This window comes from Vibrio sp. 1CM2L (assembly GCF_023161695.1).
GTDB classification, from domain to species: domain Bacteria; phylum Pseudomonadota; class Gammaproteobacteria; order Enterobacterales; family Vibrionaceae; genus Vibrio; species Vibrio coralliirubri.
The window spans coordinates 1,037,051-1,123,129 of sequence record NZ_JALNTT010000002.1 but is presented as its reverse complement, the minus strand read 5'-3'; the positions used below and the strand labels follow the sequence as shown (position 1 = coordinate 1,123,129).

The window sequence follows — 86,079 nt, the reverse complement described above, 5'->3', positions numbered from 1 at the left end:
CGCTCTTAGCTCAGCTGGATAGAGTACCTGGCTACGAACCAGGCGGTCGGAGGTTCGAATCCTCCAGAGCGCGCCACATTATTAGAAAAAGCCTCGTTTATACGAGGCTTTTTTTATGTCCGCTGTAAATTTGTTGCGACAATGTTAAATTTGCTAATTGTTTAACTTGTTGTATTTAAAGTAGTTCTTGATTACTTCTTTGTTATTCCACCTTTCTCATATCAATTCCCAGAAAAGCCCCGTTTAAGTCACAGTTTAAATATCTAAAAATGACGTATTTGACAGATTTATGTGATCTGATAGCCGAATAATTAACCTTATGTGTGCGTTATCCGTAACAGAACCTTAAACAAAATTGACAAACTTTTACCAATCGAGATAATCCATGGGTCGGGATCACTATTCGCTGAAATCCTGTACGTATGTCAGGATGACGAAGAAAGGAAGCAACATGACTAATATTGGAAGCCTGCTAGGAGATGCGGCGACTCTAATGATAACGGGGATGTCCGTTGTCTTTATTTTCCTAACTATTCTAGTTTACCTCGTTCGGTTGATGTCAAAACTGGTACCAGAAGAAGTACCAGAGCCGATCGCAGCACCTAAAAAAATTCAAAAATCACAATCAAACCCTTCAGCTGTTAGTCCACAGGTAGTGGCAGCAATTTCGGCCGCGGTTCATCAATACCGTGCGTCTACTGCTAAGTAGCATTTAAAGGATTAAAAAGGAGTTTATGAGCATGTCTAAACCACTAGCTATCACAGATGTGGTACTTCGTGACGCGCACCAGTCACTATTTGCTACTCGTATGCGTATCGAAGATATGCTGCCAATTGCGGCAGAACTGGATAAAGTCGGTTACTGGTCACTTGAGACTTGGGGCGGCGCGACGTTTGATTCGTGTATCCGTTTTCTTGGCGAGGATCCATGGGAGCGTTTGCGTGAGCTGAAAAAAGCGATGCCAAACACACCAATGCAGATGCTACTGCGTGGTCAAAACCTATTGGGCTACCGTCACTACGCGGATGATGTAGTAGAAAAATTTGTTGAACGTGCCCATAAAAACGGCATGGACGTATTCCGTATCTTTGATGCGATGAATGACGTACGTAACTTTGAAAAAGCAGTGAAAGCAACGATCGACGTTGGTGGCCACGCTCAAGGTACGTTGTCTTACACAACCAGTCCGGTTCACAACTCAGATACTTGGGTTGATTTGGCTAAGCGCCTAGAGGACCTAGGTTGTCACTCACTATGTATTAAAGATATGTCAGGTTTATTAAAGCCGTATGAAGCAGAAGAGCTGATTACACGTATCAAAGCATCGTGTGACGTTCCTCTAGCACTGCATAGCCACGCGACAACTGGTCTATCGACTGCAACAGCGGTTAAAGCCGTTGAAGCGGGTATCGACATTTTAGATACCGCTATCTCTTCAATGAGCTGTACTTACGGTCATACGCCAACCGAAACAGTTGTTGCGATGTTAGAAGGTACAGAGCGCGACACGAATCTCAAACTAGACCAAATCGAACCCATCGCGGCTTACTTCCGTGATGTACGTAAAAAGTACGCGAAATGGGAAGGTCAGCTGAAAGGTGTCGATTCTCGTATTCTGATCGCTCAAGTTCCTGGCGGCATGTTAACTAACATGGAAGGCCAACTTAAAGAGCAAGGCGCAGCCGATCGCATGGATGAAGTACTAGAAGAGATCCCACGCGTACGTAAAGAGCTTGGTTACATTCCTTTAGTAACACCAACTTCTCAGATTGTCGGTACTCAAGCGGTTATTAACGTCTTAACGGGTGAACGCTATAAGAGCATCACGAAAGAGACTGCTGGCCTGCTGAAAGGTGAATACGGTCAAGCTCCTGCTGAGGTTGATGCTGAACTGCAAGCGAAAGTTCTAGACGGTGCAGAGCCGATTACTTGTCGTCCTGCTGATTTACTTAAGTCTGAAATGGATACGTTAACGACGGATCTGTTAGAGAAAGCGAAATCAGAGGGTATCTCTCTAGCTGAAGATACGGTTGATGATGTACTGACTTACGCGCTCTTCCCACAAGTCGGTCTTAAGTTCCTTAAGAACCGTCGTAACCCTGAAGCATTTGAACCTGCACCAACGCTAGAAGTTACGGCTCCAGTTGCAGCAGCTCCTGTACAAGCTTCTGGTGGTATTGAAAGCTACAGCGTGAAGGTTGATGGTCAAGTTTACGATGTTGAAGTTGGCCCACAAGGTGAACTGACATCCGTGGCGCCATCTGCAAAACCTGCTCAAGCGGCTCAGGCTGCACCAATAGCAGCGTCTGACGCTGAAGCGGTTCCAGCTCCATTGGCGGGTAACATCTTTAAAGTAAACGTTCAGGCGGGTGCTGAGGTTGCTGAAGGCGACGTTCTGCTAATCCTAGAAGCGATGAAGATGGAAACGGAAGTTCGTGCTGCTCGTGGTGGTATCGTTCAAGAATTGAATGTTAAAGAAGGCGATGCAGTTACTGTAGGCGCTCCACTACTAAGCTTAGCGTAAGGGAGTATCATGGAAGGATTGATGACCTTATGGTCTGAAACAGGGATTGCGAACTTTGAGTTCGGCCAGATCTGCATGATGCTGGTTGGTTGCTTACTGTTGTTTTTGGCAATTCGTAAAGGATTTGAACCGTTACTTCTACTGCCTATTGGTTTTGGTGCTGTATTAGCAAACATTCCAAATGCTGGGTTTACTGATCCTGGCGGTTTGCTTTACTACGTTTACTACATTGGTATTGAAACGGGTATTTTCCCACTGCTGATCTTTATGGGTGTTGGTGCGATGACGGACTTCGGTGCGTTGATTGCGAACCCTAAAACATTGTGGCTAGGGGCTGCGGCTCAGTTTGGTATCTTTGCAACGCTATTTGGCGCGATCTTGCTGAACTACGTTCCAGGAATGGAGTTCTCGATGGCCGATGCTTCGTCAATTGCGATCATTGGCGGTGCCGATGGCCCAACTGCGATCTTCTTGGCGAGTAAGCTATCTCCGGATCTTCTAGGTGCTATTGCAGTAGCGGCATATAGCTACATGGCTTTGGTTCCGATCATTCAGCCACCAATCATGAAAGCGTTAACGTCTCCTGAAGAGCGCAAAATTAAGATGGCTCAACTTCGTCACGTTAGCAAAGCAGAGAAGATTCTTTTCCCGCTTGCTGTACTACTGATGACGATTTTGTTCCTACCTTCAGCAACACCTCTAGTTGGTATGTTCTGTTTGGGTAACTTAATGCGTGAAGCGGGTGTGGTTGATCGCCTTTCAAAAACCGCTCAAAACGAACTGATTAACGTTGTAACTATTTTCCTAGGTCTAGGGGTTGGTTCTAAGCTTCAAGCGGATACGTTCTTGAACTTAGAAACACTGGGTATTCTAGGCTTAGGTGCGGTCGCGTTCAGTATCGGTACGGCAGGTGGTGTATTGATGGCGAAGGTGTTGAATCGATTCTCGAAAGAGGACATCAACCCGCTGATTGGCGCAGCTGGCGTATCGGCGGTTCCAATGGCGGCACGTGTTGTGAACAAGGTTGGTCTTGAGGCAAACCCTCAGAACTTCTTGTTGATGCATGCAATGGGCCCGAACGTAGCCGGTGTACTTGGTAGTGCGGTTGCGGCGGGTATTCTATTAGCTCTCGTAGGCTAGTGGTTTTGCTGGGTCATGTATCGTTACGTTAATTGGTCGTCAATTTACGAATGAGCGGTTAACTTCGCCTTATTAAATGGTTTATAGTCAAAGGGATGCTTTCGCATCCCTTTCTTTTTATTATTTAGGGTGCTTGCTCACTAGGGCTTTTATCAATCAAGGAAATGTGGAAATGGAAAATAAACAGATTGCGATTACTCAATTCGGCGGCGTCGAAAACCTAAGTATTCAAACCAGTGCGATCCCTGAGCCTAAGGCTGGAGAAGTGGTGGTTAAAGTTTCCTTTTCAGGCATTAATCCGATTGATGTCAAAACCCGAGCGGGCCTTGGTTGGGCGGCAGCACAAAACAAAGATAACCTGCCTTGGGTGCCTGGCTACGATATTTCAGGGCAAATTGTCTCGCTAGGTGAACAGGCTGAACGCTTTACTGTTGGTGATAACGTGGCTGGCTTTATTGGTTTTCCACTGCAAGGTGGCGGTTACAGCCAATATGTGTGTGTTCCAGAAGCTGCATTAAGTATGGTTCCTGATTCTGTCACTCTAGAAGCGGCAGCTGCATTACCACTCGCGAGTCAAACAGCGGCACAAGCGCTCAACAAAGCCGAAGTGAAAGAAGGCGACCGCGTGCTTATTTTAGCGGGCGCGGGCGGCGTTGGTCACCTTGCGGTTCAAATTGCAGTGGCAGCAAAAGCTGAGGTTTACACAACCTGCAGCGAAGCCAATCTTGATTACCTTGCGACGCTAGGTGCTCACGCGATTAACTATAAGTTTGCGCCAGCATCAGAAAGAGTATCTGATGTCGATGTGTTGATTGATTTGGTCGGTGGCGATACCGCGCTTGATGCATTGAAGTGCCTAAAAGATGGCGCGCGAGTAGTGACAGTACCGACTCTATCTGCAGAACTTATCTGTGAGAAAGCAACACTATTAGGTTTTACTGCATCAGGCATGCTGGTTGAACCAAACCCTGAGCAAATGGACACCATGCTTTACATGGTCAGTGTCGGATTGCTCAAAACAGAAATTCAAGGTATCTACCAGTTAGGTGAGGCGCAGTCGGCTCATCTGCAGGTTGAAACCGGACACACCAGAGGCAAGGTGCTACTTAAAATGCAAGAAAGTTGATAGGCAGTGTTAGAATTTTTTAACTCCCTTTTTGAAAATATCGCGCTGTGGTTCTCGGACTCGGCGCTGTGGGTACTGTTCATTAGTGGCTTCTTGAGTGCCACGTTACTACCCGGTGGTTCAGAAGCTAGCCTTGTGGCTGCATTGAGCTTAGATCAGTTTTCAACCTCATCGATCATTCTAGTGGCGACATTAGGCAATACCTTAGGCGGCCTCACTAACTATTGGATTGGTTTGTGGTTGCCTAATCGAACTCAATCTGAAAAGTATGGTCATAAGGCTATGGCTTGGCTGAGTCGTTATGGCTACTGGACACTGTTATTTAGTTGGTTACCGATCATTGGTGACCCTTTGTGTCTAGCGGCGGGTTGGCTCAGAATGAAATTCATCCCTAGCGTTATTTTGATAGCGATTGGCAAAGCCGCTCGCTATAGCTTACTTGCTGCTATCTACTTCGGTTTTTTCTAAGGAGAACCTATGAAAAAGGTTTTACTTGGTACATTTTCTCTTATCGCCATTGCTGGCTGTTCTTACAATGTACCTAGCTCAACGCCCTTCTTTTCCTCGTTACCTGAAGGTGTCTCTCTGTTAGAAGAGGTTAAGCCTTCTAAAGATAAAGTGGTGATTCCTTACACCAAGTATCAGCTTGAAAACGGCCTGACCGTTATTCTTTCCCCTGATGATTCCGATCCGTTGGTGCATGTTGATGTCACTTATCACGTCGGTTCAGCACGTGAAGAGATTGGTAAGTCGGGCTTTGCTCACTTCTTTGAGCACATGATGTTCCAGGGTTCTGAGAACGTTGGTGACCAACAGCACTTTAAGATCATTACCGAAGCGGGTGGTTCGTTAAACGGCACGACCAACCGTGACCGCACCAACTATTTTGAAACTGTTCCTTCTAACCAACTTGAGAAAATGTTGTGGTTAGAATCAGACCGAATGGGCTTCTTGTTGGATGCAGTTTCTCAGAAGAAATTTGAGGTGCAAAGAGGCACGGTCAAGAACGAGCGAGCGCAGAGCTACGAAAATCGTCCTTACGGCTTAATGTGGGAACGCATGGGCGAAGCGCTTTACCCAGAAGGTCACCCTTACTCTTGGCAACCAATCGGCTATGTTGAAGATCTTGATCGTGTTGACGTGAATGATCTTAAAGCGTTCTTCCTGCGTTGGTATGGCCCAAACAATGCCGTGTTAACGATTGGTGGTGATATCGACGTTGATGACACGCTAGAGTGGGTGAACAAGTACTTTGGCCCAATCCCTCAAGGTCCTGAAGTGAAGGCAGCAGAGAAGCAACCTGCTGTTCTGACTGAAGATAAGTACATCACCTTAGAAGACAATATTCGTCAGCCGATGGTGCTTGTGGGTTGGCCAACAACGTATCGCGGTGAAGAGACGCAAGCTTCCCTGAATGCATTGTCTAACGTGTTAGGTTCAGGTACCAACAGTTACCTATATCAAAACCTCGTAAAAACGCAGAAGGCCGTCAGCGCTGGTTCTTTCCATGATTGTGCTGAGCTTGCTTGTACCATGTACGTGTATGCAATGGGCAACTCAGGTGAAAAAGGCGATTTGACGGTTCTTAATAAAGAGCTGATGGATACCCTAGAGCAATTCTCGAAAGAGGGCGTTGAGCAAGAGCGTTTAGACCAGATCACTGGCATGGCAGAAGCGAATGCTGTTTTTGCATTGCAAAGTGTTAAAGGTAAGGTGTCGCAACTCGCGTCGAACCAAACCTTCTATGGTCAGCCTGATCGGATTGAATCACAACTCGATCAAATCCGAGCGGTGACGCCTGAGAGCGTAAGTAAGGCATACCAAGATTTCATCGAAGGTAAGCACAAGGTTACCTTGAGTGTGGTTCCTAAGAAAAAGCTCGATTTAGCGGTTCGTGAGGCGACCTTTACCACGCCACCACGTACGTTGCCGGAATACAGCAAGGTGACGGAAGACCAACTGGATTTCAGAAAGGCACCGAACACATTTGATCGCAGCGTAATGCCAGAAGTGAACTTTGGTGTTGAGGCGACCATGCCTGAGTTGTACCGCATGCACTTTGCAAATGGCACGGACTTGATTGGTACTGTGACCAGCGAAACACCGACAGTACAGCTACAAATTCAACTTCCAGCTGGCGAACGTTATGTTCGCAAAGGGCAAGAAGGCCTAGCGAACCTAACGGCTTCGATGATGGAAGAAGGCTCAACCAAACGAACCGTTGAAGAGTTACAAGCGACCTTAGATAAACTTGGTAGCAGCGTGAGCATTAGTGCAGGCAGCTACACCACAGATATTTCAGTCTCGACGCTAGAGAAAAACTTGCCTCAAACCTTAGCGATTGTGCAAGAGGTTCTATTCGAGCCTAAGTTCGATGAGCAAGATTTTGAGCGCGTTAAGAAACAGATGCTAGAAGGTGTTGTGTATCAGCACCAACAACCAAGCTGGATGGCGTCTCAAGCAACACGTGAGGTGCTGTTTGGCGACAGTATTTTTGCTCGAGCGAGCGATGGTACTAAAGCTTCTCTATCGAAACTCACTCTAGACGATGTGAAAAAATTCTACGATCAACACTACACACCTGAAGGTGCCAATATTGTTGTTGTGGGAGACATCTCGAAGAAAGAGATTGGAAAACAGCTACAATTCTTTGAAGAGTGGCAAGGCGATGCAGCTCCATTAACGCGTCCACAGATCGTCAAAGAGCTTTCAGGTCAACACCTGTATTTGGTAGACAAACCGGGTGCGCCGCAAAGCATTGTTCGCTTGGTTCGTAAAGGCCTGCCGTTTGATGCAACGGGTGAATTGTATTTGAGTCAGCTAGCTAACTTTAACTTAGCGGGTAACTTCAATAGCCGTATCAACCAGAACCTACGTGAAGACAAAGCTTACACTTACGGTGCAAGCGGCTACTTCGCAAGTACTCGAGAAACTGGTGCTGTGGTATTTAGCGCGCAGGTAAGAGCGAATGCGACGGTTCCATCGATTCAAGAGTTTATTAATGAGCTGAACGAGTTTAGTCAGAGTGGATTAACTGACGAAGAGGTGAAATTTATGCGCCTTGCCGTCGGTCAACAAGATGCGCTCAAATACGAAACGCCAAGTCAAAAGGCTGGGTTGTTGAGTAATATTGTCGCATTGAGCCTTGATGAAGATTACCTACAACAGCGTAATCAGATAGTTGAAACGGTTTCAAAAGAGACCTTAAACGAGCTATCTAAGAAATGGTTTGACCCGAATGATTATCAAATAATCGTTGTTGGTGACGCGACTTCGCTTCGCCCGCAATTAGAAAAGTTAGATATTCCAATAGAAGAGCTTGAAATCATTCGTTAGAGTACACATTAAAGGGGGAGGGAAGAGACTCTACTTTTCTCCTCCAACCTAATTTATGATAGTTCTAATCAGAACAATATAAGATAAGTGAACTGAATTTTGACTGATTTTGCTGCGCGACTAAAGCAAGTTGCAACCAACCCTAAGACCTTCTCTCAATTTGGTCGTGGTGTTGAAAGGGAAACATTACGCTACACGGAAGATGGGCACCTTGCTACTGGGCCGCACCCTGAGGCTTTGGGATCTGCGTTGATGAACGAATGGGTAACGACCGATTTCTCTGAGTCGCTACTGGAATTTATCACGCCTGTTTCTAACGACGTTCCGACGCTTTTGAATCAGTTGTCTGATATCCATCACTTCACGCAAACCAAGTTAGACGGCGAAAAACTATGGCCGCTTTCTATGCCTTGTTACGTTGGCAGTGAAGATTACATTCAGCTAGCGCAATACGGCACCTCGAATAACGGTAAGATGAAGACCCTATATCGTGAAGGCCTAAAACGTCGTTACGGTAGCCTGATGCAGATTATCTCTGGTGTTCACTTCAACTTCTCTTTCCCAGAAAGCTTTTGGGATAGCCTGTTTGGAGAGCAAACAGAAGAAGCGCGTTGTGAATCTAAGTCAGATGCTTACTTCGGTTTGATTCGTAACTACTACCGCTTTGGTTGGTTAATCCCATACTTCTTCGGTGCTTCACCTGCACTATGTTCTTCTTTCATCAAAGGAAGAGAGACAAGCCTACCTTTTGAAAAGATTGGCGAGACACTGTACTTACCAAAAGCAACGGCATTGCGCCTGAGCGATCTTGGCTACACCAACAGTGCGCAAAGTGTATTGAAGATTGGTTTCAACGGCCTAGACCAATACCTTGAAGGTTTGAATCAAGCGATTCGTACACCATCGGAAGAATTCGCCGAGATTGGCACTAAGGTTGATGGTGAATACCGTCAATTGAATAGCAACGTACTGCAAATTGAGAATGAGCTTTACGCTCCAATCCGTCCTAAGCGTGTAGCGAAGAGTGGTGAGAAGCCATCTGAAGCATTGGCACGTGGTGGTGTTGAGTACATTGAGGTTCGCTCTTTAGATGTAAACCCATTCAGCTCAATTGGTATCAATGAGCAGCAAGTTCGCTTCTTAGACTTATTCCTAACGTGGAGTGTGCTAACGGATTCTGCAGAGATGGATAACTGCGAGCTTGAATGCTGGCGTGATAACTGGAACAAGGTGATCCTAGAAGGTCGTCAGGTTGGTCTAGAGCTGCAAATCGGTTGTCATGGCGAGCGATTGTCTCTGCAAGATTGGGCGAAGCGTGTCTTCAAAGATCTGCGCTCTATTGCCGAGATGATGGACGCTGAACAAGGTGGTCGTGCATACCAAGAAACGTGCGATACGCTTGAAGCTTGGATTGATAACCCAGAGCTGACCATTTCTGGCCAGTTGCTAGAAGAGACTAAGAAGTTAGGTGGCTTAGGTAAAGTGGGTTGCGCGTTAGGTAAAACGTACGCTCAGCAACACAAAGCGCACCAATACAAGGTATATTCAGCTGAGCTGATGGAAGCAGAAGTTCAACGCTCTGTGATTGCTCAGCAACAAAGTGAAGAAGCAAGCACTCAAGATTTTGATAGCTTCTTAGCGGATTATTTTTCGTATTTAAAAGCATAGCGAGACTTTGGTGGAAAGGAAGCAAGCCTTATTAGGTCAGCCTACTCGTGTGAGTAGTAAATGGTTACCTGTAGCAACTGTTGGTGTTGTCTCTAGCCTATTGGTTGGATGTGCAACGCCACCGCCAAAGCAGCAAGATAATTTGTGTAGCATCTTTCGAGAGCACCCTTCATGGTATGAAGATGCCTTGGATATGCAAGAAGAGTGGGGCACGCCGATTAACGTCGCGATGGCTTTTGTGAAACAAGAGAGTAGCTATCGTCATGATGCGCGCCCACCTAAAGATTATATTCTTGGCTTTATACCGTGGGGGCGTGTAAGCAGTGCCTACGGTTATGCACAAGCTCAAGACCCTGCTTGGGAAGATTTCCAAAAGGCGACCAATAACGGTGGCTCAAGAACCAACTTTGATGATGCATTGATGTTCATCGGTTGGTATACCAGCGAGACGCGTCGTCAATTGGGCATCTCACTATGGGACCCATATAACCAATATCTGGCTTATCATGAAGGCCGTGGTGGTTATAAGCGCAAGTCGTACAACAGCAAGCCATCGTTGATTAAGGTGGCGCGCAAAGTCGAACAGCAAGCAAAAGATTATGGATGGCAGCTGAAACAGTGCCGCAAAGAACTAGAAGACAATCGAAGCTGGTTTTTCTAAAGCCAGCCGTCATGGAGAAGAGCAATGCCTTTATTAGATAGTTTCACTGTTGATCACACACGCATGAACGCACCAGCAGTTCGTGTTGCTAAAACAATGCAAACCCCAAAAGGGGATACCATCACTGTGTTTGACCTGCGTTTTACTGCGCCAAACAAAGACATCCTATCTGAGAAAGGTATCCATACTCTAGAGCACCTATACGCTGGTTTCATGCGAAATCAATTGAACGGTTCAGATGTAGAGATCATCGATATCTCACCGATGGGTTGCCGTACGGGTTTCTACATGAGCCTGATTGGTACGCCTACAGAGCAACAAGTGGCTGACGGTTGGTTGGCAGCGATGCAAGACGTACTGAAAGTTGAGAACCAGAATAAGATCCCTGAGCTGAACGAATACCAATGTGGTACCGCGGCAATGCACTCTTTGGATGAAGCGAAAGAGATTGCGAATGCGATCATCGCTGCAGGTATTTCTGTAAACAAGAATGATGAACTGGCACTGCCTGAGTCTATGCTGCAAGAGCTTAAAATCGACTAGTCATTGATCGCCACCCTAGATAGGGCGAGTTAGATACTAAAAGACCCGGTTCAATGAACCGGGTCTTTTGTTTATGTGAGCTTCAATGATAACTCAGTTAGCCGTTCACGATCTGTGGGAACACGCGCACTAGTTTGATACGGTTCTCTTCGAGTTCAACAATTTCCATTGGGTGCCTGGCTACCTGAACACTGAGGTGACTCTCTGGAATATCTTCAAGGTGTTCCAGTATCAAACCATTCAGAGTTCTTGGGCCATCGGTAGGCAGTGCCCACTGTAAGCCTTTGTTGATGTCTCGGATATTGGCGCTGCCTTCAATCAAGAAGCTGCCATCGCTTTGCGGAGTAATTTCTTCAGATAAGCTTGGGGCGATTGAGGTGGTAAACTCACCTACGATCTCTTCAAGAATATCTTCTAATGTAACCAAGCCGTTGATATCGCCATACTCATCAACAATCAAGCCGATGCGCTGCTTATTGCGTTGAAACTTAAGCAGTTGAATATTGAGTGGTGTCGCTTCAGGAATAAAGTAGATCTCATCCGCTGCACGCAACAGGGTCTCTTTATTGAATTCGTTCTTTTCAAGCATCAGGCGGTAAGCTTCACGCAGCCTAAGCATACCAACCACTTCATCTATCTGGTCACGGTACAGCACCACACGGCCATGAGGCGAGTGAGTCAGTTGACGAACGATAGATTTCCAGTCGTCATTGATGTCGATGCCAGTAATCTCATTACGTGGCACCATGATGTCGTTCACGGTGACGTGCTCTAAATCCAGAATAGACACCAACATATCTTGGTGACGCTGAGGGATCAGGCTACCTGCTTCATTTACCACGGTTCTAAGCTCTTCTGAGCTCAAGTGGTCGGTTGCATCATGGCTGGCTTTAACGCCTAAGATACGAATGAAGCCGTTGGTAATGAAGTTCACTAAGATCACCAATGGTGACAGCACCTTCATCAGTATCATCAAAAGGATACTACTCGCGTAAGAGACACGTTCAGGAAATAGAGAAGCGATGGTTTTTGGTGTTACCTCAGCGAATACGAGGATCACGAGAGTCAGGGTACCAGTAGCGATAGCCACACCGATATCCCCGTAGATGCGCATACCAAGAATAGTCGCGATCGCAGATGCAAGAATGTTGACGAGATTGTTGCCGATGAGAATGAGGCCAATCAATCTGTCTGGGCGGTTCAGAAGTTTTTCTACGCGTTTGGCACCTTTATGACCCGTATTGGCCAAGTGCTTTAAACGGTAGCGGTTCAGGGACATCATGCCCGTTTCGGAACCAGAGAAATAACCAGAAATTACAATGAGACACGCGAGTAGCGCAAATAAGATACCCGTTGATATGTCGTCCAAAACTATTCTTTTCCTATTTGTGTATCTTGATTAATTTATGACCGAACATGGTCGAGATGTCAATTGAATGTATTGCACTCAATATTTTAAAGGCAAGGTATGTGAGACCTTGCCTTTATTTTACAGACTAGTTCAGGATGATTTCCTGGACGAAGCGGCTACCGAAGTAGGCTAATGTGAGCATGCTGGCGCCGGCCAGTGCGAACCAAGTGACTTTCTGTCCACGCCAACCTTTCTGATAGTGACCCCACAGAAGGATGGAGTAGATAACCCAAGCGATAAAAGACAACACAGCCTTGTGTGCTTTTCCTTGAGCAAACATATCTTGTACGAAGATGAGACCCGTCAACAAAGTACCCGTTAATAAGCCATTACCAATCAGAATGATCTTGAAAAGCTGTCTTTCCACCATCATTAAAGGAGGTAGGTTAGGGTTTATCACTAAGGCTTTTTTCTTTTTAAGTTTGTGATCTAGCCACGCAAGTTGCAGGGCGTATAGTGCGCCGATAGTTAACGTTGCGTATGAGAATAGAGCCAAAGAGATGTGCACGAGCAGTTTTGGGTCATTCTCTAGATGTTTGATGAAGGTGCTTGGAAGAAAAGTGGCAGCCATTAAGTTCAGTGCCGCGAAGCTATAAACGACGGGTAAGATGAACCACAGACGGGTTTTGAGCATCGCACCACTCATTACCACAGATATGATTAAACTGATTAATGAAGCAACGTTCAAGATACTGAGGTTTTGGCCACTGGCATTAAAAATCAAATCGCCAAGCAACCAAGCATGGAAAGCGAGAGCAAGTAATGCGCTGATAAACACCGTTTTTACACGGATTCCTGTTTGGTGCACGAGACCTGGAATGATCGTGGAAATCGCCATTGTATAAAGAAAGGCTGCTGCGATCGCAATAAGACTGTCCATGGTATCCATTTTAATGATTACTAATTGGCGAATTATACCTCGCATCGCTCTTTGGGGCTATGGCGAACCTCATTCAATTCCAAGTGAATAATGTCTCACATCACAAGCACGGATGATTAACGCTCTACAACGGGTATGACTCTAATCCGCGCTAATGTATACTCACAGTAATAGTCGCAGTTTTGAGCGAAGAGAAAACTATGTTTGATAATTTAACGGATCGTCTATCCAAAACGCTGAAGAACATCAGCGGTAAAGGTCGTCTGACCGAAGACAATATTAAAGAGACGCTGCGTGAAGTACGTATGGCGCTACTTGAAGCCGACGTTGCACTGCCCGTTGTCCGCGATTTTGTTAAGCGCGTAAAAGAAGGCGCTGTGGGTGTTGAGGTTTCTAAATCTCTAACGCCTGGTCAAGAATTCATTAAGATCGTTCAAGCTGAACTTGAAGCGGTGATGGGTGAGTCTAACGAGGCTCTTAACCTAGCAGCGCAGCCGCCAGCCGTTATCTTAATGGCGGGTCTACAAGGTGCGGGTAAAACCACATCGGTAGGTAAGCTATCTAAGCTTCTAACTGAGCGTGATAAGAAGAAAGTCTTGGTTGTATCTGCCGACGTTTACCGTCCAGCGGCGATCAAACAGCTTGAAACGTTAGCAAGCGATGTTGGCGTAGACTTCTTCCCATCTTCAGCTGATCAAAAACCTCTTGATATTGCAAACGCTGCAATCGACCACGCGAAGAAGAAATTCTACGACGTGCTACTTGTCGATACTGCGGGTCGTTTGGCTATCGATGAAGAGATGATGGGCGAGATCAAAGAGCTTCATACTGCAATTAAACCAGTAGAGACACTGTTCGTTGTTGATGCAATGACAGGTCAAGATGCTGCGAATACTGCAAAAGCCTTTGGTGATGCGCTACCACTAACCGGTGTTATCTTGACGAAAGTTGATGGTGATGCGCGTGGTGGTGCTGCTCTGTCTGTTCGTCATATCACAGGCAAGCCGATTAAATTCTTGGGTGTTGGTGAAAAGACTGACGCACTAGAACCGTTCCACCCAGATCGTGTTGCTTCTCGTATCTTAGGTATGGGCGACGTACTGTCTCTTATTGAAGACCTACAGAAAAACGTTGATACCGAGAAAGCAGAGAAACTGGCTAAGAAGTTCAAAGAGAAGAAAGGCTTTGACCTTGAAGACTTCCGTGAACAGCTAGGTCAGATGCAAAATATGGGCGGCATGATGGGCATGATGGATAAGCTTCCAGGCATGTCTCAGCTACCAGATAACGTTAAAGATAAAGTTGATGACAAGATGTTCAAGCAAATGGAAGCGATCATCAACTCTATGACCATGAAAGAGCGTCAACGCCCTGACCTAATCAAAGGTTCTCGCAAAAAGCGTATTGCCGCTGGTTCTGGTACACAGGTACAAGATGTAAACCGTATGCTTAAGCAGTTCACCCAAATGCAGAAGATGATGAAGAAGATGCAGAAAGGTGGCATGAAAGGCATGATGCGCAACATGCAAGGCATGATGGGCGGCGGTGGAGGTATGGGCGGAATGGGTGGTGGCTTTAACCCGTTTGGCCGATAATCTACAAATGTAAGCTTTAGCTACGTTACTTTTCATAGTGTTAGCCGTGTCACAGAAAGTGTACGGCAGCTATGTTGGTGAAAAAATAGCTAAAGCCCTTGCATTGCACCGGAATAAGAGTAAAATTCCGGGGCTTTAATTTGGCACGAGACCCCAAGCTATTTACTTATACTTGGGGTTAATTATTTTATTAAGAAAGCAAAGAGGACGACATGGTAACCATTCGTTTGGCACGTCACGGTGCAAAGAAGCGCCCATTTTATCAAATCGTAGTTGCGGATAGCCGTAACGCTGCAACTGGCCGTTTCATCGAGAAAGTAGGTTTCTTTAACCCTACTGCTCAAGGTCAAGAAGAAGGTCTACGTCTAGACCTAGATCGTGTTAACCACTGGGTTGGTCAAGGCGCATCTCTATCTGATCGTGTAGCTAAGCTAGTTAAAGACGCTCAAAAAGCGGCTTAATTCTTTTTTAAAGAGAAATAGCTTATGTCGATGAAGGGTAAAGAAACTATGAGCGAGCAAAACAATAGAATTGTCATGGGTAAACTTGGGTCTACCTATGGTATTCGTGGCTGGCTTAAAGTGTTCTCCTACACAGACAATGCTGAAAGCATATTTGATTACAGCCCTTGGTATTTAAACCTAAAGGGTAAGTGGGTTGAGTACAAAGTTGAGAGCTGGAAACGTCATGGCCAAGGTTATGTATGTAAGCTAGCGGGATTAGATGTTCGTGAAGACGCGCAACTGATGACTAACTTTGAAATTGCTATTGACCCTGCTTCGTTACCTGAATTGTCAGAAGATGAATTCTACTGGCGCGAATTGTTCGGTATGCAAGTTTTTACCACTAAAGGTTACGACCTTGGTGAGGTCACTGACCTATTAGAAACTGGCTCGAACGATGTTCTAGTAATCAAAGCAAATCTTAAAGATGCTTTTGGCCAAAAGGAACGGTTAGTACCGTACCTTGAAGAGCAAGTGATCAAGAAAGTTGATCGCGAAGCTCGCCGGATCGAAGTTGACTGGGATCCTGGATTCTAACTCCAAATTACAGAGCGAGAGAACACATGTGGGTTGGCATTATTAGCCTTTTTCCTGAAATGTTCCGTTCTGTTACTGATTTTGGAGTAACAGGTCAAGCGGTTAAAAAAGGTCTTTTATCTATTGAGACATGGAATCCTCGTGATTTCACTCATGATAAACATCGCACTGTTGATGACAGACCTTACGGTGGTGGTCCTGGCATGTTAATGATGGTTCAGCCTTTGCGCGACGCTATCAAAACGGCCAAGCAAGCAGCACCGGGAAAGACGAAAGTTATCTATCTTTCACCTCAAGGTCGTAAACTCGACCAGAAAGGTGTTGAAGAGCTGGCAACAAACGAGAATTTACTTCTTATTTGTGGTCGCTACGAAGGGGTAGATGAGCGCATCATTCAATCTGAAGTTGACGAAGAATGGTCGATTGGAGATTTTGTGATGACGGGTGGCGAACTGCCAGCCATGACGCTGATTGATTCAGTATCTCGGTTTGTTCCGGGTGTACTTGGAGATTTCGCTTCAGCAGAAGAAGATTCTTTTGCAAATGGTTTGCTAGATTGTCCCCATTATACGCGCCCTGAGGTGCTAGACGATAAAGATGTGCCATCGGTACTCAAGTCTGGAAACCATAAGGACATTCGTCGCTGGCGATTAAAACAATCGTTGGGCCGAACTTGGCTAAGAAGACCAGAACTCCTGGAAAACCTAGCTCTGACTGACGAACAGGAACAATTACTGGCTGAATTCATTAAAGAGCAACGCTCTTAACGAAAAGCAAGCAGTAACCTATTAAATTTAGTATCAGTTTATTCTAGGAATTTATACAAATGAGCAACATCATCAAGGCTCTTGAAGAAGAGCAACTAAAATCAGACCTTCCTAAATTCGCACCAGGTGACACTGTTGTAGTTCAGGTTAAGGTAAAAGAAGGTGACCGTGAGCGTCTACAGGCTTTCGAAGGCGTTGTAATCGCTATTCGTAACCGTGGTCTACACTCTGCATTCACAGTTCGTAAGATCTCGAACGGTGAAGGCGTAGAGCGTGCGTTCCAAACTCACTCTCCAATGGTTGATAGCATCGAAGTTAAACGCCGTGGTGCAGTACGTCGTGCCAAGTTGTACTACCTACGTGAGCGTTCTGGTAAGTCAGCTCGTATTAAAGAGAAGCTTACTAAGAAGTAATTCTTTTTGCATTCTATCGATAAAAGCGGAGCCATTTGGCTCCGCTTTTTTGTGCCTGCTATTTAGAGTTGCGCAGGTAAGAGATCCCCAATTCGGCTCGTACCTCACTCTTGGGGATGACGACAGTAGTACAGGCTTAAATGCAACCGTCATTCCCTAGACTGACGAAGGAAGGAGTAGGGAATCTCTTTCAGTAAATACCAAACTATCGGCAATAAAAAAGGATTGACGTTAAACGCCAACCCTCCAAAATTTACTCGCTACTCGCTACTCGCTACTCGCTACTCGCTACTCGCTACTCGCTACTCGCTACTCGCTACTCGCTACTCGCTACTCGTTTAGTACGGATCTTCCGACCAACCATCGCTATCAGACATGTCTGGTGCGCCAGCGATGCTGTTCTCTTCGTCTGCCCATTCACCGAAATCAATCATCTGACATTGCTTGCTGCAAAACGGGCGGTGCGGGCTTTGTTCACCCCATTCAACATCGGCATTACATTGAGGGCATTTAACGATGGTGATTTTCTTCGACATAGTGATTCTTAATTTGAGGATGTAATAATAGTGAGTTTAGGCTCGAGTTGAGACTCAAGCCAAACTATAAAAGGAAATTAATTAGGTGCAGATAGCCAATTCAAATTCGATGTCTTGAGTACAGGCTTGCCCAGTTTCAAAGCTCATGAACTTAACAGCAAAGCGGTTCTTGTGACCTGAAATCATCGGGTAGGCACCGTATTGCATTGGAATAGAAAGACGAAGGATATTCGCTTCATCGGCATCGCTCTGGAAGAAGCCAGCACGAGCGATTTGCTCTTTAAAGTGACCCGTTTCTCTGGTGAGCTTTAACCATAGTGTTAGCGCTTCATACAGAGGCTGTAAGCTATCCATCCAAGCTTTAGCATCTCTCATTCTCTTATCAAGAGGGAGGTGCAGCCAATAATGCAGTGCGGGCAAATCAAAGCAGCATGAGCCACCTGGAAGATTAAAGCGTTGGCGAATCGCACTCAGAAAGCGGTCTTCCTTTAGTGACTGGCCAAAACGCTCTGCCTGCATCAGATCACGATAGATGTTACCAATGTCATTAAGCAGTGATGTCAGCATCTCTTGATCGACACCTTCAACATCCAACCAACTTTTGTAGGTTACACGTTGCTTCTCAATATCTTTTGCCAGTTCGCTCTTGAGTTGGATCTGTTCGAAGATTTCAATCAGATCAAAGATGGAACGGAAAAAGAGTTGATACTGTTGAGCATCGGAAAATGTAGAAGACAAGTGTAGCTGCCTCAAGAGTGATTCGACTCTTAAGTAGATGCGTGTTTTCTCATTTAGAGGATGTTCAAATTTATGGGTGATCATCGAGCAAACCTTCATTCAACATTGTTCTATTCTGACCCATCTACAGCACTGATTGCCAGATACTTTTGATGTAAATCTGTGATTTGAGGCAAAAGTTCTTGGTTTTTAGTATGGTTTTTAATCACGTCATCTGCAACTGCTAAGCGTTGTTCTCTTGAAGCCTGTGATTTTAAAATTGATGCAACTTGTTCCCTAGAAACATTATCACGACTCATCGTTCGTTCTATTTGCACTTCTGCTGGCACATCAACAATTAATACGCGATCGGCCATGCCTTGCATTTGGTTTTCCACCAATAGAGGTGCAACTAATAAACCATACGGGGATGTGATTTTAGACAGGTCACTGTCAATTTTGTCACGGATCATGGGATGAAGAAGATCATTGAGCCACTGCTTCTCTTTAGGATCAGAGAAGATTAGCTCACGCAGCCTACTTCGGTTGAGTGTTCCATCGTCAAGCAAGATAGATTTACCAAAGTGTTCTGTAATTTGTTTTAAGCCGTCACTGCCCAGCGCAACCACTTCACGTGCCACGATATCAGCATCAACAATATCAATATTAAAATGTTCATTGAATAGGTTAGCGATGGTGGTTTTACCACTGGCGATACCGCCGCTTAATCCGATAATGATTGCCATGGTTAAATTCCTAGTACAGAAGTGAAATACCAACCCATGATGTCGTTACCCCACATCAAGCTGACCCATCCTGCAATTGCAAGGTAAGGGCCAAATGGAAAGGCTTTATCTATACCTTGCTGTTTCAAGCGAAGTTGAATTACACCAAACACAAGGCCAACCAGCGAAGATAAAAGGATGATCATCGGTAGGTGTTGCCAACCAAGCCATGCACCAAGTGCAGCCAGGAGTTTGAAGTCACCGTAACCCATGCCTTCTTTACCTGTGAGTAGTTTGAATAACCAATACACCGACCACAGAGCTAGGTAGCCAGCCATTGCGCCAACCACAGAATCTTGCAGCGATACTGGGCTGATATTAAACAGTGCTAAAGCGATACCGGACCATACCAAAGGCAAGGTGATTTGATCAGGCAACAACATAGTATCGAGATCGATAAAGGTCGCGGTAATCAGTGCGAAGGTGAAAAAAATCAAAGCAATGGCGTAGTAACTGAAACCAAAGTGGCTAGCAACCATTGTGCAAAGTATTGCGGTAAGCAGTTCGACCAAAGGGTAGCGAGCACTGATTGGATTAGCACAGCTGTGACACTTACCCTTTAAGAACAACCAGCTTAACACTGGAATATTATCGACGATTCTTAATTGGGTTTTGCATTTCGGGCAGGTAGAGCGAGGAATGCTGAGATTAAACTTTCCCTCTGGCGCTGGAATTTTATATTGAGAGAAATATTCCGAGCACTCTTGTTGCCATTCGCGTTCCATCATAATCGGCAAACGGTGTATGACTACGTTGAGGAAGCTGCCGATAAGAAGGCTAAAAATGAAAGCTAATACGGGGAATAGCCAAGGATAGTAGTGAAATACTTCCATAGTGTCCTTTACCACTTAATCAAGGTGAGCAGAGATTGCTGCTCATGGGTGTTTAGTTGCTTTTTACTATCCTAACACACTCATAAGATTAAAGATCGGTAAGTACATCGCAACCACAAGCCCACCAACGACAGTACCTAAAAACACTATGATCAGCGGCTCTAGAATTTTGCCCAAATTGTCGACTGTATTGTCGACTTCAAACTCGTAAATGGAAGCGACTTTATTAAGCATATCATCAAGGTTGCCTGACTCTTCGCCGATCATCACCATCTGTAACACCATTTCAGGGAAGGCATTGGTATTGCGCATTGCGATATACATTGGCATGCCAGCAGCCGTTTCTCGGTGAACCTCAATGATGGCCGATTCATAATGCAGGTTGCCTGCGGTTTTGGCGGTGGTTTTTAGGCTCATCAAAATCGGAATGCCAGAACTAAAGCTTGTTGATAAGGTTCGGCTGAATTTGGCAATAGAGGCTTTGGCTAATACGCCACCAAGAACAGGAAAGCGTAATCCTAGCCGACTAACAGACAGTTTGATCGAGTGGGAACGCTGACACAGTTGGTAAATAATCAGGACAACAAGCCCGATGCTTAGCGCCGTATAGAAGCTATAAGCCTGCATCCAATGGGAAAGGTAGAGTACTTGTTGGGTGAACCAAGGCAGGTCGGCGCCAAAGCCTGAAAACATCGACTCAAATTCCGGAATCACCATGGTCAGCATTAAATAAGAAACGGTCAGTGCAACGGTGACCACCATGGCGGGGTAGATCAGTGCTTTGACGACTTTGGATTTTAGCTGCTCGCTCTTTTCTCTATAGGTCGCTAAGCGTTCGAACACTTGTGCGAGGTTACCGGAGAGCTCGCCTGTGGCAACCAAATCGGTATAGAGGTCATCAAAGTGGCGGCTTGCAGTTCGCATCGCTTTTGATATAGGCGTACCGGCTTCTACACCTTTGCATATATGCGATAAGATTGATTTCATTTCAGCTTTGCGGTGATTGTCTGACACCAACTTGATGGCTTGCACGATGGGCACACCAGTGGCAAGCATAGTAGCAAGCTGCCTAGTCAAAATAGTGATGTCTTTGGCTTTGACTCTATGAGTTAAACGAGTGACGGCTGAAATACTTTTCTTTTTGATTTTCTTAATCTGAATATGCTGTTCTTTGAGCTTTTCTCGTACTTCCAATTCGGTGAGCGCTAACGTTTGCCCAGACACTTTCTTACCTGAGCTGTTAATACCTTTCCAGTGATAGCTTTTTAATTGTGATTGCTTGGACTTGCTACTCATTGGTGCTCCATTGGTTTATATGTACAGAACACGTTGCAGCTCTTGATAGCTGGTGGTGCCTTCAAGCAATTTATCTAATCCTGACTCTTGCAGAGTTCTCATGCCTTCTCGACGTGCCAAGTTTTCAATGGCTAACGCGTTCGGTTTGTCGATCAGGCTGCTTTTCAGTTGATCGCTAAACGGCATCACTTCATAGATACCCACTCGCCCCGAATAACCCTGGTTACACTCATTGCAACCTTGAGGACTCGCTTTGTAGATGGTTTGGCTGTTAGGAATCGAGTGACGCAGAAATATGTCTGGCGAGTCGTCACTTTCTTTACAATGGTTACACAACCGCCTTGCCAGTCGTTGGGCGATAATCAAACTCAATGATGAAGCGAGGTTAAAGGGTTCTATCCCCATATGAGCGAGTCGAGTGACGGTTTCTGCAGCGGAATTAGTGTGCAGTGTCGAAAGCACTAGGTGACCGGTTTGCGATGCTTTGATCGCGATCTCTGCGGTTTCTAAGTCGCGGATCTCTCCAACCATTACAACATCAGGATCTTGTCGCAAAAATGATCGAAGTGCTTCAGCAAACCCAAAGCCGATCTTAGGTGTCACTTGTACCTGATTGATACCACACAGGTTAATCTCCACTGGGTCTTCAGCAGTTGAGATGTTGCGTTCCGTAGTGTTAAGCACTCTCAGACCAGTATATAGGGAGACGGTTTTTCCGCTGCCAGTAGGCCCTGTCATTAAGATCATCCCTTGCGGGCGTTTTAGCGCATTGAGGTAGAGTGCTTTTTGATCTTCGGTGTAACCTAATTTATCGATATCTAGATTGGCCGAGCTGCTATCAAGCAGCCGAAGAACGATCTTTTCACCCCATAAGGTCGGCAGCGTTGATACACGCATATCAATCGCCAAGTCGTCATTTAGACGCAGTTTAATACGACCGTCTTGAGGCAAACGGCGTTCAGCGATATCAAGCTTCGCGAGGATCTTTAAGCGAGCTGATAGACGACGACTTAAGTGAGAGGCGGGTTGCTGTATTTCAACAAGGATGCCATCACAACGCAGGCGTACTCGGTAGTGTTCTTCATAAGGTTCGAAGTGGATATCTGATGCGCCCTTACGTACCGCATCAACCAGTATCTGATTGATAAATCGGCTGACTGGGGAATCGTCTTGGCTAAGATCTTCAATCGACGCTATCTCGTCGTCAGACACTTCAACAAGATTGGCGAGTTCGTCTTGAGTGATCTCTTTGCGTTTAGAGTCTTGCCCTGAAATAGAGCGGCCATACAGCTTGCGTATAGCGCCTTCTAATTCGGAGTAGTTGGCGACAACCAATTCGATCTGCAACCCTGTCGCGAATCTAAAGTCGTCTTCCGCTTGTAAATCGGTCGGGTCGGCGGAGGCTAGTGTGAGAGTAGAGCTAGAGACTGCAATCGGTATAGCACGATACTTGGTAATCAGCTCGCGAAGCCCTAATTGGTCACATAAGGTTTCATAGTCCGTATTGGCAAGTTGTACTAACGGTAAGCCGAAGATGGTTTTAATGTTGTTTGCTAAGGAATCGCCGCTGAAGAACTCCAGAACGAGCAAAGCTTCAGGTGTCGAAATACCTGAAGCTTGTACGTGTTCCGTAACGGCTTGTTCTTGAGTCAGGCTAAGTAAGTCAGCCTGACGAAGAACGGTTGGGAGGTTGGTTAGCACTAAATTAGTCACAACCTTCTAAATCTATAGAAATTAGTGATGCGCCAGTGCGTGTGCATTCCCAGCCTGTTGACTCTCTAGCTATTGAGATAGAAGCGCCAGATAATGCACCGTCATCAAAGGTAAATTTTAAGCCAGTAGAAACGGCAGTATCAAGCTCTAACACACCTAAAGAGTTGATATCTCCCTTAGTTCCTATATCGGCTAAGGATGTCGGGACTCCCTCTTCTTGTATGTAAAGTTCAGCTTGAGTTATTGCTGTTTTTAGTGTTGCTAATGCAGAAGATGCTTGGCTTTTGGACACATAGTCTTTATATGCAGGAACAGCTATAGCTGATAAAGCACCAATAATCGCTACTACAATCATCAATTCAATCAGCGTAAAGCCTTTCTGGTTCGTTCTTTTGTTCTTGTTATTCATTGTTTAATTCCATTCTTTAGTTTGTTTCAGTGCAGACACTGGTTGATGGAAAGAATAGAAGTCGAGATGAGGAAGTGGAATGGTGTTCAGGTGTGGTCGCGAGTGGTTTGGTATTTATTGGTGTAGTGTTTCATATAGCGCGCAAATTTATGCGATCAACTTAAATAAGTGATTGAAACACTGATAATTCAGGTAATAAAAAAGGCACTGTTATCAACAGTGCCTTTACATAAATTATTTATTATTCAGTCAATTACGCTTTGAATCTCATTGATAGGTCCATTGCTTTAAGGTGCTTAGTCAGTGCACCTACAGAGATGTAATCAACGCCTGTTTCAGCGAACTCAGCAATCGTATCTAGAGTTACGTTGCCAGAGTTTTCTAGCGCAGCACGTCCAGCGTTGATTTTCACAGCTTCACGCATCATGTCTGTGGTGAAGTTGTCTAGCATGATGATGTCTGCGCCAGCACTGATCGCTTGCTCTAGCTCTTCTAGGCTTTCGGTTTCCACTTCAACTGGCTTACCTGGGTTCAGCTCTTTTGCTGTAGAGATAGCCTTCTCAATGCCACCACAAGCGATGATGTGGTTTTCTTTGATTAAGTAAGCATCGAACACACCAATACGGTGATTGAAACCGCCACCACAAGCCACCGCGTATTTCAGTGCGCTGCGTAGGCCTGGGATGGTTTTACGCGTATCCAACAGGCGGCATTCAGTATGCTTGATTTTGTCTGCGTAGATAGCCGTAGTAGTCGCACAACCAGATAGCGTTTGAATGAAGTTCATTGCGTTACGCTCACCGGTCAATAGCGCGCGAGCTGGGCCAGTTAGCGTGCAAAGCGTTTGGTTTGGTTCAACCTTGTCGCCATCTTCTACATTCCACTCGATAGTCACTTCACCGCCCAGTTGCTTGAACACTTCGTCAGCCCAAGCTTTACCGCAGAACACGCCGTGCTCACGGGTAATAATGCTTGCACTGTTGATTGCGTCAGCAGGGATTAGACTTGCCGTAATATCAGCCGCTGGATCTAACGTACCACCTAGATCTTCTTTGATAGTCTCGGCTACTGCACGAGTGATCTCTAGAGGCAGTTGCTCTTTTAAGTAGTCAAGGCGTTGGTGGCTGTTATGTGTGTTTTTCATCGCAAATCTAATCTTGAAAGGGAGTGGGAATGGAATGATACTCTTGCTTAACTTCAAATTAAAGAGGCTAGCGCGACTGCTCTATGGGCAAGGTCACATCTTATTGTGCTAGCAGAAAAGAAAGTGAGACCAAGATGACGATCAGCTCCAACGGATGGTACGACAACGCTCGGCATGTTCCTTCTCCGTATTTTGATGCTCGACCGAGTGCCGACGATATCTCTTTGCTGGTGTTTCACAACATTAGCTTGCCTCCGGGTCAATTTGGTGGGCCTTACATAGAACAGTTTTTTACGGGCAAACTCGACCCGAAGGAACACCCGTTTTTTAAGGTGATTCACCAAATGGGCGTATCGGCGCACTGTTTGATTCGTCGCGATGGGGAAGTGGTGCAGTTCGTTTCTTTCTTAGACCGAGCTTGGCATGCTGGCCAGTCGAGCTTTGCAGGGCGTGAAAGGTGTAATGATTATTCGATTGGTATTGAACTGGAAGGCAGTGACTTTGTGGCTTATAGCGAGCAGCAGTATCAAGCGCTTGCCAAATTAACAGAAACGATAGTATCGACGTTCCCTCAAATCACCAGCGAACGTATCACTGGCCATCAATACATAGCACCCCTGCGCAAAACTGACCCTGGCTTGGTGTTCGATTGGCAAAAATTTAAAGGAAAGCTCCAAGCTTAGGCCTCTGTTTTTGACGATGGCCTTACCGCTGGTGGGCGTTGAATAGTCAACGCCTATCATAATGACTTGTGAATTTTTGTTGTTGCGATGTAAAGAAAGTGGTGAAGAGAAGCGCATCAATAAATTGAGAGTGTGACGAGCTTATCAAACACTCATTTATTAAAACTTATGAACAGAATTTCCACCCTAAATGTGCGCTTGGTTCGATTTTTAGACAAGTGACGCTAATCTTTCTGAAACAATTCATTTTTATCCTGAAACTTTCTAGCACGAACACTCCCCAAAAGTATTACCCCTGTAAATGGTAAGACCAATTTGGTTGCTGTTTTAAATTTCATTTGTTAAATCATGGTTAATTCACGCTGTATTCTATGATGCAGGTCAATTTTAGGCTGGACAGTGGCGTTTTAATTATGTTAATTTCTGCCCAACTTAAAATTGGTATTACCAATTGTCAGCGAAGAAAAAGAAGAACAACAAACTATGGCTTATCAAAGGATTCGTCAGCCAAAACTCTCCGATGTTATCGAACAAGAGTTAGAAAGGTTGATAGTGGAAGGAACACTGGCTCCAGGGCAGCAGCTGCCGCCTGAGCGCGAACTGGCGAAACAGTTCGATGTGTCTCGTCCTTCAATCCGAGAAGCGATACAACGTTTAGAAGCAAAACGCTTGCTTACTCGCCGTCAAGGTGGAGGTACGTTTGTTAGCGAAAATATCTGGAAAAGCTTTTCAGATCCTTTGCTTAATTTGTTGTCGTCCCATTCTGAAACCCAACTAGACTTGTTGGAATCGCGTCATGCGATGGAAGGGATTTCGGCTTACTTCGCGGCATTGCGTGGAACTGATGAAGACTTTGCTCGAATTCAAGCATGCCAAGAAAAAATTCGCGGTGCGCAAGATAAGGGTGATATTGAAGCCGAATCTGCAGCAGTGATGGCTTTTCTTATTGCTTTAACAGAGGCAGCGCACAATGTGGTGTTATTGCACATTGTTCGTAGCTTGGCTCCGTTACTCGAACAAAACGTCTTAGAAAATTTAAAGCTGTTGCATCGTCGTAAAGACGTTGTGGAGAAAGTGAGTATACATCGAGCTAACATTGTGGATGCGATCGTTTCAGGACAGCCAGAACAGGCACGTGAAATGTCACACTCTCATTTAGCTTACATCGAAGAAACATTGATGGATTTGACCAAAGAAGAGTCGCGCCGCGAACGTTCTTTACGTCGAATTCAACAGGGTAAATAGCCGTAATACTTCGGCTATTTACGTGTTTAGTAGAATCCAACTAACAAAAAGGATAGATCGCCATGTCTGACATGAAGCATGACGTTGATGCTCTGGAAACTCAAGATTGGTTAGAAGCTCTTGAGTCAGTAGTACGTGAAGAAGGTGTAGAACGTGCACAGTTTTTACTAGAACAAGTTCTAGATAAAGCGCGTTTAGATGGTGTTGATATGGCTACAGGCATCAACACAAACTACATCAACACAATTCCAGCAGCACAAGAGCCAGCTTACCCTGGTGACGTAACTCTTGAGCGTCGTATTCGTTCGATTATTCGCTGGAACGCAATCATGATCGTATTGCGTGCTTCTAAGAAAGACCTAGACCTTGGTGGTCACATGGCTTCTTACCAGTCAGCAGCAGCGTTCTACGAAGTATGTTTCAACCACTTCTTCCGTGCTCCAAACGAGACAGACGGTGGCGATCTAGTTTACTACCAAGGTCACATCTCTCCTGGTATCTACTCTCGTGCATTCGTTGAAGGTCGTCTAACTGAAGAACAGCTAGATAACTTCCGTCAAGAAGTTGATGGTAAAGGTATCCCTTCTTACCCGCACCCGAAACTGATGCCTGAGTTCTGGCAGTTCCCGACAGTATCTATGGGTCTTGGCCCTATCTCTGCTATCTACCAAGCGCGCTTCCTTAAGTACCTTGACGGCCGTGGTCTGAAAGAAACTTCAGCGCAACGCGTATACGCGTTCCTAGGTGACGGTGAGATGGATGAGCCAGAATCACGTGGTGCTATTTCTTTCGCTGCGCGTGAGAAGCTAGACAACCTATGTTTCCTAATCAACTGTAACCTACAGCGTCTAGACGGCCCTGTAATGGGTAACGGTAGCATCATTCAAGAACTTGAAGGCCTATTCAAAGGCGCAGGTTGGAACGTTGTTAAAGTTATCTGGGGTAGCAACTGGGACTCTCTACTAGCTAAAGACACTACTGGTAAGCTTCTTCAACTAATGAACGAAACTATCGATGGTGACTACCAAACATTCAAATCTAAAGATGGCGCATACGTACGTGAGCACTTCTTTGGTAAGTACCCAGAAACAGCTGCACTAGTTGCAGACATGACTGATGACGAAATCTTCGCTCTTAAGCGTGGTGGTCACGATTCTTCTAAACTGTTTGCTGCATTCAACAATGCTAAAGAGACAAACGGTAAGCCAACTGTAATCCTAGCTAAGACTGTTAAAGGTTACGGCATGGGTGATGCAGCTGAAGGTAAGAACATTGCACACGGTGTTAAGAAAATGGACATGACTCATGTTCAACACCTACGTGATCGCCTAGGCCTAGAAGACATCCTTTCAGATGAGAAGATCGCTGAACTTCCTTACCTGAAATTGGAAGAAGGTACGCCTGAGTACGAATACATGCACGCTCGTCGTAACGCTCTACACGGTTACACACCTGCACGTCTTCCTAAGTTTACTCAAGAGTTCAAGGTTCCTGAGCTAGACGCATTCGCACCTCTACTAGGTGAACAGAAGCGTGATATCTCTACAACTATGGCTTATGTACGTACGCTAAACATCCTTCTTAAAGATAAGAACATTGGTAAGAACATCGTTCCTATCATCTGTGATGAAGCTCGTACATTCGGTATGGAAGGTCTATTCCGTCAGGTTGGTATCTACAACCCACACGGTCAAGAATACACACCTGAAGATAAAGGCATCGTTTCTTACTACAAAGAAGCAACGTCTGGTCAAGTTCTTCAAGAAGGTATCAACGAACTAGGTTCTATGGCTTCATGGGTTGCTGCTGCAACTTCATACAGCACAAACGATCTACCGATGATCCCGTTCTACATCTACTACTCAATGTTCGGTTTCCAACGTATTGGTGACATGGCATGGCTAGCAGGCGACCAACAAGCTCGTGGCTTCCTACTAGGTGCTACTGCAGGTCGTACAACACTGAACGGTGAAGGTCTACAGCACGAAGATGGTCACTCGCACATCCAAGCGAACACTATCCCGAACTGTATCTCTTACGACCCAACGTTTGCTTACGAGCTAGCGGTAATCATGCAAGACGGTATCCGTCGCATGTACGGTCCTGAGCAAGAGAACGTTTACTACTACCTAACAGTAATGAACGAGAACTACGCAATGCCAGCAATGCCAGAAGGCGCTGAAGAAGGCATCCGTAAAGGTATCTACAAGCTTGAATCTCACGCTGGTGCTAAGGGCAAAGTTCAACTAATGAGCTCTGGTACTATCATGAACGAAGCGCGTAAAGCAGCTGAAATTCTAAGCGAAGAGTACGGCGTAGCATCTGACGTATTCTCTGTAACGTCGTTCAACGAACTAACTCGTGACGGCCAAGCGGTAGAGCGTGACAACATGCTTCACCCAGAAGCTGAAGAGAAAGTACCGTACATCACGACTGTTCTTGGTAAAGAACCTGCAATCGCAGTGACTGACTACATGAAGAACTACGCTGAGCAAGTACGTGCGTACATGCCAACTGAGTCTTACAAAGTACTTGGTACAGATGGTTTCGGCCGTTCTGACAGCCGTGCAAACCTACGTCGTCACTTCGAAGTTAACGCTGGCTACATCGTAGTTGCAGCTCTAACTGAACTGGCTAAACGTGGTGACATCGAGAAATCTGTAGTTGTTGAAGCAATTGCTAAATTCGATATCGACACTGAAAAAACTAACCCGCAATACGCATAAGACTGGCATTAAGGTAGGTAAATACAATGACAATCGAAATTAATGTACCAGACATCGGTGCTGACGAGGTTGAAGTAACTGAGATTCTTGTAAACGTTGGCGACAAGGTTGAAGAAGAGCAGTCACTGATCACTGTTGAAGGCGACAAAGCTTCAATGGAAGTTCCTGCGTCTCAAGCGGGTATCGTTAAAGAAATCAAAGTAGCGGAAGGCGATTCTGTTTCTACTGGTTCTCTTATCATGATCTTCGAAGCGGAAGGTGCTGCAGCAGCACCGGCTGCTCCAGCAGTTGAAGCGGCGGCACCAGTTGCAGCTGCTCCTGCAGCGGCAGCTGAGCTTAAAGAAGTTCACGTTCCTGACATCGGCGGTGATGAAGTTGAAGTAACTGAAATTATGGTTGCTATCGGTGACGCAGTAGAAGAAGAGCAATCTCTTCTTACTGTTGAAGGTGACAAGGCTTCAATGGAAGTTCCTGCACCATTCGCTGGTATCGTTAAAGAAATCAAGATCGCTTCTGGTGATTCAGTATCGACTGGTTCTCTAGTAATGGTATTTGAAGTAGCGGGCTCTGGCGCTCCAGTTGCAGCAGCTCCTGCTCCAGCGGCGGCACCAGTTGCAGCGGCTCCAGCAGCATCAGCTGAAAAAGAAGTAAACGTTCCTGATATCGGTGGTGACGAAGTAGAAGTTACTGAAATCATGGTAGCGGTTGGCGATACAGTAGAAGAAGAGCAATCTCTAATTACTGTTGAAGGCGACAAAGCTTCAATGGAAGTGCCTGCACCATTCGCTGGTACAGTAAAAGAGATCAAGATTGCAGCTGGCGACAAAGTGTCAACTGGCTCTCTAATCATGACGTTCGTAGTTGAAGGCGCAGCGCCTGCTCCTGTTGCAGCACCTGCACAAGCAGCAGCTCCAGCGGCGGCACCTGCTCCTAAAGCAGAAGCACCTGCAGCGGCTCCAGCAGCAGCTGGCGACTTCCAAGAGAACGGTGACTACGCGCACGCTTCTCCAGTTGTTCGTCGTCTAGCTCGTGAATTTGGCGTTAACCTTTCTAAGGTTAAAGGTACTGGTCGTAAGAGCCGTATCCTTAAAGAAGACGTTCAGTCTTACGTTAAAGATGCACTTAAGCGTCTAGAGTCTGGTGCAGCGGCATCTGGCAAAGGCGGCGACGGTTCTGCTCTTGGTCTACTACCATGGCCAAAAGTTGACTTCAGCAAGTTCGGCGAAACTGAAGTTCAGAAGCTTTCTAAGATTAAGAAGATCTCTGGCGCTAACCTGCACCGTAACTGGGTAATGATCCCTCACGTTACACAGTGGGACAACGCAGACATCACTGAGCTAGAAGCATTCCGTAAAGAACAGAACGCAATCGAAGCGAAGAAAGATACTGGCATGAAGATCACTCCACTTGTGTTCATCATGAAAGCTGTTGCTAAAGCGCTAGAAGCATTCCCAGCGTTTAACTCTTCTCTTTCTGAAGATGGCGAAAGCATCATTCTTAAGAAGTACGTAAACGTGGGTATCGCTGTTGATACACCAAACGGTCTAGTTGTTCCTGTCTTCAAAGACGTGAACAAGAAAGGCATTTACGAGCTATCTGAAGAGCTAATGGCTGTTTCTAAGAAAGCACGTTCTGGTAAGCTAACAGCGGCAGACATGCAAGGTGGTTGTTTCACAATCTCTAGCCTTGGTGGTATTGGCGGTACTGCATTTACTCCAATCGTAAATGCTCCAGAAGTAGGTATCCTAGGTGTATCTAAGTCTGAAATTAAGCCAGTTTGGAATGGTAAAGAGTTCCAACCACGTCTACAGCTTCCACTGTCTCTATCATACGACCACCGTGTGATCGATGGTGCTGAAGGTGCACGCTTCATTACTTTCCTAAACAGCGCACTATCTGACATTCGTCGTCTAGTACTGTAATTGAGAAAGTAATTATTAAGGTGACTTTCGGGTCACCTTAATTCTTTATATAAAGACTATTTTTAGAGAACAGTTTCCTGCATTTCTCATAATCTGATGGGGAATTGTTGTCTAGCTCACAGGCTAACTTAAAGCTACTTTCACACTGTTAACATCTCTGTAAAATGTTTCCTGTTTGAAAGCCCAATAATTTTAAGAACATCTACTCAGCCTGTTAGGGATAATGACTACAAGAGGTCACAATGAGCAAAGAAATTAAAGCCCAAGTTGTTGTACTTGGTTCAGGTCCTGCTGGTTACTCAGCGGCATTCCGTTGTGCGGATTTAGGTCTAGAAACAGTACTAGTTGAACGTTACAGCACTCTTGGTGGTGTATGTCTAAACGTTGGTTGTATTCCATCAAAAGCACTTCTTCACGTTTCTAAAGTAATTGAAGAAGCTAAAGCGATGGCAGAGCACGGCGTTGTATTCGGCGAGCCACAAACGGACATCAACAAGATCCGTATTTGGAAAGAAAAAGTAGTTGATCAACTAACTGGCGGTCTTGGCGGTATGGCTAAGATGCGTAACGTTACTGTTGTTAACGGTTTCGGTAAGTTCACAGGTCCTAACAGCATTCTTGTTGAAGGCGAAGGCGAAGCAACAACTGTTAACTTCGACAACGCAATCATTGCTGCGGGTTCTCGCCCAATCAAACTTCCTTTCATCCCACATGAAGACCCACGTATTTGGGATTCTACGGATGCACTAGAACTAAACGAAGTACCTGAAAAACTGCTTATCATGGGCGGCGGTATCATCGGTCTTGAGATGGGTACGGTTTACCACTCTCTAGGTTCTAAAGTTGAAGTTGTAGAGATGTTCGATCAAGTTATCCCTGCTGCGGATAAAGACATCGTTAAAGTTTTCACTAAGCGCATTAAGAATAAGTTCAAGCTAATGCTTGAAACTAAAGTGACTGCTGTTGAAGCGAAAGAAGACGGTATCTACGTTTCAATGGAAGGCAAAAAAGCACCAGCTGAAGCTGAGCGCTACGATGCTGTTCTTGTTGCTATCGGTCGTGTTCCAAACGGTGCACTTATCGACGCTGAAAAAGCGGGTATCGAAGTTGATGAGCGTGGTTTCATCAATGTTGATAAGCAAATGCGTACTAACGTTCCTCACATCCACGCGATCGGTGACGTTGTTGGTCAACCAATGCTTGCTCACAAAGGTGTGCATGAAGGTCACGTAGCTGCTGAAGTTATCTCTGGTAAGAAGCACTACTTCGACCCTAAAGTAATCCCATCAATTGCGTACACTGAGCCAGAAGTTGCTTGGGTAGGTAAGACTGAGAAAGAAGCGAAAGCGGAAGGCATCAACTACGAAGTTGCTACTTTCCCTTGGGCTGCTTCTGGTCGTGCAATCGCTTCTGACTGTGCAGACGGCGTTACTAAGATGATCTTCGATAAAGATACTCATCGCGTAATCGGTGGTGCTGTTGTTGGTACTAACGGTGGTGAACTTCTTGGTGAAATCGGCCTAGCAATCGAAATGGGTTGTGATGCAGAAGATATCGCTCTTACTATCCACGCTCACCCAACTCTACACGAGTCTGTTGGTCTAGCTGCGGAAGTATTCGAAGGTTCAATCACTGACCTTCCAAACAAGAAAGCAGTGAAAAAGAAGAAGTAATTCTCCTTTAGCCACTCGCTAATGTTTGAAAAACCGCTGATTCGTCAGCGGTTTTTTTATGTCTGAAGAAAAGTTGGTCGTCATACTTGTAGAGATCCCCAACTCGCTCGTCCCTCGCTCTTGAGGATGACGAAGTGAGGTGTTGAAGTTTATGCTGTGGTGATTTTTTAGTGTGAAGGTGAGAACTTTAACTCTATATTCCCGTCATTCCCTAGACTGACGAAGGAGGGAATAGGGAATCTGATTAGGTGAGAGGAAATAAAAAAGGGCTAGCGTAAAAGCCAACCCTTTAGTTTTGTTCGAAGCCCCAATCTACTTATAAATACACAGCATGTTCAAGTAGCTATCCGTTAAGCTTGAAAGCTCTTCTGGCGTTTCTACACGTTTCGCTTGGATGAATAGCGAGTAGCAAATGCCGTGGAATAGGTTCGCTAGATGTTTAGGGTCGTGATCGTCGCAAACTTCGCCACGTTCAATCGCTTTGCTAAACATGTTTTGTACTAACATTTGGTTAGTGCGGTTGGTTGTTACGAATAGCGGCCATACTTCATCACGAGTCGAAGCGCTCCATTCGAACCATACATTTAACCAATGGCTATCGTGAGCCACTAACGTCACCATTTCAGTCGCAATATTATGTAGGTTTTGTTTTGCGTGAATATCCAGATCGATATTGTCTGAAAGGAAGTTAGAGAATTGGCGTACAACATGATTAAGCACTTCATCAACCAGATCTTCACGGGTTGGGAAGTAGTTAAATACAGTTGCGACAGACACCTGAGCGATGTCTGCAATATCAGCGTGTCCACCACGACCGATACCGCGGCGAGAGAATACCTCAAGAGCGATTTCCATCAATTGAAGTTTTCTTTTTAAAGGTGAAAGCCTAGTTCTAGGTCTCTTAGATATTGAGTCCATTTTATTTTCCTTGCCAACGAAATTTTTATATTAATGATTTTATTATTATTTAAGCCAAGATGAGTGTAATGGTGCATATGCGAATGGTCAATCCTTTCAGCTTGTTTTATAGACAGTTACATCAAACTTGATACATAAAGCGTGATCAGCATTGATGTGAAAGGAGACGAGTATTGGATAAGGCACCAGCGCACATTTCGTTGAGAATCTGACAGTAAATTCGAACCATAAGGTGGTGTGGGTATTTGAGCAGTGCTAGACTTACGCACAAAATTGAGCGACACAACTGACGAAACTGTCAACATTCGTCGCAATCACCAAATAGAATGAGAGCAGTATGAAGCATACAGTTGAAGTCATGATCTCTGAGCAAGAAGTTCAGGATCGAGTGAACGAACTAGGCAAACAGATCACGGAACACTACAACGGTAGTGAAGATCTAGTTTTAGTTGGCTTATTGCGTGGATCTTTTGTCTTTATGGCAGATCTTGCTCGTGCTATCGATTTAACTCACCAAGTTGATTTCATGACCGCGTCTAGCTACGGCAACGGCATGGAAAGCTCACGTGATGTTCGTATTTTGAAAGACCTTGATGATGATATCCAAGGTAAAGACGTTCTACTTGTAGAAGATATTATCGATACAGGTAACACGCTGACTAAAGTAAAAGAGATTCTGAGCCTACGTGGTCCTAAGTCTATCGAAATTTGTACGCTACTAGACAAGCCTTCTCGTCGTGAAGTGACAGTCGATACAAAATGGATTGGTTTTGAAATCCCAGACGAGTTTGTTGTTGGTGTTGGTATCGACTACGCACAAAAATATCGTCACCTACCGTACATCGGTAAGGTAGTACCTCAAGAGTAATCATTACGCTTGTGGTTTAGAAGTCATTAAAAAGCCCGCTTGATGCGGGCTTTTTGTATTTATTCCGGAAGGAGTTAGCTTTGTTGGCTAAGAAGAGGCGTCGTTAAGATCTTGTTTAATGCATCTAAGTGACTGTTCTCTAAAGTATCGTTACTTGAGCAACGTACGCCAAGGTCCTGCAGCTTGCCATCGCCAATACCATAAACCACACCATGGATTTCAACGTCTTGGCCGCGCTCCCACGCATTTTGCATAATGGTTGAGTTGCCTAGGTTATAAACCTGTTCTGCGACGTTAATTTCGCACAACTTGTCACCCCATTGCTCACGAGGAAGCCCCTCGATTTGCTTACGGTATTTTAGGTAATTGTCACGGATGTGAAGTAACCAGTTGTTGATAAGACCAAGTTTAGGGTTATCAATCGCCGCATTAACACCGCCACAGCCGTAGTGGCCACAGACAATGATGTGTTTAACTTTGAGTACATCGACGGCGTACTGTACCACTGAGAGGCAGTTTAGGTCGGTATGAACCACTTGGTTCGCCACATTTCGGTGAACAAACAGTTCGCCAGAATACAAACCAGTGAGACGCTCGGCCGGAACACGGCTATCTGAGCAGCCAATCCATAGAAAACCAGGGCTTTGGCCCTCTTCAAGCGTTGTAAAATACTCAGGTCGTTGAGATCGAATTTCTTCTGACCATTTAGAGTTGTTTTCAAAAAGCTGTTTAATCTCTGGCATTTTGCGTCTTACATCCCTTAATTAAGAATCTCAACTATACACAATGTTACAAATTCAATCTCGTAAAAACTGTGTCAAATAGTACTCATCTGACGTGTACTCGTCGTTAAAATCATTAACTTAGCGTAGAAGCTATGATCTGGTTATAAGACATTAATAATGTGATTGAATTAACACTTTCTGAACACTTGATACATTTGTTAAAGTGATAAGGTTTGTCATTTCATCATCAGGAAGGTGTGTTTTGTTTGGAAGTCGTTTTACGGATATCAATCTCAAAGGGGACATGTTTGGTGGTGTTACTACAGCCATCATTTCATTACCTTTAGCATTGGCATTTGGTGTTGCTTCTGGTGCGGGCGCGGAAGCTGGCCTTTGGGGCGCCATCATGGTTGGCCTATTTGCTGCATTGTTTGGTGGCTCGAGCAGCCTGATCTCTGAACCGACCGGCCCGATGACGGTGATCATGACAGCCGTAATGACCAGTATGGTCGCGAAATACCCTGAAACTGGCATGGCAATGACCTTCACAGTCGTGATGATGGCAGGTGCATTTCAGATATTGCTTGGCACGTTAAAGCTCGGAAAATACGTTACTTTGATGCCATATAGCGTGATCTCCGGATTTATGTCGGGTATCGGCGTTATTCTAATTATTCTTCAGTTGTCTCCTTTATTAGGACATGCCGCACCTTCTGGTGGGGTGATGGGCACGCTCTCTGCACTTCCTGGTACGCTAGCAAACTTAAAAGTGAGTGAACTGTTTTTGGGTGCTTTGACGCTCGGTATTCTTTTTGGCTTCCCCGCTAAGTATCGTAAGTATGTACCTGCTCAACTGGTCGCTTTGGTTGCTGTGACACTCTTGTCCGTCATTATTTTTGATACCGACTCTATTCGCCGTATTGGTGAAATCCCAGCGGGTTTACCCTCTCTCGTTATTCCTACGATCAGCGCTGAACAGTTCACGACCATGGTTATTGATGCCTTGGTACTGGGTACGCTTGGCTGCATTGATACGCTTCTGACCGCGGTTATCGGAGACTCACTGACTCGTAAAGAGCATGACTCAGACAAAGAACTTCGCGGCCAAGGCATTGCCAATATGATCTCTGGCCTGTTTGGTGCGCTACCTGGCGCGGGCGCCACTATGGGTACCGTAACGAATATTCAGGTGGGAGCGCGTTCTCCGCTTTCCGGTGTTATTCGAGCTTTAGTACTTGCGCTCGTGGTATTGGTTGCAGGTGGCTTAACAGAACCGATTCCTATGGCAGTGCTGGCTGGTATCGCGATGTATGTTGGTTTCAATATCCTAGATTGGAGTTTTATCCAGCGCGCGCACAAGGTCAGCTATGCGGGCATGGGCGTGATGTACGGCGTGATGTTACTGACTGTGTTTGTCGACTTGATTATTGCCGTTGGACTGGGCGTGTTTATCTCGAACATTCTGATTATTGAAAGATTGAGCCGAGAGCAAGCCAGACAAGTTAAGGCGATCAGTGATGGTGATGATGAAGACGATATCCCATTGACCGATAGCGAACGTCAGTTACTCGATAGTGCCAATGGTAAGGTGCTCTTCTTCTATCTTTCAGGGCCGATGATATTCAGCGTTTCAAAGGCGATTTCACGTCAGCACTCAAGTATCTCTGACTATGAAGCGATGATTCTAGACCTGACAGATGTCCCTATGATTGATGTCACTGTTGGTCTTGCGCTAGAGAATGCGATTAAAGATGCATTGGATGCGCAGTGTGAGGTGTATCTACTGTGTCCTAATGAGAATACTCGTCAGCAACTGGAGAAGTTCCACGTGATTGACCTAGTACCTGAATCCAACACTTATCGATTCAGATATGAAGCCCTGACGGCAGCAACAAGCTATGTCGACAGAGATGAGCATCAATTTGAGTCAGTTTAATTATTCAGTAATAAGCGAACATGAATGAGCTGATATGAATAATCTAATATGAATAAGCTATAGACGCTCACTTCAAGACTGATCATTAATGCCGTTAAGTGAATAACTTAGCGGCATTTTTATATTTATTGAACGTTGATTTAGTCTTCACGTAGCCAAGAGGCTTATTTGTTTTCGAAAGAAACTCTCACACGATATTTGTATTAATCGTCAATCAACGATAAACTTGTTTGCAAAATGGCCGAGTAAACAAGTTTGGGTTAGTTTTCTGCTAGCTCGTTTTAAGCATTACTCTCTTCCTCAAGCTCGGTCGTCTACATCTTATCTATAGCAAATGGCAGTCTATCTCTATGTATGCATTAGAAATTGAGCAATTAAGAAAAACTTATGCTGGGGGCTTCGAGGCTCTTAAGGGCGTTAGTTTACAAGTAGAAAAAGGCGACTTTTACGCACTACTTGGTCCCAATGGTGCGGGTAAATCAACCACCATTGGTGTTATCTCTTCACTGGTAAATAAAACGTCAGGCAAGGTTAAAGTGTTCGGCTGCGACATTGATACCGATCTGGAACTTGCGAAGCAGAACTTAGGCCTTGTGCCTCAAGAGTTTAACTTTAACCCGTTTGAAACCGTTGAACAGATCGTGCTGCAACAAGCGGGTTATTACGGCGTGCCAAAAGCATTAGCGAAAGAGCGAGCGAAAAAGTACCTATCTCAACTCGATCTGTGGGAAAAGCGTGGCGAACGTGCGCGTAACTTGTCTGGTGGTATGAAGCGTCGTTTGATGATCGCGCGTGCATTGATGCATGAACCTCATTTGTTGATCCTTGATGAACCAACGGCAGGCGTTGATATTGAACTGCGTCGTTCAATGTGGGAATTCCTAAAAGAGATCAATGAGAAACAGGGCATTACCATTATCTTGACCACGCACTACCTAGAAGAAGCAGAAATGCTGTGTCGCAACATTGGTATCATCAATCGCGGTGAGCTGATTGAGAACACAACAATGAAAGCGCTGTTGGGTAAATTGAGTGCTGAGACCTTTATTCTGGATCTGGAAGAGGGCACCACTGAACCTAAGCTTGAAGGCGTGAATAGCCAAGTGATGGTCAATGGCTCGCTAGAAATTGAAATCGACAAGAACCTAGGTTTGAATACCATCTTTGCTCAATTGAGCGAGCAACAGGTTAAAGTCCTCTCTATGCGTAACAAAGCAAACCGTCTAGAAGAGCTATTTGTGAGTATCGTCCGTGAGGGGAGTAAATAATATGTACAGCCTATATTGGACCGCTTTCTGCAGTTTGTTGACCAAAGAGATCAATCGCTTTACTCGTATCTGGGTGCAGACTCTGGTGCCGCCAGCGATTACCATGACGCTTTACTTCATCATCTTCGGTAACCTGATTGGTGCGCGTATTGGTGAAATGAACGGCTTTAGCTACATGGAATACATTGTTCCCGGTCTGATCATGATGTCGGTGATCACCAACTCATACTCCAACGTTGCTTCGTCGTTCTTTAGTGCCAAATTCCAAAAAAACATTGAAGAGCTGCTTGTAGCACCTGTTCCTAACTACGTGATTATCGCCGGCTTCGTAATGGGTGGTGTGGTTCGTGGCTTGTTAGTGGGCACCATAGTAACGTTCGTGTCGTTGTTCTTTGTCGACCTGCAAGTTGACCATTGGGGCGTGATCATTGCGACGGTATTTTTAACGTCGGTAGTGTTCGCTCTGGGTGGCTTGATTAATGCGGTATTCGCACGCACGTTTGATGATATCTCTATTATCCCAACCTTTATCTTAACACCGCTGACGTACCTTGGTGGTGTGTTCTACTCGATCAGTTTATTGCCTGAATTCTGGCAAGGTGTATCGAAGTTGAACCCTATCGTGTACATGGTTAACGCGTTCAGATATGGCTTCTTGGGTGTGTCTGATGTGGGTATCGTGACGTCGTTTGGCGTACTAGGCGTGTTTATCGTGCTGTTGTATGGCATTGCACACTATCTAGTGACAAAGGGTATCGGCTTACGCAGCTAACCTTTGGTTAATCTAAGTAACAGGTAAAGAAAAAGGTCGATATAACATCGACCTTTTTTATGTTTTGCGTTAAGAGCAGAAGCCGACTATTCAGTCGCTTCTTCTTTCACTTCTTCTTTGGTTTCCGTTACCAAATCGAGAACTTGGTTATCGATAAGACGCGTCTTACCTAGGAATGCTGACATTAGAATCACTGCTTGAGTTGATTCTGAAGTGATTGCTTGCAGTGTTTTCGCATCGCAGATGAAGATCTCATCAGGTTGAAGATCTGCAGCGCGTAGCTGGTCAGTTGCATCTTCAATCACTGATGCGTAATCATCGCGACCACCACGAATAGCGCTGCTGATCCAGCGCATAGTGCGCGCTAGAACGGGAGCTCGTTGGCGCTCGTCAATCGTTAGGTTGCTATTGCGAGAGCTCATTGCTAAACCATCCATTTCACGAACGGTTGCAACGCCGACAACTTCAATGTCTAACGCTAGGTCAGTGGTCATCTGGCGAATAACAGCAAGTTGCTGGAAATCTTTCTCGCCGAAGCATGCAAAGTCTGGCTGAACGATATTAAACAGTTTAGTGACAATGGTTGATACACCACGGAAGTGACCTGGACGAGAGGCACCTTCAAGCATGTGAGATATGCCAGGGACTTCAACAAACGTCTGCTTGTCTAATCCATCTGGGTACATCACCTCTGGCGTTGGTGTAAATACTAGCTCAACACCTTCACCTGTTAGTTTGCTTAAATCTGCTTCTAACGTGCGAGGGTAGTTGTTTAGGTCGTCGGCACGGTCAAACTGCATTGGGTTTACAAAGATGCTTACCACAACGATGTCGGCCAGTTCACGAGCTTTCTTTACTAGAGTCAGGTGGCCTTCATGCAGGTTTCCCATTGTCGGTACAAAAGCAACCGTACGTCCATCACGCTTAAACTGTTTAATCTGCTCACGAAGAGCCGCTATTTCAGCAAAAGTTTGCATACTTACTCCTAAGCGATTGTATGAGCTTCATCAGGGAAGCGCGCGCTCTCTACTTCTTCTTTGTATAGAGCTACAGCCTTACGCATATCACCTGTTTCTGCTAGGAAATTCTTAGAGAATTTCGGCATGTAGTTCGCAGAAATACCGAACATGTCATGCATAACCAAGATCTGACCATCGGTAACATTACCTGCACCGATACCGATAACCGGTACGTCACAAGCTTCTGTAATTCGTTTTGCCAATGAAGCTGGCACACATTCAAGTAGAACGATTTGAGCGCCTGCGTTTTGCAGTGCTAACGCGTCAGCAACCATTTTGTCGGCTTGCTCGTCGTCACGACCTTGAATCTTGTAACCACCAAAAATGTTCACAGATTGAGGCGTTAAGCCTAAGTGTGCACATACTGGTACTGCACGTTCTGTTAGCATCTTCACAGTATCAACCAACCAGCTTCCGCCTTCGATTTTTACCATGTTCGCACCAGCACGCATCAAAGTCGCTGAGCTCTCACAAGCTTGTTCTGGCGTTGCGTAGCTCATGAAAGGCAAGTCAGCCATAAGAAGACAATTTGGGCTACCAGCACGCACTGAGCGAGTATGGTAAGCAATGTCTTCAACGGTTACTGGTAATGTATCGTTATGGCCTTGTAGAACCATACCCAGTGAATCACCGACAAGCAGAACTGGCATTTCTTGGCTTTCGAATAATTGAGCAAAGCTCGCATCATAAGCTGTCGAAGTCGCGAATTTACGGCCTTCACGTTTGCATTTGATCAGGTCGTTAATGGTTACTTTTTTCATTGGTTTTCCTTAATGCGCTTGGCTATTGTTGCCAAACATTGAGCCCGTTCTTATCTACTATTTTCAGCAGTTCTGTCAGCTCAGTCCCATCAGGGAGTTGTAAACTTGGTGCGATTTCAGCAAGCGGGTAGAGTACAAACTCTCGTTCTTTCATTCCATAATGAGGAACGATTAAGCGCTCTGAATCGATCACCTCATTGCCGTATAGCACAATGTCGAGATCCAAGGTTCTTGGCCCCCAACGTTCGTCTTTACGGACGCGCCCTTGCTCTAGTTCGATCTTTTGAGTGCAATCAAGTAGTTCAATTGGCGTTAATTCGGTTTGGATAGCGACTACCGCGTTGATGTAGTCGGGTTGATTTTGCGGCCCCATTGGAGTGCTACTATATAGCTGAGAGGTCGCAATAAACGTTGATCGCGGTAGGCTTTTTAGCGTTTCGATAGCCAAATTTGCTTGGCTAACTGGGTCGGCGAGGTTACTGCCGACCGCAATGTAAGCAGTTATCATTCGGATTGCTTACTCTTTTTGTTTCGGTAAGTCTTACGGCGACGATGGCCTGACTTTGATGGTGCAGCAACGTCGTTAGCCATTGCTTGACGCATGTTGCGACCTGCAGTCTGATAACGCTCCCACCATTTTGCTAACTCTTTGGTTTCACCACCTTCAATCTCCCCACGCATTTCTAGGAAATCGTAGCCTGCACGGAACTTATTGAGCTCCATTAGACGAACAGCGCGTTTACCGTTACGGCGAGGTAGTCGAAGTTGCAGTTGCCAAACTTCGCGAATGGTTGCGGTGTGACGACGAGGAATCGCAATAGACTTTACTTGCTGATCAAGAATGATGTTACTCGCTTCCATGATCGCATCGTAGTGTGCCATACCCTGTTCAGCGACAAGTTTGTCTGCCAGCTTGTTCATCGGGTACCAAAGCATTGCTGCGAACATGAATGCTGGGTTTACTCGCTTACCATCTTCGATGCGAAGGTCGGTTGAATCGAGAACCAAATCAAGCATCTGCTCTGTGTGAGAGTCGTAATCTTCTGTGAAGTGCTCAGCTACCGCTGGGAACATCTGTTGGAACAGGTTGTACTCGCGCATCAGGTGGTAGGTTTCTAAACCGTGGCCTGATTGCAGTAATTTTAGAGACTCTTCGTAAAGGCGCGCTGCTGGGATGTCTCTTAGAAGGTGAGCTAACTCTTCAATCGGGTCAGCCGTGTCTTCTTCGATGTCGAAATCCAGTTTAGCGGCGAAGCGCATTGCACGTAGCATACGCACTGGGTCTTCGCGGTAACGCGTTTCTGGATCGCCAATCAGGCGGATCAGTTTATCTTCTAAATCTTCTACACCACCCGCGTAATCGTGGATGCTGTAGTCTGCAATGTTGTAGTACATCGCGTTGATTGTGAAATCACGACGCTCTGCATCTTCATCAACACTGCCGTACACGTTATCGCGCAGCAGCATGCCTTCTTTCGATTGTGCAGAAACGTTTTTCGATGGTTCTTGGTGGTGACCACGGAAAGTTGCCACTTCAATGATGTCACGACCAAACATGATATGTGCTAAGCGGAAACGGCGACCGATAAGACGACAGTTTCTGAAGAGGTGTTTGATTTGCTCTGGCGTTGCGTTGGTCGCAATATCAAAATCTTTTGGCTGAGAGCCTAATAAGATATCGCGCACACCACCACCGACTAGAAATGCGTCAAAACCCGCACCATTCAGGCGATATAGCACTTTTAGTGCGTTGTCGCTGATCTGCTTGCGTGAAATATTGTGCTCTTGACGAGTATAAATATTCAGAGCTAATTCGTGGAATCCGCGTTGTTCGCTTGGGGTATTGTCGTTTGTATTCATTAGTTTAGAACAAAGTAGGTATCGCCAACTTTGTTTTTCTCTTAGTCCAAAGTGGTAGTGCAGAGTTTGATTGCGGCTAATAATAGCTTAGCGCGAGCCATTTGAGAACATCGTCTGCTTAACCACAGTGGTTGGTTATGGCATTTTTATGTGTCGTTTTTGCTATTTGCCGTGAGTTTCGAGTTAATTACAGTGCTCTTTTTGTAAACTATCAGGTAACTGACTGACGTTCCATTGTTGGCAGCCCCACAATAAAATCTCATCCATTGAAGCCTCATAAAGGGCCGTCGGGATATCAAAACCTAAGAATCGCATCGCGTTGAGTAACGTTGGTTTTGGGTTATCGAGATCTATCGCGGTGGCATGGTTCTGTTTTGACAGTTTATTCCCCAAGCCATCGGTTGCCAATGGTAAGTGCAAGTAGCTCACTGTTTTTTGTTTGAGCGTCTTATACAAACTGATTTGTCGACCTGTTGGTTCTATCAGGTCTGCGCCTCTTACGACCTCTGTTACTCCTTGTTCGATGTCATCAAGGACAACGGCCAAGTTATAGGCAAACAATCCATCTCTGCGTTTAATAATAAAATCTTCTGCAGCTAATGCTTTAGGGATTTTAATGGTGCCGTGGCGAACATCATCAAAGGACTCCACTGGAAAGTCCATGCACAAGCGCACCGCCTGTTGGCCTGAATCGACTAAGCCTGCATCTCGACAGTGACCATTGTAAAAGCCACCCAAAGCCTTTATCTGCTTGCGGGTGCATTGGCAGTAGTAGGCTTGATTGTCAGCGACCCATTGGTCGATTTGAGCTTGATACAAGCCATGACGCTGGCTTTGATAAACGACTTCACCATCCCAAAATAGATGGTAAGCCTCAAGCGTCTTAAGAATGAGGTCTGCAGCGCCGGCCATTTCTCTTGGCGGGTCGAGGTCTTCCATACGAACTAACCATTTTCCTTGGTTAGATTTCGCTTGAAAGTAGCTACCAAGAGCAGCAACAAGTGAGCCAAAATGAAGAGGACCTGACGGTGATGGTGCAAAGCGCCCGATATAATTCATGAGTGAACAACCTAATCTAAATGGTACCGCAGTAGCCGATTCTTAAGACGTTTAACAAGAGCTTTAATGCCTAGAACCAAGGTTTGATGTATGGAACTAAGGCTTAAAGCTGCTATTTACTATCAAGCGTGTGAAATACTTCGCTTGGATAACAAACAAAAAAGGGAGCCAAGGCTCCCTTTCTTTACATCTGCAAGAATTAACCTTGCATCTGTTTCTCTTTGATCTCTGCAAGTGTTTTACAGTCAATACAAAGATCAGCAGTTGGACGAGCTTCAAGGCGACGAATGCCAATCTCGATACCGCAAGAATCACAGAAGCCGAAATCGTCTTCTTCGATCTTGTCTAATGTCTTCTCAATTTTTTTGATAAGACGACGCTCACGGTCACGGTTACGTAACTCTAGGCTGAATTCTTCTTCTTGAGAAGCACGGTCAACTGGGTCTGGAAAATTCGCTGCTTCGTCCTGCATGTGGTGCACAGTACGATCAACTTCTTCCCTGAGCTGGTTGCGCCAAGCTGCTAAAATTTTTGTAAAATGTTCCGTTTGCTCAGGTGACATGTACTCTTCACCTGGCTTCTCTTGGTACGGTTCAACACCTGCGATGGCTAGGATGCCTAGCGCTTTTTTCTTAGATTCTGGCATACAGCATCTCCTATTTACACCTAGTCAACTGCAAAGCAGCTAATTTTAAGGCGGGTATCTATAGCAGAAAGAACGAATGGTGGCAAATACTCTTATTCAAACTTGCAATCAATGTGATTAGTTCAGCATCTTTGCTTAGCTATTGATAAATTCAACAGCTTGTTTTAGTTGTATTTGAGTACTGCTGAGCTCTGCTTTATAGCAAAGCACTTCAACTCCAGCGTCTTGTGCTTGTTTTAGTAATAACGAATATTTGGCGTCTATATGGTGTGCCGCAGACACTTTTTCAATACCTGAATGTAAAACAGTGAATAAAAGTACGGCTCTATTTCCAGATTCGACCATTTCTGTGAGTTCACGCAGATGTTTTTGGCCTCTGGTTGTGACCGCATCAGGGAAAAAACCTTGCCCTTTAGTTGACGTTTCTAGCTCGTCGAGCAATGTGACGCTTTTCACTTCGATATAGCAAGGCGGCTTTTCGTTATCTTCAAGCAGAATATCAATGCGACTATTCTCACTGCCATATTTCACTTCGGTTCGTAACGCGTTATAACCTAAGAGTTCAACTATAGTCCCATTTTCAATTGCTTCCACTGCTAGCTGGTTTGCCCGCGCAGTATTTACACAAATACGATGACCTTTGTCTGTTTCTGAGATCTCCCAGCTGTTTGGGTACTTTCTTTTTGCATTATCGGAGGTTGAGTACCACACCGTATTGCCAGGAGTCGCACATCCTGTCATCGCTCCAGTGTTAGCGCAGTGAATAGTACGCTCGCTACCGTCTGGAAGTTGGATGTCAGTGAGGAAACGTTTATAGCGTTTAATAAGAGTCGCTGGCTCTAATGGCGGATTGAAGTGCATATTACTTATTTAGACAGGTAGGTTTTTATGTACAATGTTGCCAACATTACACCACAAGGTTCTCCCATTGCCACAACTGCCCATAGAAGCTGTGATGCCAGATCTGCTCGCTGGCGTAGAAACACATACTCAACTTATTCTAAAGGCCGCTCCCGGTGCGGGTAAGTCAACATTCTTCCCTTTACAGTTAGTTAAGACTAACGCCGTTCAAGGCAAAATCATCATGCTTGAACCGAGGCGTTTGGCTGCAAGGAATATTGCCACTTACTTAGCGAGCCAATTGGGAGAAAAGGTGGGAGAGAGCATTGGCTTTAGAGTTCGTGGTGAATCTAAAACCAGCAGTGCAACTCGCTTGGAAATCGTCACCGAAGGGATCATGACGAGAATGATCCAAACCGACCCTGAATTAACTGGGGTTGATATGGTGATCTTTGATGAATTTCACGAGCGCAGCATTCACGCAGATACCGCATTGGCGTTTAGCTTGGAGATCCAAGATGCGTTGCGTGATGATCTAAAAGTGGTTGTGATGTCGGCAACCTTAGATCAACAAGCGCTGCAAACTTTGCTGCCGAATGCCAAATACGTTGAATCACAAGGTCGCACCTTTCCGGTCGATTTCCGTTATCAGCCTCTTAGCGCAAATGAATATCTAGCCCCTAAAATGGCTAATGTGATTCGCTCTCTGATGGATAAAGAGTCAGGCTCACTTCTGGCCTTTTTGCCGGGCGTTTCTGCGATTAAGCAGGTGGAATCTCAACTAGAGCAACTTGCCAGTGATATCGATGTGTGTCCTTTGTATGGGCAACTCAGCTTTCCTCAACAGCAGAAAGCGATCGCGCCATCAGAGAAAGGGCGTCGAAAGGTGGTGTTAGCGACCAATATTGCTGAGACTTCTTTGACGATTGAAGGCATTCGATTGGTGGTTGATTCCGGGCTTGAACGTGTGGCGAAGTTCGATCTGAAAACCGGCATTACTAAGCTTGAGCAAGTGAAAATCTCGCAATCTTCAGCTGAACAACGGGCGGGGCGTGCGGGACGAATGGAAGAGGGCTTGTGCGTCCGTTTGTACAGCGAAACGCAACTTATTCAGCAACCGGCTGTACCAGAACCTGAAATTCTTCATTCTGATTTGTCTTCGTTGGTGTCTGAATTGACGCAATGGGGCGCTGCGAGTGCCGATGAACTGAAATGGTTAGACGTTCCGCCCAAAGCTTCTATTGGGCAAGCCAAGCAACTCTTACAGACTCTTGAATTGTTAGACGATAATGGTCAATTTACGGCGTTAGGAAAACAGGCTCAACGTTTAGGTTTAGAGCCTCGTATTGCCAGCATGTTGGTTAAAGCGCAGCAAGATAGTCCTGCTCTGTTGAATGTCGCGATTGTTGCCGCTGCTTTGCTGGAAGAGCCGGAACGCAATGTGACGGATATTCAACACTCTTTACATCGACTTAAGCAAAGAAAACATTCCAAAAATAGCGTTGTGATACAGCGAGCAAAAAGTCTCGCGAGCAAACTCAATCATCACTTAGATTTGTCACAAGCTAATGAATCATTGCTACCATTAGTGCTTTGTTTTGCCTTCCCTGACCGGATTGCACAAGTGAGAAGCGCGACCAGCAGTGCTTTCCTTCTAGCGAATGGCCACGGTGCTGAGGTTCGTGATGATGATCCATTGGCAAACAATGACTATATCGTAGTGATTGATTTGATGCGTAGCACAGGGCGAGCCAGTCAAATTTTCTTAGCCACCGCGGTTGATATCGCGCAGCTAGAAGCTGAATTTCCAAAACTGTTTGTTCGTTCCGATTACGCCGATTGGGATGAGAAACGTGGCCGTTTAGTTGCTGAGCAGCGAGTGTCCCTGGGCAAGTTGATTATCAGCACCAAAGTTTTACCCGATCCCGATGCGAATCAGGCGAGCCAAGCGCTGCTCAATTATGTCGCTCGATGTGGGTTGGATCGTTTAAATTGGACAGCTTCGGCTAAGCAGTTGGTTGAGCGTGTACGCTGTGCAGCACTTTGGATGCCTGAGCATGATTGGCCAGCGATGGACGATACGAGTTTGGTTGAACACCTTGATGAGTGGCTACCACCCTATCTGAATGGTATTAAGTCGGCAAAAGGGCTGGCTAGTGTTTCGATTGAACAGGCATTGTCGGCTTATCTTGGCTGGCCTTTGAATCAAGAAATAGACCAATGGCTGCCAACGCACTATCTGATGCCAACAGGCAGCAAGAAGGCCATTCGTTATCAATATCAGTCTGAACCAGTGATCTCAGTGCGGATGCAGGAAGTCTTTGGTGAACAAGACTCGCCATTGATCGCGCAAGGGCGTAAAAAAGTAGTGCTTGAGCTCCTTTCTCCAGCACAGCGACCACTACAAATTACTCAAGATTTAGCCGGCTTTTGGGCTGGCGCGTACAAAGAAGTACAAAAAGAGATGAAAGGCCGTTACCCAAAACATCCTTGGCCGGATGATCCTGCTAACCATGTAGCAACCACTAAAACTAAACGACAGTTGAATCGATGATGACCAAAATGTTAACGCCAAAAAAGGCACCACCTAAAAAAGCGCCAGCAAAGAAGTCACCAGCGACCAAAGCCAAGCCAAGAAAACCAAGAGCGGCTGCGAAAAAGACCAAACCTAAGGCTAAGAAATCTGGCAAAAGAGGTTGGTTGAAGATCCTATGGGGTATTTCTTGGAAAGCAGGCTTAGCGCTCGCGGCATTGCTGTTGTTCGTCGGTATCTATCTCGATTCTGTGGTCAAACAGCGCTTTGAAGGTCAGCTGTTTGATTTGCCAACCGTGGTTTATGCGCGAGTGCTAAATCTGTCTCCGGGAACTCCTGTGAGTTTGGTGCAGGTTAAGAATGAGCTCGATGTACTTAATTATCGTAAGGTGAATGCGCCTCGTCACCCAGGCGAATACTCTTCTTCTTCAACCAAGATTGAAATGATTCGTCGTCCGTTCGAGTTTGTCGATGGACCGGAAGCGGATCGTCATGTGATGCTGCATTTCAATAGTAACGAGTTGACTCGTATTCAGTCGCTAGAGAAGAAAGGCGACATGGGTTATCTGCGTGTTGAACCGAAAATGCTTGGCATGCTTGAGAAAAGTAACGATGAGCAGCGCCTGTTCTTAAAACGTAATCAGTTCCCAGAAGTGATGGTTGATGCCTTATTGGCAACCGAAGACCGAAATTTCTATCAACACGATGGTGTGTCGCCACTGGCCATCGCTCGTGCAATGGTCGTTAACGTCAAAGCTGGGCGAACGGTACAAGGTGGTAGTACGCTGACACAACAGCTGGCAAAAAACCTGTTCCTGTCCAGTGAACGTACATTGTGGCGTAAGGTTCGTGAAGCCTACATTGCACTTATCTTGGACCATCGTTACAGCAAAGACCGAATCCTAGAGGCTTACTTAAATGAGGTTTACCTTGGTCAAAATGGTGGGCAAGCGATCCATGGCTTCGGCTTAGCGTCTCGCTTGTACTTCGGTCAGCCAATTCAAGAGCTCCGTATCGATCAACTAGCACTGCTGGTGGGTATGGTGAAAGGCCCTTCGTATTACAATCCGGTTCGTTATCCTGAGCGTGCTAAGGCTCGACGCGATCTGGTTCTTCGCTTATTGATGCAGCAAGACATATTAACTCCGAGACAATACGAAGAAGCGGCGAGTCGTGATTTGGATATTCAAGACAACCCACGCATTGCTAGCCGTCAGCCCGCTTACTTCCAACAAGTAAACATTGAGCTTAAGAAGTATGTCGGCGACCGATTTGAGGCGAAAAAAGGCATTCGAGTCTTCACCTCTCTGGATCCAGTCTCCCAAGACAAGTTAGAGAAGTCGATTGCACGCAAGGTGCCTGATTTATCGAAAACCGCAGGCAACAAACTGGAAGCTGCGGCTATTGCCGTGGATAGAAATACCGGTGAAATCCGAGCGATGGTCGGTGGTAAGCGTACTGGCTACGATGGCTTTAACCGTGCCTTGAACGCGAGTCGTCCTATTGGTTCTTTGGTCAAGCCTGCAATTTACTTAACTGCATTAGAGCAGCCTCAGAAGTACACGTTAGCGACAACATTGAAGGATACGCCACTGAGCTTGAAAGGCAGTAAAGGCAGTGTATGGAGCCCGAGAAACTTCGATCGTAAGTTCCGTGGCGATGTGCCTTTGTATGTGGCGCTTTCTAAGTCGTACAACGTACCTACTGTTCGTTTAGGTATGCAGTTAGGCATTGATAGTGTCTCGGATACGATTGGAAAACTGGGGGTCGATAAAAATGAAATTCGCCCAGTACCGTCGATGTTTTTGGGTTCGTTCTCACTGACTCCATTCCAAGTCGCGCAGATGTACCAGACCATTACTAACTCTGGCCGTATCGCACCTTTGTCTGCGCTTCGCTCTGTGGTTGATAACGATGGTGAGGTTTTGTATCAGTCGATTCCTCGTGTATCACAAAGCGTCGACCAGCAAGCCGCTTGGTTAACAACCTATGCCATGAAGCGTGGTGTATCGGAAGGTACAGGCCGTTTCCTACAAGGTCAGTTTGCATGGGCAGGGTTAGCTGGCAAAACGGGCACTAGTAATGACAGCCGAGACAGTTGGTTCGTGGGCGTTGATGGTCGTGAAGTGACGACCATCTGGCTAGGGCGTGATGATAATAAGCCGACTAAACTTACTGGTTCGAGTGGGGCGTTACGTGTTTATGCCGATTATCTCAAACAGAGAACGCCCGAGCAGTTATTGCTGCCTTGGCCGACAGGCATTGTCACCGCTAACTTTACTCGAACTTCTGAAGGGGCTTTAGAGTTTGATTGTGATGGTGCAGTTAAACTGCCAGTTTGGGATGAGGATGGAAACATTAAAAAGGGCTGTGAAAGTCAACCAAAACAGTGGCTAAAGAAGCTTTTTCAGTGGTAAAGTCGTAACAGGAAAGAATGACAAGGACAGTTAAAATAATGATTTCTCGTTGGTTAGTGAGTGGCTTAGGCATTGTCGGTACCGTGATCAGTTTTCAGCTGTTTGCATCCACCGCGACACAGGTTGATCAATCTCAGCAGGCTGAACAAGCTCATAAAAGGCCAACTGTTGCTGTCGTTCTTGCTGGTGGTGGGGCAAAAGGTGCAGCTCACATTGGTGTGCTTAAAGCCCTAGAAGAGATGCAAATCCCGGTTGATTACATTACCGGTACCAGTATGGGCTCATACGTTGGCGGTCTTTATGCGACAGGGATGAGCGCAGACGAGATCGAGAGCTTTATTTATACGGTCGATTGGAATCGCGGTTATCGTGATCGCGTTAACCGTAGTGATCGCCGTGTACGTGACAAAGAATATGAAGACCGCTACCAACTGAACACCGATCTCGGCTTAGGTTGGGGCGAAATCAAAGCAAGGAAAGGGGTGGTGCAAGGCCAGAATATGTTGCGTATTCTGCGTGAGACCACGGGTAATCTATCCTCATTTGATTCTTTCGACCATCTTGCTATCCCATACCGTTCTGTTGCAACCGACATTATCGAACTTGAAGAGGTGGTCATCGACCATGGTCACCTTGTTGATGCCATGATGGCCAGTATGTCAGTTCCCGGCGCGCTTCCCCCTTATGAACTCGATGGTCGAATGCTGGTTGATGGTGGTGTCACCAATAACATGCCCGTCGACGTTGCCAGAGCGATGGGTGCAGACATCGTCATTGCGGTGGATATCAGTACCAACTACAAAGGCAAAGATGATTTCACGAATTTTCTAGCGGCAGCTGATCAACTCTCTAATTATCTTGTTCAACGCAGCACCCAAGAGCAAGCTGAAACACTCACAGACGATGATGTCTTCCTGCGCCCAGATGTTGGGGAAATGGAGACGACAGAGTTTGATAAAATGCCATCGGCTTTCCTCGCGGGCTATGAAGCCGCTAAGCAGCATACTGATGAACTTTCTAAGCTATCGCTCTCAAATGCCGATTATCAGCATTATATCGAGGACAAACAAAAAGCACGTAGACAGCTTAAACACGGCGATCAGACCGTCGTTGACCGAGTTGTGATCAATAACAACACCCACTATTCCGATAAGCTGATCGAAAACCGTTTAAACCTTGATTCAGGTAAGGTTCTGAAGACCAGTGAGATTGAATCTAAAGTACAAGACCTCTATGCGCTAGATAGATTCGAGTTGGTGACGTATGAATTTGACACCGTGGATGGTGAGGAGCAATTGCAGGTCGATGTGAACGAAAAATCTTGGGGACCAAACTACCTCAACTTTCGATTCTTTCTTGAAGATGACTTCTCGACGACCAGTCAGTACTCGATCGGTGTTTCAGCCAACTTTACCGATATCAACTCGCACGGTGCAGAGCTAAGAACCAATATCGAGATGGGAACGGATAAACGAATTGAGGCGGAACTCTATTCGCCATTCTTTTCGAGTCAAAAATTGTTCACTTCTGCATCGATTGTATATAGCAAGGAAAACAGAAACCTACCGGTAGATATTGACGATATTGAAGAGCCGACACTGGACGTAACGAAAGACTACTTTCCAATGACTTATAGCGAGTATGTCGGTGAATTAGCATTAGGCTATCAACCTACTTTGTGGCAAGAACTGAAATTTGGTGCTCGTTATACTGATGGGGATGTTGAGGTGGCTTCTTTACCTTCGTTAGGTAATGGTGGTTACACGCGTATTGGTGGGTTTATCAATTATCGATTGGATACTTTGGATAACTTCAGCTTGCCAACGGAAGGTTATTTTGTTGATTTAGAATACCTTGTTTCTCATGATGACTTTCAGAATGATACCTCTATTAACGAAACAGAGTTGACGTCTGAGAGCGATACGGTTTATGAGTTTTCGGCTAATTTAATGGCTGCAAAGAGTATCGAAAAGCATACTTTAGTCGCAAAGCTCGATTACGGTATTGTAGAGAGCAAAAATTCGATTTTCCCTATTGATCCTAAAGAGCTTGGTGGCTTCTTAAACCTGTCAGGTATTCCAAGGAACAGTATGATTGGGCAGAACTTGGCTTACACCAGCCTTATCTATCGTTACAAGTGGTTTGAAAATGACTTCGGCCTCTTTGAATCACCATTCTACGTGGGGGCATCCATTGAGCATGGTGGTGTTTGGTCGAACAATGATTTGAGTATTGATGAAGCGCCAATGTACACCGCGGGTTCTGTTTTCGCGGGTGTCGATTCACCAATCGGGCCGATCATTTTAGCTTATGGCCGAACCGAAGATAATTTCGATTCGGTGTATCTGATTGTAGGTACGTCCTACAAATAATCATGCGCAGAGTCGCCATTTAAGTGCGTAATTAGGCAAAAATAGTGGGACTTTCGTCTTAACTTGCTATGTTGGTCAAAATGATAAGATTTTAATTTAACGTTAAATTTGCTATTCTACCGCCCACAGTTTGGCCTCTATGACGCCGCTCATCAATACAAATTGAATGACAAAAATGGCAATGGAGAGCCAAGTTTCCAAGGATGTTCACTTCTTTATTTTACTAACAATTATGAAGGGAAGAAGTGAACCGCAATGAGAGGAAAAAAGTCGTGCTTGAAGCCTACCGTAAACACGTCGAAGAACGTGCTGCCGAAGGAGTTGTTCCAAAACCACTAGATGCTGAGCAGGTAGCTGGCCTAGTTGAACTTCTGAAGAATCCACCTCAAGGTGAAGAAGAAATCATTCTTGACCTACTAGAAAATCGCATTCCACCGGGTGTAGATGAAGCTGCTTACGTAAAAGCTGGCTTTCTTACGGCTATCACTAAAGGTGAAGTAGCTTCTCCACTAGTAAGCAAAGCAAAAGCTGCAGAACTGCTTGGTACTATGCAAGGCGGTTACAACATCGAATCTCTAGTATCTCTACTAGACGATGCTGAGCTTGCTCCAATCGCTGTTAAAGCGCTATCTCATACTCTACTGATGTTCGATGCGTTCTATGACGTAGAAGAGAAAGCGAAAGCTGGTAATGCATCTGCACAACAAGTACTTCAATCTTGGGCTGATGCTGAATGGTTTACAGCGAAAAACAAAGTAGCGGAAAAGATCACCGTTAAAGTATTTAAAGTTACCGGTGAAACGAACACTGATGACTTATCTCCAGCGCCTGATGCATGGTCACGTCCTGATATCCCAGTACACGCGAAAGCGATGCTGAAGATGGAACGTGATGGCATTACTCCTGATGAACAGGGTAGCGTTGGTCCAATCAATCAAATTGAAGAAATGCAAAAAGATGGCATTCCACTGGCTTACGTTGGTGATGTTGTTGGTACAGGTTCTTCACGTAAATCGGCAACAAACTCAGTACTTTGGTTCATGGGTGAAGATATCCCATTCGTACCAAACAAGCGTACTGGCGGTGTTTGTCTTGGTGGTAAAATTGCACCAATCTTCTACAACACAATGGAAGATTCAGGCGCACTACCCATTGAACTGAACGTACAAGATATGAACATGGGCGATATCATTGATATCTACCCGTACGAAGGTGTTGTTCACAAGAACGGTTCTGTGATTTCAAACTTTGAGCTAAGCAAAGTACTTCTTGATGAAGTGCGTGCTGGTGGCCGTATTCCACTGATCATCGGTCGTGGTCTAACGGGTCGTGCTCGTGACGCTCTAGGTCTAGAAGAAACGGATCTGTTTGCTAAACCAATCGACCCATCTGCATCTGATAAAGGCTACACGCTAGCTCAGAAGATGGTTGGTAAAGCATGCGGCGTTGAAGGTGTACGTGCTGGTCAGTACTGTGAACCTAAAATGACGACAGTCGGTTCTCAAGATACGACCGGTCCTATGACTCGTGATGAGCTTAAAGATCTGGCGTGTCTTGGTTTCTCTGCAGACCTTGTAATGCAGTCTTTCTGTCACACATCGGCATACCCTAAACCGGTCGATGTAAACACTCACCATACGCTACCTGATTTCATCATGAACCGTGCGGGTGTTTCACTTCGTCCAGGTGATGGCGTTATCCACTCATGGCTAAACCGTATGCTTCTTCCTGATACTGTAGGTACAGGTGGTGACTCGCATACTCGTTTCCCTCTAGGTATTTCATTCCCTGCGGGTTCTGGCTTAGTAGCATTTGCTGCGGCAACAGGCGTAATGCCTCTTGATATGCCTGAATCTATCTTGGTTCGCTTTAAAGGTGAAATGCAACCGGGTATCACGTTACGTGACCTAGTACATGCCATTCCTCTTTACGGCATCAAGCAAGGTCTACTGACGGTAGAAAAAGCCGGTAAGATCAACGAATTCTCTGGTCGTGTACTAGAAATTGAAGGTGTTGAGCACTTATCTGTTGAGCAAGCGTTTGAGCTTTCTGATGCATCTGCTGAGCGTTCTGCTGCAGGTTGTACGGTTAAGCTATCTCAAGAGTCTATCGATGAGTACCTGAACTCGAATATCGTTATGCTTAAGTGGATGATTGCTGAAGGTTACGGTGATGTTCGTACGATTGAGCGTCGTATCACAGCAATGGAAGAGTGGTTAGCGAACCCTGAGTTGCTATCTGCTGATTCAGATGCGGAATACGCTCACGTTATCGAGATTGATCTTGCTGACATCGATCAACCAATCCTATGTGCACCAAACGATCCAGATGATGCTCGTCTTCTTTCTGATGTTCAAGGCACTGAGATTCAAGAAGTGTTCATCGGTTCTTGTATGACCAACATCGGTCACTTCCGTGCTGCAGGTAAGATGCTAGAAGAGTTTAACGGCTCGCTAAATACTCGCCTATGGGTGGCTCCGCCAACGAAGATGGATAAAGACCAACTGACAGAAGAAGGCTATTACGGCATCTTCGGTCGCGCTGGGGTACGTATCGAAACTCCTGGTTGTTCACTATGTATGGGTAACCAAGCTCGTGTTGCTGATGCTTCGACGGTTATGTCTACGTCAACGCGTAACTTCCCGAACCGCTTAGGTAATGGTGCGAACGTTTATCTGGCTTCTGCTGAGCTTTCTGCTGTTGGTGCGATTCTAGGTCGCATCCCAACGAAAGAAGAGTACTTAGAGTACGCTGAGAAGATTAATGCAACGGCTGCTGATACATACCGTTACCTGAACTTCCATAAAATGGGTCAGTACACGGAAAAAGCAGACACGGTTATCTTCCAAGAACCAGCTTAGTTCCTCGTTATATTTGTAGCTGCAGCGTTGTTGACTGCGTACGTTCACCCTAATCACATAGAGCTTCTATGCTCATAGGGATGAACGTACTTGTCGCCTAACTGCAACTCCAACTATTTAGAGGAACCCAAATGATAGAACGTCTACTTCGGTAGGCGTTTTTTTATGTCTGAATACTGGACGACGAGCGACTCGATCTCTTGATGACTTCGCTATATACTCTCGCCTCATTTTTGCCACAACCCTTTTATTGGACCTCTTTTTATTAGAGCTTTGGAGCCTTATGGAATTCGAATTTACTAGAAACACTCTAATGGGTGAATACTATGTGAAATGTAGCATGGGCCATGAGATTGTTGGCCGTTGGCTTCAAGAAGAGATCGGTAAAGATAAGCAGAAATTAGATCATGTGATGGCGTTGATTGAGCAATCTCGACAGGACCTGAGCAATGAAGTGACGCTGCTTGGCAAAGAGATTAGCCTTGCGATCAATGAAGATGAAGTAACGATTCAAGAAAACGTGTTAGCGCATGAGCAAGAGATGGAAGAGGGCAGTGAATTCGACTTCTATAACTGTGAAAGCCAAGCAAGCTGCGGAATCGACGATTTCGAACTGCTCATCGAACGCTGGATGGATTTTTTAGGTTACTATTCCTAACACCTATTTGTTAGTCATTCAGAGCTTTGAAGGCGCCGTTGCCCAAAACTGGAGCAATAAGAGCATCACGCATTAAGATAGTGAAAAGGCCGCACCATATTGGTGCGGCCTTTTTCGTTATTACGACCTTATTATCTTCATCTTATTTAAAATCAAGTACTTAACTTTTTGGCACGCTACTTGGATTGTAATAAGAGAATTAACGGATTAAGTAAGAATTTAAGGAACGAATATGAAATTAATAAATGCCATTGTTAAGCCATTCAAATTAGACGATGTACGCGAAGCGCTCTCTGATGTGGGTATTGAAGGTATGACTGTTTCTGAAGTGAAAGGCTTTGGTCGTCAGAAGGGACACACTGAATTGTATCGTGGTGCAGAGTACCAAGTGGATTTCCTACCAAAGGTGAAGCTAGAGATTGCTACCCAAGCTGAGAATGTTGACCGAGTTGTTGAAGCGATTAGCCAAGCGGCACACACCGGAAAAATCGGCGACGGTAAAATTTTTGTGTATGACCTAAGCCAAGCCGTACGAATTCGTACTGGTGAAATGGATGCTGAAGCACTTTAAAGAATTACAAGGACTGGAGACTTTAATATGGAACTTACAACAACAGTAACGGAACTACGTTACGCACTAGACACTTTTTTCTTCCTCATTTCAGGTGCGTTGGTAATGTGGATGGCAGCAGGCTTCGCGATGTTAGAAGCTGGCCTAGTTCGTTCAAAGAACACCACAGAAATTTTAACTAAGAACATCTGTTTGTACGCAATTGCTTGTACAGCTTTCTTAGTGGTTGGTTACAACATCATGTATGTCGACAACGGTGAAGGCGGTTGGTTGCCATCATTTGGTACTCTAATTGGTACACAAGGTGAAGGCGCAGACCACTCTCTAGAATCAGACTTCTTCTTCCAGGTAGTATTCGTTGCAACAGCAATGTCTGTAGTATCTGGTGCGGTTGCTGAGCGTATGAAGCTTTGGTCATTCCTAATCTTCTCTGTAGTACTAACAGCGTTCATTTACCCAGTTGAAGGTTACTGGACTTGGGGCGGCGGTTTCCTATCAGAAGCAGGTTTCAGCGACTTCGCAGGTTCAGGTATCGTACACATGGCTGGTGCAGCAGCAGCGTTAGCTGGTGTTCTACTACTCGGTGCTCGTAAAGGTAAATACGGTAAGAACGGTGAAATCTACCCGATTCCTGGTTCAAACATGCCACTTGCAACGCTAGGTACATTTATCCTTTGGTTCGGTTGGTTCGGTTTCAACGGCGGTTCTCAACTGATGGTTTCGGATTTTGAGAACGCAACAGCAGTAGGTCAAATCTTCCTAAACACCAACGCAGCAGCAGCAGCGGGCGCAATTGCAGCACTACTAGTATGTAAAACAACTTGGGGTAAAGCAGACCTAACAATGATTCTTAACGGCGCGTTAGCGGGCCTAGTAGCAATCACTGCAGACCCTCTATCACCATCACCTCTATTTGCTGTAGCGATTGGTTCGGTATCTGGTGCATTGGTTGTATTCAGCATCATCGCTCTAGACAAAGCTAAGATTGATGATCCAGTAGGTGCTATCTCTGTACACGGTGTATGTGGTTTCTTCGGTCTAATGGCTGTGCCACTAAGCAACGCTGATGCAACGTTTGGTGCTCAACTATTAGGTGCAGCAGTAATCTTTGCATGGGTATTCGGTGCTAGCTTAGCGGTATGGGCAGTGCTTAAAGCAACAATCGGTATCCGAGTAACGGAAGATGAAGAACTTGAAGGTATGGACATGCACGATTGTGGTGTCGGCGCTTACCCTGAGTTTGTATCAGTAAAATAATTAACAGTCGTCGCCTAATCTGAATGGGTTAGGTTGGATAAAGAAAGCCCCGTAACTCTTGTTGCGGGGCTTTTTGTATTTACGGTTGAACAATATATAAACACGAGCGTTGAAGTTAGACTCATTGTTTAAGGGGGATGACAAGACACAAAGTTGAAATGGTTTGTTACAAAAGTGAGAGTTTAAATGGTCTGAGTAGACGGATTTTTTGTTGGTCGTCATTGTAATTATGTTAATGATGAATATAATAACGCAACTGATAGACATTATCATTTCGATATAAAGGATTTTACAATGAAGAAACTGCTAACACTTTCAGCTCTAGCGTGTGGTGTAATTGCCCCGACAGCAATGGCTGCGGAAGAAGTAAACGTATACTCTTACCGTCAACCTTTCCTTGTTGAGCCAATGTTCAAAGAGTTCACAAAAGAGACTGGCATTAAAGTAAACGTTAAGTTTGCTAAAAAAGGTTTAGCAGAGAAGTTAGCTCAAGAGGGTGAATACAGCCCAGCTGACGTTGTCTTAACTGTAGATATCAGCCGTCTATCTGAACTAACTAAACAAGGTCTAGTTCAATCTGTAGAGAGCGATGTACTTGAAAAGAACATTCCTGCTCAATACCAAGATACAGACAACGAGTGGTTCGCTCTAACAACTCGTACACGTAGCGTTTATTCTTCACGTGACCGTGTTGGTCGTCTAGGTGAAGAGTTCACTTACGAAGATCTAACTAAGCCTGAATTTAAAGGTAAAATCTGTACTCGTAGCGGTAAGCACCCATACAATGTTTCTCTAGTATCTTCGATGATTGCTCACAAAGGTGAAGCTGAAACGAAAGAATGGCTAGAAGGCGTAAAAGCAAACCTAGCACGTAAGCCTCAAGGTAACGACCGCGCGCAAGTTAAAGCGATTAAAGAAGGTCTATGTGATGTTGCTCTTGGTAACAGCTACTACCTAGGTAAGATGGTTAATGATAAAGAGCAAAAAGCTTGGGCTGACTCTGTTTACATTAACTTCCCTAACCAAGAGACTACAGGTACTCACGTAAACATCTCTGGTATGGCAATGGCTAAATACTCTCCAAATGAAGAGAATGCCGTTAAGTTGATGGAATTCCTATCTGGTAACACAGCACAAAGCATGTACGCAGAAGTGAACTACGAATACCCAGTGAAAGCAGACGTTAAACCTTCTGAGCTTGTTGCTTCATGGGGCGAGTTCAAAGCGGATACTATTTCTCTAGATGAAATTGCAAACCACCACGCGGCTGCAATCAAGCTATTAGACGAAGTTAAGTTCGATCTATAATTTATTACGGTAGGCTTCGGCCTAAGTAAAATGACAACCTCAAGTCGCCATTTTGGCTACTTGGGGTTGTTTGTCATTGGAAAATCACTTTTTGATACAAAGCACCCCGTTGATCCCTTGAGTTATTAGCATCTCACCTTGAAGTCATTAGAGTATATGGGTATAAATAACCCCACCATTAAAAGGATATGAGATGTATTTGCAAATGCATTTGTGTTTCATTAAGCCTCGTTGTAGTTAGGCGATGAAAGAAAAGAATTATTTATGGAACACCAGTAGCAGTATTATTGCTGTATTACTGGTTTTACCGATCTTAGCGATTTTTACGACGGCTGTTGGAGAAACGGATGAGCTATTCTCTCATCTGATGTCCACAGTGATGCCTACCTATGCCTACAATACGGTGGTTTTAGTCATAGGAACCATGTTCCTGTCTTTAGTTTTTGGTATTCCGTCGGCTTGGGTTATGGCAATGTGCCGTGTTCCGGGAGAGCGTGTTTTGCAGTGGGCACTCGTCCTGCCATTAGCAATGCCAGGCTATATTGTTGGCTATATCTTTACTGATTGGTTCGACTTTGCTGGTCCTGTTCAGGTTTTACTGCGAGATCTTACTGGGTGGGGACCCGGTGAGTATTGGTTCCCGGATATTAGAACCTTATCTGGCGCTATTATTGTTCTATCTCTCGTTCTCTATCCTTATGTTTATTTGCTGTGCCGCGCGGCATTTATGGAACAAAACGTCTCCTTATTGCAATCCGCTCGGTTACTAAAATGCTCACCTTGGGAAAGCTTCCGTCGTATCTCCTTACCACTTGTTCGTCCATCAATGGCGGTCGGTTTATCGCTTGTTGCAATGGAAACCATCGGTGACTTTGGTACCGTGAGTTACTTTGCGGTAAATACTTTAACGACTGCGGTTTATGATACTTGGCTAGGCTACTCAAGCTTAACGGCAGCTGCGAAAATATCGGCAATCATGCTGGTTATCGTGATCCTACTGTTGAGCTCAGAGCGATACAGTCGCCGTAAGCAGAAGCTATTCCAGAACCAGTTCAGTAGCCGCGAAGATTTTCGTTACGACCTTTCTGGTTGGAAAAAATGGCTGGCACTATTCTGGTGCTGGGGATTAGTTTGCGTTGCATTCCTGTTCCCTCTTGGCCAGCTCATTATTTACGCCTACAAATATTTTGCTCAAAGCTGGACCCCTGAATTCAGAGAATATGCCATCAACAGCCTTTACGTTTCGGTAGCTGCTGCGATTATTGGCGTGATTATCGCGATGATTGTTAACTTTAACCAACGCGTTAGTCCGAGTAAGAAAAATCAGGCTTATATGCGCCTCGCTTCGATGGGCTATGCCGTCCCAGGCACCGTGTTAGCGATTGGTGTAATGGTACCTGTTTTGTTCATGGATCACTTGGTCAATGACATTGCGAAAGTGATGGAGTGGGGGCGACCTGGTTTGATCTTCTCTGGTTCGATGTTCGCGCTAATCTTTGCCATGGTGGTGCGCTTTTCGGCAGTGGCAATTGGCAGTATTGAAAGTAGCTTGAGTAAAGTATCTCCTTCATTGGATATGGCTTCGAAAACTATGGGTTGCAATACCAATCAGATGTTACGCCGTGTTCATTTACCTTTGATTAAACGTGGCGCATTGATCGCTGGTTTACTGGTGTTTATCGAATCAATGAAAGAGTTGAATGCGGCATTGCTGCTGCGTCCTTTCAACTTCGAGACATTGGCGACTTATGTTTATAACTATGCCTCAGATGAGCACCTAGAATTGGCGGCGATGCCTGCTGTATTATTGGTGTTGGTGGGTTTAATTCCTCTGATCATCGTAAACCGTTCCTTGGAGCAGAAAAACTAATGAGTTGTGCATTATCAATTAAAGATCTGACTTGTAAGTATGAGTCGCAAACCATTTTGGAAGCGCTCTCGTTAGAAGTTGAGCATGGTGAAATTGTTTGTCTTCTTGGTGCGAGTGGCTGCGGTAAAACGACCTTACTGAAGGCGATTGCGGGCTTACTTCCATTAAGTAGCGGTGTGATGAGTTTGAACTGTCAAACCATTGATGATGGCGAGAATTGGTTGCCACCAGAGCAGCGTAACATTGGTATGATTTTCCAAGATTACGCCCTGTTTCCGCACCTGACGGTAAACCAGAATGTCGGCTTTGGCTTGAAAGACCTTTCTGAGCAGCAAAAGAAAGACAAGGTTCAAGAGATGCTGGAGCTGGTTCACTTAGATGAGTACGGTGACCGCTACCCGCACCAACTTTCAGGTGGTCAACAACAGCGTGTCGCGATTGCTCGTTCTTTGGCGTACAAGCCAGACTTACTACTGTTAGATGAACCATTCTCAAACATCGATACTCAGGTTCGTCATGAGCTGATTTCTCAGATTCGTAAGATCTTTAAGAAGCAGGGTGTTACAGCTATCTTCGTAACTCACAGCCGTGAAGAAGCGTTCGCATTTGCAGATAAAATGGCAGTAATGAACCATGGTGTGATTGAGCAGTATGGTTCGGCATCTGAGTTGTATTTCCATCCTTCGAGTAAGTTCGTTGCAGACTTTTTGGGCGGCGGTAGCTACCTTAATGCACAGCGTATTTCAGAGCATGAATTTGAAACCAGTTTGGGTATGGTTGAAGCCAAACCGCAAACGGAGATTGAGTTCGGTAATACGTGTGAACTTCTGTTAAGACCCCAACATATCCAAGCAAGTTACGAGCAAGATAGTGCTATTTCGGTGCTAGAACAGCAATTTATGGGTGATCATTGTCGTTATGTAATCGAAGCGCATGGTCAGAAGTTATTAGCAACCTCGTCAGAAGCACTTGAAGTGGGTATGCCGGTCAACGTAAAAGTCGATACCAAAGGCGTATTGGCTTTTTAAAGAGATATAACGCGATACTAATCGTTACAAGAATCGTGATAAAAAAGCCCAGCACTTTAATCAAAGTACTGGGCAAGAGTCCTTCACTTATAGGCTTTAACAAGGCAGTGATTTGTTAAGTCCCATACAAAACTGCTGCACTCTATAAGCCTATAGAGAGAGGAAGTCTTTCACTTTTTGAAGAACACGTTCTGCAGTGTCTTTATCTTCCATTTCTGCGAAGATTCGTAGTAACGGCTCTGTTCCTGAGAAGCGAGCAATGACCCAGCCGCCATTCTTGAAGTACACCTTGGCACCATCTTCATAGCTGACTTTTTCAATTTCGTATTCAAATTCAGGCAGTTGCTTCTCGACGTAGATCTTAGTGTAGAGAGCTTCCTTCTCTGAAGGTTTAAACTTGCAATCGCCTTCCGCCGTATACGCATAGCCATACTTAGAGTAAATCTCATCAAGCAGCTCAGACAGCTTCTTGCCTGTCACACTGATCATCTCAACCAGTAAGCTTGAAGCAAATACGCCATCCTTACCTTTGATGTGACCACGAATGGTTAACCCCCCCGAACTTTCGCCGCCAATCAGAGAATCATCAGCTTCCATTTGCGAGCTGATGTGCTTAAAGCCTACAGGAACCTCAAAGCTCTTCTCACCATGATCTGCCGCCACTTTATCCAGTAGATGTGTGGTTGCGATGTTACGAACGACAGAGCCCTTCCAGCCTTTGTATTCCAGCAAGTAGTAGTAAAGCAGGAGTAGTACTTCGTTAGGGTGAATGAAGTGACCTTTCTCATCGATGATTCCCAAACGGTCGGCATCGCCATCAGTACCAATACCAATATCATAGCCTTCTGCTGCAACTAAGTGCTTCAAGCGATAGAGCGTTGCGGCATTTGGCGATGGCATCAAGCCACCAAAATCTGGGTTTTTGCCATCGTTGATGACGTCGACATCACAGCGACCGTTAATCAGCACTGTTTGCAGAGCATTTTTTGCCACGCCAAACATTGGATCAATCAGTACACGTAGGTTAGCTTTCTTGATCGACTCGATATCGATGAAGTTGATGATCGAATCAACAAAGTCGTTCATCGGGTTGATGATCTCGATTTCTTTGTCGTTTAACGCCTGTTCGAAATCGACTCGGATAACGTCTTCGTTGGTCAGTGTTGCGATTTGCTGTTCGATCTTCTCTGTGATGATCTCATCGGCATCGCGACCGCCTTCAATGAACACCTTAATACCATTGTAATCAGCAGGGTTGTGAGAAGCGGTAATACACGCCGAGTAGGTGCATCCCATCTCTTTCGCTTGGAACATCACGATAGGAGTTGGAACGAACTTATCGATGAAGCTCACTTTGATGTTGTTCGCCGCAAGTACTTCTGCAAACCAACATGCGGCTTTATCGGAAAGGAAGCGACGGTCATAGCCGATCACAAATCCATTCTTGGCTGCATCTTCGTTGTTGATGATGTTAGCGAGCGCTTGCGCTACCAAACGTACGTTTTCTCTAGTGAACTCCTCACCAATGAAAGCGCGCCAGCCACCTGTACCAAATTTAATCATTAGAAAATCCTTTTAGTCTCATTGTCTCAAGCCTGTAAAAACTTGAGACAAGAGCTGTTCGTTAAATTGCGTGACTAGCCTAGAACAACGACAACATCGTTCACGCTGCCTTCTGCTTGTACTGGGATTGCGCCTTCAACTGACTCACCATTGATAGTGATAGAGGCAACGCCTTTGCTTACGGCATTCGGGTTTTGCACTGTGATGTTGTAAGTTGCGCCACGCCATTGACGAGTAACCTCGAACTCTGGCCAATCAGTCGGGATACAAGGATCAACCGTCAAGCCTTCAAAGCCTGTACGAACACCAAGAATGAAGTTGGTTACCGCGAAGTAAGCCCAACCCGACGTACCCGTTAACCAAGGGTGGTTTGCACGGCCGTGGTCTTGGTGATCTTTACCCATGATGAACTGCACGTACGAGTATGGTTCTGCGTAACGTGTTTCAATCATGTCGTTTTGGTTGTACGGGTTCAGTGCGTCGTAGAACTTCATAGCACGGTCACCACGACCTAGTTTCGCTTCTGCTACCCAAGCCCATGGGTTAGGGTGAGAGAAGATTGCGCCGTTCTCTTTTACGCCTTGGTAAACGCGAGTTACGAAACCGATATCATCGTTTGGTGTTGCAAATGAAGGAGAGTTTAGGTGTAGGCCGTATTCTGAGAAAAGGTTCTCATCAACAGCGTCCATCGCTTTCTCACCACGTTCTTGAGATACCGCGCCAGATAGAACCGCGAGCGTGTTTGACTCAAGGTGTACACGACCTTCAGCTTGTTGAGCGGTACCGATCTTGTCGCCATTTTTAGTCAGACCACGGATGTACCAACCACCCTCGTCATCCCAAAGATGCGTTTCACACGCTTCGCGAACGTTAGCTGCCATTTCAGTGTATTTCGCAACGTCAGCATCGTTATTACGGAACTTAGCAAGATCTAGGAATTCTTGTAGCGCCCAGAAGTGTAGGAATGAAACCATTGAAGATTCACCGCCACCTAGGTTCAAACAGTCATTCCAGTCAGCTCGAAGACCTTTACAGATACCCGTTTGACCCACGTATTCAGCAGAGAAGTTCAGTGCCGCTTTCATGTGTTCGTAAACTGTCGCGTCGCCACCGTCTGCGTATGGAATCACTTCATCAAAGAAGTCGTGCTCACCGGTTTCCATTACGTATTTGATGATGGTCGGAACGATCCATAGGTGATCATCAGAACATGTGTCTTCAATACCGTGGATCTTGTCATCATCTGACGGTGTTGGAACAACCGTTGGTGATTTTGATGGCTCAACGTCGGCTTTCTCTGGATCGAACCAGTCAGGATCGAACAAGTGTAGACCGTAGCCCGCTTTCACTTGGCCGCGAAGCAGGTCGATAATACGCTTCTTGGTCATTTGTGGGTTGGCATGAGGTACTGAAATAGCATCTTGCGCAGTATCACGGTAACCAAGGCCAGTACGACCGCCAACTTCGATGAATGATGCAAAGCGTGACCAAACCACACAGGTTTCCGCTTGGTATAGCGTCCACGTGTTGATCATTGTGTCTAAGCCTTCGTTTGGTGACTTAACTTGGAATTTGTTGCAACGCTCGTCCCAGTGATCTTTGATGCCTTGGAAAGCGGCGTCTACGTTTGCTGTGTCTTGGTACTTCTCGCGTAGGCGTTCACCGTTGCCTTTACCGATACCGAGTACATAAGCAAAGCGAACTTCTTCACCCGGCTGAATCGTAAATTGCTTGTGCAGAGAACCACAGTGGTTGTAACAAGTTTGAGCGCTGTTAGAACACTTACCGTTTTCAACCGCAATTGGATTTGCTTCATCACGGTACATACCAAGGAAGTTGTCACGTTGGCCATCGTAGCTGTCTGGTGAGAAAGTTGAAGCTAGGTAGTAGAAGCCTTCAAAGTCGTTAGTGTTGTAGTACAGGTCGTATTCCAGAACACCTTCTTGGTAAGACGTGCCCGCAGAGTACAAAGACATCTGATGGTTTTGATTATCCGATTGAATATGGCTGAAAGAGAACTCAACAAACGAGAAAGTGCTGATAGTACGTGGCTTGTCAGTGTTGTTCTTTAATACAACGTCCCAAACTTCTGCATCTTCACCCTTAGGTACGAATAGCGTCTTTGTTGCGGTAATGCCGCTGTATTCACATTTGAATTTTGAGTATGACAGGCCGTGACGAACTTCGTAGTTCGCTTCATCTAGGCTCTTTGCCACTGGTTGCCAAGAGATAGACCAGTAATCACCCGTCTCATCATCACGCAGGTAAACATAGTGTCCTGGGCGGTCGAATGTGCCGTTTGGACGGAACTTAGTAACACGGTTGTATTCCGGAGAATTGTAGAACGAGTAACCGCCCGCATTGTGCGAAATCACGGTACAAAACTTTTCAGTACCTAGGTAGTTTGTCCAAGGTGCTGGTACATCAGGGCGAGTGATGACGTATTCGCGATTGTCGTTATCGAAATAGCCGTATTTCATTGTTATTTCCTTTTTAACAAACTGCATCTATGCAGCTAATTTTTAAATAGTGATGCTGAGTCGTATCTAACTGAGCACCTTAATTTGAGTCAGCAACCACTCGATGTGAGTGTCGCTTTGGTTTGTTTTATTGAGCTTTCCAAGGGTTGCGATAATCAACATTGAGTCTGTCGAGTAATGGCAGATGCCCCTTTAGGCGAGATAGGTAATCTAGCCAGTTTCGGTTGTTTTTATGTGTCCAACATCCTTCAGCTAAAGCGCTAATTCTTGGGAATACCATGTAATCCATACGCTTTTGGTTGGTGACGATCTCACACCATAGAGCACACTGAATTCCGCGGATCCGCTTACGAATTGGGTCGGTGTCGGATATCTCAGCAAGTGCTTCGTAGGTATAAGCTTGTTCTAATGGGATAACGGCAGCCCAATCAACGCCCGGTTCTTCCGGTGCATAATCTTGGGTCATGTCGAGATAGGTAAACTGTGCAGGTTGCAACACCACATCAAAGCCTTGGCGAGCGCAATTGACAGCCGCTTCTTCACTGAGCCACGAGTAGATGATGGTCTCTTTACTCACTTTGTCGCCGTGCTGTGCTTCTTCCCAGCCGACCATGCGTTTGCCGAGTTGCTTAAGCTTGTTCTCGGCATAGCGGAATAGGTGGCCTTGTAGGTCTTTGCTGTCTTGGTACTGGTGTTCTTTCATCAATGCTTGAGCAGCAGGGCTGTTGGTCCACACGCCCGGTGGCACTTCGTCTGCACCCATGTGAATCAATTCGCTCGGGAACAGCTCTGCGACTTCTTCAATAACCGCGTCTAAGAATTGGTAAGTGCCTGGCAAGCCTGGGTTTAGGACGTTGTCGTTGTAGTGCTGAATGCTCTTGTATTGAGTGGTATCAGCTTGCTCTACCAGCATGTCAGGCAGTGATTTGATCGCGGCACGGCAGTGTCCCGGAATGTCGATCTCTGGGATTACCGTGATGCTGCGATGTTCTGCGTATTCAATGACTTCGCGAATCTGTTGTTGTGTGTAGAAGCCGCCATAGTTGTCCGCAATGTGGGTATATTGCGGCTCTAGTGCATGATCAGGGCCACGCCAAGCGCCAATTTCTGTTAGTTGTGGCAGGCTCTTTATCTCAATTCTCCAGCCTTCATCATCGGTTAGGTGCCAGTGAAAAACGTTGAATTTGTAGTGCGCCAATTGGTTGATTAAACGCTTCACTTGATCCACTGAGTGGAAGTGACGAGCGCAATCCAACATCATGCCGCGGTACTTAAAGCGTGGTTGGTCGGCTATCTTGCAACATGGTAGAGAGAAGTTCTCTGCGTCCAGTTGTTGAACTAGTTGAATCAAGCTTGCCACAGCGTGTGTAAAGCCCGACTGGCTGCCTGATTCAGCAATAATCTGTTGTGCAGCGATGGTCAGCTTGTATTCGGCTTCATCTAACGTCGGGTTGCTGCGAAATAGAATGTCGCCGCTTTCGTCCTTTGAAAGCTCAGCTGAAAGCGCGTTCGAAAGAGGCAGCTCAAAGGTCGAGAGCAATTCTTGCTGGAACCAAGATACTGCCTTATCAGCAAGATGAGATTGAACTTCAATTCTGCAGTCGCTACTTAGTGCGAAGCTACCTTGTTGAAGTTCGATATGATTTGGTTGAGGAATCAATGCAATCTCAGCAGCGTTAACTTCAGGTATTTGATTGCGTTCACGGTATGGCGAAGCCAGTACAATGGGTGATATCGCGACAGGCAGTACCGATGTTTCTCCATCATGATGTGACTGGATAAAGGCATCGTTAAGGCCATCAGAATAGAAGCGGAATGGTGCGCTTTGAATACTGAATTCAAGGTAGTAATGGTTGTTGGCCTTTAACACTAACGAACTTGGTGTGAACGAGCAAAAGCTGCCAACTTGAGTCAGCTCTCCTTGCGATAAACTCTCTGGAAGGATGAATCGATCAAATGCAAAGTGCAGAGACCAATCTTTTACGTCGAGGTCACTTAAGTTATGTACCGTAAGGCCAAATCGGCAGTTATTTTTTTGTTCAGAAAGAACAGCTAAGTCGATGCGATAATTCATATAACTTCCCTGCTAAGCCTGTTGATACAAGTTGTGTTGTGGTTTTCCGGCAAACATCAATGCGCCTTCAATAGCGTCGAATTGAGGTTTAACGATCCATTGTTGTACTGGTGGTGATAGCCAGTTGAGAATACGCTCTGCGATACTTCCCATTAAGCACACCTTGTCCGCACCTTTGCGATGTAGCGCTAAGACAAACATTTCGATATCAGCCGCGGTTTGCTTGAGCATCTCGATAGCCAGTTCATCGCCTTCGTTAGCCAGCTGAAAAATCACTGGCGAGAATTGACCGTAGTCTTTTGGTATTGCGCCTTTTGACCATTCGACGATGGCATCCACATCATTATCAAAGTGATTCATCACGTGCTGAGTCAGTGGGGTTTTGCTGCGAATACCGTCTTCTGCAAGCAAGACTTGTTGAATCAAACGTAAGCCCATAACCGCGCCTCCGCCTTGATCTGAAATCGGGAATTCACGACCACCAACCACATGTTGCTCACCGTCTTTTAGGTAGATTCCGCAAGAACCCGTACCACCAATCATGATTGCGCCGTTTTGGCCATTGTGAGCACCAATGCAAGCGCCATAAGCGTCGGTATTTAGTGTCATGCTTGCGAAAGGGTGCGGTTGTGACATGAAGTCGAACCATGCTGATTTTTGCTCAGCGCCAGCCAGTGCTAGGCCAACATGCATATTAGAAAAATCGTTAGAGTTAAGTTGTCCTTGTTGTGCTGCTTTTGTGATGGCATCAACAATAGAATTCATCGCCACATCCACACCCAAAAGGATGTTGGCACTGCCACTTTTCGCTTCACCAATCAGTTTGTCTTGGTCATCACGAATACGAGCACGACAAGAAGTGCCGCCACCATCAATACCGACGTAGTAAAGAGTCATGATTATTGCTCCTTACGCTGTGCTAAGAAGTTGAACTGTGCAGCGGTTGCTAATAGGAACCAAGCGCCGTGAGGGATCCATTGTTCACCCCAGCGCCAGTTTTGGAGCATGTCATCTTTTTGAGCGGGTGGATTGAACGCAATGTCTTGCTCATCATCAAAACCAGCTGTGATGCCATTACAGATACCGCCTTTCGCATTGAAGAAACCAAGCTGAGGTAAGTAGTCTGGATTGTTATGGCCATGACCATCGAGCATGCACATGTGATATGGGTTGAGACCCAAAATCCAATCAAGGCTATTTTGTGAAAGCTGGATCAAGCGCTCTTGAAGTTCGCTATCTTTAATGTGCGGTTGAACTAGGTAAGCCATGGTTGCGAGTGAGCCAAGGCGTGCGTTCTCGCCTTGCCACCAGTAACCGGTTTCGTTCTGTTGAGCGACGAAGAAGGCATCACGCTTATCACCATCGACAGATTTAACATACTGTCTTGGGTAGCCGAATGGGTTGGTGACTTTGTCGGTAATGTTGATTTCGAACTGACAAGCTTGTTCAACAACTGTGCGCGCCTGTTCTTTTAATTCAGCATCGCTTTCGTTGTTGATGTATTCGCATAGTGTAATCACCGGAAGGCCGGCTTCTGCTGCGTGAAAGTATGGACGAGAGCCATCAGAGTTTGCAGACCAGAAGTGCTCAAATGAATTATCTGACTGTTGGCGAGAGATTAAGCGAGTCGCCCAAGTTCTTGCTTCTAATAGGTATTGCTGGTCTTGTGTTACGCGATACAGCTCATTGGCTGCGAGTAGGGCGCAATATTCATCGATGATGTTCTCTTCACCATCGTTTAGATACTGGAGGTTGTACTCTTTTAAGTGCCAGTAACCCTTAACCGCCGTTTCAAGGTAAGTGTGGCTCGAGTAGCTGCCAGAGATTTCAAGCTCAGAAGCTGCAGCTAATGCTGCGATAGCAACCCCTGCACCTTGTCGGTAGCCCGCTTGTAAGTCTGTTGACTTATGACCTTCTTGAGTCGCATAAGCGCAGATGTCACGTTGGTTGATGTCTTTGCTCCATTTATCGAATACCGTCATATAGAAGTATCCGTCAGCGTCTTGCATACGCACCAAGAAGTCGGCACCGAACAGAGCCTCTTCCGTTAGACGAGTCATGGAGAATTTTGGGAAGTCTGGATTATGGCTAGTCAAGCGTACGCCTTTTAGCATGTTCCAAACGACCATTGGAATTTGTTGTGGGTTTAGGTAGTTACCATAAGACAGGTGGCTAAAATACTTACTGACATCACCTGATGCGTCATACCATCCACCGTGGACATCGACGTATCGGTCGGTACCTAGAATTTGTGCTTGTCGATCTTTTTTGTCGAAAATACCGCCACAGCGTTGTGATTTAAAGTAATGAAGCACATCAGAGAATGTGTGGTTCATTAATAGGTTGCTACCAATCTCAAATACTTCAGAGCGCAGGTTGTCAAAGCGCAGGTAGTAGCGACCAGATTCAGTGACTGAACTGAAATCGATAGTGAAGAATTGCCCTTGATGCCAATTTGCTACGCGGCCTTGTTTAACCACATCAAAACTTCCGACAGTCATATGGTTGTCAGCACAGACGAGTAGAGCCGTTGTGCTAGATAGGCGAGCTTTCTTAGTTTGTAGGATAGCTTGCTTCGGGCCTGTGGACTCATAGCCAATATGGTTGGTCAATAACAGCATCAATATTCTCCGACAGTCCTAGTTTCTATTGGCTAGGTACTTGAATGTTTTGGATATAAATAGTTAGGGTCCGCAGACCCTAACTTGGGTTTTATTGCTTAGCTTTCGTGTAGGTAACAGCGAACAAAGTGGTTATCAGCGAGCTGTGTAACCCCTGGTAGCTGCTCTTTACACTTATCCATTGCATGAGTACAACGACCTGCAAATGGGCAGCCTGCTGATACTGGTGTCCACAGAGGAATCTCACCTTTGTTGCCAGCAAGTTGCTCGTGGATCGACTTCTTAGGATCTGGAACAGCAGAAACAAGCAATTGCGTGTATGGGTGCTGAGGGTTAGCAATTACGTCATCGGTATCGCCCCATTCCACCATGTGTCCTACGTACATCACTGAAAGATCTTCGGCGATATAACGAGCAGTTGCGATATCGTGAGTGATGTAAAGCAGAGACATTTGCTTCTCAAACTTCATCTCTTCCATCAGGTTCAAAACACCGGCACGAATCGATACATCAAGCATTGATGTTGGTTCATCGGCTAGTACAACTTCTGCACCTACCGCGATGTTGCGCGCTAGGTTGACACGTTGACGCTGACCACCAGACAGTTGGTGAGGGTATTTCTTCGCCGTCTCTTTTGGCGGAATGAGACCAACTTGCTCTAAAAGATCGTAAACACGTTCTTCTAGTTCTCTCTTGTTGCCCGGAGATACTTTCTTGTGGATCAACAGTGGTCGAGCAATGTGGTGGAAAATATTGTGTGTTGGGTTCAGTGAACCAAACGGGTCTTGCCATACCATCTGCACACCTTCACGGTAATGCATAAGATCTTTTCTGCTTGAGATCTCTTGGATATCACGACCTTTGTATTCGATCGTACCGCCCGAAGGCGCGTACATTTTTGCGATCATTTTTGCGGTTGTTGATTTGCCTGAACCTGACTCACCAACCACTGCTAGGCCGCGACTTTTGTACATCTTGAATGACACGTCGTTAATCGCACGCATCATTGGGGTTTGAATGGTGGTGCTGCTTATTGGGAAGTCCTTTACGACATTCTTGCCTTCTACCAATAATTGACCGAAATCTTTGCTCATAATTGTCTCCAGAATCCTTATTCGCTTTGCTTGTTTTTAGGCGGTCGAGCCGCCTTGTTCGTTATTCACGCTGAGTCAGCGTGCAAGCTATAGCTTCCTTTGTACTATTGGGTCACCGTACAGGTGGCAGTTAGACAAATGTCCCGGGTCGATAGAACGCAGCTTGGTTGGCACCTTGGTACACGTTTCATGTACACGGTCACAACGAGCTTGGAAACGACACCCTTCAGGGATCTCTAACAGGTTCAGAGGGTTGCCCGGAATACCTGCTAGTTTTGTCTTTGGCCCTGTCAGTGGAGGGAAAGAACTTCCCAGCCCTTTGGTGTAAGGGTGGTAAGGGTTTTCTAGAATATCTTGAGAGTTAGCTACTTCGATTAGCTCACCTGAGTACATGATGCCGATGCGGTCAGAGAACTCGACCATCAATGACAAGTCATGGGTGATGAACAGAATCGAGAAGCCAAACTCTTCTTTCAGTGCATAGATCTTTTGTAGGATTTCGCGTTGCACAACCACATCAAGTGCGGTTGTCGGTTCATCCATAATGATCAGCTTTGGATTCAGTGCTAACGCGATAGCGATAACTAAGCGCTGACGCATGCCACCAGAGAATTGGTGAGGGTAGTCACTCAATCGGCTCGGGTGAATATCGACGATTTCAAGTAGACCTTCAGCGCGTTGCTTAGCTTGCTCACGAGTCATGTTGGTGTGACGCATGATTACGTCACAGAACTGCTCTTCCATTGGTAATACAGGGTTGAGTGCGTTCATCGCACTCTGGAATACCATCGACATCTCGCTCCAACGGAATGACTGCATACGGTCATCACTGTATTCCAGGATGTTCTCACCGTTGAAGATAACCTCACCACCACTGATGTAAGCGGGCGGCTTATGAAGACGCATAAGAGAGAAAGCGACCGTTGATTTACCACAGCCAGATTCACCAGCTAGGCCGAAGACTTCACCTGGAGCGATGTCGAAACTTACGTTGTTACACGCACGAACATCGCCAGACTCTGTGATGTAATCCACGCATAAGTTGCGGATAGAAATTAGTGGTTCAGACATGATTATTTATCTCCGCTCCAAAGTGCATTTTGTGGTGGTAGTTCTGGTTCACGTTCTTCTTTGTCTTGAGCTGCTAGTTTCTTCCAACGCTTCATGCCTTTGTGAGAACGCAGTTGCGGGTTAGCAATTTCATCGACAGCGAAGTTAAGTAGAGCAAGGCCAGTTACAAGTAGTGTCAATGCGATACAAGGAGCCAACAGTTCCCACCAAGCGCCAATCAGCATTGATGAAGAGGTTTGAACGTTGTAAAGCATGATGCCCCAGCTGATTGTGTTCGGGTCACCAAGACCTAGGAACGAGATGGTTGCTTCCATCATGATTGCGTACATCACCGAACCGATGAAGCTTGCGCCAACGATAGAGATAAGGTTTGGCAGAATCTCTACGAAGATGATGCGGAATGAAGATTCACCCAAAACTTCAGCGGCTTTTACAAACTCTTTTTCACGCAGTGCTAAGGTTTGGGAGCGAACAACACGGGCACCCCAAGCCCAGGACATAAAGCCGATAACCAAGGTTATGGTGAGTGGCCCTGCCTCACCGATAAAGGCTGCTACTACGAACAGTAATGGGTATTGAGGGATTACCAGCATGATGTTCATTGCGGCTGTTAGTACGTCATCGACACGGCCACCGAAGTAACCTGCAGAAACACCAATAACAGTTGCGAGTAAACATACGGTTAAACCCGCACCAAAACCTACAGCAAGAGATACGCGTGCGCCGTATACCACTTGAGACCAAACGTCACGACCCATACGAGTTGTACCTAGTACGTGGTCTGCCTTTTTAGACATGATCAATGTACGACGGTCGTCTGCTAGGTTTTGAGCAACCCAGCCATCAGGGTTAGATTGTGCTGACTTCACTACGAAACCAGGGTATTCATGTGGGTTGCCTGTGCGCTTGTCTGGTACATGTTTAGTGATCAATGGAGCTGCAATCGCACCAAGAATAAAGATACTTAGGATGATGACGCCTGTTAGGGCCATCGGGTTACGCCAAATGAGTTTTAGAAAGTCTTTCATGATTATTTACCACCCTTACGAAGACGAGGGTCAAGAACAACGTAAAGCATGTCTGCAACTAGGTTAAAGAACAGCATGAATAGCGTCATGATAAGCAGCTGACCTTGCAGTACTTGGTAGTCACGAGCGTTAATTGCGTTGAAAAGTACGCTGCCAAGACCTGGGTAGTTAAAGATGATTTCGATAATTAACTGACCACCGATTGCCATACCTAGCGACATTGAAAGGGCTGTCACACTTGGTAGCATCGCGTTACGAGCTGCGTAGTTGAATACCACTCGGTTTTCGCTCAGGCCTTTGCCTTTCGCCATGGTGATGTAGTCTTCGGCTAGTAGGTTGATCATGTTGTTACGCATGTTTACTAGGAAGCCACCAATTTGAACAACAGAAGCACAGAACAGTGGTAAGAAGGCGTGGTAAGCGACATCTTTAATGAATGCCCAGCTTGTCCAGTCAGGCATAGTACCTGCGGTGTAGGCATAACCGGTTGGGAACCACTTCAAGCCAATTGCAAAGGTAAATAGTGCAATCATTGCGATAACAACTTGAGGAACGGCTTGTAGAATCAGCATCCCTGGAGTTACGAAGGCATCGTACTTACTGCCGCGTTTCCACGCTGCGAAAATACCTAGGATTGAACCAATCGAGAAAGAAAGAATAACTGCGGTGCCGGCTAAGAAAAGCGACCAACCGAATGCTCCACCCAACAGTGTGTTTACAGAAAGTGGGTAGAATTGAATTGATGTACCAAGTTCCCAGCTAAGAATGTTCTTCATGTACGCTACGTATTGAACCAGTAGACCGCCATCAACGAAGCCTAATAGTTCTTTCATTGCAGCAATACGCTCTGGAGTAACTTGTACAGAAGCGTTCGCAAACATCATGGTAACTGGGTCACCAGGCATTGCTCTTGGAATAATAAAGTTTAACGTCGCAGCAACTAATAGCGCGACAAAATAAAATGACAAACGTCTTAAAAAATAACCCATAACTCACACCTTACTCACCCAGATTGTTTCCCTGTTTCTGGATTCAGGTCGCTCCTAGCGAAATTTGGAACGAAAAACCCCCTGACGACTAGCGCCATACTTTCAATTGAGAGTGTGGGGGTTTTTATAAGCGGCGTAAGAGGTTACGCCGCAAGGATTGAACGATTACTTATTTAACTGGTTTTAGGTCCAGTACATGAAGTAGACGCTCTGGAATACCAGCCCAAATGTTTGGACGGCCTTTTGGATTTTCTTCGTTCCACCAACCAGTGAAGCGAGTTGTGTTGTATTGGTACATGTAAGCACCAGACATCACAGGGATTGTCACTTGGTCTGCAGCGATGATTTGCTGGATACCGTGTGCGATGTCTAGCTGCTCGTTCTTATCAGCTGTTTTGTAGAAGCTGTTTAGAAGACCATCTAGCTTGTCGTTTTTGTAGAAGTGCATTGCGAAACGAGGCATACCATCACCAGATTGTAGTGATGAGTTGTAAGCACTGTTCCAGTACGTGTATGGATCCGCACCGTGGAAGTAGTTTGTGTATGCTACGTCGTATGTACCTTCAAGCATTGCTTGGTTGTAAACAGAGAAGTCAGGTGTACGAGCTTTCGCTTTAATACCGATTTCGTTCAGCTGTTCTACCGCTAGTTGAACTGTGTTGTTGAAGTCAGTCCAGCCGTTTGGCGATTGAATCATTAGCTCGAAAGACTTGCCTGATGGAGTGTCAACAAAACCATCTTTGTTTACATCTTTGAAGCCAGCGTCAGCAAGAAGCTTCTTCGCGCCTTCAGCGTTGTAAGTGTTGAAGCCTTTGTACTTGTCGTGAGTTTTTTCATCAGACCAAGCTTCAAACGCGTAGCCAAGACCCGATGCGAAATCGTTCACAGTACCGCCACCGTAGAATGCGATATCGATGATAGTTTGACGGTCAAGAGCCATAGAGAAAGCACGGCGGAAGTCAACGTTGCTCAATGCTTCATGCTTCGCAGCATCTGGGTGCTTGAAGTTAACGATGAATGCCTGTGTACCTGCTGGCGGGTACCAGTAGTGGTGTTTAGGGCTAGCTGCTGCGTATGTACGGTCGATATCTGGAACGAAAGAAGACGTCCAGTCCATTTCACTGTTTACAACTTTACCTAGGAATTGGTCGTTGTTCGCAATTTGTGGAACACGTAGACAGTCAACATCTAGGTTGTCTGCATCCCAGTAGTTCGGGTTTGCACACTGGATGTATAGTTGCGCTGTAAACGTATCGATTTCTGTAAATGGACCAGAACCTACCGGGTTCTCATTGGTAAACGTTGATGGATCTTTAACGTCTTTCCAGATGTGCTTAGGTACTACAGGTACTTTAGCAATCTCGTAAGGTACGTTTGAGTTTGCTTCTGTTAGTGTGAACTTAACTTGGTTGTCGTTCAGTTTTTCTACAGAAGTTACCCAAGAGTTGATACCAGATTGGTCAAGCTCTGGCTTCTCTTTTACAAGGTTGAAAGAAAAAACAACATCATCAGCAGAGAAAGTTTCTCCGTCTGACCATTTAACACCCTTACGAATGTCGAAAACAACGCTCATCAGATCATCTGACATCTTGAAGTTTTCAGCTAGACGGAACACTGGAGTGTTACCGTGCATTTCGTTAAATACTACTAGCGGCTCGTACATGAAGTCAGTTGTAGTATGTAGGTTAGTAGCACCAAGGTACGGGTTAAAGTTACGTACGAATGTAGTGTACTCTTTCGGGTGTACGGTCAGTTCACTGCGTTCTGCAGCGGTTACTACTGATGCAAAACCTGTTGTAGCAGTTGCAATAATTGCTGTTGCTATTGCTGTTTTTTTTATATTGGCAAGCATAGCTGTTCCTTACTATTTGCTTTCATTTCACTAATGGATTGAATGTTATCTGTCGCTAAATTGTTTAGTAGATACACACTCTGGTTAAAGGCCTACCTCTTCTTCGTTGCTCCAGATTCATCGTTGATTCTGAGAAGTGGTAAGAGTGGCCTGTAGGCCTTTGGCAGGAGTAAGAAAACACCTTATCGATGAATTAATCAAACTCGTTTCCCGTCAAAAACGTTAAAAATACACAACCTCACGTCATTAACGTCAAAATAGGTTGCTTTGGTGGTTTTTTGTGCGCAATTGTTAGGGTGATGTGACTCGCATTTGGTTTTGTGGTTCTTGCGGGTTGTAAGTGGTCACTAACTTTAAAGGCTTTTTATTATAATGCTTTACCCTACGTTGGTATAATTGTAGATCTCGGTCACTTGCCAGTTTTACGTTAAATTTCCCTAGAAAATTAAATCTGCCGTTCTGTTGTGACTCGCTTCTCAAACTGCAACAAAGAGTCAGATAACGGTCAGATATGATTGAGAATAGAACGAAAAGTACTGACACTTACAAGCACGCACTGTGCGTAATTGGCGTGAATTCTTCCTTGTTTAAAGATGTGAAAAAAGTGCGTTGCAAGCGTTGGGATTCTACTTTTTGTGATTATTAGGCGTACAAAAAAGCCCACGCTAGGTGGGCTAATAAGGTGATGTTGGTTCAGGGATTAGCTGGTCAGTAGTTTCTGCAGTTTATCTCTGAGCATCTCAATATGGGTTCTTTCTGGCGTCTGTTCTTTACAGTGTTCCAGTATGAATTCGATTGAGCTCAGTACAGTTCGCCAGCGAGGCGTTTTCGGTAGGGTTTCGACGCGTAGGTATTTGTCTAGCGTTCGAGTTTGCAGCGTACTGCGGTCTAAGTAGACGCGCCACAAGCCACTCTTCTCGGCGAAAGCAAACTTGGTTTCACCAGTCACCGATTCCCAGTAGATGATGGCATTAGTCATCGCATCGACCAGTACCTCACGCATTAACTCTTGCTTGTTTTTACCTTCACCGGTTGCCTTGTCAGCAAGACGAGTAAATTCTCCGCCAAGCTCTTTCAGTTGCTGCAACTTATCTTTGTCGCCTTCAAAGGCATAACTAGAGAGAGCCTCAACCGCCGTTTCAAGGTTATTGATTCGGTTTGAGTTAACTCCACCACCTACATTAAAGATATACATGGTGTCGAGCCCTGAACCTTCAGGTAGCTTAAGGATGTCACTTGGTATGCGCTGACGTGTGTCGTCTATATAGATATCAATGTCGCCGCAGTAGTGGGCTTGTTCCACTTTAAGGTATTTAGGCGCAATGATCTCGTCGGCCATTGAGCGTTTAAGTTGCTCCTGCCCGCGTCTGAATAGTTTTGCCGCCGCTTCGTTAGCAAAGCGAATACGTTGGTCATCACGAATACAGATGATGGCTTCAGGTGCCGATTCTAGTTGCTCTAATAAGCGCCCTTGAGTTTCTAACAAGTTAGCTTCAACCATCGCTCTATGTTTGAGCTCGAGTTGCAGTTGGTCGTTTTCAAGGCGTCTCTGTTCAGCTTTACTTGCTGATAGATGCGCTGTTATTCGAGCCGCTAATTCTTGTTTGTTGAACGGTTTAGACAAGTAGTCATTGGCACCTGCTTCGAAACCTCGAACACGGTCTTCTGCTTGGTTGAGTGCCGTTAGCATGATGATTGGCAACTGAGCATGATCGTATTGTTTACGCAATGCTTCACAAACCTGATAGCCGCTCATTCCTGGCATCATGATGTCGAGTAGAAGCAGCTCTGGCTTCTCTTTTTCAATCAGTTCAATGGTTTCAGGGCCATCACATGCAGTACGTACTCGATAACCTTCTAATTTCAAGAAGCTGTCTAATACTCGCAGGTTAACCGGCTCATCATCAGCGATAACCAATAATGGGCCATCTGGATTCTCACTGATAACACTGTTTTCTTGTTGGCTGTTATCAATTAAATCCGGCGCTTGGAAGTGCGAGTAGTGACCGGATTCGTTGTAACTGTCCAGCTCATCTTGAGTAGCTAGGGGCAGGGTAAAGCTAAACGTAGTGCCAAGCATTGGTTGACTACTTACGTACAGTGAACCGCCCATTAACTCGATGAGCTGACGACTGATCGATAATCCAAGCCCTGCACCTTGGCGGTAGTTACTCGCATCTTGGCCTGCTTGAATCAATGGCTCAAAGATGTGCTCAAGGTACTCGGCCGGTATACCTTGGCCTGTATCGACAACTTGTACACGAATGTTGTCATCGATAACGCTGGCAGAGATAACAATCTTACCTTCTGAGGTGTACTTGATGGCATTGCCGACCAAGTTATACATCACTTGCTCAAGTCGTTGAGGATCCGATGAAACCAGCCCTAAATCACTTGGGACTTGGTTAATAATACGGATTGGCTTATTGCCCAATAAGTGATGCGACAACTCTAGGACCAAGCTGGTGGCTGCAGACAAATCAACGGCTGACTTCTTAATGTCTAAGCTGCCATAGCGCATCTTGTGATAATCAAGCAGATCATCAACCAAGGTCGCCAATCTCTGACCACTATTGATGATGATATCCAACTGATACTTCTGATTAGCAGGAATAGGACCGTTCGCTCCAGATATCAACGCTTCAGCGATACCCACCATGCCATGCAGTGGTGTTCTCAACTCATGTGAAGTAGTAGCTAAGAACTCATCTTTGAGTTTGTTGGCCAGTTGCAACTCTTCGTTTTGCTTTTGAATAGTCTTAAGGTTGTCCTCAAGTTCATCGTTTTGGCTTTTGATGAGCTGCATTTTTTCACGAATAGAGCGCTGCATTCTTTCGAAGCTCACCGCGAGACGGCCGAGCTCATCTTTTCGCTCGGTATTGATCATGGTTTCATCGAGATCACCCGCCGATACTTTTTCAGCTGCCCATGTCAGTTTAAGCAGTGGGGAGGTGATGAAGTTAGACAGATAGTGCGATGCAACAACGACGAGAATGATCGCCGTTAGCATAACGATCACGAAGATCTTTTCTAACTGATGAATACGGGCAAACGCCTCTTTTTCTGGCAGCTCTACGACAAGAGCCCATGTTGCGTATTTCAGCTCAATTGGTGTATATGCCGCGATGATCGCTTGGTCTAGGGTGTTGTCGAAGGTACCAACCGCCGTTTCGCCAGCCAATGCTTTATCGACAACGTCTAGGCTCAAATTGATAGACTCTTGTGAATGAGCAAGGCTACGCGGCAGGTGATCATCACCCACAAGCAGCGTTTGAATATTCGAACTCTTGTTGAGATCCGCAATCAGCTTAGTAATGCCGTTGATTGGCAGCCTAAACATCGCGTAGCTGTGTAGATAGCCTTGTTGAACAATAGGTGCACCTAACCATGCAGTCTGCTTGCCGTTCTCGTCTTTAAAGTCAGAAACGATAACCGGCGTGTAATCTTCGTTAGATTTACGTCGGTCGGTTACGTCTTTTGCTAGTCGTTGAAAGGTAATACCTAGGTTGGAATCCTTGTATTTTCCAGTCAGCAAGTTGGTGCCGTAATCGTCATTTTTAAAGACGGAATAAGCGACGTTGCCGTTGATATCAACTAATAGAATATCGTCAAAATCAGAGCGTTTAAGCAGTTCTAGGTAAGCATTATGGTAGCGCTTGTGCAGTAAGCGATAACGCTCGCTGCCAATAAAGCTGCTGGACTCTGGAAGAATCGACGTTTTGATTTGATCGCCAGACCCCTGAATGTAGCGTTGTTGCGCATTACTGCGAGCCTCGTCAATATCTAACCCCAATCGTTGGAATGCATTGATCAAACCATAAAATCGTCCGCCACTGGCATTGGCCAATTCTGAGCGAACAAAGCCCATCACTTGGGATTCTTGGGCTTGTAGGTAATCGACAATCTGTTGCTGCTTAGTATCACGAACCGAAACAAGGTGTGAGGTGCTTTGTTCCTGGAGATCCTGACTGTGCGATTGGAGGAAAAATATCGCGATGAGTGTCACTGGTGTAATACTGAGGACAAGAAATGCCAGCATTAGGGTATTTTGAAGGCGCTTAAACTTCTGCTTACGATAGAATCTAAACATAAATTGGGTACTACTTTCCTTTGATGTACTGCTAAAAGGGGCGAAAACAAGTACAGAGAATAGAATTAACGGGTTCCAATTTAACGAAATTAACGAGTTTTTTTACTTTGACAAGTAAGTGGTATTTAAAGCGTGTGCAAAAGCTCATTTTTATAGAGTTTTGACAAAAACATGAACAGACAGCGCAGATAATGACCCTGCGCTGTGCTAGAGAGGTTATTTGTTTGCGTGATAGATCGCGAATTTAGTGGTCTTATTTAGAGTCGCGCATTTTCCAAACGCTTGTTCAATAATTGGAATGTATTTTAAGAAACTGTTCGCAACAATAATCATCTCACCAGAACGCTTCAAATGCTTAGGAGCCTGAGCAAGCAAGGTCTCAGTAGCGCTGTAGCTAGTGTCTAAACCTGAATGGAATGGTGGGTTACTGATGATGAACTGGTAGTCTTGTGCAGTATCAGAATAGACATCTGACGCGAAGACTTTACCCGATAAACCATTCGCTTCTAGCGTTGCTTGGCTTGATGCCACGGCAAATGCACTGATGTCGCACATTTCTAGCTCGATATCAGGATTACGAGATGCCATTACCGCGCCTAAGACGCCTGCACCACAACCAAAATCCAGTACCTTGCCTTTTAGTTTTGGCAGAGTATCCAACAGAAGTTGGCTACCGACATCGAATTGACCGTGACTGAAGACGCCAGGAAGGCTTTTTACCGTCAGAGGTTGTTCATCAATGTTAACCGTGTAGGTCTTAAACCAGTCTTGCAGGTTGAACGCTTGTGGTTGCTCGAAGCATTGACCCCAGTAGAAAGAGCAACGACGCGCTGAATCGTATTTAACAACTTTGCCGTAAGGAGCAAACATCTTCTCGATGCTTTTCACGCCTGAACGGTTTTCGCCAACCACGACGATCTCGGTATCTTTACCTAGCTTGGCAAATAGCATCGCCAACAGAAATTCCGCTTCCGCTTTGGCTTTTGGCCAGTACAGCATCACTAAGTCGGCTTTGGTTTCTTCGGTAAACTCCGCACCATAAAAACGTTGGATGGTGTTGCAACCCTCCAGTTGACGGTAGTAGCTGTAATTAGAAGTAAACACAGAGACTGATTCACAGTGCTTCGCTAACTCAACAGGGAACAAGTCTTCTGCCTCACCGGCAACTAAAACATGTTTGCCTTCAAAGTAGGCGAGTTGGCGTTGAGCAATCTGGCTTGGGGCAATATAAGCTGACATAGGACACTCTGTTGAATCGTTAGCAAAAAATGAGGGCGGATTTTCGCATAATCCGCCCAAAGCTTGAAGTGTTTAATACTCGTTCGGCAACCAAGTTGTCGAACCGTTGATTAACTCTTGTCTTGCTGGTTTAAAAAGTCCTTAAACTCTTCATCGTAGATGTTGAATAGGACAATGGTAATCGCAAAAATCAATGGTCCGTAGATAAGACCAATTAGGCCAAACAGTTGAATACCACCCAATAGTGAGAAGAAGATCATCAGGGTATTCATGCCAGCACTGCCTTGCATTAGCAGCGGACGCAGAAGGTTATCAATTGAACCAACAATCGCTACACAGTAAACCGTTAGGAAAATCGCCCACGTGGTATCACCAGTTAGGAACAAGTAGGTTGCTGCTGGAATCCAGATTAATGCGGTACCCACTACTGGGATGAAAGAGGCAAAGCCCATCATTGTGCCCCAGAATAGACCTGGGAAACCAGCAATCCACATACCTAAACCGCCGGCAAAACCTTGCGCGATTGCGGTTAAGAATGAGCCCATCACTGCTGATTTAGATACTTGCTCTATCTCTGTTAGAAGTTTGTCTTCTTGGCTACGAGACAGCGGCAGAATATGACGAACCACACTGATGATTTTGTCGTGATCTCTTAATAGGAAGAACAAAACGAACAGCATCAAGAAGAAATCCATCAAGAAATTGGTCGCGTCACCTAAGATTTTGGCACTGATACCAACTAGCTTAGAACCAAAGCTTGTCGCAAACTCACCGACTTTTTGTGCGATGGCTTGAGGTTCAATGTTGTCGAAAGGCAGGTAGTTATTCACAAATGACAACGCTTTGACCACTAACGGGTGAGTAAACAGAGTCTGAATGCCGCCGTGTGTCACCCATTGGTAAGTATTCTGAGAGAACAGAGAACCTTGCTGAACAATTGCTGCGAATACTGCCAATAAAGGGATAACAATAATGAAAGTCAGTATGATACAAGACAGCAGAGAGACGATGTTTTCTTTATTCGGGATCTTTTTTTCAAGCCACTCATGGATTGGGAACATCAATAGTGAAATGATAAAGGCCATCACAATCGAGTTAACGTATGGTTCGATAAGTAGGTAACAAGCATAAGCCGCCGCGAGTAGGGCAATGATGATCACCCAGTGGCTGGAATTGATTTTGAGTTTTTCTGACACGGTAATGGTCTCTATATTTGCGTTCTGAGTTTATAATGGCTGCAAAACAGAGAGTTAGCAATGAGGAGTTTTGATAATGGGATGCTGTAATAAAGATAAGAAATGCCAAGACGAAGAACAGCAAACAAAAAAAGAGATCCCTTGGTTCAGAATGTTCCTTGGTACCTTGATGCTGTTGGTTTTTCTTTTCTGGGAACGTTAATCGCTTTTGGTTCAGTTTTAGCCTTAATCGACGGCTAAATAAGCAGTCATATTTGTGGCTAATGAACGCGATATATAAAAAAGGGCTGCATTTAATGCAGCCCTAAATTCAATCGGTTAGCAACTTATAAAGTGCTTTCGATTATTTGCTTTCAGCAGCAATGATCGCAAGAGAGCGGTCAGCAGCTTCTAGTGTCGCATCAAGTTCTTTTGAACCATGAGCAAGAGAAGTAAAGCTTGCTTCGAATGCTGAAGGTGCAAGGTAAACACCGTGATCTAACATTAGGTGGAAGAAGCGCTTGAAGCGTTCTACATCACACTTAGTTACATCTTCGTAGCACGTCACAGTTTCTTGGTCAGTGAAGAAGAAACCAAACATACCGCCAACTTGATGAACTAGCATCGGGATGCCGTGCTTGTCAGCAAGTTGCTTGAAGCCTTTTGCCAACTGCTTAGTTTTTGAAGCTAGACGCTTTTCATTGCCTTCTTCTCGTAGAAGGTTCAAACATGCGTAGCCAGCAGCCATTGCAACAGGGTTACCTGAAAGCGTACCCGCTTGGTAAACAGGGCCAGTTGGTGCGATGTATTGCATCACGTCTTTACGACCACCAAAAGCACCCACAGGCATGCCGCCGCCGATCACTTTACCAAGACACGTTAGGTCTGGCTTGATGTTGTAGTAAGCCTGAGCACAACCTTCAGCAACGCGGAAACCTGTCATTACTTCATCAAAGATTAGCAATGCACCTTCTTGGTCACAGATTTCACGTAGACCTTCGTGGAAGCCTTCTACAGGAGGGATACAGTTCATGTTGCCCGCTACTGGCTCAACGATGATACAAGCGATCTCGCCTTTGTTTGCTGCAAAGATTTCACGTACAGAATCTAGGTTGTTGAATGTTGCTGTTAGCGTTAGTTTCGCAAAATCAGCCGGTACGCCTGGAGAGCTTGGTTGACCCAAAGTCAGCGCGCCAGAACCTGCTTTTACAAGTAGGCTGTCTGCGTGGCCGTGGTAGCAGCCTTCAAACTTAAGAATTTTGTCACGACCAGTGAAGCCACGAGCAAGACGAATCGCACTCATGGTTGCTTCTGTACCTGAACTCACCATACGTAGCTGTTCCATTGATGGAACCATCTCAGATACAAGTTCAGCCATTTTGATTTCAGTTTCGGTTGGAGCACCGAAGCTAAGACCGCGTTGAGCTGCTGCAATCACAGCATCACGAATAACCGCGTGGTTGTGACCAAGGATCATTGGACCCCAAGAGCCAACGTAATCGATATACGCTTTACCATCAGCATCAAAAATAAGTGGGCCATCAGCGCGTTCAACGAAGATTGGAGAACCACCTACGCCATTGAATGCACGAACTGGAGAGTTTACGCCACCAGGAATAGTTTGCTGTGCTTTTTCGTACAGCTCTGCTGATTTGGTCATTGATATATCCTCTTTTGACTGTCGGACCAATTGGCACGCATTGTACCTATCCCTAATCCAACTAGGAATGCTTTCGCCCAGATAATCACCCGAATCTGGTTGTTTTGTGTGGTTACACGTTTTAATTGTTAGATATTGGCGAGTTTACAGCAGTAAAAGGACCGATCCTGTGGTGAATACTTGAACGTTTCAGTCAGGTATTAGATAATCACCGGAATATAAGAAAATACTCAACAACTATGGTCTCGAATTAGATTTGTATCATGTTGTTTTTGACACAGGTAAGAGAGGTTGTCGTGAGCGAAGTAAATATCCCATTGTCTTTTTCTGATGCAGCAGCTACCCGCGTACAAACGCTAATTGCTGAAGAAGAAAACCCAGAACTAAAACTGCGTGTATACATTACAGGTGGTGGTTGTAGCGGTTTCCAATACGGCTTCACATTTGATGAAAAAGTAAATGATGGCGACACTACGATTGTAAACAGCGGTGTAACGCTGGTTGTTGATCCAATGAGCCTACAGTACTTAATGGGCGGCATGGTTGATTACACAGAAGGCCTAGAAGGCGCACGTTTCTTTGTGAACAACCCGAACGCGACAACAACATGTGGTTGTGGTGCATCATTTAGCGTCTAGCGTGAGCTGAAAAATAGCTTGAGCTCAAAGCTGCATTAGAAATATTTCAAACGCCGAACTTATGTTCGGCGTTTTTGTTTTTACTTAGTAACTTATTACTTTTCAAGGCATTCCTCTCATTTTTAGTACACGGCATATTTTTTAAACTGTCGATAGCGTCCAACTTCGTTG

Annotated in this window: 67 protein-coding genes; 34 read left to right on the top strand and 33 right to left on the bottom strand. The window is 45.4% G+C overall.

Annotated elements, in window-relative coordinates:
- Window positions 1–451: 451 nt before the first annotated feature.
- The 9 genes from MSG34_RS10055 to luxS all read left to right on the top strand — a co-directional run bounded on the left by MSG34_RS10055 (window position 452) and on the right by luxS (window position 10,999).
- A complete protein-coding gene (locus MSG34_RS10055) occupies window positions 452–709 on the top strand; it encodes an oxaloacetate decarboxylase subunit gamma (RefSeq protein ID WP_004741884.1) in 258 nt (85 codons plus the stop codon).
- Window positions 710–740: 31 nt separating this feature from the next.
- Window positions 741–2,525 (top strand): sodium-extruding oxaloacetate decarboxylase subunit alpha, encoded by a 1,785-nt coding sequence (oadA, locus tag MSG34_RS10050; RefSeq protein ID WP_248337228.1) that lies wholly within the window; start codon window positions 741–743, stop codon window positions 2,523–2,525.
- A 9-nt stretch (window positions 2,526–2,534) separates the two neighbouring features.
- Window positions 2,535–3,665 carry a sodium ion-translocating decarboxylase subunit beta gene (locus tag MSG34_RS10045; RefSeq protein ID WP_019825842.1) on the top strand — a complete coding sequence of 377 codons (1,131 nt, stop codon included), beginning with the start codon at window positions 2,535–2,537 and terminating at the stop codon, window positions 3,663–3,665.
- A 172-nt stretch (window positions 3,666–3,837) separates the two neighbouring features.
- On the top strand, window positions 3,838–4,791 hold the full coding sequence (locus MSG34_RS10040; RefSeq protein ID WP_248337226.1) for an NADP-dependent oxidoreductase: 954 nt from the start codon (window positions 3,838–3,840) through the stop codon (window positions 4,789–4,791).
- 6 nt (window positions 4,792–4,797) lie between these two features.
- Complete coding sequence (locus MSG34_RS10035) at window positions 4,798–5,259, top strand: YqaA family protein (RefSeq protein ID WP_248337224.1); 462 nt, start codon at window positions 4,798–4,800, stop codon at window positions 5,257–5,259.
- A gap of 9 nt (window positions 5,260–5,268) precedes the next feature.
- A complete protein-coding gene (locus MSG34_RS10030; RefSeq protein WP_248337222.1) occupies window positions 5,269–8,127 on the top strand; it encodes a pitrilysin family protein in 2,859 nt (952 codons plus the stop codon).
- Between the two features lie 99 nt (window positions 8,128–8,226).
- A complete protein-coding gene (gshA, locus tag MSG34_RS10025; protein WP_048612339.1) occupies window positions 8,227–9,795 on the top strand; it encodes a glutamate--cysteine ligase in 1,569 nt (522 codons plus the stop codon).
- Window positions 9,796–9,805: 10 nt separating this feature from the next.
- Entirely contained in the window at window positions 9,806–10,456 is a 651-nt protein-coding gene (locus tag MSG34_RS10020) for a hypothetical protein (RefSeq protein ID WP_083994322.1), read from the top strand.
- Window positions 10,457–10,480: 24 nt separating this feature from the next.
- Window positions 10,481–10,999 (top strand): S-ribosylhomocysteine lyase, encoded by a 519-nt coding sequence (gene luxS / locus MSG34_RS10015; RefSeq protein ID WP_017056597.1) that lies wholly within the window; start codon window positions 10,481–10,483, stop codon window positions 10,997–10,999.
- A 97-nt stretch (window positions 11,000–11,096) separates the two neighbouring features.
- Here luxS and MSG34_RS10010 read toward each other — a convergent pair whose 3' ends face one another.
- Both MSG34_RS10010 and MSG34_RS10005 read right to left on the bottom strand, forming a co-directional pair.
- Window positions 11,097–12,368: a CNNM domain-containing protein gene (locus MSG34_RS10010; RefSeq protein WP_050620024.1), complete on the bottom strand. Its 1,272-nt coding sequence runs from the start codon at window positions 12,366–12,368 to the stop codon at window positions 11,097–11,099.
- A 127-nt stretch (window positions 12,369–12,495) separates the two neighbouring features.
- The gene (locus tag MSG34_RS10005; RefSeq protein ID WP_019825854.1) at window positions 12,496–13,290 is read right to left on the bottom strand and encodes an inner membrane protein YpjD; all 795 of its coding nucleotides are present in this window, start codon (window positions 13,288–13,290) and stop codon (window positions 12,496–12,498) included.
- A 200-nt stretch (window positions 13,291–13,490) separates the two neighbouring features.
- On the opposite strand from MSG34_RS10005, the gene ffh reads away from it, so the two are divergent.
- From ffh to rplS, 5 genes are all read left to right on the top strand, one after another.
- Complete coding sequence (gene ffh, locus MSG34_RS10000) at window positions 13,491–14,885, top strand: signal recognition particle protein (protein WP_010435884.1); 1,395 nt, start codon at window positions 13,491–13,493, stop codon at window positions 14,883–14,885.
- A gap of 212 nt (window positions 14,886–15,097) precedes the next feature.
- The gene (gene rpsP, locus MSG34_RS09995) at window positions 15,098–15,346 is read left to right on the top strand and encodes a 30S ribosomal protein S16 (RefSeq protein WP_004410028.1); all 249 of its coding nucleotides are present in this window, start codon (window positions 15,098–15,100) and stop codon (window positions 15,344–15,346) included.
- 24 nt (window positions 15,347–15,370) lie between these two features.
- Entirely contained in the window at window positions 15,371–15,925 is a 555-nt protein-coding gene (rimM, locus tag MSG34_RS09990) for a ribosome maturation factor RimM (RefSeq protein WP_017063236.1), read from the top strand.
- A gap of 26 nt (window positions 15,926–15,951) precedes the next feature.
- A complete protein-coding gene (trmD, locus tag MSG34_RS09985) occupies window positions 15,952–16,692 on the top strand; it encodes a tRNA (guanosine(37)-N1)-methyltransferase TrmD (protein WP_019826347.1) in 741 nt (246 codons plus the stop codon).
- 59 nt (window positions 16,693–16,751) lie between these two features.
- Window positions 16,752–17,105: a 50S ribosomal protein L19 gene (gene rplS, locus MSG34_RS09980; protein WP_004735514.1), complete on the top strand. Its 354-nt coding sequence runs from the start codon at window positions 16,752–16,754 to the stop codon at window positions 17,103–17,105.
- A gap of 338 nt (window positions 17,106–17,443) precedes the next feature.
- Here rplS and yacG read toward each other — a convergent pair whose 3' ends face one another.
- From yacG to nadC, 8 genes are all read right to left on the bottom strand, one after another.
- Window positions 17,444–17,641: a DNA gyrase inhibitor YacG gene (gene yacG, locus MSG34_RS09975; protein ID WP_010435916.1), complete on the bottom strand. Its 198-nt coding sequence runs from the start codon at window positions 17,639–17,641 to the stop codon at window positions 17,444–17,446.
- An 81-nt stretch (window positions 17,642–17,722) separates the two neighbouring features.
- On the bottom strand, window positions 17,723–18,463 hold the full coding sequence (zapD, locus tag MSG34_RS09970) for a cell division protein ZapD (RefSeq protein ID WP_017063237.1): 741 nt from the start codon (window positions 18,461–18,463) through the stop codon (window positions 17,723–17,725).
- 26 nt (window positions 18,464–18,489) lie between these two features.
- Window positions 18,490–19,104: a dephospho-CoA kinase gene (gene coaE / locus MSG34_RS09965; RefSeq protein ID WP_248337220.1), complete on the bottom strand. Its 615-nt coding sequence runs from the start codon at window positions 19,102–19,104 to the stop codon at window positions 18,490–18,492.
- Between the two features lie 2 nt (window positions 19,105–19,106).
- Window positions 19,107–19,976: an A24 family peptidase gene (locus MSG34_RS09960; protein ID WP_248337219.1), complete on the bottom strand. Its 870-nt coding sequence runs from the start codon at window positions 19,974–19,976 to the stop codon at window positions 19,107–19,109.
- Between the two features lie 66 nt (window positions 19,977–20,042).
- A complete protein-coding gene (locus MSG34_RS09955) occupies window positions 20,043–21,272 on the bottom strand; it encodes a type II secretion system F family protein (protein WP_248337217.1) in 1,230 nt (409 codons plus the stop codon).
- A gap of 15 nt (window positions 21,273–21,287) precedes the next feature.
- Window positions 21,288–22,973, bottom strand: coding sequence for a type IV-A pilus assembly ATPase PilB (gene pilB / locus MSG34_RS09950; RefSeq protein WP_248337257.1), 1,686 nt, complete (start codon window positions 22,971–22,973; stop codon window positions 21,288–21,290).
- A 4-nt stretch (window positions 22,974–22,977) separates the two neighbouring features.
- Window positions 22,978–23,394, bottom strand: a complete 417-nt coding sequence (locus MSG34_RS09945) for a prepilin-type N-terminal cleavage/methylation domain-containing protein (protein WP_248337215.1) — start codon at window positions 23,392–23,394, stop codon at window positions 22,978–22,980.
- 253 nt (window positions 23,395–23,647) lie between these two features.
- Window positions 23,648–24,538 carry a carboxylating nicotinate-nucleotide diphosphorylase gene (gene nadC, locus MSG34_RS09940; RefSeq protein WP_248337213.1) on the bottom strand — a complete coding sequence of 297 codons (891 nt, stop codon included), beginning with the start codon at window positions 24,536–24,538 and terminating at the stop codon, window positions 23,648–23,650.
- A gap of 83 nt (window positions 24,539–24,621) precedes the next feature.
- Here nadC and ampD point away from each other — a divergent pair, with 83 nt between their 5' ends.
- The 5 genes from ampD (at window position 24,622) to lpdA (ending at window position 32,787) form a co-directional block, all read left to right on the top strand.
- Window positions 24,622–25,221 (top strand): 1,6-anhydro-N-acetylmuramyl-L-alanine amidase AmpD, encoded by a 600-nt coding sequence (gene ampD, locus MSG34_RS09935; RefSeq protein WP_248337211.1) that lies wholly within the window; start codon window positions 24,622–24,624, stop codon window positions 25,219–25,221.
- Window positions 25,222–25,704: 483 nt separating this feature from the next.
- On the top strand, window positions 25,705–26,466 hold the full coding sequence (gene pdhR, locus MSG34_RS09930; protein WP_009847596.1) for a pyruvate dehydrogenase complex transcriptional repressor PdhR: 762 nt from the start codon (window positions 25,705–25,707) through the stop codon (window positions 26,464–26,466).
- Between the two features lie 62 nt (window positions 26,467–26,528).
- On the top strand, window positions 26,529–29,192 hold the full coding sequence (aceE, locus tag MSG34_RS09925; protein ID WP_017059442.1) for a pyruvate dehydrogenase (acetyl-transferring), homodimeric type: 2,664 nt from the start codon (window positions 26,529–26,531) through the stop codon (window positions 29,190–29,192).
- A 26-nt stretch (window positions 29,193–29,218) separates the two neighbouring features.
- The gene (gene aceF / locus MSG34_RS09920) at window positions 29,219–31,114 is read left to right on the top strand and encodes a pyruvate dehydrogenase complex dihydrolipoyllysine-residue acetyltransferase (RefSeq protein WP_050645377.1); all 1,896 of its coding nucleotides are present in this window, start codon (window positions 29,219–29,221) and stop codon (window positions 31,112–31,114) included.
- A 242-nt stretch (window positions 31,115–31,356) separates the two neighbouring features.
- Window positions 31,357–32,787, top strand: a complete 1,431-nt coding sequence (lpdA, locus tag MSG34_RS09915; RefSeq protein WP_017059440.1) for a dihydrolipoyl dehydrogenase — start codon at window positions 31,357–31,359, stop codon at window positions 32,785–32,787.
- A 312-nt stretch (window positions 32,788–33,099) separates the two neighbouring features.
- Here lpdA and MSG34_RS09910 read toward each other — a convergent pair whose 3' ends face one another.
- Window positions 33,100–33,705 (bottom strand): LuxR/HapR/OpaR family quorum-sensing transcriptional regulator, encoded by a 606-nt coding sequence (locus MSG34_RS09910; RefSeq protein WP_017079965.1) that lies wholly within the window; start codon window positions 33,703–33,705, stop codon window positions 33,100–33,102.
- Window positions 33,706–34,042: 337 nt separating this feature from the next.
- Between MSG34_RS09910 and hpt the strand changes: the two genes are divergently transcribed.
- Window positions 34,043–34,573 (top strand): hypoxanthine phosphoribosyltransferase, encoded by a 531-nt coding sequence (gene hpt / locus MSG34_RS09905; RefSeq protein ID WP_017059438.1) that lies wholly within the window; start codon window positions 34,043–34,045, stop codon window positions 34,571–34,573.
- A gap of 74 nt (window positions 34,574–34,647) precedes the next feature.
- On the opposite strand, the gene can is transcribed toward hpt, so the two are convergent.
- Entirely contained in the window at window positions 34,648–35,316 is a 669-nt protein-coding gene (gene can / locus MSG34_RS09900; protein ID WP_017059437.1) for a carbonate dehydratase, read from the bottom strand.
- A gap of 286 nt (window positions 35,317–35,602) precedes the next feature.
- Here can and MSG34_RS09895 point away from each other — a divergent pair, with 286 nt between their 5' ends.
- The 3 genes from MSG34_RS09895 (at window position 35,603) to MSG34_RS09885 (ending at window position 39,274) form a co-directional block, all read left to right on the top strand.
- A complete protein-coding gene (locus MSG34_RS09895; RefSeq protein WP_248337255.1) occupies window positions 35,603–37,234 on the top strand; it encodes a SulP family inorganic anion transporter in 1,632 nt (543 codons plus the stop codon).
- Between the two features lie 350 nt (window positions 37,235–37,584).
- Window positions 37,585–38,502 carry an ABC transporter ATP-binding protein gene (locus MSG34_RS09890; RefSeq protein ID WP_248337209.1) on the top strand — a complete coding sequence of 306 codons (918 nt, stop codon included), beginning with the start codon at window positions 37,585–37,587 and terminating at the stop codon, window positions 38,500–38,502.
- A 1-nt stretch (window position 38,503) separates the two neighbouring features.
- Window positions 38,504–39,274 (top strand): ABC transporter permease, encoded by a 771-nt coding sequence (locus MSG34_RS09885; RefSeq protein ID WP_010435987.1) that lies wholly within the window; start codon window positions 38,504–38,506, stop codon window positions 39,272–39,274.
- A gap of 86 nt (window positions 39,275–39,360) precedes the next feature.
- Here the strand turns inward: MSG34_RS09885 and panC are convergent, their stop codons facing one another.
- The 7 genes from panC to sfsA all read right to left on the bottom strand — a co-directional run bounded on the left by panC (window position 39,361) and on the right by sfsA (window position 45,480).
- The gene (gene panC / locus MSG34_RS09880) at window positions 39,361–40,251 is read right to left on the bottom strand and encodes a pantoate--beta-alanine ligase (RefSeq protein ID WP_048605734.1); all 891 of its coding nucleotides are present in this window, start codon (window positions 40,249–40,251) and stop codon (window positions 39,361–39,363) included.
- A gap of 8 nt (window positions 40,252–40,259) precedes the next feature.
- A complete protein-coding gene (gene panB / locus MSG34_RS09875; protein WP_048605732.1) occupies window positions 40,260–41,054 on the bottom strand; it encodes a 3-methyl-2-oxobutanoate hydroxymethyltransferase in 795 nt (264 codons plus the stop codon).
- Window positions 41,055–41,076: 22 nt separating this feature from the next.
- Window positions 41,077–41,562, bottom strand: coding sequence for a 2-amino-4-hydroxy-6-hydroxymethyldihydropteridine diphosphokinase (gene folK, locus MSG34_RS09870; RefSeq protein ID WP_004735459.1), 486 nt, complete (start codon window positions 41,560–41,562; stop codon window positions 41,077–41,079).
- Complete coding sequence (pcnB, locus tag MSG34_RS09865; RefSeq protein ID WP_017059432.1) at window positions 41,559–42,914, bottom strand: polynucleotide adenylyltransferase PcnB; 1,356 nt, start codon at window positions 42,912–42,914, stop codon at window positions 41,559–41,561. The genes folK and pcnB overlap by 4 nt, the downstream gene beginning before the upstream one ends.
- Before the next feature lie 183 nt (window positions 42,915–43,097).
- Window positions 43,098–43,973 carry a tRNA glutamyl-Q(34) synthetase GluQRS gene (gene gluQRS, locus MSG34_RS09860; RefSeq protein WP_248337207.1) on the bottom strand — a complete coding sequence of 292 codons (876 nt, stop codon included), beginning with the start codon at window positions 43,971–43,973 and terminating at the stop codon, window positions 43,098–43,100.
- A gap of 199 nt (window positions 43,974–44,172) precedes the next feature.
- Window positions 44,173–44,619, bottom strand: coding sequence for an RNA polymerase-binding protein DksA (dksA, locus tag MSG34_RS09855; RefSeq protein WP_004738189.1), 447 nt, complete (start codon window positions 44,617–44,619; stop codon window positions 44,173–44,175).
- A 135-nt stretch (window positions 44,620–44,754) separates the two neighbouring features.
- On the bottom strand, window positions 44,755–45,480 hold the full coding sequence (sfsA, locus tag MSG34_RS09850; RefSeq protein ID WP_048612328.1) for a DNA/RNA nuclease SfsA: 726 nt from the start codon (window positions 45,478–45,480) through the stop codon (window positions 44,755–44,757).
- A gap of 34 nt (window positions 45,481–45,514) precedes the next feature.
- Here sfsA and hrpB point away from each other — a divergent pair, with 34 nt between their 5' ends.
- From hrpB to MSG34_RS09800, 10 genes are all read left to right on the top strand, one after another.
- Window positions 45,515–48,013, top strand: a complete 2,499-nt coding sequence (gene hrpB, locus MSG34_RS09845; RefSeq protein WP_282449683.1) for an ATP-dependent helicase HrpB — start codon at window positions 45,515–45,517, stop codon at window positions 48,011–48,013.
- Complete coding sequence (gene mrcB, locus MSG34_RS09840; protein WP_248337205.1) at window positions 48,010–50,409, top strand: penicillin-binding protein 1B; 2,400 nt, start codon at window positions 48,010–48,012, stop codon at window positions 50,407–50,409. The genes hrpB and mrcB overlap by 4 nt, the downstream gene beginning before the upstream one ends.
- Window positions 50,410–50,447: 38 nt before the next feature.
- Window positions 50,448–52,781 (top strand): patatin-like phospholipase family protein, encoded by a 2,334-nt coding sequence (locus tag MSG34_RS09835; RefSeq protein WP_248337203.1) that lies wholly within the window; start codon window positions 50,448–50,450, stop codon window positions 52,779–52,781.
- Between the two features lie 272 nt (window positions 52,782–53,053).
- Entirely contained in the window at window positions 53,054–55,642 is a 2,589-nt protein-coding gene (gene acnB / locus MSG34_RS09830) for a bifunctional aconitate hydratase 2/2-methylisocitrate dehydratase (protein ID WP_050645383.1), read from the top strand.
- A 283-nt stretch (window positions 55,643–55,925) separates the two neighbouring features.
- Entirely contained in the window at window positions 55,926–56,300 is a 375-nt protein-coding gene (locus MSG34_RS09825) for a YacL family protein (protein ID WP_248337201.1), read from the top strand.
- Between the two features lie 232 nt (window positions 56,301–56,532).
- The gene (gene glnK / locus MSG34_RS09820; protein WP_004738200.1) at window positions 56,533–56,871 is read left to right on the top strand and encodes a P-II family nitrogen regulator; all 339 of its coding nucleotides are present in this window, start codon (window positions 56,533–56,535) and stop codon (window positions 56,869–56,871) included.
- A gap of 27 nt (window positions 56,872–56,898) precedes the next feature.
- The gene (locus MSG34_RS09815; protein WP_048605711.1) at window positions 56,899–58,128 is read left to right on the top strand and encodes an ammonium transporter; all 1,230 of its coding nucleotides are present in this window, start codon (window positions 56,899–56,901) and stop codon (window positions 58,126–58,128) included.
- A gap of 294 nt (window positions 58,129–58,422) precedes the next feature.
- Window positions 58,423–59,436, top strand: a complete 1,014-nt coding sequence (locus MSG34_RS09810) for a Fe(3+) ABC transporter substrate-binding protein (RefSeq protein WP_016790767.1) — start codon at window positions 58,423–58,425, stop codon at window positions 59,434–59,436.
- Between the two features lie 244 nt (window positions 59,437–59,680).
- Window positions 59,681–61,306: an iron ABC transporter permease gene (locus tag MSG34_RS09805; protein ID WP_050620019.1), complete on the top strand. Its 1,626-nt coding sequence runs from the start codon at window positions 59,681–59,683 to the stop codon at window positions 61,304–61,306.
- Window positions 61,306–62,334: an ABC transporter ATP-binding protein gene (locus tag MSG34_RS09800; RefSeq protein WP_017059417.1), complete on the top strand. Its 1,029-nt coding sequence runs from the start codon at window positions 61,306–61,308 to the stop codon at window positions 62,332–62,334. The genes MSG34_RS09805 and MSG34_RS09800 overlap by 1 nt, the downstream gene beginning before the upstream one ends.
- A gap of 150 nt (window positions 62,335–62,484) precedes the next feature.
- On the opposite strand, the gene MSG34_RS09795 is transcribed toward MSG34_RS09800, so the two are convergent.
- The 14 genes from MSG34_RS09795 to hemL all read right to left on the bottom strand — a co-directional run bounded on the left by MSG34_RS09795 (window position 62,485) and on the right by hemL (window position 85,270).
- Window positions 62,485–63,897 (bottom strand): phosphoglucomutase/phosphomannomutase family protein, encoded by a 1,413-nt coding sequence (locus MSG34_RS09795; protein ID WP_048612323.1) that lies wholly within the window; start codon window positions 63,895–63,897, stop codon window positions 62,485–62,487.
- 74 nt (window positions 63,898–63,971) lie between these two features.
- The gene (locus MSG34_RS09790) at window positions 63,972–66,377 is read right to left on the bottom strand and encodes a N,N'-diacetylchitobiose phosphorylase (RefSeq protein WP_050633604.1); all 2,406 of its coding nucleotides are present in this window, start codon (window positions 66,375–66,377) and stop codon (window positions 63,972–63,974) included.
- Window positions 66,378–66,504: 127 nt separating this feature from the next.
- A complete protein-coding gene (locus MSG34_RS09785) occupies window positions 66,505–68,451 on the bottom strand; it encodes a family 20 glycosylhydrolase (protein WP_248337199.1) in 1,947 nt (648 codons plus the stop codon).
- 12 nt (window positions 68,452–68,463) lie between these two features.
- Window positions 68,464–69,348 (bottom strand): N-acetylglucosamine kinase, encoded by an 885-nt coding sequence (locus MSG34_RS09780; protein WP_248337198.1) that lies wholly within the window; start codon window positions 69,346–69,348, stop codon window positions 68,464–68,466.
- A gap of 2 nt (window positions 69,349–69,350) precedes the next feature.
- A complete protein-coding gene (locus tag MSG34_RS09775; protein ID WP_248337196.1) occupies window positions 69,351–71,072 on the bottom strand; it encodes a glycoside hydrolase family 9 protein in 1,722 nt (573 codons plus the stop codon).
- A 98-nt stretch (window positions 71,073–71,170) separates the two neighbouring features.
- Window positions 71,171–72,166, bottom strand: a complete 996-nt coding sequence (locus tag MSG34_RS09770; protein WP_048605696.1) for an ABC transporter ATP-binding protein — start codon at window positions 72,164–72,166, stop codon at window positions 71,171–71,173.
- Window positions 72,167–72,253: 87 nt separating this feature from the next.
- Window positions 72,254–73,237: an ABC transporter ATP-binding protein gene (locus MSG34_RS09765; protein ID WP_048605693.1), complete on the bottom strand. Its 984-nt coding sequence runs from the start codon at window positions 73,235–73,237 to the stop codon at window positions 72,254–72,256.
- Between the two features lie 2 nt (window positions 73,238–73,239).
- Window positions 73,240–74,265 (bottom strand): ABC transporter permease, encoded by a 1,026-nt coding sequence (locus MSG34_RS09760; RefSeq protein ID WP_048615598.1) that lies wholly within the window; start codon window positions 74,263–74,265, stop codon window positions 73,240–73,242.
- A 2-nt stretch (window positions 74,266–74,267) separates the two neighbouring features.
- Entirely contained in the window at window positions 74,268–75,254 is a 987-nt protein-coding gene (locus MSG34_RS09755; RefSeq protein ID WP_017633262.1) for an ABC transporter permease, read from the bottom strand.
- A 169-nt stretch (window positions 75,255–75,423) separates the two neighbouring features.
- On the bottom strand, window positions 75,424–77,106 hold the full coding sequence (locus MSG34_RS09750; protein ID WP_248337194.1) for an ABC transporter substrate-binding protein: 1,683 nt from the start codon (window positions 77,104–77,106) through the stop codon (window positions 75,424–75,426).
- Between the two features lie 700 nt (window positions 77,107–77,806).
- Window positions 77,807–81,196 (bottom strand): response regulator, encoded by a 3,390-nt coding sequence (locus MSG34_RS09745; protein ID WP_248337192.1) that lies wholly within the window; start codon window positions 81,194–81,196, stop codon window positions 77,807–77,809.
- A gap of 216 nt (window positions 81,197–81,412) precedes the next feature.
- Window positions 81,413–82,435, bottom strand: coding sequence for a 16S rRNA (guanine(1207)-N(2))-methyltransferase RsmC (gene rsmC / locus MSG34_RS09740; RefSeq protein WP_050651768.1), 1,023 nt, complete (start codon window positions 82,433–82,435; stop codon window positions 81,413–81,415).
- Window positions 82,436–82,545: 110 nt separating this feature from the next.
- The gene (locus MSG34_RS09735) at window positions 82,546–83,631 is read right to left on the bottom strand and encodes an AI-2E family transporter (protein ID WP_248337190.1); all 1,086 of its coding nucleotides are present in this window, start codon (window positions 83,629–83,631) and stop codon (window positions 82,546–82,548) included.
- 343 nt (window positions 83,632–83,974) lie between these two features.
- Window positions 83,975–85,270, bottom strand: coding sequence for a glutamate-1-semialdehyde 2,1-aminomutase (hemL, locus tag MSG34_RS09730; protein ID WP_010436060.1), 1,296 nt, complete (start codon window positions 85,268–85,270; stop codon window positions 83,975–83,977).
- 296 nt (window positions 85,271–85,566) lie between these two features.
- On the opposite strand from hemL, the gene erpA reads away from it, so the two are divergent.
- Entirely contained in the window at window positions 85,567–85,908 is a 342-nt protein-coding gene (gene erpA / locus MSG34_RS09725; protein WP_004734539.1) for an iron-sulfur cluster insertion protein ErpA, read from the top strand.
- Window positions 85,909–86,079 lie beyond the last annotated feature (171 nt).

Bases quoted from the DNA above. Each gene is read 5' to 3' on its own strand.
- MSG34_RS10055 (WP_004741884.1), top strand. From the start codon at position 452: ATGACTAATATTGGAAGCCTGCTAGGAGATGCGGCGACTCTAATGATA.
- oadA (WP_248337228.1), top strand. From the start codon at position 741: ATGTCTAAACCACTAGCTATCACAGATGTGGTACTTCGTGACGCGCAC.
- MSG34_RS10045 (WP_019825842.1), top strand. From the start codon at position 2,535: ATGGAAGGATTGATGACCTTATGGTCTGAAACAGGGATTGCGAACTTT.
- MSG34_RS10040 (WP_248337226.1), top strand. From the start codon at position 3,838: ATGGAAAATAAACAGATTGCGATTACTCAATTCGGCGGCGTCGAAAAC.
- MSG34_RS10030 (WP_248337222.1), top strand. From the start codon at position 5,269: ATGAAAAAGGTTTTACTTGGTACATTTTCTCTTATCGCCATTGCTGGC.
- luxS (WP_017056597.1), top strand. From the start codon at position 10,481: ATGCCTTTATTAGATAGTTTCACTGTTGATCACACACGCATGAACGCA.
- MSG34_RS10005 (WP_019825854.1), bottom strand. From the start codon at position 13,290: ATGGACAGTCTTATTGCGATCGCAGCAGCCTTTCTTTATACAATGGCG.
- ffh (WP_010435884.1), top strand. From the start codon at position 13,491: ATGTTTGATAATTTAACGGATCGTCTATCCAAAACGCTGAAGAACATC.
- rpsP (WP_004410028.1), top strand. From the start codon at position 15,098: ATGGTAACCATTCGTTTGGCACGTCACGGTGCAAAGAAGCGCCCATTT.
- rimM (WP_017063236.1), top strand. From the start codon at position 15,371: ATGTCGATGAAGGGTAAAGAAACTATGAGCGAGCAAAACAATAGAATT.
- trmD (WP_019826347.1), top strand. From the start codon at position 15,952: ATGTGGGTTGGCATTATTAGCCTTTTTCCTGAAATGTTCCGTTCTGTT.
- rplS (WP_004735514.1), top strand. From the start codon at position 16,752: ATGAGCAACATCATCAAGGCTCTTGAAGAAGAGCAACTAAAATCAGAC.
- yacG (WP_010435916.1), bottom strand. From the start codon at position 17,641: ATGTCGAAGAAAATCACCATCGTTAAATGCCCTCAATGTAATGCCGAT.
- zapD (WP_017063237.1), bottom strand. From the start codon at position 18,463: ATGATCACCCATAAATTTGAACATCCTCTAAATGAGAAAACACGCATC.
- coaE (WP_248337220.1), bottom strand. From the start codon at position 19,104: ATGGCAATCATTATCGGATTAAGCGGCGGTATCGCCAGTGGTAAAACC.
- MSG34_RS09960 (WP_248337219.1), bottom strand. From the start codon at position 19,976: ATGGAAGTATTTCACTACTATCCTTGGCTATTCCCCGTATTAGCTTTC.
- MSG34_RS09955 (WP_248337217.1), bottom strand. From the start codon at position 21,272: ATGAGTAGCAAGTCCAAGCAATCACAATTAAAAAGCTATCACTGGAAA.
- MSG34_RS09945 (WP_248337215.1), bottom strand. From the start codon at position 23,394: ATGAATAACAAGAACAAAAGAACGAACCAGAAAGGCTTTACGCTGATT.
- nadC (WP_248337213.1), bottom strand. From the start codon at position 24,538: ATGAAAAACACACATAACAGCCACCAACGCCTTGACTACTTAAAAGAG.
- ampD (WP_248337211.1), top strand. From the start codon at position 24,622: ATGGGCAAGGTCACATCTTATTGTGCTAGCAGAAAAGAAAGTGAGACC.
- pdhR (WP_009847596.1), top strand. From the start codon at position 25,705: ATGGCTTATCAAAGGATTCGTCAGCCAAAACTCTCCGATGTTATCGAA.
- aceE (WP_017059442.1), top strand. From the start codon at position 26,529: ATGTCTGACATGAAGCATGACGTTGATGCTCTGGAAACTCAAGATTGG.
- aceF (WP_050645377.1), top strand. From the start codon at position 29,219: ATGACAATCGAAATTAATGTACCAGACATCGGTGCTGACGAGGTTGAA.
- lpdA (WP_017059440.1), top strand. From the start codon at position 31,357: ATGAGCAAAGAAATTAAAGCCCAAGTTGTTGTACTTGGTTCAGGTCCT.
- MSG34_RS09910 (WP_017079965.1), bottom strand. From the start codon at position 33,705: ATGGACTCAATATCTAAGAGACCTAGAACTAGGCTTTCACCTTTAAAA.
- hpt (WP_017059438.1), top strand. From the start codon at position 34,043: ATGAAGCATACAGTTGAAGTCATGATCTCTGAGCAAGAAGTTCAGGAT.
- can (WP_017059437.1), bottom strand. From the start codon at position 35,316: ATGCCAGAGATTAAACAGCTTTTTGAAAACAACTCTAAATGGTCAGAA.
- MSG34_RS09895 (WP_248337255.1), top strand. From the start codon at position 35,603: ATGTTTGGTGGTGTTACTACAGCCATCATTTCATTACCTTTAGCATTG.
- MSG34_RS09890 (WP_248337209.1), top strand. From the start codon at position 37,585: ATGTATGCATTAGAAATTGAGCAATTAAGAAAAACTTATGCTGGGGGC.
- MSG34_RS09885 (WP_010435987.1), top strand. From the start codon at position 38,504: ATGTACAGCCTATATTGGACCGCTTTCTGCAGTTTGTTGACCAAAGAG.
- panC (WP_048605734.1), bottom strand. From the start codon at position 40,251: ATGCAAACTTTTGCTGAAATAGCGGCTCTTCGTGAGCAGATTAAACAG.
- panB (WP_048605732.1), bottom strand. From the start codon at position 41,054: ATGAAAAAAGTAACCATTAACGACCTGATCAAATGCAAACGTGAAGGC.
- folK (WP_004735459.1), bottom strand. From the start codon at position 41,562: ATGATAACTGCTTACATTGCGGTCGGCAGTAACCTCGCCGACCCAGTT.
- pcnB (WP_017059432.1), bottom strand. From the start codon at position 42,914: ATGAATACAAACGACAATACCCCAAGCGAACAACGCGGATTCCACGAA.
- gluQRS (WP_248337207.1), bottom strand. From the start codon at position 43,973: ATGAATTATATCGGGCGCTTTGCACCATCACCGTCAGGTCCTCTTCAT.
- dksA (WP_004738189.1), bottom strand. From the start codon at position 44,619: ATGCCAGAATCTAAGAAAAAAGCGCTAGGCATCCTAGCCATCGCAGGT.
- sfsA (WP_048612328.1), bottom strand. From the start codon at position 45,480: ATGCACTTCAATCCGCCATTAGAGCCAGCGACTCTTATTAAACGCTAT.
- hrpB (WP_282449683.1), top strand. From the start codon at position 45,515: ATGTTGCCAACATTACACCACAAGGTTCTCCCATTGCCACAACTGCCC.
- mrcB (WP_248337205.1), top strand. From the start codon at position 48,010: ATGATGACCAAAATGTTAACGCCAAAAAAGGCACCACCTAAAAAAGCG.
- MSG34_RS09835 (WP_248337203.1), top strand. From the start codon at position 50,448: ATGATTTCTCGTTGGTTAGTGAGTGGCTTAGGCATTGTCGGTACCGTG.
- MSG34_RS09825 (WP_248337201.1), top strand. From the start codon at position 55,926: ATGGAATTCGAATTTACTAGAAACACTCTAATGGGTGAATACTATGTG.
- glnK (WP_004738200.1), top strand. From the start codon at position 56,533: ATGAAATTAATAAATGCCATTGTTAAGCCATTCAAATTAGACGATGTA.
- MSG34_RS09815 (WP_048605711.1), top strand. From the start codon at position 56,899: ATGGAACTTACAACAACAGTAACGGAACTACGTTACGCACTAGACACT.
- MSG34_RS09810 (WP_016790767.1), top strand. From the start codon at position 58,423: ATGAAGAAACTGCTAACACTTTCAGCTCTAGCGTGTGGTGTAATTGCC.
- MSG34_RS09805 (WP_050620019.1), top strand. From the start codon at position 59,681: ATGAAAGAAAAGAATTATTTATGGAACACCAGTAGCAGTATTATTGCT.
- MSG34_RS09800 (WP_017059417.1), top strand. From the start codon at position 61,306: ATGAGTTGTGCATTATCAATTAAAGATCTGACTTGTAAGTATGAGTCG.
- MSG34_RS09795 (WP_048612323.1), bottom strand. From the start codon at position 63,897: ATGATTAAATTTGGTACAGGTGGCTGGCGCGCTTTCATTGGTGAGGAG.
- MSG34_RS09790 (WP_050633604.1), bottom strand. From the start codon at position 66,377: ATGAAATACGGCTATTTCGATAACGACAATCGCGAATACGTCATCACT.
- MSG34_RS09785 (WP_248337199.1), bottom strand. From the start codon at position 68,451: ATGAATTATCGCATCGACTTAGCTGTTCTTTCTGAACAAAAAAATAAC.
- MSG34_RS09780 (WP_248337198.1), bottom strand. From the start codon at position 69,348: ATGACTCTTTACTACGTCGGTATTGATGGTGGCGGCACTTCTTGTCGT.
- MSG34_RS09775 (WP_248337196.1), bottom strand. From the start codon at position 71,072: ATGCTGTTATTGACCAACCATATTGGCTATGAGTCCACAGGCCCGAAG.
- MSG34_RS09770 (WP_048605696.1), bottom strand. From the start codon at position 72,166: ATGAGCAAAGATTTCGGTCAATTATTGGTAGAAGGCAAGAATGTCGTA.
- MSG34_RS09765 (WP_048605693.1), bottom strand. From the start codon at position 73,237: ATGTCTGAACCACTAATTTCTATCCGCAACTTATGCGTGGATTACATC.
- MSG34_RS09760 (WP_048615598.1), bottom strand. From the start codon at position 74,265: ATGAAAGACTTTCTAAAACTCATTTGGCGTAACCCGATGGCCCTAACA.
- MSG34_RS09755 (WP_017633262.1), bottom strand. From the start codon at position 75,254: ATGGGTTATTTTTTAAGACGTTTGTCATTTTATTTTGTCGCGCTATTA.
- MSG34_RS09750 (WP_248337194.1), bottom strand. From the start codon at position 77,106: ATGCTTGCCAATATAAAAAAAACAGCAATAGCAACAGCAATTATTGCA.
- MSG34_RS09745 (WP_248337192.1), bottom strand. From the start codon at position 81,196: ATGTTTAGATTCTATCGTAAGCAGAAGTTTAAGCGCCTTCAAAATACC.
- rsmC (WP_050651768.1), bottom strand. From the start codon at position 82,435: ATGTCAGCTTATATTGCCCCAAGCCAGATTGCTCAACGCCAACTCGCC.
- hemL (WP_010436060.1), bottom strand. From the start codon at position 85,270: ATGACCAAATCAGCAGAGCTGTACGAAAAAGCACAGCAAACTATTCCT.